Annotated in this window: 94 protein-coding genes and 1 riboswitch (1 of these 95 running past the window's edge); of the genes, 17 read left to right on the plus strand and 77 right to left on the minus strand. The window is 39.6% G+C overall.

Annotated features, from left to right (window positions below; translation table 11 throughout):
- Positions 1-147: 147 nt before the first annotated feature.
- From ABVF21_RS04850 to ABVF21_RS04915, 14 genes are all read right to left on the minus strand, one after another.
- Positions 148-1,338: a PDZ domain-containing protein gene (locus ABVF21_RS04850; RefSeq protein ID WP_303535162.1), complete on the minus strand. Its 1,191-nt coding sequence runs from the start codon at positions 1,336-1,338 to the stop codon at positions 148-150.
- A 252-nt stretch (positions 1,339-1,590) separates the two neighbouring features.
- Positions 1,591-3,030 carry a S41 family peptidase gene (locus ABVF21_RS04855; protein WP_371017945.1) on the minus strand — a complete coding sequence of 480 codons (1,440 nt, stop codon included), beginning with the start codon at positions 3,028-3,030 and terminating at the stop codon, positions 1,591-1,593.
- 158 nt (positions 3,031-3,188) lie between these two features.
- Positions 3,189-4,544, minus strand: a complete 1,356-nt coding sequence (locus tag ABVF21_RS04860; protein ID WP_371017596.1) for a murein hydrolase activator EnvC family protein — start codon at positions 4,542-4,544, stop codon at positions 3,189-3,191.
- A 52-nt stretch (positions 4,545-4,596) separates the two neighbouring features.
- Positions 4,597-5,490, minus strand: coding sequence for a permease-like cell division protein FtsX (gene ftsX / locus ABVF21_RS04865; RefSeq protein WP_303534044.1), 894 nt, complete (start codon positions 5,488-5,490; stop codon positions 4,597-4,599).
- A complete protein-coding gene (gene ftsE, locus ABVF21_RS04870; protein WP_303534047.1) occupies positions 5,480-6,166 on the minus strand; it encodes a cell division ATP-binding protein FtsE in 687 nt (228 codons plus the stop codon). The genes ftsX and ftsE overlap by 11 nt, the downstream gene beginning before the upstream one ends.
- Before the next feature lie 356 nt (positions 6,167-6,522).
- Positions 6,523-6,903 (minus strand): c-type cytochrome, encoded by a 381-nt coding sequence (locus tag ABVF21_RS04875; RefSeq protein ID WP_371017597.1) that lies wholly within the window; start codon positions 6,901-6,903, stop codon positions 6,523-6,525.
- An 87-nt stretch (positions 6,904-6,990) separates the two neighbouring features.
- Positions 6,991-7,863, minus strand: coding sequence for a YitT family protein (locus tag ABVF21_RS04880; protein ID WP_303534350.1), 873 nt, complete (start codon positions 7,861-7,863; stop codon positions 6,991-6,993).
- Between the two features lie 288 nt (positions 7,864-8,151).
- A protein-coding gene (prfB, locus tag ABVF21_RS04885) for a peptide chain release factor 2 (protein ID WP_194218750.1) occupies positions 8,152-9,256 on the minus strand; the annotation gives its coding sequence in 2 pieces (ribosomal slippage) (positions 8,152-9,183 and positions 9,185-9,256; 1,104 coding nt in all).
- 226 nt (positions 9,257-9,482) lie between these two features.
- On the minus strand, positions 9,483-11,996 hold the full coding sequence (gene secA, locus ABVF21_RS04890) for a preprotein translocase subunit SecA (RefSeq protein ID WP_303534055.1): 2,514 nt from the start codon (positions 11,994-11,996) through the stop codon (positions 9,483-9,485).
- A 218-nt stretch (positions 11,997-12,214) separates the two neighbouring features.
- The gene (gene hpf / locus ABVF21_RS04895; protein WP_194218748.1) at positions 12,215-12,778 is read right to left on the minus strand and encodes a ribosome hibernation-promoting factor, HPF/YfiA family; all 564 of its coding nucleotides are present in this window, start codon (positions 12,776-12,778) and stop codon (positions 12,215-12,217) included.
- Between the two features lie 278 nt (positions 12,779-13,056).
- Complete coding sequence (locus tag ABVF21_RS04900) at positions 13,057-13,257, minus strand: cold shock domain-containing protein (RefSeq protein WP_194218747.1); 201 nt, start codon at positions 13,255-13,257, stop codon at positions 13,057-13,059.
- A gap of 140 nt (positions 13,258-13,397) precedes the next feature.
- Positions 13,398-14,120: a ComF family protein gene (locus tag ABVF21_RS04905; protein WP_371017598.1), complete on the minus strand. Its 723-nt coding sequence runs from the start codon at positions 14,118-14,120 to the stop codon at positions 13,398-13,400.
- Complete coding sequence (locus ABVF21_RS04910; RefSeq protein ID WP_371017599.1) at positions 14,108-15,598, minus strand: DEAD/DEAH box helicase; 1,491 nt, start codon at positions 15,596-15,598, stop codon at positions 14,108-14,110. The genes ABVF21_RS04905 and ABVF21_RS04910 overlap by 13 nt, the downstream gene beginning before the upstream one ends.
- A 28-nt stretch (positions 15,599-15,626) precedes the next feature.
- Positions 15,627-16,475, minus strand: a complete 849-nt coding sequence (locus ABVF21_RS04915) for a DegV family protein (protein ID WP_303534061.1) — start codon at positions 16,473-16,475, stop codon at positions 15,627-15,629.
- 310 nt (positions 16,476-16,785) lie between these two features.
- On the opposite strand from ABVF21_RS04915, the gene ABVF21_RS04920 reads away from it, so the two are divergent.
- Positions 16,786-17,712 carry a peptidoglycan-binding protein gene (locus tag ABVF21_RS04920; RefSeq protein ID WP_303534063.1) on the plus strand — a complete coding sequence of 309 codons (927 nt, stop codon included), beginning with the start codon at positions 16,786-16,788 and terminating at the stop codon, positions 17,710-17,712.
- Positions 17,713-17,821: 109 nt separating this feature from the next.
- Here ABVF21_RS04920 and ABVF21_RS04925 read toward each other — a convergent pair whose 3' ends face one another.
- Together ABVF21_RS04925 and ABVF21_RS04930 are read right to left on the minus strand one after the other, a co-directional pair.
- The gene (locus ABVF21_RS04925; RefSeq protein WP_159785070.1) at positions 17,822-18,526 is read right to left on the minus strand and encodes a response regulator; all 705 of its coding nucleotides are present in this window, start codon (positions 18,524-18,526) and stop codon (positions 17,822-17,824) included.
- Positions 18,527-18,529: 3 nt separating this feature from the next.
- Entirely contained in the window at positions 18,530-19,681 is a 1,152-nt protein-coding gene (locus ABVF21_RS04930; RefSeq protein ID WP_371017600.1) for a sensor histidine kinase, read from the minus strand.
- Between the two features lie 270 nt (positions 19,682-19,951).
- On the opposite strand from ABVF21_RS04930, the gene ABVF21_RS04935 reads away from it, so the two are divergent.
- Together ABVF21_RS04935 and ABVF21_RS04940 are read left to right on the plus strand one after the other, a co-directional pair.
- Positions 19,952-20,584, plus strand: coding sequence for a YigZ family protein (locus tag ABVF21_RS04935; protein ID WP_371017601.1), 633 nt, complete (start codon positions 19,952-19,954; stop codon positions 20,582-20,584).
- Positions 20,585-20,787: 203 nt separating this feature from the next.
- Positions 20,788-21,867 (plus strand): glycosyltransferase family 4 protein, encoded by a 1,080-nt coding sequence (locus tag ABVF21_RS04940; RefSeq protein WP_303534072.1) that lies wholly within the window; start codon positions 20,788-20,790, stop codon positions 21,865-21,867.
- Between the two features lie 31 nt (positions 21,868-21,898).
- On the opposite strand, the gene ABVF21_RS04945 is transcribed toward ABVF21_RS04940, so the two are convergent.
- From ABVF21_RS04945 to ABVF21_RS05035, 19 genes are all read right to left on the minus strand, one after another.
- Positions 21,899-22,867, minus strand: a complete 969-nt coding sequence (locus tag ABVF21_RS04945) for an LCP family protein (protein ID WP_303534075.1) — start codon at positions 22,865-22,867, stop codon at positions 21,899-21,901.
- Positions 22,868-22,907: 40 nt separating this feature from the next.
- Positions 22,908-24,026, minus strand: a complete 1,119-nt coding sequence (locus tag ABVF21_RS04950) for a glycosyltransferase family 4 protein (protein ID WP_371017602.1) — start codon at positions 24,024-24,026, stop codon at positions 22,908-22,910.
- The gene (locus ABVF21_RS04955) at positions 24,023-25,249 is read right to left on the minus strand and encodes a glycosyltransferase family 4 protein (protein WP_371017603.1); all 1,227 of its coding nucleotides are present in this window, start codon (positions 25,247-25,249) and stop codon (positions 24,023-24,025) included. Before ABVF21_RS04955 ends, ABVF21_RS04950 begins: the two co-directional genes overlap by 4 nt.
- 225 nt (positions 25,250-25,474) lie before the next feature.
- Complete coding sequence (locus ABVF21_RS04960; RefSeq protein WP_371017604.1) at positions 25,475-26,539, minus strand: glycosyltransferase family 4 protein; 1,065 nt, start codon at positions 26,537-26,539, stop codon at positions 25,475-25,477.
- The gene (locus ABVF21_RS04965; protein WP_371017605.1) at positions 26,536-28,224 is read right to left on the minus strand and encodes a hypothetical protein; all 1,689 of its coding nucleotides are present in this window, start codon (positions 28,222-28,224) and stop codon (positions 26,536-26,538) included. Before ABVF21_RS04965 ends, ABVF21_RS04960 begins: the two co-directional genes overlap by 4 nt.
- Before the next feature lie 329 nt (positions 28,225-28,553).
- A complete protein-coding gene (locus ABVF21_RS04970) occupies positions 28,554-29,255 on the minus strand; it encodes a glycosyltransferase (protein ID WP_303534081.1) in 702 nt (233 codons plus the stop codon).
- Positions 29,256-29,277: 22 nt separating this feature from the next.
- Positions 29,278-31,404, minus strand: coding sequence for a glycosyltransferase (locus ABVF21_RS04975; protein ID WP_371017606.1), 2,127 nt, complete (start codon positions 31,402-31,404; stop codon positions 29,278-29,280).
- 23 nt (positions 31,405-31,427) lie between these two features.
- A complete protein-coding gene (locus ABVF21_RS04980) occupies positions 31,428-32,798 on the minus strand; it encodes a nucleotide sugar dehydrogenase (RefSeq protein WP_371017607.1) in 1,371 nt (456 codons plus the stop codon).
- Between the two features lie 12 nt (positions 32,799-32,810).
- Complete coding sequence (locus ABVF21_RS04985; protein ID WP_303534086.1) at positions 32,811-34,094, minus strand: nucleotide sugar dehydrogenase; 1,284 nt, start codon at positions 34,092-34,094, stop codon at positions 32,811-32,813.
- A gap of 58 nt (positions 34,095-34,152) precedes the next feature.
- Positions 34,153-35,364: a glycosyltransferase gene (locus ABVF21_RS04990; protein ID WP_303534088.1), complete on the minus strand. Its 1,212-nt coding sequence runs from the start codon at positions 35,362-35,364 to the stop codon at positions 34,153-34,155.
- Positions 35,361-36,086: an ABC transporter ATP-binding protein gene (locus ABVF21_RS04995; RefSeq protein ID WP_194218730.1), complete on the minus strand. Its 726-nt coding sequence runs from the start codon at positions 36,084-36,086 to the stop codon at positions 35,361-35,363. The genes ABVF21_RS04990 and ABVF21_RS04995 overlap by 4 nt, the downstream gene beginning before the upstream one ends.
- Positions 36,087-36,866: an ABC transporter permease gene (locus tag ABVF21_RS05000; RefSeq protein WP_303534093.1), complete on the minus strand. Its 780-nt coding sequence runs from the start codon at positions 36,864-36,866 to the stop codon at positions 36,087-36,089. It abuts the gene before it with no gap.
- Positions 36,867-37,210: 344 nt separating this feature from the next.
- Positions 37,211-37,831, minus strand: a complete 621-nt coding sequence (locus tag ABVF21_RS05005) for a hypothetical protein (protein WP_371017608.1) — start codon at positions 37,829-37,831, stop codon at positions 37,211-37,213.
- A gap of 40 nt (positions 37,832-37,871) precedes the next feature.
- Positions 37,872-39,956 (minus strand): cell wall-binding repeat-containing protein, encoded by a 2,085-nt coding sequence (locus tag ABVF21_RS05010; RefSeq protein ID WP_371017609.1) that lies wholly within the window; start codon positions 39,954-39,956, stop codon positions 37,872-37,874.
- Between the two features lie 160 nt (positions 39,957-40,116).
- The gene (wecB, locus tag ABVF21_RS05015) at positions 40,117-41,259 is read right to left on the minus strand and encodes a non-hydrolyzing UDP-N-acetylglucosamine 2-epimerase (protein ID WP_303534099.1); all 1,143 of its coding nucleotides are present in this window, start codon (positions 41,257-41,259) and stop codon (positions 40,117-40,119) included.
- A gap of 104 nt (positions 41,260-41,363) precedes the next feature.
- Positions 41,364-42,155, minus strand: a complete 792-nt coding sequence (locus tag ABVF21_RS05020; RefSeq protein WP_371017610.1) for an SGNH/GDSL hydrolase family protein — start codon at positions 42,153-42,155, stop codon at positions 41,364-41,366.
- A gap of 123 nt (positions 42,156-42,278) precedes the next feature.
- Positions 42,279-46,430, minus strand: coding sequence for a cell wall-binding repeat-containing protein (locus ABVF21_RS05025; protein WP_371017611.1), 4,152 nt, complete (start codon positions 46,428-46,430; stop codon positions 42,279-42,281).
- Positions 46,431-46,707: 277 nt separating this feature from the next.
- On the minus strand, positions 46,708-48,792 hold the full coding sequence (locus ABVF21_RS05030; RefSeq protein ID WP_371017612.1) for a cell wall-binding repeat-containing protein: 2,085 nt from the start codon (positions 48,790-48,792) through the stop codon (positions 46,708-46,710).
- A gap of 158 nt (positions 48,793-48,950) precedes the next feature.
- Entirely contained in the window at positions 48,951-49,100 is a 150-nt protein-coding gene (locus ABVF21_RS05035) for a hypothetical protein (RefSeq protein WP_303534108.1), read from the minus strand.
- A gap of 215 nt (positions 49,101-49,315) precedes the next feature.
- On the opposite strand from ABVF21_RS05035, the gene ABVF21_RS05040 reads away from it, so the two are divergent.
- From ABVF21_RS05040 to ABVF21_RS05050, 3 genes are all read left to right on the plus strand, one after another.
- Positions 49,316-50,584: a helix-turn-helix domain-containing protein gene (locus tag ABVF21_RS05040; RefSeq protein WP_303534110.1), complete on the plus strand. Its 1,269-nt coding sequence runs from the start codon at positions 49,316-49,318 to the stop codon at positions 50,582-50,584.
- Positions 50,585-50,599: 15 nt separating this feature from the next.
- Complete coding sequence (locus tag ABVF21_RS05045; protein WP_303534112.1) at positions 50,600-50,737, plus strand: hypothetical protein; 138 nt, start codon at positions 50,600-50,602, stop codon at positions 50,735-50,737.
- Between the two features lie 101 nt (positions 50,738-50,838).
- The gene (locus tag ABVF21_RS05050; protein WP_303534114.1) at positions 50,839-51,615 is read left to right on the plus strand and encodes an HAD-IIB family hydrolase; all 777 of its coding nucleotides are present in this window, start codon (positions 50,839-50,841) and stop codon (positions 51,613-51,615) included.
- Between the two features lie 19 nt (positions 51,616-51,634).
- Here ABVF21_RS05050 and ABVF21_RS05055 read toward each other — a convergent pair whose 3' ends face one another.
- The 5 genes from ABVF21_RS05055 to ABVF21_RS05075 all read right to left on the minus strand — a co-directional run bounded on the left by ABVF21_RS05055 (position 51,635) and on the right by ABVF21_RS05075 (position 56,853).
- Positions 51,635-52,627, minus strand: coding sequence for a Gfo/Idh/MocA family protein (locus ABVF21_RS05055; protein ID WP_371017613.1), 993 nt, complete (start codon positions 52,625-52,627; stop codon positions 51,635-51,637).
- A 290-nt stretch (positions 52,628-52,917) separates the two neighbouring features.
- The gene (locus ABVF21_RS05060) at positions 52,918-53,205 is read right to left on the minus strand and encodes a hypothetical protein (protein ID WP_226615331.1); all 288 of its coding nucleotides are present in this window, start codon (positions 53,203-53,205) and stop codon (positions 52,918-52,920) included.
- 133 nt (positions 53,206-53,338) lie between these two features.
- Entirely contained in the window at positions 53,339-55,576 is a 2,238-nt protein-coding gene (locus ABVF21_RS05065; protein WP_303534116.1) for a SpoIID/LytB domain-containing protein, read from the minus strand.
- 285 nt (positions 55,577-55,861) lie between these two features.
- Positions 55,862-56,344, minus strand: coding sequence for a VanZ family protein (locus tag ABVF21_RS05070; protein WP_303534118.1), 483 nt, complete (start codon positions 56,342-56,344; stop codon positions 55,862-55,864).
- A 53-nt stretch (positions 56,345-56,397) separates the two neighbouring features.
- Positions 56,398-56,853, minus strand: coding sequence for an SRPBCC family protein (locus tag ABVF21_RS05075; RefSeq protein ID WP_303534122.1), 456 nt, complete (start codon positions 56,851-56,853; stop codon positions 56,398-56,400).
- Positions 56,854-57,052: 199 nt separating this feature from the next.
- Between ABVF21_RS05075 and ABVF21_RS05080 the strand changes: the two genes are divergently transcribed.
- Together ABVF21_RS05080 and ABVF21_RS05085 are read left to right on the plus strand one after the other, a co-directional pair.
- On the plus strand, positions 57,053-57,190 hold the full coding sequence (locus ABVF21_RS05080; protein ID WP_194218714.1) for a hypothetical protein: 138 nt from the start codon (positions 57,053-57,055) through the stop codon (positions 57,188-57,190).
- Between the two features lie 383 nt (positions 57,191-57,573).
- A riboswitch (cyclic di-GMP riboswitch) is annotated at positions 57,574-57,662 on the plus strand.
- A 46-nt stretch (positions 57,663-57,708) separates the two neighbouring features.
- A complete protein-coding gene (locus ABVF21_RS05085) occupies positions 57,709-57,849 on the plus strand; it encodes a hypothetical protein (protein ID WP_303534127.1) in 141 nt (46 codons plus the stop codon).
- Positions 57,850-57,937: 88 nt separating this feature from the next.
- Here the strand turns inward: ABVF21_RS05085 and ABVF21_RS05090 are convergent, their stop codons facing one another.
- The 3 genes from ABVF21_RS05090 to ABVF21_RS05100 all read right to left on the minus strand — a co-directional run bounded on the left by ABVF21_RS05090 (position 57,938) and on the right by ABVF21_RS05100 (position 60,266).
- Complete coding sequence (locus ABVF21_RS05090; RefSeq protein WP_371017614.1) at positions 57,938-58,351, minus strand: hypothetical protein; 414 nt, start codon at positions 58,349-58,351, stop codon at positions 57,938-57,940.
- Positions 58,352-58,483: 132 nt separating this feature from the next.
- Positions 58,484-58,636: a hypothetical protein gene (locus ABVF21_RS05095; protein ID WP_371017615.1), complete on the minus strand. Its 153-nt coding sequence runs from the start codon at positions 58,634-58,636 to the stop codon at positions 58,484-58,486.
- Positions 58,637-58,937: 301 nt separating this feature from the next.
- Positions 58,938-60,266, minus strand: coding sequence for a UDP-glucose dehydrogenase family protein (locus tag ABVF21_RS05100; protein WP_371017616.1), 1,329 nt, complete (start codon positions 60,264-60,266; stop codon positions 58,938-58,940).
- A 176-nt stretch (positions 60,267-60,442) separates the two neighbouring features.
- Between ABVF21_RS05100 and ABVF21_RS05105 the strand changes: the two genes are divergently transcribed.
- Complete coding sequence (locus ABVF21_RS05105; protein WP_303534136.1) at positions 60,443-60,925, plus strand: VanZ family protein; 483 nt, start codon at positions 60,443-60,445, stop codon at positions 60,923-60,925.
- A 46-nt stretch (positions 60,926-60,971) separates the two neighbouring features.
- On the opposite strand, the gene ABVF21_RS05110 is transcribed toward ABVF21_RS05105, so the two are convergent.
- The 13 genes from ABVF21_RS05110 to ABVF21_RS05170 all read right to left on the minus strand — a co-directional run bounded on the left by ABVF21_RS05110 (position 60,972) and on the right by ABVF21_RS05170 (position 77,864).
- A complete protein-coding gene (locus tag ABVF21_RS05110; protein ID WP_303534138.1) occupies positions 60,972-61,502 on the minus strand; it encodes a DUF1641 domain-containing protein in 531 nt (176 codons plus the stop codon).
- Positions 61,486-64,452, minus strand: coding sequence for a formate dehydrogenase subunit alpha (fdhF, locus tag ABVF21_RS05115; protein WP_371017617.1), 2,967 nt, complete (start codon positions 64,450-64,452; stop codon positions 61,486-61,488). The genes ABVF21_RS05110 and fdhF overlap by 17 nt, the downstream gene beginning before the upstream one ends.
- Positions 64,453-64,639: 187 nt before the next feature.
- Positions 64,640-65,179 carry a hypothetical protein gene (locus ABVF21_RS05120; RefSeq protein WP_371017618.1) on the minus strand — a complete coding sequence of 180 codons (540 nt, stop codon included), beginning with the start codon at positions 65,177-65,179 and terminating at the stop codon, positions 64,640-64,642.
- Between the two features lie 15 nt (positions 65,180-65,194).
- The gene (locus tag ABVF21_RS05125; protein WP_303534142.1) at positions 65,195-66,826 is read right to left on the minus strand and encodes a sodium:solute symporter; all 1,632 of its coding nucleotides are present in this window, start codon (positions 66,824-66,826) and stop codon (positions 65,195-65,197) included.
- Positions 66,827-66,829: 3 nt separating this feature from the next.
- Positions 66,830-67,969: a glycerate kinase family protein gene (locus ABVF21_RS05130; protein ID WP_371017619.1), complete on the minus strand. Its 1,140-nt coding sequence runs from the start codon at positions 67,967-67,969 to the stop codon at positions 66,830-66,832.
- Positions 67,966-69,693, minus strand: coding sequence for a sugar phosphorylase (locus tag ABVF21_RS05135; RefSeq protein ID WP_371017620.1), 1,728 nt, complete (start codon positions 69,691-69,693; stop codon positions 67,966-67,968). Before ABVF21_RS05135 ends, ABVF21_RS05130 begins: the two co-directional genes overlap by 4 nt.
- Positions 69,694-69,837: 144 nt before the next feature.
- Complete coding sequence (locus ABVF21_RS05140; RefSeq protein WP_371017621.1) at positions 69,838-71,031, minus strand: CdaR family transcriptional regulator; 1,194 nt, start codon at positions 71,029-71,031, stop codon at positions 69,838-69,840.
- Positions 71,032-71,188: 157 nt separating this feature from the next.
- Entirely contained in the window at positions 71,189-72,055 is an 867-nt protein-coding gene (locus tag ABVF21_RS05145) for a transglutaminase family protein (RefSeq protein WP_371017622.1), read from the minus strand.
- Positions 72,052-73,017 (minus strand): alpha-E domain-containing protein, encoded by a 966-nt coding sequence (locus ABVF21_RS05150; RefSeq protein WP_371017623.1) that lies wholly within the window; start codon positions 73,015-73,017, stop codon positions 72,052-72,054. The genes ABVF21_RS05145 and ABVF21_RS05150 overlap by 4 nt, the downstream gene beginning before the upstream one ends.
- A gap of 5 nt (positions 73,018-73,022) precedes the next feature.
- Entirely contained in the window at positions 73,023-74,477 is a 1,455-nt protein-coding gene (locus tag ABVF21_RS05155; protein WP_194218699.1) for a circularly permuted type 2 ATP-grasp protein, read from the minus strand.
- A gap of 243 nt (positions 74,478-74,720) precedes the next feature.
- A complete protein-coding gene (locus ABVF21_RS05160; RefSeq protein WP_371017624.1) occupies positions 74,721-75,542 on the minus strand; it encodes a carbohydrate ABC transporter permease in 822 nt (273 codons plus the stop codon).
- Positions 75,542-76,507, minus strand: a complete 966-nt coding sequence (locus ABVF21_RS05165; protein WP_370314267.1) for a carbohydrate ABC transporter permease — start codon at positions 76,505-76,507, stop codon at positions 75,542-75,544. The genes ABVF21_RS05160 and ABVF21_RS05165 overlap by 1 nt, the downstream gene beginning before the upstream one ends.
- Positions 76,508-76,565: 58 nt before the next feature.
- Positions 76,566-77,864 (minus strand): ABC transporter substrate-binding protein, encoded by a 1,299-nt coding sequence (locus tag ABVF21_RS05170; RefSeq protein ID WP_371017625.1) that lies wholly within the window; start codon positions 77,862-77,864, stop codon positions 76,566-76,568.
- Between the two features lie 205 nt (positions 77,865-78,069).
- Here ABVF21_RS05170 and ABVF21_RS05175 point away from each other — a divergent pair, with 205 nt between their 5' ends.
- Positions 78,070-78,669, plus strand: coding sequence for a YdcF family protein (locus ABVF21_RS05175; RefSeq protein ID WP_371017626.1), 600 nt, complete (start codon positions 78,070-78,072; stop codon positions 78,667-78,669).
- A 31-nt stretch (positions 78,670-78,700) separates the two neighbouring features.
- Here ABVF21_RS05175 and ABVF21_RS05180 read toward each other — a convergent pair whose 3' ends face one another.
- The 8 genes from ABVF21_RS05180 to ABVF21_RS05215 form a co-directional block, all read right to left on the minus strand.
- Complete coding sequence (locus tag ABVF21_RS05180) at positions 78,701-80,257, minus strand: response regulator (protein WP_303534167.1); 1,557 nt, start codon at positions 80,255-80,257, stop codon at positions 78,701-78,703.
- A complete protein-coding gene (locus ABVF21_RS05185) occupies positions 80,250-81,698 on the minus strand; it encodes a sensor histidine kinase (RefSeq protein WP_371017627.1) in 1,449 nt (482 codons plus the stop codon). Before ABVF21_RS05185 ends, ABVF21_RS05180 begins: the two co-directional genes overlap by 8 nt.
- A complete protein-coding gene (locus ABVF21_RS05190; RefSeq protein WP_303534172.1) occupies positions 81,695-82,693 on the minus strand; it encodes a sugar-binding protein in 999 nt (332 codons plus the stop codon). The genes ABVF21_RS05185 and ABVF21_RS05190 overlap by 4 nt, the downstream gene beginning before the upstream one ends.
- A gap of 214 nt (positions 82,694-82,907) precedes the next feature.
- Positions 82,908-86,294, minus strand: coding sequence for a hypothetical protein (locus tag ABVF21_RS05195; RefSeq protein ID WP_303534174.1), 3,387 nt, complete (start codon positions 86,292-86,294; stop codon positions 82,908-82,910).
- A 171-nt stretch (positions 86,295-86,465) separates the two neighbouring features.
- The gene (locus ABVF21_RS05200; protein WP_303534176.1) at positions 86,466-88,232 is read right to left on the minus strand and encodes an ABC transporter ATP-binding protein; all 1,767 of its coding nucleotides are present in this window, start codon (positions 88,230-88,232) and stop codon (positions 86,466-86,468) included.
- Complete coding sequence (locus tag ABVF21_RS05205) at positions 88,207-89,943, minus strand: ABC transporter ATP-binding protein (protein ID WP_371017628.1); 1,737 nt, start codon at positions 89,941-89,943, stop codon at positions 88,207-88,209. Before ABVF21_RS05205 ends, ABVF21_RS05200 begins: the two co-directional genes overlap by 26 nt.
- Positions 89,944-90,090: 147 nt before the next feature.
- Positions 90,091-91,053, minus strand: coding sequence for a mannose-6-phosphate isomerase, class I (gene manA, locus ABVF21_RS05210; RefSeq protein ID WP_371017629.1), 963 nt, complete (start codon positions 91,051-91,053; stop codon positions 90,091-90,093).
- A gap of 12 nt (positions 91,054-91,065) precedes the next feature.
- Positions 91,066-91,992, minus strand: a complete 927-nt coding sequence (locus ABVF21_RS05215; protein WP_303534185.1) for an ROK family protein — start codon at positions 91,990-91,992, stop codon at positions 91,066-91,068.
- Positions 91,993-92,277: 285 nt separating this feature from the next.
- Here ABVF21_RS05215 and ABVF21_RS05220 point away from each other — a divergent pair, with 285 nt between their 5' ends.
- Positions 92,278-92,868: a DUF5317 domain-containing protein gene (locus tag ABVF21_RS05220; protein WP_303534188.1), complete on the plus strand. Its 591-nt coding sequence runs from the start codon at positions 92,278-92,280 to the stop codon at positions 92,866-92,868.
- A gap of 177 nt (positions 92,869-93,045) precedes the next feature.
- Entirely contained in the window at positions 93,046-94,884 is a 1,839-nt protein-coding gene (locus tag ABVF21_RS05225) for a diguanylate cyclase (protein WP_303534191.1), read from the plus strand.
- Positions 94,885-94,948: 64 nt separating this feature from the next.
- On the opposite strand, the gene ABVF21_RS05230 is transcribed toward ABVF21_RS05225, so the two are convergent.
- The 3 genes from ABVF21_RS05230 to ABVF21_RS05240 all read right to left on the minus strand — a co-directional run bounded on the left by ABVF21_RS05230 (position 94,949) and on the right by ABVF21_RS05240 (position 97,705).
- On the minus strand, positions 94,949-95,248 hold the full coding sequence (locus tag ABVF21_RS05230) for a TIGR04104 family putative zinc finger protein (RefSeq protein ID WP_303534196.1): 300 nt from the start codon (positions 95,246-95,248) through the stop codon (positions 94,949-94,951).
- Between the two features lie 58 nt (positions 95,249-95,306).
- Entirely contained in the window at positions 95,307-95,924 is a 618-nt protein-coding gene (locus ABVF21_RS05235) for a pyroglutamyl-peptidase I (protein ID WP_303534199.1), read from the minus strand.
- Between the two features lie 107 nt (positions 95,925-96,031).
- On the minus strand, positions 96,032-97,705 hold the full coding sequence (locus tag ABVF21_RS05240) for a sigma 54-interacting transcriptional regulator (protein ID WP_303534202.1): 1,674 nt from the start codon (positions 97,703-97,705) through the stop codon (positions 96,032-96,034).
- A gap of 364 nt (positions 97,706-98,069) precedes the next feature.
- Between ABVF21_RS05240 and ahlS the strand changes: the two genes are divergently transcribed.
- The 3 genes from ahlS (at position 98,070) to ABVF21_RS05255 (ending at position 100,396) form a co-directional block, all read left to right on the plus strand.
- On the plus strand, positions 98,070-98,915 hold the full coding sequence (gene ahlS, locus ABVF21_RS05245; protein ID WP_194218682.1) for an AhlS family quorum-quenching N-acyl homoserine lactonase: 846 nt from the start codon (positions 98,070-98,072) through the stop codon (positions 98,913-98,915).
- 13 nt (positions 98,916-98,928) lie between these two features.
- Entirely contained in the window at positions 98,929-100,131 is a 1,203-nt protein-coding gene (locus ABVF21_RS05250; RefSeq protein ID WP_371017630.1) for an iron-containing alcohol dehydrogenase, read from the plus strand.
- 100 nt (positions 100,132-100,231) lie between these two features.
- Positions 100,232-100,396 (plus strand): hypothetical protein, encoded by a 165-nt coding sequence (locus tag ABVF21_RS05255; protein WP_194218680.1) that lies wholly within the window; start codon positions 100,232-100,234, stop codon positions 100,394-100,396.
- 90 nt (positions 100,397-100,486) lie between these two features.
- Here ABVF21_RS05255 and ABVF21_RS05260 read toward each other — a convergent pair whose 3' ends face one another.
- From ABVF21_RS05260 to ABVF21_RS05305, 10 genes are all read right to left on the minus strand, one after another.
- A complete protein-coding gene (locus tag ABVF21_RS05260) occupies positions 100,487-101,395 on the minus strand; it encodes an AEC family transporter (RefSeq protein WP_303534207.1) in 909 nt (302 codons plus the stop codon).
- Positions 101,396-101,492: 97 nt separating this feature from the next.
- Complete coding sequence (locus ABVF21_RS05265; RefSeq protein ID WP_371017631.1) at positions 101,493-102,926, minus strand: aldehyde dehydrogenase family protein; 1,434 nt, start codon at positions 102,924-102,926, stop codon at positions 101,493-101,495.
- Positions 102,927-102,946: 20 nt separating this feature from the next.
- The gene (locus ABVF21_RS05270; protein ID WP_303534212.1) at positions 102,947-103,837 is read right to left on the minus strand and encodes a class II fructose-bisphosphate aldolase; all 891 of its coding nucleotides are present in this window, start codon (positions 103,835-103,837) and stop codon (positions 102,947-102,949) included.
- Between the two features lie 15 nt (positions 103,838-103,852).
- Positions 103,853-104,584 carry a GntR family transcriptional regulator gene (locus ABVF21_RS05275; RefSeq protein ID WP_303534213.1) on the minus strand — a complete coding sequence of 244 codons (732 nt, stop codon included), beginning with the start codon at positions 104,582-104,584 and terminating at the stop codon, positions 103,853-103,855.
- On the minus strand, positions 104,574-105,737 hold the full coding sequence (locus tag ABVF21_RS05280; RefSeq protein WP_371017632.1) for a diphosphate--fructose-6-phosphate 1-phosphotransferase: 1,164 nt from the start codon (positions 105,735-105,737) through the stop codon (positions 104,574-104,576). Before ABVF21_RS05280 ends, ABVF21_RS05275 begins: the two co-directional genes overlap by 11 nt.
- Positions 105,738-105,751: 14 nt before the next feature.
- Positions 105,752-107,095: a sulfoquinovose isomerase gene (sftI, locus tag ABVF21_RS05285; protein ID WP_303534215.1), complete on the minus strand. Its 1,344-nt coding sequence runs from the start codon at positions 107,093-107,095 to the stop codon at positions 105,752-105,754.
- Positions 107,096-107,188: 93 nt separating this feature from the next.
- Entirely contained in the window at positions 107,189-109,231 is a 2,043-nt protein-coding gene (locus tag ABVF21_RS05290) for an alpha-glucosidase (protein ID WP_371017633.1), read from the minus strand.
- Between the two features lie 26 nt (positions 109,232-109,257).
- On the minus strand, positions 109,258-111,039 hold the full coding sequence (locus ABVF21_RS05295; protein WP_371017634.1) for a solute:sodium symporter family transporter: 1,782 nt from the start codon (positions 111,037-111,039) through the stop codon (positions 109,258-109,260).
- Positions 111,040-111,053: 14 nt separating this feature from the next.
- Complete coding sequence (locus ABVF21_RS05300; RefSeq protein WP_303534224.1) at positions 111,054-111,719, minus strand: DUF4867 family protein; 666 nt, start codon at positions 111,717-111,719, stop codon at positions 111,054-111,056.
- A 164-nt stretch (positions 111,720-111,883) separates the two neighbouring features.
- On the minus strand, positions 111,884-113,287 hold the full coding sequence (locus tag ABVF21_RS05305; RefSeq protein WP_371017635.1) for a zinc ribbon domain-containing protein: 1,404 nt from the start codon (positions 113,285-113,287) through the stop codon (positions 111,884-111,886).
- Positions 113,288-113,484: 197 nt separating this feature from the next.
- On the opposite strand from ABVF21_RS05305, the gene ABVF21_RS05310 reads away from it, so the two are divergent.
- Together ABVF21_RS05310 and ABVF21_RS05315 are read left to right on the plus strand one after the other, a co-directional pair.
- Positions 113,485-113,970 (plus strand): zinc ribbon domain-containing protein, encoded by a 486-nt coding sequence (locus ABVF21_RS05310; protein ID WP_371017636.1) that lies wholly within the window; start codon positions 113,485-113,487, stop codon positions 113,968-113,970.
- Positions 113,971-113,985: 15 nt separating this feature from the next.
- Positions 113,986-115,343: the 5' portion of a zinc ribbon domain-containing protein gene (locus ABVF21_RS05315; protein ID WP_303534232.1), read on the plus strand. The gene runs 202 nt beyond the window's last position; the window shows 1,358 of its 1,560 coding nt (coding positions 1-1,358); the start codon lies at positions 113,986-113,988; the stop codon falls past the right edge of the window.

Here is a 115,343-nt window from a genome sequence, read left to right on the forward strand (position 1 = left end):
TTAATATCAAAGGTGGGTCTTACAGATTAAGAGAAAAAGTAAAAGCTGGCATACAGCCAGCTAAGATACGCTAATATTAGGGAATTTGTTTCCGTTGAAATTAGGGAATTTTAAACCGTTATTGACATTCTTCTATTAATTCGTTTATTATTGTGCTTCCTCTTGCTCCTCAAAACGATTTTCTTTTACAAATAGCAAACCAAGCTCATGATGAGTATTATTATAAAGCGCTTTTTGCTCAAACCTAACTTCTCCATTAACATCAAGCACTTCCATTTTACAAAAAGCGGCATTACGTTGCAGAGCCGTATAAAATTCTACACCTTTTCCTAAAGGTATCCCATTCACCTTAGATATGACTTCGCCAACTTGTAAGTTCATTTGATCTGCAGGTGAACCGGGGAGAATTCCAAGAATAACAAGTCCATTATTTCGTTCATTAAAATAGGCAGGCTTATTTTTACCTCGATGAAGAAGTAAAATACCAGCTCGTCCAAGAATCACTAGGATGATCGCAACTAATGCAATCCATCTATTACTCGAAAGGTAACTCACTAGACCAATTAAGACCGTTGCTCCCCCGAGAAGAGCAACCTGCCTCCCATTACTCTTCATCTCTGGAAAGGGTAATGCATGGTGTATAAGCTTTCGAAAGCCAATAGGAAACGGCAATAAGATAAAGGCATAGGTGCCAGCACCAAAATCAAGAAGAGGCCACCATGTAAATGATTCAACCTGACCGACTGGAAGGAAGAGGAATAGTGGTAAAAGCCATAGTCTTTGGACTTCATGGGCCCCCACTAACTTTCCACGTTTACTTTCTACGAGTCTTGGTGACGTCTGTTTTCCAGCATTCATCGTAATGAATAACCCTTCCATGAATACTAGAAAGCCAACTAAAATAGCGAGCGCAATCGGCGATGCATTCCCGATCCCCTCTTGCATCGTATTGAGAGTATCGTTACCGAAATCGATTGGAGTATAAAAAAACGTTGTTAGTGTAGGTAAGATGAACACAAAAGCAGGTGATAAAAAACGAATTTGTCCTGTTACTAAAAGCAAAAATGCTCCGAGACTCATTGCTACGGTGGTACTGAAAGGAATCGTTAAACCAAGCAAAAGATTAAGTATCAGAAAAGCGGCTCCCATCAATAATCCAGGTATGATAGCAAATGGAACATCGTCCAAAACATCATGTACTCTTGTGTGAAAATCTCTTCTATCACGTTTTACTCGTGAAAGACCGAGCATAAATGCTCCAATAATCGTAATATACGTGAGGGGATGAAGGAAAAAACTAATAATTCCCTTAAGTATTGAAAGGCCAATAGTGTCCATTTTATATTCCTCCATGCTTCTTAGCAGTTACTAAATGTCTGGCTATGTTATATGAATGTTCTGCTCATTTTTGTCATGAGAGAATTATCGAAAATACCCTAACATTGCCAAATAATCATGAGACAACCATTCTAGTTTACCTCATTTTAAAAATGTCTTCTATTTGTTCAATGTGCATATCATGGTCAAAAAAATTCCGCAGGATTTCCTGCGGAATAGCTTCGACATCAACAGTTCATTTCCTTCTTGGAATTATTTAGCAAGTAGCTCGACCGCTGTCTTAAGCTGCACATCGTTATCAGGATTACGAATGGAATCAATAATTTTTTCCTGAAGTTTCTGCGCCGTTTTTTCATCTATTTTCCCAGTAATATTTATATCATTCGAACGTTGGAAAGCTTTTACTGCTGTAACTGTTTTATCACTAAAATATCCGTCTTTGCGTCCCGGTTCAAAACCAAGGCCTTTGAGCATGATTTGCGCAGACTCTACCTGCTCGCTGTTCTGATCAAATTCTAACGTCTTTTCAGTAGATAATGGATTTACGTAGAAGTAATCAGGCTGCTTCGCTTCAACCGTTGGCTCAATTCCTTCTTTATGAATCCAGTTGCCATCTGGTGTTAACCATTTAAACATTGTCAGTTTAATATTACTGCCATCTCCAAGATCTAGCGTTGATTGAACCGTTCCTTTACCAAATGACGTTTCACCGACCAAATCATAATCGCCTGCTTCTTTAAGCGCTCCGGCAAGAATTTCTGCAGCAGAAGCACTACCGCGATCAATAAGACCTACGACAGGATAATCTTTTTTCTCTTCAAGAGTAGAAACAGAACGCTGCTTCTCTCCTTCACGATCTTCAATTTGAACGTAAGGTTTGTCATTAGGAATCAGTTCTTCCGCCATATCCGAAACAACATTTAACAGGCCTCCTGGATTATTACGAACGTCAAGTACCAAACCATCAATGCCCTGTTTTTCTAATTTCTTCAACTCTTCTGAGAAGCTTTTAGCTGTATCCTCTGAGAATGAGGTGATTTGCAAGACACCGATTGTTTTTCCGTTTTCTTCTACCGTACTTGCACGCACCGTTTCAATAGGAATCTCATCACGAGTCACTTCTACCTTCATTGTCTCTGAAGCTCCCGGGCGTTGAACGCCGAGCGTGACAACCGTGCCTTTCTCCCCACGAATCTTTAATACAGCATCATACAAATCAAGTCCCTCTGTGCTTTCACCGTCGATCGTCATGATTTTATCATTCGGACGAAGACCTGCTTTCTCAGCAGGTGAATCTTTATAAGGTGACACAATCGTTACTCTTCCGTCAGTCATATTAACTTCCGCCCCAATCCCCTCAAAGGAAGAACCAAGGGATTGGCTAAATTGCTCAGCTGTTTCAGGGTCCATATAGACTGAATAGGGATCTTCAAGAGTATCTACCATTCCTTTAATAGCTCCATCTAACAACTCTTTTTGATCGATATCATTTACATAGCGATCCTGGATTAATTCATAAGCTTTGTTAATTTTCGTTAGCTCTTCTGTCTCTATTTCATTACCAGAACCAAGAGTTAAAGATTGAGTGCTCCCTTCAGGCTCGTCCTGTAATAAAGTGAAAGCCGCGTATGTACCACCTGAACCGATTACGAGGGCAATCACGACAAGTAAAGCGACAACTTTCCCCTGTATCTTCATTGTACTCACCTCTTCTAATTTGAAGGAAAAGGCACCCCATCATAACGATGCGATGCCTTTTCATCTTATTGTACTATATGATTCAGTTGTTTTCATTATGTTTCCATCTCAAATTGTGAGGGGGAAAGCCCGTTGAAGCGAGGCTCATCTAATTATCGAATGTAATTCATTGGGTCAACAGCATTGGACTTACTAGAGTTCCATGAACCTTTGTGAATTTCAAAATGTAAATGTTGTCCAGTTGAATGACCAGTATTCCCCATTGTACCGAGGTATGTTCCTTGACTTACTGACTGACCTGTAGAAACTGCGCGATTTTGCATATGAGCATACACTGTTGTGTACATTTGACCATTGATACTATGCGTCAAGAATACTACATTACCGTATGAATCTGAATGATAGGATCTCAATACTGTTCCATCTGCAGCAGCTGATACTGGGTTTTGACCACCTTGAGCAATATCAATTCCTGCGTGGAACGTTCCCCAGCGGCGGCCTAATCCAGATGTAATTGGACCAGCAGCAGGCTTAATGAATGTTGCGTTACTAGAAGGCGCTGGTGCTGGCTCAGGAGTTGGCGCTGGTGCTGAATTTGAACTGCTTGAACTATTTGAACTGCTAGACTTGCTTGAGCTTGCCGCTGCTTCCTTTTTCGCTTGTGCTTCAGCTTCAGCTTTTTCTTTTGCCGCTTTAGCTGCGGCTTTACGCTCTTCTTCAGCTTTACGAGCTGCTTCTTCAGCACGCTTGATCTCTTGCTTTACTGCTTTTTCTTGAGCAGCTAAAAGTTCAGCAGTTTCATTTAAGTCCATCATATGGTTATGAAGATCGCCTTCTTCTTCTTCAAGGGACTTCATTAGCTTATCTTTTTGTGCTTTTTTAGAATCAAGCTCTTTTTTAAGATCTTCAAGCTCTGCTTTATTCTCTTCAAGAGAGGCAAGTTTATCTTCTACTTGAGCTTTCTTTTCTTCTACTGCCTGCTTGTCCGCTTTATGCTCTTCAAGAATCTTTTTGTCCTGATCTGCGATTGTGTTAAGAGCAAGAACGCGTTCTACTAGATCACCAAAATCAGTAGCACCAAGTAAAACTTCCATGTAATCAACTGTTCCGCCGCCGTTTTGTTGCATTGAGCGAATGCGATCTTTCAATAACTTATCACGCTCAGCAATACGGTCTTCTAAAGCGCTAATCTCTTCTTTCAACTGATCGATTTCAGCATTTGTATCTTTAATTTCTTTCTCTTTCACTGAAATCTTCTCATCCGTTTCAGCTACTTCTTTATTTAACTGTTCAATTTCTGCTCGTACATCTTCTTGCTCTGCTTTCACGTCCGCAAGTTCAGATTCCTTTTGCTCAAGCTCTTCCTGGTTTGAAGACTGCTTTTCTTTGACATTATTAAGTTGATCATCAAGATTTGCGGCTTCAGTCGTTTGTGGAAGTGCTGCAGTTGTTAGTCCGCTTAAACCTAGAGTCAATGTTAGAGCCGTTGCTAATATTTTACGCTTCAATCTTTGTTCCTCCCCCAAAATAGATGAATCTATTTATCTCTTAATTTTCATTTTAAACTTTTAAGAATTTACGCATTGATGTAAGACTTCCCCATACTCCGATAATCACACCAAGGATAATTAACAGTCCTGATAACTGATAAACAAACGGTGTTACCGGTAGTAAATCGATGAATAAAGTTGGGAAACGATTTGCTATTAACTCAATTAAATAATAATAGCCGTAGATTAGAATACCAATTGGGATAATCGAGCCGAAAATTCCAATTAGGATACCTTCTACTAGGAATGGCCATCGAATGAACCAGTTCGTTGCTCCCACTAGCTTCATAATTTCAATCTCATGACTTCTGGCAACAATTGTTAGTTTAATAGTATTAGAAATGAGGAACATGGCTGTAAATAGTAATCCAACCACAAGGGCCAGTCCAACATTTCGTGCGATCTCAAGAACTTTAAATAGTCGGTTCACCGTATCTTCTGCAAACTCAACGTCTTGTACATTGTCTAGTTGCTCAATCTCTTTAGCAACTGCCGTTACATTCTGAGGATCTTTGGTTTTGATCAGGAAAGCGTCACTTAAAGGGTTTTCTTCTCTTAATGACTCGAACACTTCACCTTCATCCCCAAGATTATCAATTAAATTATCCAATCCTTCTTCTTTAGATTGATAAGTAACAGATTCCACTTCAGAAATGTTCTCGATCCTGGACTTAAGTTCATCTTGCTGTTCTTGCTGCGCCGTTAAATCAATAAATGCGCTGATTTCAACATCACTTTCAAGTTGATCACCAAAAGCATTTAAATTAAGAAGCAATGCGAGACAAACGCCGACTAAAAGTAGTGTAACGGTAACCGCAGAAATCGAAGCGAAGGTCATCCAGCCATTTCGACCAAGATTTTTGAAACCTTCTTTTCCGTGGCGACCAAACGTTTTAATTTTCATACCCGTACTCACCTCTTGCTTCATCACGGGTAACTATACCGCCATCAATTGCAATAACACGTTTTCTGAATGTATTCACAATATCCTTATTATGGGTTGCCATAATAACAGTTGTACCGCGATTGTTGATTTGATCTAATAAATCCATAATGCCCCATGCTGTTTCTGGATCCAGATTCCCGGTAGGCTCATCTGTTAGCAGAATGTGAGGGTTATTGACGATCGCTCTTGCTATTGAAACCCTCTGCTGTTCCCCACCAGAAAGTTCGTCTGGTAAGAACCTTGCTTTGTTTTTCAAATTAACGAGACTTAACGTTTCCATTACTCGCTTGCGCGTATTTGCTTTACTTTCCTCGATGACTTCAAGAGCAAAAGCGACGTTCTCATAAACAGTTAATCTTGGCAAAAGTTTAAAGTCCTGAAAAACAACGCCGATTTCGCGACGTAGCTTAGGAATGTACTTATTCTTCAATTTGCCAACATCTTTTCCATTAATTATGATTTTTCCACTTGTAGGCTTTTCTTCCCGATACATCATTCTCATAAATGTTGACTTACCGGCGCCACTTGGTCCTACTATGTAGACAAATTCACCTTTATCAATTGAAATATCGATACCGTTTATGGCTTTGATTCCATTGTCATATGTTTTCCAAACATCTTTCATTTCGATCAAACTGTACCACTTCCTACTTGCTTAAATTCTCGATGCAAATTCTTAGGAGTTAGTTTTTTATTGGTGTTTTATTTTTGATTAGTTCCTTTACATCTGAAGATATTATAACAAACAAATTCGCTATTTTAAGACAAATTTTTATTACATTTTTATTTCAAGACCCTCTCAATCTGACATCTTCTGCAATAATGCATTAATAGTCAATAGATTATTACACAATTATCTATGCTTAACTTTGTCCAGAAGGGAAATATAGAGATACACTCTCTCTTTAGTAATATTACATCCTTCTTTTTCCAGGTACACAATCATAAATAGGACAATAAAAAAAGCACTATTCAGTGCTTCTTCTCTACCTATTTCATATCAGCTAGCCAGCTAGCTACATTTTCTTCCACTTCCGTATCTCCACGTAAAATATTACCAGGCATTTGCCCTGTCCCGTTTTGAATGACAGAGAGAATCTCGTCTTTCGATAAACGTGAGCCAACATTTGAAAGTTGTGGCCCTACTTTCCCTTCAAGGTTGTCTCCATGACAGCTTAAGCAATTCGTTTGATATGTAGCCTCTGCGGCATTAGCATCATATTCACCAGAAGCTTGGCCACCATTCTCATTTTCTGAGTTACTTTCTTTTGAAGAGCCGTCATTCGTGCTATTTTCATTATTACTTGCACCACATGCAGCTAAACTAAAAATCAGAACAACTACAAACAGAAACCCTATCCACTTTTTCATTACCTTCACTCCTCATATACTGCCACCCATAGGACAAAGTAAAAACCTCACCTATAATGGAGCTCACTTTCATTTACTATAGCCGGCTTACTCTCTTTTAAAACCTTCTCCCAGCACTTCAGTGGCGTTGGATACAATCACAAATGCTGAAGGATCAACACCCTTCACGAGCTCTTTTAGCTTTGTAACCTCATTTTGCGCAACAACGACCATTAAGATGGGACGCTTATCATTGGTGTATCCACCCTGACCTGAAATTCTTGTCACACCTCGATCTATTACAGTGATGATCCCTTCACGCAGCTCTTCTTCTTTATCTGAAATAATAAGCGCCATTTTCGAGTAGCCCAATCCTAGTTGAACAACATCAATTGTTTTACCTGTTAGATACATTGCAATAAGGGCATAAAGTGCTTCTTCAAGGCTGAAAACAAACGCTGAAGCAACGACAATTAAGCCATCAATCATAAATACACACGTTCCGAGCGAAACTCCTGTATACTTGTTCACAATTTGTGCAGCAAGGTCTGTACCTCCAGTAGAGGCTTTTCCTCTGAATACAATTCCAAGGCCAATCCCCACTCCAAGACCACCGAAAAGCGCACCTAATAACGGATCTGTTGTCGCTGGTTCTACGTTTTCTGTCAATTTTACGACAAAAGGTAAGAAAAGAGTTCCAACCAAGGTTTTCGGACCATACTTTTTCCCCAAAAAGATTAAACCACTTATAAACAATGGAATATTAAAAGCCCACTGGACATATGCTGGTTTCCAATCAAAGACTCCTTTTGTAATAGTACTGATCCCGCTTACACCACCAGAAGCAATGCTGTTAGGGAGTAGGAAAAGGTTAAAGGCAATCGCCACAAGGGCTGATCCCACCATAACGCTTAAATATTCCAGTATCTTATGTGCTGGTGAAACCTTTCTAGCTGTAAATTTCGCTAACGTCGCTATCATAACTGCATTCACTCACTTACCTCTATGATTTAAGTCACTGCTCATTTCTAAGCAAAAGCCTTCAGTAGTATATCATCGGGCATATGGGGTGTAAACCGCATTGTAGCAGCGCGTTATCAAGTTGAAGCACTTCTTTCTCCTTTTATACTTTGCCCCATTTATGACAGAAACATGAAGAAACAATTGGTGATCGCAAAGGATAAATGACCGAAAAGTCAACAACGTAAATGAACATAGCCATTATAGAAAAAAGCCCACCTGATTATACAGGTAGGCTTGAAGTTAGTTTTAATCATTTAAACGAGAGCGGAGAAACGCATCAATAAATGGATCGAGATCGCCATCCATGACAGATTGAGTGTTCCCAACTTCCATATTTGTACGATGATCTTTTACCATACTATACGGATGGAAAACATAAGATCGAATTTGACTACCCCAGCCAATTTCTTTCTGCTCTCCTCGGATCTCATCTAGCTCTGCTTCTTGTTCTTCAATTTTCAACTGATATAGCTTTGCTTTCAACATTTTCATTGCCTGTTCTCGGTTTTTAATCTGAGAACGTTCTCCCTGACAACTCACGACTACTTTTGTAGGAAGGTGAGTGATTCGAACGGCAGAGTCAGTCGTATTAATGTGCTGACCACCAGCCCCACTCGCACGATACGTATCGATCTTCAAATCTTCTGTGCGAATGTCAATCTCAATTTCATCATTAAACTCAGGCATAACTTCGCAAGAAACAAAAGAAGTATGACGTCTGCCACTTGAGTCAAATGGTGAGATACGAACAAGACGGTGGACGCCCTTTTCTGCTTTTAAATACCCATAAGCATTATGACCTTTAAAGTTCAGCGTAACACTTTTCACACCAGCTTCATCACCTGGGAGGTAATCAAGCGTTTCAACTTTAAATCCTTTTTTCTCACCATAACGCGTATACATTCTAAGAAGCATCGATGCCCAGTCTTGTGACTCTGTACCACCAGCACCTGGGTGAAGTTCAAGAATCGCATTATTTTTATCATGTTCTTCGCTTAGAAGAAGCGTAAGTTCAAATTGATTGACTGCTTTTTTCAGATCTTTAATTTCTACTTCAAGATCTTCAAATAACTCCTGATCGTTTTCTTCTTTCACAAGTTCATAAGAAACTTCCAGGTTCTCATATTCTTCTTGAAGAGAATCGAACTCATTAACAGCTTCTTTTAGAGAGTTTGATTCATTGATCACTTTTTGAGCGGCATTTTGATCATTCCAGAAATCTGGATCAGTCATTTGAATGTCTAATTCATCGATACGCGCTCTTTTATTTTCGAGGTCAAAGAGACCCCCTAAAATCGTTTAATCGTGTTTCAATTGTATTTAATTCGTTGCGAATTTCATGCATTTCCATAGTTTGCACCTCTACATCATTATTTTACTTCGATTCTGGCTATATTGATGATCCAAAAATCGAAAGATCTACTATCAAAAACTTTCACACCTTTGATGGTTAGTACTTCAAGCAGACTTTTAGGGACAGCAAACCCACCAATACTCGTTGACTAACCTACATTTGGAGGTGGGGGTACTGTCCCTAAAGTACGGGAATAGCAAATGCTTACGACACCTGCTCGATTTTATTCAGCTTTGCCGTGACAGTTTTTATATTTTTTACCGCTGCCGCAAGGACAAGGATCATTTCGTCCAATATCCTGCTTTTTCTTAACAGGTTTTGGCTTCGAGCTTGCTTCTTCTTTTGGATTAACGGCTTTGCCTTCCGCTACTTTTTCTCGCTTTAGATTACTTTCAATCTGAGCTTTCATAATATAAGTAGAGACTTCTTCTTCTATCTCTGTAACCATGTCTTCGAACATTTCAAATCCTTCAAATTGATACTCACGCAAAGGATCATTTTGTCCGTAAGCGCGCAAGTGAATTCCCTGACGTAGCTGATCCATTGCATCAATGTGATCCATCCATTTACGATCAACACTGCGCAGAAGAATAACTTTTTCGAATTCACGCATGCGTTCCGGTTCGAATGCAGCTTCTTTTTCATCGTAATTTATTTTCATTTTCTCAACAAGAAGTTCTACGATTTCTTCCTTATCAAGACCTTTGATATCTTTCACTGTTACCTGGCCTTCTTGAAGGAAGATACCTTTCGCGTGATCAATAATCGCTTGATGATCCCATTCTTCTTGAATATCCTCATCACCTGTATGAGCATCAACGATACGTGTAATAACAGAAGTGAGCATCGTTTCGACAATTTCACGTAAATTATCTGATTCAAGTACTTCTGCACGTTGAGCATAAATGATCTCGCGCTGTTGTCGCATCACATCATCATATTGAAGAAGCTGCTTACGAGCATCATAGTTATTACCCTCGACGCGTTTTTGTGCTGATTCCACTGCTCTGGAGACAAGCTTCGATTCAATCGGCTGATCCTCTTCCATCCCGAGACGGTTCATCATGTTCATCATATTATCCGAGCCAAACCTTCTCATTAGCTCATCTTCCATAGAAATATAGAACCTTGATTCACCTGGATCACCTTGACGTCCTGAACGTCCGCGAAGCTGGTTATCTATTCTTCTACTTTCATGACGTTCCGTACCTAAGATAAAGAGGCCTCCAAGATCAAGTACACCTGTGCCTAATTTAATATCTGTACCACGTCCAGCCATGTTTGTCGCGATCGTTACCGCACCTTTTTGACCAGCTGATTCAATAATTTCCGCTTCACGAGCATGGTTTTTGGCATTTAGTATATTGTGAGGAATTCCGCGTTTCTTTAGGAATTGCGAAATCAACTCAGATGTTTCTACCGCAACTGTACCAACGAGGATGGGTTGTCCATTCTTATGACGCTCTTCAATTTCTCTAGAAAGTGCCTGGAATTTACCGTTAGTGGATTTATAAACGAGATCAGGATAGTCCATACGAGCAATTGGCTTATTCGTAGGAATCGCAATAACATTCATATTGTAGATATTCCGGAATTCTTCTTCCTCGGTTTTCGCTGTACCTGTCATACCAGAAAGCTTTTCATACATTCTAAAATAGTTTTGGAATGTAATCGTAGCTAGCGTCATGCTTTCACGCTGGATAACAAGACCTTCCTTCGCTTCAATCGCTTGATGAAGTCCATCGCTATAGCGACGTCCAGCCATTAAACGTCCAGTAAATGAATCAACGATCACAACTTCCTCATCCTGAACAACATAGTCCATATCGAGTTGCATGATAAAATTGGCTTTCATTGCCTGATTAATATGGTGGTTTAGTTGAACATGTTTGTAATCATATAAATTCTCAATAGCGAAGAATTTTTCTGCTTTCGTAATCCCATCTTCCGTTAATTGGACGTTCTTTGTTTTGATATCAACGTTATAGTCGTCTTCTTCTTTTAGTGTTCTAACAAATTGGTTCGCTTGAATGTATAAAGTAGTCGACTTCTCAGCACTCCCAGAAATAATAAGGGGTGTTCTTGCTTCGTCAATTAACACTGAGTCAACTTCATCAATGATGGCATAATGAAGAGGGCGTTGAACCATTTCTTCTTTATATAAGACCATGTTGTCACGCAAATAATCGAAACCAAATTCATTGTTTGTTCCATACGTAATATCCGCAGCATAAGCTTCGGCTTTTTCTTCTTTTGACAGTCCGCTAATGTTTAGTCCAACTGTTAAACCGAGATAGTGGTAAAGCTCTCCCATTTCTTCAGCGTCACGCTTCGCCAGGTATTCGTTGACCGTAATAACGTGTACACCTTTGCCAGTTAAGGCATTAAGATAAACAGGCATTGTGGCACTAAGGGTTTTACCTTCACCTGTTTTCATTTCAGCAATATTTCCTTCATGAAGAGACGCCGCTCCCATAATTTGTACTGGAAATGGGCGCATACCAAGAACGCGTTCAGATGCTTCGCGAACGGTAGCGTACACTTCTGGTAACATTTTGTCTAAATCTTCACCTTTTTGAATCCGTTCTTTGTATTCTTCCGTTTTGTTACGGAGCTGATCATCAGATAACTTCTTCATTTCATCTGAAAAAGTCTCTACTTGATCTGCAATCTTCTGTAAGCGACTAACCTGACGTTCATTGCCATTGGGTATGATTTTTCGTAATAAACCTTTCATCAAAACGCTCCTCTTTTGTTGTCAGTAGAGTGCTATCATATATCTAACTAAACTAAGAATTTTTTATACTATGTAGTTATTTTAACAATTAGTTGCTAGAGGCACAAGAAAGTAAAAAACCATGCTACTAACAACTATATTAATGTAGATAAAAAAATAAACCTCAGCACATATTTAAAGGGCAGGGGTGATCACCCCTGCCCTTGTTCATTTATTCGTTAATCTTGCTCGATCAGTCCGTATTTCCCATCTTTACGACGATAAACAACGCCTGTGCTTCCTGTAACAGCGTTTGAGAAAACGAAAAAGCTGTGTCCAAGCATGTCCATCTGAAGAATCGCTTCTTCAACGTCCATCGGCTTGAATGTAAAACGCTTTGTTTTCACTACTTGTAGATCGTCATCCTCATCCATATCAGCTTCAGCAACACTTGTTGTTGTAGGGTTTAATTCATCGCGGAACATATATTTAACGCTACCTTCCTGACGGAATTTGCGATTAACTTTTGTTTTATGCTTGCGAATTTGTCGTTCAAGCTTCTCAACAACTAAATCAATTGCTGCATACATATCCTGATGCTCTTCTTCTGCTCGAAGTAGAAGGTTTGGCATAGGGATGGTTACTTCAATCATTTGTTGATCGTTATAGACCTTCATGTTTACATGAACATCAGTATTAGGTGGAGTATCGAAATACCTTTCAAGTTTACTTACCTTCTTCTCAGTATATTCTCTCATTGCAGGTGTAACTTTAATGTTTTCACCACGGATGTTGAAATTCATCATGTGGCACTCCTCCTTCCATGCTATAACTATATTATTCGTTATACCCCCTCTATTACCCTCTATAAACTTTAAAAAATCACAAATATTTTTACGCTTTTTTCACAAAACGCTCTAAATTCCGACAATTTCTAACAAATACATACATATAAGGGCGTACCCTCCTATTATATAACCCGATCAATAAGCTTAATTAAAAAACATCAGTATAAACTAAAATAGTTTTAAAAATAAAAAGCCCCTATCTAATGATAGGAGCTTTAAGCGATTAATTTAATTTAAGAAACTTTTTCTACGTTAGCAGCCTGTGGTCCACGAGCTCCATCAACAATCTCAAATTCAACTGTTTGGCCTTCTTCAAGGGACTTGAATCCTTCCCCACTGATTGCTGAAAAATGAACGAATACGTCGTCGCCATCTTCTCTTTCAATAAAGCCAAATCCTTTTTCGTTGTTAAACCATTTTACTTTTCCCTGCATCTTGTTCAACATTCCCTTCAAAAATCTTCATGGCAGTGCCATATATTTATTATACGTTTATATTTACACACTGGCAAAGGGGTGTTTTTGTTGATATAACTCGAATGAAGGCGTTTTCTTAAAAATTTTTCGACAATACCTTATCCCCTACTTAATGTAAGGGAATAAACTTCAGATACACCTGCATTTCTTAGGGTGAGCGCTGCATAGTGAATAGTTGTTCCCGTGGTATATAGATCGTCTAATAGGAGTATCTTTTTTCCATTTAGTGCAGATCCTTCTGTTACGCGAAACATGTCTTCTGTACGATTCATTCTTTTTTCACGTGACAATTTACTTTGCTTTTCTTCGTTTTTGATCCGGATTAGTGGTGACTCTTGTTCAAAGGATGTCCCTTCAATCCAAACCTCACATTGATTAAAGCCTCTCTCATAGAGTCTTTCCTTACTAGTTGGCATTGGAATGACTTGATCGATAAAGGAATAAGATTTCTTTAACTCTTTTTGAATCAAATGTGAGAATGCTCTTCCTACTTCAACATCCCCTCTAAATTTATAAAGAGCAAGCGTGTTTTTCAAAAAAGCATTGTATTCATAAAACGACTTATTATGGATAAGAACTTTTCCCCATCCTTTTTCCTCCCACTTTCTACAATCAGAGCAGAACTGATTTTCTACAAATTTACTAGCAAGTTTATTTAGAGGCCGCCCACACTTCCGACATAAGTCTCCCTCAATTAGCACAAGCTGCTTTCGGCAAAGCTCACAACAATCCGGGTCACTTTTTATTCCGACCAACCAGCTCCAGGATACATTTTGACTGACATCTTCCCCACACATAGGACAACGATTTAATTGAGCCAACCTTTCTCCCTCGCTTCAACATTCATTTTCTTAATATGTTTTATAGCCTCTAACATGGCATTTGTTTTACCATAATGAAAAAAGCGAACATCTCCATCTGGGAATCTCTTACTTCTTCCAGCTCTTCCGGCAATTTGCACCAGGGCACTCTCTGTAAATACCTCATCCTCTGCTCCAAGCACGGCTACTGATATATTTTCAATCGTAATGCCTCTCTCAAGAATAGTCGAGGAGAGGAGAATAGGGATTTCTTTATTTCGAAAACGGAGGACTTTTTCGGCTCGATTTTCATCTTCAGAATGAACAGATTCACATCGAAAGTGATTTTTTTCAAATATATCTTTTGTTTGATTAATAATTTTTATAGACGGAAGAAATAAAAGGACGGGCTTTCGCTCAGATGCTTGTTTCTTTATCCATTCAATTAATATAGGAGGAAGATGACCTTTATTTATTTTCTTTCTCCAATTGCCACTCCAATGACAAGTTGGAATAGGCAGTGGGAAACCATGGTACCTTGAGGGAATCCGTACGATTTGGAGATTTTCTTTCTTCAAAATCAACGGCGAAGGTGTTGCTGTTAAATAAATGAGGGAGCTGCCTTGCTTTCTCGCTTTCTCAACGTTGTATTGAAGAGAAGAATCCACACTATATGGAAACGCATCTACTTCATCAATGATCATGACATCAAAGTAATTCTTAAAACGAATCATTTGATGCGTCGTAGAAACAACAAAATGAGAATGAGGATCGGAATGACCTGCATATAGGGGAGAAATCACAAGACTAGGGAAGACCTTTTGTAGGCGTGGAGCTAATTCTAGTACAACATCTGTACGTGGCGTAGCAATACATACAGACTTTTGATTGGTGAGGGCATGAGCTAATCCATTAAATAACACTTCTGTTTTACCACTACCACAAACAGCCCATACAAGGAGAGTAAGATTATGTTGAATAGCCCTGACAACAGCATTAGAAGCTTCCTTTTGACCATTCGACAATGTGCCAGACCACTCTAAAACAGCTTTATCTACATTTTTTGGTACCCACTTGGATATGGAATATAGTGGAGAACAAAATGTTACCTTTCCCATTCTGATACACTTTCTACAATATTTACAGTTCTTACTATGGCAGCGCGAGCACGCGAAAAATGAAAATGACTCAGTACTTCCACACCTCATACAAGTTGCTTTTCCATCAATGCTTTGAATACCAGGTTCAAAATGAAGATAGCCATTTAAATAGTGTTCATGAAGTTCAAGAAATGAGAAAGGGATTTCATCGATTAATAAATGCCTTCCATATAAAAACTTCATAAGTTGAACATTCGGATGAAAATCGGGATTTTGCGGTTGATTGGGAATCGAGTTGTACATACCAATCGGAGCGAAATTGAGGGAGTAAGAAGGTTGATTGAGCAATTCAGGTATAAATACTTGCTGGTTATTTAACACATAGGAAGCAAACCTCATGGATTTGCTTCCTTTTCGATTTTAACGATCATACACGATACCAGCCGAGTCCAAGAGAACCTTCACCGAGGTGTGTAGCAATAACTGGTCCGAAATAACTCAATATAATGCTTACGTTCGAGTATTTTCCTTCTAATTCAGCTTTCAAAAGCTCTGCTTCTTCTTTATTCGTTGCATAGATGACAGTTGCTTTAATGATATCTCCGCCTTTTGCAGCGTCATCAAATAGCGTCATCAGTTTATTTAATGCTTTTTTTCGAGTTCTAATTTTTTCATATGGAACAATTTTTTTATCTTCAAAAGTTAGTACAGGTTTTATTTGAAGAAGGTTTCCGACTACAAGCTGTGCAGCATTCAACCTACCACCTCGATGTAAATGGCTAAGATCATCCACAAGGAAATAGGCATTCGTCCCTTGACTTTTTATCTTATGAAGACGATTTAATATTTCTTTACTTTTAAAACCATCTTGCGCCATTTGTGCTGCTTCTAAAACATAAAAACCCTGCATCATGCAACTGATCTCTGAATCAAAAACATGAACGTCTGCGCCTTCAATCATTCCTCCAGCTGAATTAGCTGACTGATAGGTACCACTGATACCGCTGGAAAGAGTAATCGTAATAATTTCATCATGAGTACGAGCTAATGTTTCATATGCTTCGACAAAACTTCCTATAGAAGGCTGAGAAGTTTTAGGAAGCTCATCTTCTTTTTTTACTTTTTCAAAAAAATCCTCTGCCTGTATTTCTCTTTCTTCTAAATAGGATTCATTACCGAATATTACGCTAAGCGGAACCATCGTCACTTCGTATTCATCTAACATTGATTCAGGTATATAAGCCGTACTATCTGTTACAATAGCAACTGTCTTCATATTAACGCCTCTCTTCAATCTATTAAGTACTTCATACGATTTACGTTAAAAACCAGTCAAGTTAATGATAGAGCATTTTAGGCTTTGTGCCAACAAAAGCTTATAATATTTTTCACATAATTTGTCAACCATTTCTCCCCATATTTTTTAATGTAAATGTCGTAAAATGAAACTTTTAGTAAATTAGGCAGGTATTCTGTTACATAATTGTAATGTTATATTCATCCTCCTGTTATCTCAATCATGTAAACTAGCAATCGTGATAGAGAAAATAAAAGGTTTTAACTTATAAATCAGGGGGAATTATAATATGTTTAAGAAAGTCGTGATCACTACTACACTCGCAGGTACTCTTTTATTAGCACCAAACGTAAGTGAAGCAGCACTAGGCGACCGTACCCTATACAATGGCATGAGCAACTCTGACGTAACTCAACTACAAAATGAACTCGATAATAAAGGCTATTTTGATTACCATAAAGCAACTGGATATTTCGGAAATATTACTGAAGATGGCGTTCGCGACTTCCAACGTAGCGCAGGCATTAGCGTAGACGGTGTTGTAGGGCCACAAACAGTTAACGCACTAAAAGGTTCAACTTCATCTAAATCAAGCAGCTCTTCTAATACATACAGCAGCACACTTCGTCACGGTGATCGTGGACAAAGTGTAACAAATCTACAAAGTCAGCTTAAATCAAAAGGCTACTACAACTATTCCGTTGACGGCATTTATGGATCCATTACACAACAAGCAGTACGTAACTTCCAAAGTGCAAATGGTCTTAGCGTAGATGGTATTGCAGGATCAAACACATTTGCAGCACTTAATGGTTCTTCTGTAAGCTCATCTTCTTCATCTCAGGTAAAGAGTGCATCAACATCTAACTCTTCTGTCGTATCTATTGCTAAGCAATACATCGGTGTACCATATGTTTGGGCTGGAACTACACCATCTGGTTTTGACTGCAGCGGCTACCTACAATACGTATTCAACAAAGCTGGTAAATCCATCCCACGTACTGTAGCTAGCATCTGGAACGCAACAGACAAAGTTTCTTCACCTTCTGTTGGAGATCTTGTATTCTTTGAAACTTATAAATCTGGCCCATCTCACGCTGGTATTTATATCGGTAACGGTCAGTTCATTCACTCTTCTTCTTCATACGGAGTAACAATCAGTGACATGGATAACTCTTACTGGTCTCCACGTTACCTTGGTGCAAAGCGCGCATAATGGTACAAAAAATAGCCTCCAAAATTGGAGGCTATTTTTTTGTCTTCATTTTGTTTTCTCTCTACCTTTACGTCTCATAACAAGTAGACCCAAAGAAAAAAGGCGCGCCTCAGCGCACCTTAACCCATCCTTTTTTAATTGCTTCTACAACCGCTTGAGTACGGTCGTTTACATTCATTTTTTGCAAGATATTTGAAACGTGATTTTTTACCGTTTTTTCACTAATATAAAGATCTTCACCTATAGAGCGATTACTTTTTCCATCTGTTAGCAGTTGAAGTACTTCGCATTCTCGACGCGTCAAAATATGAAGTGGTTTACGATATTCAACTTCTTTGTAACCAATTTGAGTTGATGGTCTTTTACCTTCCGTAGCAAGACGACGATATTCATTCACAAGATTATGCGTTACTTTAGGATGAATATAAGCTCCACCAGATGCAACAACTTTAACAGCCTCAACAAGAGAGTTTGCATCCATTTCTTTCAATAGATACCCTGCTGCCCCTGTTTTCACTGCGTGCGTGACATATGTTTCGTCATCATGAATTGATAAAATAATGACTTTTGTCTCCGGTACTTGTTCAATAAGCTGTCTTGTTGCTTCTACGCCATTCACATGCGGCATATTAATATCCATTAAGACCACGTCAGGTTTATTTTCTTCGACAAGACGAAGTGCTTCATCCCCATCATCACCTTCAGCGATCACCTCAAAATCATCTTCCATGTCTAAAATCCGTTTAACTCCCTCGCGAAACAAGCGATGGTCATCTATTATTATAATTTTCGTTTTGGTTTTAGCTGCATACATTTCTTACACGCCCTCCTGTTCATGAATCGGGATTCTTATCAATATATATGTACCCTTGTTCGGCGTTGATTGAACCTGAATTGTTCCATTTAATAAACCGACACGCTCTTTCATTCCAATCAATCCAAAAGATTGATCTTTACGAACGTTCACATCAAAGCCAATTCCATTATCTTCAATGGTTACCACAATCTTATCACCATCAAGATTCAGGTCAACACTTATTTCAGTTGCATCAGCATGCTTTAGCGCATTTTGCACTGCTTCTTGTACAAGTCGAAAGATCGCTGCCTCAAGCCGAACGTGAAGTCGTTGAATCCCTTCAAAATAATCGAAAGATATCGTTGCCTCTGAGCGATCATCCACTTTATTTAAATACTTTAATAATGTAGGCACTAGACCTAGATCATCCAAAGCCATTGGACGAAGATCATAAATAAGTCGCCTAACTTCTTTTAATGCATCCTCAATTAAGGATCTCATATCCTTTATTTCCTTGAATGCTTCATCTTTTCCCTTTTTCTCATAAATTCGTTCAATTAATTGTGACCTTAATAACACATTCGCAAGAACTTGGGCCGGACCATCATGAATTTCTCTTGAGAGACGCTTTCTCTCTTCTTCCTGTGCTTCAATAATTTTAAGACCATACTCTTGTTTTCTTCTAGCGTCTTCGATGACCTCACCGTAGAGTCTTAGTTCTCCTCCAAGATAACTAAGTACTGTTGAGATTTGACTCATAAAAGACTCGGCTTTATCCGACGTAATTTGAAGGGAAGAAATCCGCTGTTCTAGATCTGCGATCTGGTCTTTAAGGCGAGATTCCTTCTCCATACTAACAGACAGCTTAATTTGGGCGTCTGAAGCCTTCTCATAAGCGTTTCTAATCTCCGGCTCTCCATAGTCTTGAAAGTTCTTACTAATCTTTACAAGCTCAGCTCGAGCGATTCTGTCCATATGAAGCCTTTCTTGCCTGAGACCCTGAACGGTCTCTAATTCTTCTTTTAATAATTGAAGTTGATTATTGATCTGCTGACATTCGTCATGAGACAGCTCTCCAATTTCGAACAATTTTGATTTACTTGTGTTAATACTCTCCATTGTCCTGTCAAGAATGACATCTAATGAATTTGGATCAAGCTTTTGAAAATCCAAGCTAACCCCTCCATTCCTTCAAGGGACGGACACTAAGAAAAGATAGTCCAAAAGTACTTCTTTTACAAAATTCGTATCTGACCGTCTTTTTATGACTTGAGGATATATATTTGATGGATTAATTTAAGAAACTTATAATAAGAAAGACACTAACCGGACTTATTACTTTCCCTCATAAATCACAATCTTTAATTATGTACTATTCGATGGTAAGAAACAAATCCCTTTCATTCTAAAGAATGTTCAATGATTATCTTGGAGGTTAACCAAATGCTTACTTCATATTATACAGTCAAAGGTGATGGAAAAAACGAAATCACTATACAAAAATCACGATTTATTGCACATGTAAAAAGAACCCCAACCGAAGAAGAAGCGCAAGAATTCATCCAATCGATCAAAAAAGAGCATGCAAGTGCTACGCACAATTGCTCAGCTTACTTAATTGGAGAACAAGATCTTATTCAAAAAGCTAACGACGATGGTGAACCATCGGGTACGGCAGGTGTGCCGATGCTTGAAGTGTTAAAAAAACGAAAGCTAAAAGATACTACGGTAGTTGTTACCCGCTACTTTGGTGGAATTAAACTAGGCGCAGGCGGTTTAATTCGCGCTTACGGTCAATCGGTTTCAGAAGGACTGAATGCGACTGGAATCGTTGAGCGAAGACTAATGGTAAAAATGACAACAGAAATTGATTATTCTTTATTAGGTAAAGTCGAAAATGAAATTCGTTCATCGAATTACTTATTAGATCAGATTGATTACATGGAGAATGTACAAGTTCAAACTCTTATCCAAAGCGGATTAGAAGAGCAGTTTACCGAATGGATAACGAATATTACAAGTGGACAGGCGAAAATCCTTTCAAATGGACAACTCTATAAAGAATATGATGTCTAAAAAGATTACTTATTAATTCTAAAGGGTATTGGTAATTAAATGTACCTCTATTATTCAACATGAAAGTCCATTATTCGGGAAAGATAGTAATACCATGAGTGATTTCGAAAGGATGCACGCTAAGAAACCTCTTGCAATACACACTTATTTTGATATGATATGAAAGGAATGAATTACTATTCCTCAGTTAGAGGGGGATTTTATTGTATTCGTTAACAGAGTATATCATAGCGTTTATCATCTCTATAACCGTCGCTATCATTGCTACACCAATTGTTAAATATGCATCACTTAAATTTAAAATAGCTGATAAACCAAATCAACGGAAAGTTCATAAAGGGCTTATGCCTTCAGCTGGCGGACTTGCTATTTTTGCAGGTACTGTCGCAGGCTTTTTATATCTTAGTCCTTATTCACCGTATATGCCAGAAATTATTATCGCTGGAACACTCATTATTGTTTTAGGCGTTTTTGATGATAAACTGGCTGTTTCACCGAAAGTTAAACTTGTTGGACAAATTATTGCAGCTATTATTGTTGCCTCATCGGGACTTCAGGTTGAATTCGTTTCACTTCCATTCGTAGGTAGAATTGAGTTCGGGTTTATGAGCTTTTTTATTACAGTATTGTGGATTGTTGGGGTAACGAATTCCATTAATTTAATCGACGGTCTAGATGGATTAGCTGCAGGTGTATCCACTATTGCTTTAGGTTCTATTCTAACAATGGCCATTCTTGACCATCAACTTGTAGTCATTGCACTAGCCGTGATTTTAATAGGTAGTACTCTTGGCTTCCTTATCTTCAACTTTCACCCTGCAAGCATCTTCATGGGAGATACCGGAGCTCTTTTTCTTGGGTTTGCCATCTCAGTAATGTCCATGCTAGGATTATTCAAAAGTGTGACGGTGTTTAGTTTGATCATTCCTGTCATCATTCTTGCAGTCCCCATTTTTGACACATTCTTTGCTATTATTAGACGGATATTAAGAAAGCAAAAAATCTCAACGCCTGATAAATTTCACATTCATCATTGTTTACTAGCTATTGGATTTTCTCACCAATCAACCGTGATCATTATTTACCTTCTCAGCTTTTTCTTTGGAATTACTGCCATTCTATTCTCAGCCTCTACGCTGTGGGGATCACTTTTCTTGCTTATCTTATTGCTTGTTGTGATTCAGTTTACGGCAGAACTCATTGGTTTAATTGGTAATCAGCGGAAACCTTTAATCAATACATTAAAAAAACTACTTGTTTTTACAAGTACAATGAAACGTTAAAAAGCATCCATAATCGGATGCTTTTTTTTATTTATTTAGTTGAATTTAAAGTGGCATTTAGTTGCTGACTGAGTGAAGCTACACTTTCTTCGTCTGGTTTAAAATAATACACGTTGTTAATTCTTTCATCCGAACCATCAATTGTAAGGCTTTCAATATCAGAGGACCTTACACCAGAATAAGCTTTTTGAAGAGCAAATAATTCAGTTGGCTTCAAGTTCGTTTCGATGTTATTTCCAATGTGCTGAGCAATATCGTCCAACTTTAGCAAACCTGATGCTGTAGAAACTTCGTCCATCGCAGCTTTTATTACTTGCTTCTGTCGATCACTTCGACCGAAATCACCGCGAGGATCATCCTTACGCATTCGTGCATAAGCTAGTGCCTCTGTTCCATCGAGGTTCATTGGGCCTTCTGTGAACGTTGCTCTCCCACCTGGTACATCCGTATGCGCAACGAAATCGAATGGGACGTCCACCGTTATACCGCCGATTTCATCGATCACATCTTTAAATCCTTCAAAGTTCACTTTCACATAATAATCAATTGGAATATTCAAGAAATTCTCTACAGTGTTAATCGTCATTTCTGTTCCACCATAAGCGTGAGCATGAGTAATTTTATCCTCAATCCCTTTACCAACAACCTCTACTCTCGAATCTCTAGGAATGCTTAGTAATTTAACTTTTTTTGAATCTGGATCAACTGTCGCTACCATTAGCGTATCAGTCCGCCCATTATCGCCACCCGTAGAATAATCCTCTATTCCCATGATTAATATCGAAATCGGATCCTTCGTTACTGCAACCTCCGCATCACGAAGGGCTGATTTTTCTCCGCGAGATAATCCCTGATAGGAGCCAGATGCTGCATCATAGGCATTATAGGCAAGATAAGCACCATAACCAATAAGGACAAGAACGATCAACAGTACAAACGTTAACAGTCTGCGAAATAAACTTTTCTTTCGCCTTCTTTTTATTCTTGATTGCTTTTTCATTAAAATTCCCCGCTTCTTTCAAGCTTCTCCAATTTCACCGCTATCTTGTTAATATAGCATGGTAAAATTCAAGCAGTTTTTTTTCCTCGCAAGACCAATTGTACGTGTTTTCAAAGGCTCTTCTGGCATTTTCACCGAGCTCTTTTGTTTTACTCGGGGAACTAAGAAGTTGATTGATTTTCATAGCTATATCTTTAGGATCTTCAGGATTAATAACTAAGCCACCCTGACTATTCTCGATTACTTTCGCATAGTGCGAGAAATTTGATGCGATAATAGCATTACTAGCAGCCATATATTCAAATAACTTGTTAGGAAGGGCAACAAGATGGTTGGGGTATGGTAGATATGGAAGAACCCCAATGGCAGAACGTTCGACATATGCCGATATCTGTTCGTATGGTACCCTGCTGATGAACGTAACATTCAGATCAATACCCAGCTTATTAATAAGTTGATCTACTTCATCTTTAAATGCAGTCGATTCAAAACTACCAAGAAAGAGTAATTTCGCATCAGGAGCTTTTTTCACAACTTCTCCAAAACCTTCAAGCAGCTGCAATACGCCCCTAATTTTCGTGATTCCCCCCAAATAGATAAGTTGGTTTTTATTTTTTTCTTTAGAGGCTTCTGGAAACATTTGTTTGAGAGGATAATTTTCAATCTTACACCCATTATAGCGGCGATAACGACGACCAATTTCTTCTGTTGTATAAATCACACCGCTTATTTTCATTAATGCCAATTTTTCAATGCCTACATAGGCGTATTTCATAGGGACTTTCACTAAAGAAGGAATATATTCCCTCCCCATGATTGTATTCGGGTAATGCTCGTGCACATCATAAATAACAGGCTTTTTAAGAAACACCTCGATCATAACCCCTACAATCATAAGCTCAGGATCGTGAAAGTGATAAAGATCCGCCTTTGTCTTTTTCGCAAGTTTATACAAATGAAAAGTTGATTTAAGACGCTCCTTTACGCCTGAAGGACGCTTAAAGGTAATGAGAGGGATTTCTTCTGATTCAGCCACCTCAGGCTCTGGAGCAATTAACACAACGTCATAGCCTGCTCTTTTTAAGCTTTTGCATTGCTTATGATAAATACGTCCATCATAAGGAGAATGAATAGACGTGATGACACACACTTTTTTCATTGCGACCAACCTTTTACATTGTCCTGAGTAGATTCCAATAAGTGAGCCAGGTTCTTGGATAGCTCCTGACGATTATATTTTAACAACATTTTACTTCGTACATCTTTCTCTAATAACTCCATAATTTTCGGATTAGAAGTAGCTTCTAACACAACGTTCGCAAGCGACTCAGCATTTTCTGGTTCAAAAAAGAGGCCAGCATTTAAACTTTTGACAATTTCTTTTGACTCTCCACCAATCCCTAATAGGATCGGTTTATTCATAGCCAGACAATCAAATAATTTTGAAGGAATAGTGATTTCAAACAGCGGATGGTTCTTTAAAATAACAAGACATAAGTCAGCAGCCGCATAAAATCCATTCAATTCCTGTTTAGCTCGGCTGTCGAGGATCAGAACATTCTGGAGACCTTTATCCTTTTGATACTGTTGTAAGCGTTCTTTCTCAGCCCCTTCACCAATAAGAACAAAGGTAATCGAAGAGACATCTTTCAGAACATTTGCCGCTTCAAGTACAGTTCTCAAGCCTTGAGCAATGCCCATGTTACCCGCATATAAAATAATGAACTTATTCTCCAAACCGTGCTCAGCACGAATCCTCACTCCCTCTTCAGGTACTAGGACTCCTGTCTCAGTTGGATTAACACCGTTAGTAATCACATCGATTTTATTTTCAGGGATACCCTTTTCAATAAGATATTGTTTGTACCCATGCGTAACTACAACAATATGATCAGCTTGCTTAAAAAGAAACCATTCTAATTTCCGAGCCAGCGTTAATAATTTTTTATTATTAATTTGATTTAAAACTTCTGCAAAATCCACCCATAAATCTCGAACTTCAATCACGAATTTGGCACGTTTCAGTTTACTTATTACATAACCGGAAAGCCCAACAAAAAGTTGAGGGGTAGTAGCAAAGACGACGTCAGGTTTTTTAGCAAATAATCCGGCTATGATAGAGGTTGTCATAAATGAAAAGTAATTCAGCATTCTTCTGAGCTTGCTCTTTTTTGTATCTTGTACGACAAAAGTACGAATAACATTTAAACCAAGATGCTTGCTCCATTGAAATATTTTTTTGGAAGAAACATGATTAGGAAATGATGTAACTACTGTTACATCGCAGCCTTCTTCTACCAAATTCATTGACATATCATAGGCGCGCGCCTGAGCTGCACCTATCTCGGGCGGGAAATGTTGAGATATATATAAAATCTTCATAATGAATCCTTTCCCTCTTCACCAGAATACGACATAAAAACACTTCTTTCATTATACTTCGTTATGATTCGAAAGAAAAGTTGATTGAGGAATGGATCAGAAGTGTAAACAAAAATTTACACTCAGTTCATAATTTCTATTGTTAAATTGTGCCATCCACTATTGTTGCTAACAACAATAGCTATTTACGAGTAGAACAGGACGACATACAAAAAGCCCGGTATTTTACCAGACTTTTTGAACAGTAGATAATGTTTGAAGTAACTCAAAGTATTGGGTGACGACTTGATTAATTGAATAGTGTTTTTGTACCTTTTGAATCCCCTTTTGAATTTGCTCATTACGTTCCTTTGCATTATCAAGGAGACTATCCACAATAGACTCACACGCTACCAAATCGTGTAATTCATATGTTAGGCGCCCTAAATCCCCCAGATATATTTCAGGAATAGCTCCAACCCTCGGTGCTACTGCAGGGCATCCACAAGCCATCGCTTCAATCAAACTCATCCCAAACGATTCTCCTTTGGAAGTGCTCACTGTACAACCACCGCTTTTAGCCACCATTGCATACAGCTTTGGCATTTCACTATACTCCATCCGGTCTATCCAATGAATACTGAGCTCTCGCTTGTTTGCTTCCTGAAAAAGGTGCTTAGTTGCTTTTGACGAAGCAGTCTCTCCACCGACAATCCAAAAAACGCAGTCATCTCTCTTCTGAGAAATTCGTGCTGAGAGGTCCAAAAAACCTTGCCAATTTTTATGATCATTGAGTTTTCCAACCCAACAAATGATCTTTTTATTTGTAATCGGTTCTACTTCTTTTGAGGAAAACAATGTCGTATCTAGACAGTTTGGAATGACATATGTTCGCTCTTCAGGTGCAGCATAATCTTCTACAATTCTGTTTTTACTATAATTCGAAGGCACAATATACCCCTGGAAATGGCGTTGATCCTCTTCTACTAAATAATTTAGCTTATAAGATATACCATGTACTTCTTGAATAATAGGGGTCTTGCAATGTACTTCTATTAAGTAGTCCGTTATTTCCTTCGTGTCAATTGCAATAACTAAATCGAAATCATGTTCTTTTATATACTGATAGATGGTCAAAGGTTCTGACATAACATGGATTTTCTCGTAATCTCCAAAGGCCGTCTGTCCCCCATGATCGGATAGAAAGATAAAGTGGGGATCACTAATCGATTTTAGAAAGCCAAGTCTATTCGCAAGTTGTGTGGTCACTCCACCTAGTAATAAATAGCGATAAATATAGAGGATTTTCAACGATCGTTCCTCCCCTCTAAGTGTAAGACAGCTTCCTCTAACAAGACACTGACTTTCTCTCCACTACCATAAGAAATAAATTCTTGATCTTCTAGTGGAGCACTCCATTCTTTAATATGAAATATAGGAATGCCTAAGCTTTCCATCTTTACAAGCGCGGAGGTTGACGCCGAATATCGAAATGGAAGGATGCCACCTGTCCATCTTCCGACTCTTTTCATTAAATCAACATCGTTTGCATACTCTCTGATCGTAAGTCTTTTCGAGTTGATAGGCTTTGAATCTGGTAGATTGTATCCAATTAACTCTATCCCTAGACCTTTGTTTTCCACGAGCAAATCTTTCATTGCTTGATAATCAATGCAGTCTTTTCCAAGATCACCAACAAAACCGATTATAATACGAGAAGATTCATTAGTTAATGTGTTCACTACAGAATTTTCTTCCCTTAATTTAATGGGATGCATGCGTCCCATTGACACTAGAAAGTGACTTGGATCAAGACTATTCATCAGAAATAAGTGAGCATCACGATCTACTATCTTTTCTGGTAAATAGAAAATACTCCATTTCTTCCACTGCAATCGCCCTATTCTTTTAGATATTTGGAGATCAGAATGAGTGATATACATTTCTGGCTCTTCAAATAAATGGAGGCTTCTCCAGAATTCAGAAGTCGAGATTTGTAAGAACCTCGATCCATCAAGGTGAATGGGAGTTATCACTTCGTTTTCCTCTTCATAGACGTAAACGACATTTTTGCCCCTATTCCTCAGTGTATCCACTAACTGATGTGCAAGCGTAAGACTATTTTTTCTATATACTTCGGAATCCCAATAGACAATCGTCATTTTTCCTAACGTTGAAAAATGAGCTAATTGCTCCTCAGGTCTCATTTTGTTAGGTTTCACTATCGTTTCTTCCGGCTCTTGAAGAAGGGTTTTTTTCTCATCACTCGTTAACTGGATTTGATTAATTCGCGTTTCGTGCTTTTTCTTGATAATAGGGAGCTTCATGAGAAGTTTATTCTTTTCTTCAAGCCTAACTACTTCCTCATTTCTTTTCGTTTCTAGCTCTTTTTGTAACAAGGCAGCACGCTTAGCTTTCTTTTTCACTATGACTTTTCTTATTTCTTCAAGAAAAGCTCTCCCTGCCTCCCTATAATCTGTAGGGGGATTTACAACGTTTCGTCCAACCCAACTCACGTAGTGTTCATCAATGCGCATATCAATTTCTTCAAAGTTATGAAATAGTGTTTCCCACTCATTTCTTAATTCTTCTGCATGTTCTAATGTTTCAGTTACAATTATTTTCCCATTCGGTTTAAGTAATCTCTGGACTTCATTATTCTGCGATGACATAACTTCGATTAACGTGTCTTCCGTAATAATGGCATCGAAGTAATTCATAGGAAAAGGAATCTCGCTCTTCAAATCCCCCGACCAAAAGGTACTTACACAATCCTTACTTAGTGGATGAGTAAGAACTACAGAGTCTTCACTAGCGAAAATATTTACAACATCTAGCTGAGGATCTTGATTAATGATCGAAAGAATACCTGGTTTTTGACTAATGTGAAGTATATGTTGCCCTGAAGCTCTAGACCCACACCACCTTAGTCTGGAGCGTTGAGATTCAGGAATGGTAAATGACTCATTTTGTAAATGTGTTAATTGATTTTTCAACATACCATTCTCCTGATTCTACTGCCAAAGCAGCTGATTAATTGAATACCATTTATTTGAATTATATATGATTCCACATGATCAAAAAAGGATTAAATGGTAAATTTCGAATGTTTTACATCTTTCCTTAAAGCTACTGTTAAAAAATGAGGTGGCATTCTTTATTATGAAATCAATCGCATGAAGGCTTCTTGCTTCTATATACAAATAAGGTTCCACTTATTTTAAGGCCTCTATTTTCTAAGTCCCTTTCATTTAGCGCATAAAACGCCATGAACTATTAGTAAAAAAAGCCGTCGGCACAACCCGACAGCTTTTCATATAAACGTTTATCCCCAGAAATTACGGAGAATTTGATTTTTTTCATTCTCATCTTCAACTAATCCATCGATGTAGCGATTTTCAAATGATGTAGACATGTTATTCGAGTGAATAACTTGCACATAGTTTCTTGGCTCTAACAATTCATGTTTCAGGCTGTGTACCGATAAATGCCCTTTTACAGGGTGGCGCTTGCCTTCTAAATATTCAGCAACATTATAAATAAGTGTATAAAAAGGTGGTGATTTGATTTTGGCAGTTGCTACTTTATCTGAATACTCGTCATAAAAATAGCCATACTGGTTGATAAGTGCTTCAGTACCTTCAACTGGCTGATGATCTTTCAGAAAATCAAAATAACCTTTGTGGTACATATCATCAGAATCAATGCGGGCGAAGTACACTTCATCATAGTCCTGAATTTCACGTTCTAAAGTTTTGTTATAGGCATTCTTAGGCACGAATCTAATATTATCTGGAAGTGGATCGTGCTGTTTAAGAGCGTTCATCACATGCTCTTCTGAACGCTGATCATACTGAAGAATTGTAGTGAAATCCTGGTTCGTTTGGGCTTTAAGACTTTTGCATGTGTATTTCATGAAAATCCCCATACGATGGTCAATCCATTCCTTTGTTAAACGACTCTCATTCACATCTGTTAAAGCCCAGTTATTAAATGCGATTGGCACTAGAATTTTTCGTTTCATCATCATCACTCTCCCAAATCCAATTCTATTTATTAGCTGCTACATTTTGGACAATCATTTCAGCCATTTGCTGTGCTCCATTCTCCTTCACAAGTGAAAGAGCACTTTTCCTCATATTTCGATTGTTCTCTTCATCAAGAGCTTCTCGAATCGCTTTTTCAAAATCAGTAGCGCCCGGATCTCTTAAGACGATTGCAGCCCCTGCGTCTCCAGCAATCATGGCTCTTGCCACCTGATCATCTGTTTTTGTATTCTCATTGGGAATTAAGATCGATGGCACTCCAAAATACATGACTTCGTGGAATGTGTTATATCCAGTAGCTGTAACGATGAGATCAAAAGCATTGAAGTAAATGGAATTCGGATAGTCTCTTAGTGTCAGAACACGATCCATTTTCAAATCCATTCGATTACCAATAATGGATTCCCCAATTACGACAAAAACATCATCTCTCTTTAGTAGTTCATTAAGAAGAATGGAAATCGTTGAATGAATATCATTGATCTTACCTGCTCCAAGCTGAACATACACCATTTTCATACCTTCTGGGATATTCCATTGTCGACGAACACTCTCACGATCCTTTAGCTCTTCTCGATCAAGATATAACACAGGCTCACAGTACGTTTTCATTCCTTCTTTTCGCATACTGTTTTCCCCACCAGCTTCACCAGGAACATAAACCTCATCGAATTCTGCTTCTTTCGATTCCACTAACTCTGCTTTACCTTCTTTATGCTGTCCTCGCTTTACCCAGATCTTTCTCAACCCGTCTTTTTTACGCATTGAGGCAACAAGACCTGCATAAGGAAACGCACCATCAAAAACAATCGTTTCTGGCTGGTGAATACTAATAACCGTTTCTAGATGGTCACGTAGCATCGCATTCCACTGCTTTGCGCTCATTTCTTTAGGAAAGAGCATTTTGGATGGTAAATGGTAACCTAGAAACCCTTCTTGCAATATCAAATGCATGGCTGAACTCGTCGTATGAAAAATAATTTTCTTAGATGGGTCAATACGCTTTACTCGTCTTGCAATAGCCAGTAATCTCGTGAGATGTCCAAGACCCGCCCCGTTAGTTGGTACAAAGAGAATAGCATTTCCGTCATCGATCGGTTCAATTTCAAATGATCCCGAACCATTCTTAATTCGACCTAATTTACCATTTTTTGCGTCCCTATAAATTTGAACAAGTCGCTTCGGTAGTCGAATTGCGCGACCGAATGATTTTGTTGATCCCATGACAGCATCACCAATTAAATATCTAGCCGATGCATTTGAATCCAAGTGGTTTACGATGTGCTGAGCACGGTTGTATTTTCTAGTGATCTGAGTAATTTGTTTTTCTTTCTTTTTCGAATCATTTTTAAGAACCTTAAGCTGTTCACTAAGCTCACGAATTTGAAACTGTTGCTGAATCATTTGATCAAGATTCTGATTTGCTACCGCTTTTGCTATCTCATCATTTTCTTGATTGTCACTCTTTTCTTTTACCACACGATGACTTTGATTCAACTTTTGAAGTGCTTTCTCCAGTTTCAAAATCGAAGCTAGTAGGCCACTTGTAACCTCTTGCTTGATTCGTTCTTCAGGGAGTACAGTACGGGGTTCTCCAAGGAAAAAGAAATAACCATCTTCAAACCCCATAGAAGTTGCTATAAAGAATTGGTTTAAGCAAAGAACAACTTCTGAAATATCCTCTGTAATTTCTTCATTCATTGGTAATTTGACTGCAATCATACCATTGATGTCTTCGGAAACTAAACCATGTAACGTTCCAAGAAATGCTTCTTCAAAGAACCTTTTTGTAAAGCTTCCTTCTAAAAGCACCATGTCTGTTTGGTATGAGCTTAGCTCTTCTGAATGATAGTAATTCGCTTTTTGAATTATGATATTTTCCTGAAGCTCTCGTGGCAGTGATTGATATGACTCACTCTTTCGTTGCAGCTCCTCATCAAAACGAACAAGCTCCTTCACACGTTGATCAAGTCTTGCTAGTTCTAATGAAGCTTGTGTTTCCCCATTACCAGAAAGAATAAGAAGGGAATTTGCTTTTCTTCCGCTAGCGATCATTTTGTTGTTTAAGCAACCCTCATTAATAGAAACCTCGATATTTTCTGTATAAAATGGGCTAACATCAAATTTCATGTAGAATTCTCCTTTTACTTCAATTACTTAGGATTCACACTTGAGTTTTCTTCAACATTCGTCGGTAGATCAAAGTTCTGCTGTCCACCTAGTAGCGTCACTTTACCTTTCGAATCTTTGTAGTTCTTTGTTACATTCCGTGTGTCATAAATTAGCTTAGAACGATCAATGACATAATCATAATCTACTGTTGTGTGATCAGTCGCGATGACAACTAGATCAGCGTCATCAAGGTTTTGGTCGTTCAGCTCAACGGAATATACAACTTCTTCTCCATTCTTAAAGCTTGAAACAAACGGATCATGATAATAAACGTGTGCTCCCTTATCTTCAAGAAGGCGATAAATTTCAAGTGCTGGAGATTCACGTAGGTCATCGATGTTTTTCTTATATGCCATACCTAGAATAAAGATTTTAGATCCTTTAATGGACTTCTCATTATCATTTAAAATATCTGCGGCCTGATTAAGCGCATAGCGTGGCATGTTTCCATTCACATCACTTGCAAGTTCAATGAAACGGTTATAGAAGTTAAACATTTTTGCTTTCCACGAAAGATAAGCTGGATCAAGCGGAATACAGTGCCCACCAATTCCTGGACCAGGATAGAAAGGCATATAGCCAAATGGCTTCGTAGCTGCTGCATCAATAACTTCCCAAGCATTGATTCCCATTCGATCACACATCATCGTTAGCTCGTTCACAAGACCGATATTAACGCTACGGAAAGTGTTTTCAAGGAGCTTAACCATTTCAGCAACGCTTGTTGAACTAACAGGAACGATGTTTTCTAAGAACGAGCTATAAAGAGAGACTCCAAGTTCAAGACATGGCTTTGTTGCACCACCGAGCACTTTAGGTGTGTTCTTTGTATTAAACTGCTGGTTACCTGGATCGACACGCTCAGGTGAGAAACAAAGGAAGAAATCTTCACCCGCACGGAAAGAAGTCTTTTCTTCAATAACAGCTTTAATCAATTCATCTGTTGTTCCTGGATAAGTTGTACTTTCAAGAACAACTAGCGTTCCTTCTGTCATAAATTCAACCAATTTTCCAACAACAGCATTGATGTAAGAAACGTCTGGCTCTTTTGTTTTAGCAAGAGGAGTTGGGACACAAATACTAACAGCATCCAATTTAGAGATAACTGAAAAATCATCTCCTGGGAAGAAGTTCTTACCAATAATGGCCTCTACTTGGTTATCAGAAATGTCCATTACATAACTCTTCCCGTTATTTAGAATGTCCATTTTTTCTTTAGATACATCGATTCCATATACTTCAAAACCCTTTTGTGCCATTTCAACCGCAAGGGGGAGTCCTACATAGCCAAGTCCAATAACTCCTACACGTGCATTACCTGTTTCAAACTTCGTTAACAATGCTTCCTTCATCTCATTCATCCTTTATAAATGTAATAAATTCGTGTTGATTTGGGATTCCCCTACTTTTTCATAACGGAAGCCAGCACTCTCTGCCTGCTTTTTATTTATTAAATTCTTCGTATCATAAAGCAACGTATGACGCATCAAAGGAGCTAGAGACTTAAGATCTAACGCCTTATATTCATTATGATCAGTTAAAATAATGAGACAATCTGAATGGCGTACAGTTTCTTCTACTGTATTAAATTGGTTTTTGATCCGCTTATCGACTACGTATGGATCATGAACTGCACACTCAATTTCCATATCTTCAAGTTCCTGCAATATAGTCAGTGATGGACTTTCACGCGCATCACCAATATTTCCTTTATAAGCAAGTCCAAGTAAAGATACTTTTGGGTTTGCAACTCCTTCAGTTCGCTCTTTAATTTGGTTAGCAATCCTTTTCGGAACATTATCATTGATTGCTCGCGCTGTTTGAATCAATTTAGCATCTTCTGGACTTGCTTCAACTAGGAACCAGGGATCAACCGCGATGCAGTGCCCCCCAACTCCAGGGCCAGGTGAGTGTACATTAACCCGCGGATGGCAGTTAGCCAGCTCGACAGCTTTCCAAATATCGCATCCTACCTGTTCTGCAATACGCGCCAATTCGTTAGCTAACGCAATATTCACGTCCCGATACGTATTCTCCATTAATTTTACCATTTCTGCCGTAGTTGCATCAGTCTGGTGAATCATTCCTTTTACAAAGATTTTGTAAATTCTCTCTGTCATGATACTCGAGTCAGCATTTACGCCGCCTACTATTCGATTATTATGAACAAGCTCATCCAGTAATTTACCCGGCAATACCCGCTCTGGAGAATAAGCAACATACAAATCTTTTCCGACTTTTAAGCCCGATGACTCTAGAATAGGTGACAGCACCTTCAGCGTCGTGCCAGGAGGGCTTGTTGATTCAAGAATGACCAGGTTCCCTTCCTTTAGTAAAGGCTGAATCATTTTAGCCGCCGATCGCACATAGTTTAAGTTCGCCGTTTTATCAGGATTAACTGGCGTTGGTACAGCAATAATAAAACCATCTGCTGACACCGGTTCTGTTCCAAAAGTTAAATGGCCTGAATCAATTGCTTCAACCAGCATCTCTCCTAGACCAGGCTCTTCAATGTGAAGCGTCTTATTTTTTAACGTTTCGATCACGTGCTCATTAATATCCACGCCATGCACTTGAACGCCGTGCCTTGCAAACATGACAGCAGTCGGTAACCCGATGTATCCAAGGCCCATTACGACAAGTTTCATAATTACAACTCCTCACTCACAGTAACTTCAGAAATTAAGATCTTCGAATTCTCCTTACTTACTTCGAAAATAATTCACCATACATTTGAATTAACTTTCGGGATTCATTCGGCCAATTCAATACTTTACTCGCTTCATTACATTTTTGTACGTAATAATCGCTTCTTTGCTGAATAGCTTCAATGCCTTTTACAATGGCTAGTTCATCTTCTGCAACAGGTAGACCAAAGTCATATTCTTCTAATAAATAGGCTTTCCCTGGATGGTTAGAAGATACTACTGGAAGCCCCATTAACATATATTCGAATATTTTATTAGGTGTAGAATAATAGTTATTTTCGCTTACATTTTCGTACATCACGAGTCCAATGTCTGCTTCCTTTGTTAGTGAAAGTATTTCTGAAGGCGGTACTTTAGGATGAAAATGTACTCTGGAAGTGAGCTTCTGTTCGTCCACTAAACGCTCAAGTGCTCCTTTTATATCGCCATCGCCAAGCAAAACAAGGTGATACGGATCAGGTAAATGATTCATGGCTCTGACACAAAGCTCAATTCCGCGATTTTTTGAGAACCCTCCTTGATATAGAAGAATGATCTTATCAGTAGGTATTCCAAAAAGATGATGAAAATAATGATCATTTTTACGCTCTTGTTCCAAACGAAGGAGCGGTATATTCTGCAAATAAATTGAGGGTGGTAGCTCGCCATAGCGTTTATTGAATTTATCAATCAAATACGGATTTACGGTAATAAAACGATCAACATGTTTCATTAACTTGCCTTCCATATAATAACCAAAACGTCGATCAAGCGGATTGCGACCGGTCATTTCATTAAAAAGTTCATGTGAGTCGTAAATCAACTTGCTATGAAAATGTTCTGCTAAACGCTTACCGGTATCGAGCGTATTTAAATCGTGACAGTGAATCGCATGAATGGTTTCAGAAGCCATCGTTCCCTTTACTTTTTTGTAAAACTCGTAGCTAGCATATTGATCCTTCGCCAGCTTTAAGGCTGGATTTCTAACCATCTTCGCTACAACAGATGGTTTTCGCGACGGTCCAGTAGCCATTCCCTTCTTTGCCTGTTTTGTTGAAATGGCTAGCTTATTAATCTTGATCAATTCATGTAAAAAAGGCGGATCAGTATCAAATTCATTTAAACAGCAAATGGTTACCTGATAGCCACTTTCAGCAAGCGCAATGGCTTCACGTTGAACCCGTGCATCGTAATCAATGTCTTTAAAAAGAACCATTAAGATGTGCTTCATTTTTTCTTAGCCTTCATAAATTCATCATACTGCTCGACAATTTCTTTCGTATCTCCAACCGCTTTTTGCTCACCGCGGTGAATCCAGACAACACGATCACAGATTTGCTTCACAAGACCTGATGAATGCGTAACGAGAATAACGGTCCGGTCCTGTTGGATTTTCTCTAATATGGCATCTTTACATTTTTTCTGGAACGCAGAGTCCCCTACCCCGAGAACTTCATCAATCAATAGAATTTCTGGGTCAAGCATAATAGCAGTAGAGAACGCAAGTCTTGCTCTCATACCGGATGAATACGTTCTTACCGGTTTATAAATAAAGTCGTCTAGCTCGGAAAATTCAATAATCGCTTCAAGGTTATCATCGATTTTCTTTTTGCGATTTCCTAACAGAAGGGCATTTAGGTAAATATTCTCGATTCCGGATAACTCAGGTTGAAACCCTGCACCAAGAGAGAGGAGCATCGGCCGCTTCCCTTCAACATGATAAGCTCCCTGATCTGGTTCAATTAAGCCACTCATGAGCTTTAAAAGGGTACTCTTTCCTGAGCCATTTCGACCAATAATACCAAGAACTTCACCTTTCTTTACAGTGAAATCTAGACCCTTTAATGCCCAAAACTGCTTTTTTTCTTTGCTAAGCAATTGTTTCAATGGGTTATCTGAATGCTCAGGGTAAGAAACCCAAATATCTTTAAGTTCAATAATGTCCTTTTTCAATTAAATCACCTTGGCATATTGTTTGTCGTATTTGTTCAAAATGCGTAGTCCAATAAACAATAGGACTAGTGAAATCGCTAATATGATGAAGAGATTGTCCCACAGTGGCTGGCCTTTGTAGAGAAAGATTCTTCTATAGGAAACTAGAAAATCTGTAAAAGGATTTAAGTAAAGAAGACTTCTTATATTTTCAGGCACAGATTCCATTCGAAAGAGTACTGGAGATAGATAAAGCAATGTGCGTGAAATGTATTGCATCATGTTCTTAATATCTTTTAAGTACACGCCAATATGAGCCATAATAATCATAATTGGTAGCAATAAAAGAAGGTTCAATACAATTAATATAAAGAAATTCAATGCGTTAACTGTCAACTCCACTCCACTAAAGTAGAGGAATAAAACCATAATGACAGAGCTCACAAGAAACTTAAATGTATTAACACCAAGTCTCACTAGAATAAAGGTTAGCTTCGGCACATAGACCTGCTGCAGAATTCGCGCTTTTGAAGAAATCGCTGTAGTCGCATCTACCATACAAGCGGTTGCCCATTTAAGCGGGATTAAACCTGTAAAAAGATAAACAGCATAATCGTCTCCACCTCGATCTAACACAATCCCTACGAGAAAATAATAAATCGCCATATACAGAATCGGATCGACAATCCACCATAACGTTCCAAGGTATGTTCTAGCTGTATTCGATTTCAGCTCGGATACGGTTAGGTGATAAAGCAAATCTTTGTTGTTTCGCCAATCATTAAGTAATTTTTTAATCATTCGCTTGTTAACTCCTAATCTAACTGCATTTATATTTCCAAACGTCATATTATATTTTATATAATTCCGCTCCTGTCGTCTACCAATATCAGAAGCGTGGCATCCTAGGTAATAACCCTTGCTATATCAACTTTTCTCTACACTTTTTCGCTCATCTCCTCCTTAATTCAACCGTAATTTACAAAATCTTAACGTTTCTCAAAAAGTAGAAACGATTAACTTATTCTTTCATAATCCAACCTGAATTACCATCTTTTGTAGATCAAACTTTTTATCTTGCTATTCCATACGGTTTATTTACATTGATAAATGAAAAAAGCAGCCTGGCGGCTGCTTTTATTGTCTTATTGAATCGTAGCCAATTCAGCTACTTCACTTTCTCGTTGATCACCAGTCATTTCATACACCTGTTTAATCATACCAACGCCTTCTGCATAGTAGGTAGTAATTTCAACTTCATCACCTTGATTTCCAGACACTTTTAGAACATGATCAAACTCTCCATATGGAACCTCTACGTTATCTAGAAGAGTAATCTCTATTTCTTCTTCGTTATGAGGTTGCAATAAGATCGTTTCCACTTCTTCCACAGCTTCAAATTCATCTAACATACTTTCTTTGTTAGATGAATCGCTCTGTTCAACAATAGCTGCTCGATCCTCAGTCCATTTAATAACTTGAGCTGTCTTCATATCACCAAGCGTAATAACTCTTTGTAGATATTCTTCATTTTGATCAACGATATATTCAGTAAACATCGGTTTCTTTTGAGAAGTAAATGTCTTCGTCACACCAGTATCCGGTCGATAAGAGGATAGGTCCAAATTCTGATCTTCTTTTTGTTCGTTAACCTTTCCACTTCCTTCACCAGATTGAAACGTGGTGTCCGGACTAGTATTTGACGCTGTTCCACAGCCTGATGTTATTAAAAGAAGAAGGACAACACTCCACGCTATTCTCTTCATAAAAAGCCTCCTAGTTTATGATGATTCAAGGATTTCATAATCAATACAATCGGTTAGCAACTTGATTTTTAGGCTTTTCTTCGACTTTTCCACCGATTGTAAAGAAGGAAGTGACTCGATTTTGCATGCCGTATTCAAAGAGAACATCTTGAACATTGGCATTGAGTTCTTTGTGAACAAGAACAAGTGGGGCATCTGTCTTAACAGCTAATGCGGATGATACGAGCGCATCCGGGAAATCCTGGCCTATAGATAGAATCACCGTGTCCGACTTTATCTCATCACTAAATTCATCCAAAATGGATGCAAGAGTTTCATACCTATCCTTTCCAGATAAACGCTCTACCGTTTTCGAGCCATTTAGATTTTTTAGTTGTTCTTCAATATTTGAAGACATGACAGCTTCTCCCCCAAGGATCGCTGTATTCTTGCCCTTTACATAAGAAAGAGCTGCATTTGTTAATTTTTTCTTATCAGACAGGACAATCGACCAATTAGAAGAAGAAGCGATCGGTGAACTTGCAAGAGCATCCGCATAGCTGAATCCATTTGCAACAAATACACCTTCTACTTGATCAAGTCTACTATTGATCATAAGATTTGTTTCAAATCGATCTATCCCACCGATACGTTCCACCGTAACTCCTAGCTTTTTCACTTGATTCTCCACCGTTGTTGACACTGCATTTTCCCCGCCAATTAGAAGAACTTTATCGGCTTTCAATCGCTTAATTTCTTTCTCAGAAAAGGAATCTAACGAAGAGGGTCTGGTCAGTAGAATTGGAGCATTTCCTAATTGAGCAGCTAAAGGTCCAACGGATAATGCATCCGCATAGCCTAAACCATTCGTCAAAACAACAGTTTTCAATTCTTTATCCGCATTAAAACCATTTGGGTAGATCTCTTTTGATATCTTCACAGCTGTTTCAAAACGATCTCTACCAGAGAGCGCCTCCACCTCAAGTGATTTCGTGATTGTTTCTCCAGAAATATTTGTCCAAAGAACGTCGCTCGAAGACCGGCTGATGACATTGACATTCTTCATAGATTTGGCAACCTCAATCGCCTGACTCTTTTCGTAGTAATTCCCCTTACTTACTCCATCCTTATTTTGAATCTGATAAGGACGCTGTAAATAATTAGACCATTCAACTGTTCCCTTTTCTTTTGCAATTACTTTTGTGTTTTTTCGATCACTTGCATAAGCAATTGCATCTGACAGTTCAGTGAAGGAGATCACTTCGTCTTTTCCTTTCATGAACACTTCATAATTTACTTTAGTAGAATCATAGATTGTCTTCTGCTTGTCTTTATCAAATACAGTCACGTTCTTCAAAGTCTTTGCAAACGTAATGGCCTCATCACGTGAAGTAAACTGTTTGATTTCATTTCCTTTATTATCAAATACCTCGAATACTTTAAAGAAATTAATCGCAGCTTGAGCCAGCGACTCAGCTGCATCGTTTTGAAAATGACTTGTCTTAATGAGGCTTTCTTCTGACGGATTGGACATATACCCAATCTCCACCAAAACAGAAGGCATTTGAGCATTTCGAATAACGAAGAAAGCCTGATCATTTTGGATACCTTTATCATGCAACCCTGTACCACTTAGTACTAAAGGATGAACGATACTAGCTAACCTGCGACTTTCAGATTCAAAGTTAACTTGAATGGGATCTGGTGGGTATTCCTCATCCCATGCTGCGCCTTTACTATAATAGTAGGTTTCATATCCTTTTACGAGCGTGCTAAAAGGGTAGGCATTGTGATGAATGGAGATAAAAAGTGAATTATCATTATTCCCCTTTACGTAATTGTTTGCGATTTTCGTTCTTTCAATCAAATCTTCCTTTGAATCCTTCGCAAAATCTCGATCCGTTTGTCTTGTCATAAATACCTTGATATCGGTTCCTTGCAATTTTTCTTTTAGTTTTATACCGATTTCAAGTGTCCCAACTTTTTCATAAAAGCCTGTTTGATCCCCAGAATAACCAGACGTACCTGTAAAACGTCCCCCATGTCCCGGATCAATAACTATGTATTTTTCTGCTGCAGCAAATGACGGACTGAATAAAAACACGATCAACAAAAGAAAAAAATGAACAATTAACCTTTTCTTCATATCCCACTCTCCTATCATGGTAATCTATTACATTTTATTATAGTATGACTGGAACTTCTATGCTCCTTGACAAATTATTCTAAAATGTGTGATTTGTACGATATAACAGAAGCATCAAAAAAAGCCTTTCTGCACTCTAAGCAGAAAGGCTTCTCATCATTTATTCAACAAATGGGACGGGCTTCGTTTCAGTTACTCCATAATAATATAAAATCGCCTCAACGATTCGCTTAGATGCTTCACCGTCTCCATAAGGATTAGATGCTTGGGACATTTTGTAATACTCTTCTTTATTTGTGAGAAGAGTCGATGCAGTGGAATAGATCGTCTCTTCATCCGTTCCAACAAGTTTTAGTGTACCCGCTGATACACCTTCAGGTCTTTCCGTATTTTCTCTTAATACAAGAACAGGTGAGCCAAGAGATGGGGCTTCTTCTTGCACACCACCTGAATCCGTTAAGATCAACGTAGCTCTTGATGCAAAATTATGAAAATCAATCACGTCAAGAGGTTCAGTTAAATGAACACGTGACTGTCCACCTAGCGCTTCATCCGCTAACTGTCTAATAGCTGGATTTAAATGAACAGGGAACACCACATGCACATCATCATATTCATTAATAATGCGGCGAACTGCTTGAAAAATATGCCTCATTGGTTCACCGTGATTTTCACGTCGGTGTGAAGTAAGCAGGATCATTCTCTTGCCATCAATTTGTTCTAAAAGTGGATGAGAATAATCCTCTTTCACAGTATGCTTCAAAGCGTCAATTGCTGTATTTCCAGTAATATAAATATGTTCTGTTTCTTTTCCTTCATTATATAAATTATCAAATGCACGCATCGTCGGTGCAAAATGCAAATCAGCAAGCACACCGGTCATCATACGGTTCATTTCTTCTGGATATGGCGACATCTTATTAAAAGACCTTAGACCAGCTTCCACGTGACCTACAGCTACTTGATTATAAAAAGCAGCTAGACTTGCAGCAAACGTCGTCGTGGTATCACCATGAACCAGTACGAGATCGGGTTTTTCTTCCTTCATGATCGAATCTAGACCATTTAAGGCTCTCGTTGTAATATCAGCAAGCGTCTGTTTGCTTTTCATGATATTGAGGTCATAATCTGGCTCTATCTTAAAGATAGATAAAACTTGATCAAGCATTTCTCGATGTTGCGCTGTTACAGCAACAAGTGGTGTAATAAATTGTGGATGCTTTTTTAATTCGTTCACTAGCGGCGCCATTTTTATCGCTTCAGGTCTTGTCCCAAATACACTCATTACTTTAACAGGTGCCATGTTGACTCTCCTTTTGGTCGAATGATGGTGCACGTTCAGTACCATCTTATTAAAACACACATAAAAAAGCAAAAGCCTTCCTATTCATAAGGAAGGCTACCTATTTAGTGACCACTGAAATAATCCACGATAAATTCTCCCCAAACGTCAAAGCCTTTATCATTTGGCCTTGAGTCTACTAAATAGTCTTCTATTTCTGTAGTATCAACAGCTGGCCAGACTGACCAATGATCCAAATAAATCAGGTCATTCGCCTCAGCATAATTTCTTAACGCATTGATTTGAATATTATAATAGCCAGGGTCCGCAATTGGGTTAGAGGGCATTAGCATAATGCTCACACCAGGTAACGACTCGTTTAATTCTGACATAACAGTCGAAAGATTCTGGTGCCCTTCATCAATAATAACCTTCCCATTATCATTTAACGTAAAGGCTTCTAATACAACAATATCTGGAATTTCGTCGATAACATCATCATATAACTCATCCTGAACAATCGTCTTTGTTGTGGCTTCTTCAAAGGTGAACGCCTTCACAGTAAAAGCCCCTTTCCAAAACGACTCTTCCAAACCTTTTTCAACGCTTTGCTTGAGTCCATTTTTCTTTGTTCCAATCGATTCAGACCCAACAATAGCGACTGAAATCGGATCATTAGAAGACATTATTTTCTCCTGTACCTGCTCTGGAAAATTGGAAACAAGTTTTTTTAAATCCTTATCACTTACAGGATTTTCATTTAGTTCACTATTTCGAGTATCTACATTCGATTTTGAATCGACTTGTGCCCAAACAGTCTCACCTGTTTGGGCAATCTTATCGTCCCAATGCAATTTCCCAACTATTACAAGTGCTAGACACCCAATGATCGTAATCAATAATACTACATTCTTCATACATTCCCCCCTGAAATCTGTCGAATAATGGTATCTATTAATATTATTGTAATAAAGGGAAAATGATTGCAAGTATAAATTAAAAAAGCCGCTCTTTTTTTAGAGAGCGGCTTTTTGGGATAATTACTTATTTAACCATTTGTTTAGTTTATTTTTCACATCTTTGTTCACGGCATTTTCTCCACCAAGCACTTTCGCTCCAGATACATCCGTTGTTGTAAAGTACTTAACAAGATAAGATTCAATCTCTTTCGGGATTTCATCACTCTTCACAAGGAACATACTACCTTGATCTTTCACAACAAGTGGTGCAGCTGCAAGCGCATCCGGGAAGTTCATTCCATTTGCAACAAACAGTTGATCTGTATTTGTACCTAGTTCTTTATGAATTTCAACAAGGGTACCAAAACGGTTTGCTCCGGCAAGGCGTTTTGTCGTAAGCGATAGTTCATTAGTCATATCAACTACCTCATCTGAGATCACCGCATCTCCACCAAGAACATATACTTGCTTACCTTTCATTAGCTTTTTCGCATCTTCAGTAAGCGTTTTTCCATCAGTCAGTACAATTGGCATATCGTTAGCACCAGCAATGGAAGCTGCACTTAGAGCATCTGCGAAGTTTTTACCAGTAGCAAGGAAGACCGCTTTACTAGTTGAACCTTTTTCAGCAAGCTTTTTAATAATTTGAACGTTCGTATCATAACGAGTGTTTCCGCTAAGGCGCTCGATATCAGCTGTACTTACGCCAATGTTTGCAAGCTGCGTGTTTACTTTCTTCGAGATTGCATTTTCGCCACCAAGAATCATCACATTCTTAGCTTTTAGGCGAGAAATTTCGTTTAGTACTTCATCTGAAAGTATTCCATCTTTATTAGCAAGTAAAATCGGTGCATCGTAGGCACTTGCTAATGGCCCAGCAGATAGTGCATCCGGGAAATTAAATCCAGTTGCGATGAATACTGTATCAGCAGTAGTACCTTCTGGGTACATTTGCTTTGATACTTCAATAGCCGTTTCAAAGCGATTGTCTCCTGCTACTACTTCTACCATCTCGCCATCTGTCTCAACCGGCACGATTGAAAGAACTTCACCAGTCGCTTTATCTTTCAAGAATACTCCAGCTGTATATTTACCGCTATTTTCTGGTGTCGTAATTTTCACATCCGTCGTTGCTTTCTTACCTACCCCTAAATCAAAGCTAGATTTACCAGTAACTTCAATCTTACCGGCACCATCTTCTCCTGCCTCAAGAACTTTAGCTTCTGTAACAGAGAGGTCGAAATCTGTAGTATCTCCAACCGTTGAATAACCTTCTACACGGATTGTATATTCACCATCCGGAAGATTTTTAACAGAGAACGATTCTTCAGAATCTCCATCTGCATCAATAGCAATATAATCCCCGATCGTTTTACCATCTTTTGAACGATAAAGGTAAAGATCAAGGTCATCGCCCGCATCACTCGTATTGCCGATTGATACATCAAGAGAAATATTATTCTTCAGGGTCATTGTCTTATCGTAGACCCCACCTTTACCTTTGACTGTTTCACGACTTTTCATTGTTTCAGGCTTACTAAATGCGCCGCCTACTACTTCTACTGAGCGTTTCGTAGATAAGTAGTTTTCAAATGTTACAGATTTAGATACTTCACTTCCCGGCATAGCGCTACCAAGCGCAATTCTTCCCGGGCTAGATACAACATCCTGAACGAATGCTTCTAGTTTAAATTTATTCATATCAAGGTCGTCTTTTGGAGCTGCAGTACCATAGACCGCTACTTCCCAAACACCAGACTTAGGACTTTTCGCAACATAGTCTTCTACGCCAATTCCATCATAACCAGCATAGCCTTGGAATGCGTTAACCTGATCGCCATCAGGATTCATAACAAGCATGCGTACGCGTCCCTGGAATTCATCGTTTTCTTTAAGAGCTTCCAAGGCAAATCGTACTTCTTGTGCGCCTTCTGCAACATTAAAGAAATAACTCTTCGTCTTCGAAGATTGCACTTCATCTTCATGAGTTAAACGGAAACGATCTTCAGAAGTAAACTCTTCTCCAAGTATGATGGTTTGGAAAGAACGTGCTTCTGCATAAGCGGTATCTGGATCATCGATCAAAAGTGTGCCTGCATTAACACCAATATCCATCTTGCTCTTATCATACTTCACAGTCATTTCCTTAAATTCACCTGGTTTAAGTTTGATGCTTTTCACAGAAGGAGTGAACCAATCAGAGTTTGATGAAACGTTAAGGTTTTTCGTCTCATCTGTTGGATTTTCTACCATCACTTTAACTTCTTCAGGTACTTCTTTGTTTCGAACGTAAAGTCCTGGTCCACCGGACACCTTTTCCCCGTGGTATACAGTCACATTAACTTCTTTTACTTCATTAATATAATGCTTACGAATGTATTCATAGGCTGCAGGTACATCAATAAGTCCAGCACCTTCTTGAACACGAGTGTAGCCATCCACATGAACAGCTGTTTGAATAAGCGCTTCACGAGCAAGCTCGTAATCGAACGGAATACGATCTTTAAGGGCAGCTTGCTTTAGTGTTGCTACCGCTCCAGCTACATATGGAGAAGACATACTTGTTCCTTGAAGAACTTCGTAATTACCTAAATGCTCTGGGAAAGAAGCATAAGCAGATCCCGGTGCCACAAAGTCTGGTTTTTGTTGACCATCTTCCGTCGGTCCGTTTGCAGAGAAGTACCATAAACCTTCCCCTTGTACTGGAGATCCATCTGCATTTTTTCCATATGGGTAGTATCCATACTCAGTTGCCCACATCTTACTGTTAATGTATGCTCCAATCGAAAGAGCTTTCACTCCATCACCAGGAGCACCTACGGAATCCACTCCGGGTCCATCATTACCAGCAGAAGTGACATAAATCGTATCGAATAACTCGCCCATATCTTCAATGATTTTCGCATAAGCACCGGATCCATCATTAAGGTCTGGTGAAGAGCCAAGACTCATGTTTACAACATCTGTTCCAAATCCACCTAACTCTTCAGGTACAGCAGCAAGATACATTGCATTCGCAATACTCCAGCCAAATGTTTTACCACCAGAGTCAAATACTTTTAGACCATATAGATCCGCCCCAGGTGCTACACCTTCAGCAGCTACAGCCCCAGTTTCATTTTCTCTTTCAGGTCCATTTGCAGCTGTAATACCGGATACGTGTGTGCCGTGACCGTCACCATCAAAGAAAACTGTCGCAACTGGGAATGGATACAATGTTGAATCTGGGAATTGATGACCTTGATAAGTAGGACTAGGACTTGCAATTCTAAAGTTAGCACCAGCTACTTTATCTTCGGGGTTAAGGTCCATGTTATCAACATCGCCCTCGCCATATGCTTTTTCGTCAGTGAAATCTTTGTCCTGATCGATATCGATATAGACTTTGTCATCTACGAGAAGAACATCGAAATTAGCATCTCCTGTTCCATCTCCATTTAAATCTCTATACAACGGCTTGCCTTTTCCATCTACATCATAAGATGCTGGATTCAACGTACCGAAATAATATGTATCGTCTTCCGCATCAATACCTTCTGTTTTATATGTGACTTCTTCTACAGTAATAGAGTCGCCTTCAGCTGCTTCTTGCTGAAACCACACGTCCCCTTCTCCTACTGTATCTACGACGCCTTTAATTTTAGAAGAAATAATTTCGCCTTTTTCATTATATTGAGTAAAGGCTTCATGGCCTGGATCGACACCAGTGTCAATAATCCCTACTTTCACTCCCGTTCCATCATACTTGTCGTGGAATTCATCAACACCGGTTGCTGAGTGAGTTTCTTCGGTTGCAGGTTTAACAACATCTTCAGGGTTTTTCACTTTCGGTTTAAGATCAGTATCTTCTTTCGGACCTTCATCCAGCACGATTTCATTGTTCGCCCCAAGCATACCAACAGAGTCTAAACGATATACCTGCAGAACTTTATTTGTTGGAACTTCAGCAAGATACAAGTAGTTGTTTGTATTCTTCTTTACTTTCACTCCAAGTTTTTCAAGCTCTTTTGTAAGATCAGCCCCACCGTGTTCGTTTGCAACAATAATTAATTCCTGTTTTGATTGTTCACTTGCAGCAAGTGAGGCAATCTCCTGTGTGACAGGAAGCTTAAATTTCTTGGTTTCTGTCAAAGCAGCCTCAGCTTTTTCTGGATTATACGTCATTCCCGCGAATGAAGAAGCAACAAGAGAAGCGCCCGCAACAATAGTCAGGACTTTTTTCTTAAACGTCATTTAATTAAATCCCCCTTAGTAATTTGTGAAGTTCCTGCAATCGATCCTCCTTATGAGCGGAATTATTATAATAATTCACTATTTTCAGTTTAATTATAAAGCGATTAAGAGTCAATCTTAAACTGTTAAAATTGTGAAATTTTTTGATAATTTGTAGATATTTTAGGACTTTTGTCCATAAAAGCTTAATAATGACGTAATGAATAAATACTCTCAAACGCTCAGTTAACTAGATTACATAAAAAGAAGCGTCAGTATTTTCACTGACGCTTCTTTTTTATTGAACAAGCATTTGATCAATATCCCAGGCTTTTGTTTGATTAATGGCCGCAGGACCACCTAGAATCCGATATTGATTTATTCCTTGATTATTTAAATAGAGAATGGACTTCTCTAAAGCATTATTCTCTCTAGTAGGGTGAACCAAAATAATAGAATGACTTGATAACGATGCAGCCGCCCCACCAGTTAAGGCATCTGGAAACTTAAGACCAGTAGCAAAGTAGACTCCCTCACTATTTTCTGCTACTCCAAACCTTAGCAATACTTTGAAGTTTGTATCAAAGCGGTCTTCTCCCCCAATTCTCTCCGTATTGGAAGATTTGATTTGAGAGTACACACTCTTACCGATGATCGATTCTCCACCAATAACATAAGCTTTGTCTGGATCAAGATCGTTCAAAAAAGCCTTCGTTTCAGCTGGTAAAGAATCACTCTTCGTAAAAAGCACAGGGGCTCCGAGCCTTGATGCGAAAGATGAAATAGACAAAGCATCTGGGAACTTTTCACCAGAAACGATGAATACTTCCTTTGTCTTTTCACTACCGACGATATTCGCAATTTTAGTAGCTGTTTCATAGCGGTTATCTCCTGCAATGCGTGTACTCGAAATCCCTTCCGCTTTAAGCTGTTCTGTAATTGCTTCAGGAATTGCATTATTCCCACCTATAACTAAAACATGATTAGCAGATAACCTACTAAGTTCCCTCATTACACTGACAGATAGACTATTTTTTTTCGTGAGTAGAATCGGACTACCAAGCATAGAAGCAAGCGGAGAAGCAGCTAAGCTATCAGGAAAATCATCTGAGCGAGTAAGTACTACGAAGCGACCTTTCTTGTTATCGCCTCCAATGGATAGCGTTTGTTCCTCCAACGTAGTCCAATTTTTTTTGGAAATTTCGATTGCTGTATCAATTGCAGTGTCACCATAGATACGGTTAAACTCTGTTACTCCGTTAATAGCTCCTTCCATATTTAACACGCCACTTCCAAGGTCGTATGAATTAGTCAGAGCACTAGCCGTTTGCTTTAATAATTTAAACGTTTGCTTATTCGTTAAATATGGAGCATATTCCTTTAGTAACACACCTGATGAAGCGACAATTGGCGCAGACATACTTGTACCTTTATCAAAAGCATATTCTCCATTCAATGAAGTACTATAAATGTCCGTGCCTGGAGCAGCAATATCAACTAATGATCCATAATTTGAAAAGGAAGCTTTTTCTTCAGTTCCTGTTTTAACAGAGGCTACGGCTAAAACGTCAGGATAAGCTGCTGGAAAAACCACTCCTGAATCATTGTCATTACCTGCAGCGCCTACTATAAGAATATTTTTTGAAATCGCTTCTTCAATTACAGTTCTTAAAGCAAATGAGTTATTATAGTTTCCTAGACTTAAATTGATCACATCTGCATCGTGATCAATTGCATATCGAATTCCTTGAACAACTGTTGATAAATTACCAGTACCGTTTTCTGTTACTTTGATTGGCATAATCGAAGTTCCACGCGAAGGAGAAACTACCCCTAGTTGATTGTTCGTTACAGCTCCAATAAGTCCAGAAACTTTTGTACCATGACCATCAATATCCTGAACCGATTTAGACGGTTCGACTAGGTTAATCCCATCTACAAGATTTCTTTTTAAATCTGGATGAGTCAGATCAACTCCTGAATCAATTACCGCAACCTTTAATGAACTTGCTTCAACATTAGCAAGCTCCCACCCTTTTATGAGATGAATCTGATCGATCCACGGCTTTTGATATGATAAATAAGTGTCATTGGCTTGTACTGAATCCATTAAATAAACTGGTTGATCCATTTCGACATGCTGTACATCTTTATTTGCTTCAAACTGTTCAATCATTTTATCTACTTCATCGACAGGTACATCAATCATTTCTACTTTCGTAGAAAGTTTTGAATCTCTTGACGGACTTTTAGTCTGTTCATATGTAACAAGAATACGCTCTGTCTCATTATCAGATTCAGCTTCTGATAATTCAGGCTCTACAGAAAAGAAGAAACTGCATAATAACAAAAGAAAAATAGTTTTTGACTTCAGTTGTGACACCTCTCCCATGATTGATAAACTTCATTTATGTTATCTCTAGTCTATAACGAATCTTTCGACAAATCACTAGAATAGTATCACAATAAGAGTTAGAAAAAAATGGTTTAGGGGGGGAGTAAAGTCGCATTTATTTAGGAGTTTTATCGCTGAAAAAGGGGTTAAACACGTTCATGTAGAAGGTTTTGGTGTTGTTGCTGGATTGCCTGGAGTTTTTCTTCGAGGTTATGTTGTTCTTTCCGCATACTGCCAATAATTTGAATCAAACTCGTGATCATTGCTTCTACGCGTTCTAATCGATCTTCTTGCATTTTCGACACCTCCTTTTCATTTTCATCATTTTACCATATAATGGGCAGTATCGTTCGAAAATTTTTTCGACAAACTCATGTTGGGAAAACTACGTCGAAAATCGGCATTTAAACCTTATAAATTCGTTTATATTTCCCAACCTCAAAACTATTCTCTTTTCTGAGAATTTTTAGTAAACTGTAATCAAATAGTTCTAGGAGAAAGGGAGCAAAGAATGATTGGAGCAAAAATCCGATACTTCAGACAAATGAAAGGCATCACTCAAGAACAACTTGCTTCCGGTATCTGTTCTATTCCTTATCTAAGTAAGATTGAACACGGACTTGCCCAGCCAAGTGAAGAACTTGTCGAACATCTATGTAATGAGCTAGGTGTCTCTTTAGAACAGGTTGATGATGAAGATAAAATGAAAAAACTTCATCTTGACCTTGATGCTTGGTACAAAGAAATGCGTCTTCGTAATTTTGAAGAAGTAATAAATTTTAAAAACCGTATTGATGAAGAGATTGATGGTGTAGAAGATCCAGATATGCTCACAAAATATCTTCTTTTAACATTTAGATATTATATTTTGTTCAGAGAAACTGAAAAAGCAAATGATATATTAGAGAAGCTCTATCACGTTCAAGAAAGATTATCAGAAAATCTAGAGTACTTTTACTTCTATTTTCTCGGACTCTACTATTATCAAAATCGAAAGTTTAAAGAAGCTTATGAACAATATTCCAAAGCACATAAATTACTTTTATCTATGAAAACAAACAATGCAGAATTAGCTGAGTTTTATTATCAGCAAGCGCTTGTTCACAATTGCCTTAGTCAAATAACTTTATCCAATAATTTAGCGATTAAGTGCTTAGATCTCTTTAATAAAGAATATAATTTCAAAAGAACAGCAGACACTGAAATTTTACTAGGTGTAAATAATAGAGTTATTCTCAATTATGGAGAAGCAGAACACCATTTTCAGAATGCTTTAAAGTATGCTGAGTCGTTTAATGACAAGAGATTAAAAAGCATTATATATCATGATTTAGGATATGTATATTCATTTCAAAACGATACCGAAAAGGCATTAAGATATTATCAATCTGGACTTCAAAATAACGAAGAGCACGAAATCGAAGACCGTGCTAAAACTATTTTTTTAATTGCTTCAGAATATTTGAAAATTGATAATATTAACCTCACTTTATCTTGGATTGAAGAAGGAATGAGGTTAGTAACAAAAACAGGATTTCTAGAGTATATTTATCACTTTAAGATATTAAATTCTAAATTAAAAAACTCTGTTAGTGATGAGATGGGAACTGAAGAGCTTTTGAAGGATGCAGTCGGCTATTTTAAAGAAAAAAATTATTGGAACTATGTTTCAGAGTATGGTGAGTTGTTAGCAGACTACTACTTTACTAGTGGACAATATAAAAATTCCAGCTTTTACTTTAAACTAGCTAATGATAGTAGGAAAAAAATTATGAATTAGAAAGGAAGAAGAATGATGAAGAAATTTTTAGTAAACATGTTGCTAGTTACAGGTGTCATTGGGATCGTTACATTTGCTAACCACGATAAATTACCTGATTCTCATGATAAATTACCTGACTCAAGCCCAGCAAAAACCGAAGTACACATCTAATAACCAAAACCCGTCTCAGATTGAGTCGGGTTTTTATTTGCCCTTCCATCCTCCACAACGCTATACTAGTCATAATTTAATTCGAATAGGAGAGTGCTAATATGGCATTTTATATGTTTGATGTTGATGGCGTTCTTACAGATGAGAATGCTAGACCAGATAAAGAAGTTGTTAAGATGATTGAAAAGCTAGCTACAGAGGGACATATTCTTTCTTTCGTCACAGGGCGTTCTAGAGGCTGGCTTTCCGATCACCTTTTCCCTCTATTTGATGATGAAATTGACTGGTCTTCCTTATATTGTGTTTCTGAGCACGGGGCGATAAAAGGGCGCGGAACCAATATTTCTTCCTGGGAGCTAGATGAGGAATATGTGATTGCAGATGATATAAAAGATAAATTATATAAAGTTAGTCAAAAAGAACAATATGATGGTCTTATTCAATGGGATCAGACGAAAGAATCGATGGGTACGGTTGAAGCAGTTCATGGTGATCCAGGTGATAAAGAGCACTTAAAGAAAACACGAGAAGCTCTACAGGAATATGCAGAGAATGTGGATTCGATTTCTTCTGAATCTGGTAATAAAACCGTCGTTTCCACTTATGGGGTCGATGTGATTCATCCAGATTTGTCTAAAAAAATTGGAGCCACGTGGATTATTGATGAAATCCAATCTGCCGATAAAGTATTTGTTTTTGGAGATAGCAGCGGTGATATGGTTATGGCTGTAACTGCTAGAGAACATGAATTAGATAACATTACGTTTCATTGGGTTGGAGAAGGTGAAACACCAGAAGAAAAGAATATCACTTCTATTTCAAGCAAATATTCCTATTCAGAAGGAACGAAAGAACTTCTAGAAAAGCACATTGGCTAATCCAATGTGCTTTTTTGTATTATACTAGCTCAACTGGTTGATTTTTATCAATAGATTCAAAGCAAGCTTCTATCGCTTTCAAATTATTTACTGTCGCTTCACCGGAATAGGATGGTGTATGCTTATTTTCAACACAACGCGTGAAATGTTCAACCATAAGTGTATACTGCTCACCGTTAGCCATTTCTTCTCTCACATTACCTTCGCTATTTTTAATTCGAATTAAACCACTAGCTTCAGGCGCGTCTGGACGGTATGCAAATGGAACATGAATACTTCCTTTTGTGCCAAGAATTTCATAGGAATTGCTCATTTGTCGTTCGAAGCTACAATCAAAAGAAGCTGTCACTCCATTTGCAAACGTAAAGATTCCTGCAGCCGAAAGATCCACGCCAACTTCCTTAGGAATGGAAGCCTGAGCGTAAACTTTTAATGGTTCGCTTCCAATAATGAATCTAGAGGAGTGAATACAGTAACATCCCACATCCCAAATGCTGCCACCACCTAGTTCACTGTTGAGACGAATGTTATTTCGTTTGTCACCCATATAGAATGAAAAATTAGTACGCATATGTTTGACGTCACCAATTTCACCTGAAGCAATCACTTCTCTTACAATTTCATGTTGGGGATGGAATTGATACATAAATGCTTCCATAAAAATAACACCGTTGTCTTCACATACTTGCACCATTTCCATGGCATCACGGGCTGTAATGGCAGCAGGCTTTTCGCATAGTACGTGTTTTCCTTTTTGAGCCGCTGCAATTGTCCATTTTTTGTGTAAAGTATTGGGAAGTGGAATGTAAACCGCTTCGATTGATTCATCATCTAGCATCGCTTCATAACTGTCATGAAAATGCTCAATACCCATTTCTGCTGCAAATTCTCTCGCTCGACCACTACCGCTAGCAACACTCACCACTTCAGCACCTTGAGCATTTTGTATAGCTGGAATAACCGCTTTTCTAGCAATATTGGCTGTTCCCATAATACCAAATCTAATTCCCATATTTAGCACTCCCTTTCTAAGTATATCTATATGATTTTACCATATTATCCCACGAAGCAAACTACATCAAATTCTTTCATTCTTCCTACCCTTCTACCCCCAGCGTAATAGCGTATAAACCGAAACATTAAGTAATCCCTTTAATCCCCCCTTTTGATTATAAGGAAAAAACAAGAGCCGTACTCGTTATGACGAGTACGGCTGTTTTAATTAGTGATTCTTACATAGTCAGTTTTCATTTATATTAGCAACTAATCTACGAGCTTCTGTAGCAGTAACAAGCGATTGACTCAATCTACAAATCGTTTGATCACTTCCATAAGCTCAGGACGAATATGATGCTCTAAATCTTTAATTTGAGATTGGTTACGGTATTTTTTTTCAATAAGATCTCGCTGCTTACTATTTTCTAGCAACCAGTGCAACCAGTGCTTATCATCTGTTTCCGTAAACGCTTCTGTTTTTTCGTACTTGTTATGTAGATCTTTCAACAAATGCCCGAGACTTTTCTCTGGATGTTCATTCCAATATGTTCGTAAAGCATCGCAGAGTATTTCAATTTCTTTTTCCTGGTGCAAGACATCACATCCCTATCTGAGTTTATTTTGCTATATGTCTCTCGTTATGTCTACGTTCTTATAAAAATGAAATTACTCATTTTAACTATAATAACATAAAACACCTCTCTATTTTTAAGAGAGGTGTCCATGGTTAATTTGATAGTTTATCAACTGTTTCTTCAACGGGTTTACTAATAGCAGCTTCCCCGCCCAGGAAGTAGTATTCTCTACTCATTGATTTCTTAACGTACTGTTCAGCTTCATTCGATAGTTTATTTTGCTTAGTTAAAATGACTGGTGCGCTCATAGCAGCGGCAAAGGGCGATCCAGGTAGTGCATCAATAAATACATCTCCATTTGCAAAGAAAACACTCTTATTTTCAAAATCAAATGTTTCTGCAATCTTCACGCTTGTTTCGTAACGATTATCCCCAGCAACTCGCTGGACCGTTGAAGTTGTATCAAGCCTGTCCTCAACAACACTTGAGACCGCATTTTGCCCACCGATAATCGTAGCCGCAACAGGTTTCGTTGTATTCATATACGAAGCAGTAGCCGCACTTAACTTTTCACTATTAGTCAATAAGATTGGAATTTGCTTTGAAGCTGCATAAGGAGCGATTGATAGAGCATCAGGGGATGTGTCATCTCCTGTTGTCACGATCACTTGATTACTATTCCCTACTTCATTAGCAACTGCGATTGACGTTTCATATCGATTTTGACCGCTTATTCTTTCTACATCAGAAATATATCCTTTAGTAGAAAGTTGATCAACTACCTTCTCTGAAATGGCTGCTGGTCCACCTAGAATATAAATCTTTTCAGGTTGTAAACGATCTAATTCTTCCTCAACGACAGAAGGCAGTCTCTCACTTTTTGTTAAAAGTAATGGAGCATTGTACTTTTTAGCAAGAACGCTTCCCGTAAGAGCATCTACTGAAAGATCTCCTCTTCCAAGTACAACAACATCTGATGAATGCTTCCACCCATCTTTTGATATAGCTACGCTAGTTTCATATCGATTATTTCCTGCAAGTCGTGTAATCAAGTTTGTTTCAAATGATTCTTTGACTAATTCTGTCCCAGGATAATAGAATGATAGAATTTGTTCGTAATTACGTCCATCTTTGGACTGTTGATAAGCTCCGTATTGGCTCATGCCTATGCCATGCCCAAAGCCACTACCTGAAACGACAAATGAATTACTCGTTTGTTTAATTTCTTTTACATAAGGACTTTTCATAATCGTTGTACCAATCATAAATCGGATATTATAAGAAGTATCCTCGATTTTCATCGTATGCTTTTTCAAATCCCCATTTGTATCCATAACAAATCCATCTTTGTTTTTTAAGAAATACTGAATCTCGACACTACCTCTTAATACTTCATCAGATTTAAATGGTGGAACTGTGAAATTAATATTCGAAATATCGGTGATTTTTATTTCATCTGTAGATTTAATTTTCCCTTTAGATAATAGCCATGACTTCATATTTTTTATTTCTGTTACGTTTGAACTTAGCTCAGTCACATTAGACCACCAGGACTCAGGTTTCTTCAAATCTAGTTTTTTTGTGTCAATTTGTTGCTTTCCTAGTGTGTAGTCCCAATAATCATAGCTTGTTATCATCTTCTCATCATATGGATCTACTTTCGTCTGCAAATATGGAATCCAACTACTCCCCCACGAGTTCGTATTGGACATAACCATTCCACCATTTGTGGAAGAATAAAAGGCACCAATGTACTTCCCGTTATACTTTAGTGCTTTTCCAGCAGTTGCATCTACCGCTTCGTTTGTCGTTTGATACCAGTCATAACCTTTATAAACTTGACTGGATTGACTATCCATTAGAGAATCTTTCTGTGGTAAAGCGAAAGTTCTAGCAGCGATTGCCTGGGCTTTTAAGGCTTCCATTCCACCATTATTTCCCCAGTAGGCCGGCATTTCACTAGGCACTACCCCTTTTAAATATTCTTCAATAGAGAGCGTATTTATCGGACGGATGTACTTTCCCTCAATTGTAAATTTCATTACTCCGAGATATTTTTTGTCACCTATTCCCACATAGCTGTCCATCGATTTGGATATTGTTGGAACTATCGTCATAGAATTCCCGAAGTCTTCAAGTTTGGTATTGCCTCGATAAAGGACCACTTTACCCGCTTCTGCTTTTACACTGTATTCATCAGACTGGGAACTGTCTATTTTAATGCTACTATTTTCAATCTGATAACTGCCTGTCACATTAAATTTGATTACGGTCGTATCCTTAATATAGTTTACTAGTTTAACCGTAACTGACTCTCCTGCAGCCTGAACACCATTCATAGATAAAGAAAATGCTAAAATGCCAATCAAAAATGACGTAAAAAGTTTCAAATCTTTTCCCCCTAAGATTTTTTAAGAAAATATTAGTTCTATTCTCCCTTTTTAACACTTTAGCATAAATTTTACATTAAAATATCATCCAAATGACGAATATTACAAAAATAACATAGAATACCCAGGTACATTGTCGAATCTATAGGTTATTTTTACTACAAAAATAATAGTAGTGATTTTTGAAAGGGTCTATGTTAATAAGCGATGTTGATTTTTGGATCATTTACGTTCTGTGCCAAAACTCAACAGTATAAGCTAAGCTATCACATAAAAAAACTCCCGCTATGCGAGAGCTTTTAAAGTGGAAGAATGCCATATTTTATAAATGATAACGCTATGTAGGCATCCAGCAAGATCCACAATCACATCAGTGAGTAACGCTGTCCTTTCTGGTAAAAAGGCTTGAATAAATTCATCCGTTACAGCAAAAATAGCTACAACGATAATGACAATGAATGTACGAAAAACAGATGAGTCTCCTTTAAATAGCTGTAGTAAAATTAATGCTATGAAACTGTAAACAAAGAAGTGACCTAGCTTACGAACGACAAAATGCGCCAATCCTAGTTCTCCGTTTTTTTCTAAACTTAACGTCAAAGGTCCGTATTGGAACTCTCTTGACTGGATGATGGAGGATACACCATCCACAATGAAAGGAGCTGGTTCATGCCCTATTAGTGTAAGTATTGCCATACATGAAATCAAAAAACCGATTCCTAACCAGCACTGAATACAAACCGAAACGATAGTCTGGGACACGGACATGATTGTCTCCTCCCTATATAAGCTCTCTTAAGTATCGCCTAATCGGGAAAAGGTTATTCCGTTCGTTCAGCCATTTTCTTTAATTCAAGGGCTCTCTTTTCTAGCAGATTTTTCATATACTTTTTTAAAAACAAAAGGTTTGCGATGCTACCAATTAAACCAAACGGAGCTTCATAACTAAATTCATCGATCATTAACGTTACATCATCGATTTCTTCAAAACGATGAGAATGAACAAAAGATTTAAATGCTCCCTTTGTCATTTCATCAATAAACCAATCTGGTTCCTGCATCCCAGTGATTTTGGCAGTTAATTTTTGCTTAATGCCAAAGTGAGTCGCTTCCCATGTAACGGCATCACCATTGCCTAGCAATCCTTCCGTAACCCCCCTTACTGCTTTCTCATTTGTTTGCTCTGTGCTTTTCATATGCGCTTCAACACTTCTTGCGTAATTGAAGCAGATTTCAATTGGAGCTTCAATCAATGTTTCCAGGTAAATAACAGGCATGTACCAACACCTCCATAATTCCTTAGACCTTATTATCTTCCATTATATTGAATAAAAACGGGCCATAAAGATTATTTCTTAAAATTCGACATTTAAGGCTAAATTATTTAAACAAATGAACCGATAATAAAAATAAACGAGATTTCACTTTCATACGCATTATACATTATTGGAAAGTGACGTTACTGGGCGGATTCATATGAGACGAAACTGGAAAACTCCTGAAGAAATTCAATTTCAAAAAAAACGCAGGGAAAAGATCCTTTTCCTTGCCATACCTATCCTATCCATCCTGTTAGGTGTTGTTATTGCGATAGCCGCTAATAGCGGATTTTAATTGTGTTATTCTTTTTCTACTTCGCTTTGTGTTTTCAAAGATGGGAACGCTCTCTATAGGAGTTTGATTATTTGTTATTGTAGCGTTCGCTTTACGCTTTCTCCATAAAACTTGCCTTTACTTGATTAGCTTTTACATTTCATCTTGGTTCACGAATGTTGACTTTAAAAGAATGATTTACGAGATCTTCGAAAAAAGCATTCGCGCTTTAACTATGACATTGGGAAACCTGCTTTACAAAAGCTTAATTTGATAAAATAAATTAAATGCATTTTCCCAATATACATAGTTTCCAGAATACGCTATACTTGAAACTGTAGTCATTTTTCGACAATTTCTAATTTTTTATGACTTCGTTTTCTTACTTTTATATGCTACAAATCGTACGAGAATGGCAAAATCATTGAAAAATGATGACGCAAAGCTATAGGGACTTCGCGGACTGGTTTCCGACAGTCAGCCAGCTGCCGAATACGGCCTCCACTGCGATTGTTGCAAGAAACACAAGGGGGATATGAATGATGAGAGAATCTTGGCTAACGCCAGAGGAAATCCAGTACAGACGACAACGTAAAGAGAAGATGATTTATCTTCTTCTACCCGTTTCTGCTATTGTAATTGGAGCAGCTATTGCTTTCCTTACACAAATGACATATTAAGATCGGGGAAGGGGAGCGAATCATAGCTCTCCTATTTTATTGATCTTTTTTGAACAAAATAAAAAAGACAACCCTCACTTCAGGTCATCTACTTCGTTTCGCTCTTATTTTTTACTGATTTACGTACCTTTTTTAGCCCAATTAAAACGAGGCGTATGACCACGTATATTATGAACAACACAATAAAGCCCTGCATTCCAACAACAGCGTCTGCAAACTCCATATTTCCTCTTCCGGTGATTTTCTGTTGAATTTCAATGGCAAAAACGACTACAAGCAATACTGTTACCGTATAAATAAACGAAATCGCTGTGATACTCCAATTTGCAAGTATACGGAACAATAATTGCACAACAATAAATCCCGCCATCCCTAGTAAGCCAATCACCCAAAAGTGTAGTTCTTTATCTGTGACCGAAAAGCCAAAGCTATACATTAATGTAATGACAATATCATGAAGCTCATTAACAATGGCAACGATTAACTTGATAAACTCTCCCATATCACACTATCCTTTAAAGTCGAATACTCATTATTCTAGACATGTTTCATTCAGGTGACAAGTACCCCTCCCCAACATCCAGAGCTTCTCATGCAAAGCTCGTCCTAAAGAAAATAAGTTGCCCATTATAGGTTATTTCTTCTCTACTACTGCCTCATAAAGGTAGTCTTCATTGTTCACTTGAATTTCCGTTAAATCTTTTCCACAATATGGACAAATCCATACTCCTTGATAATTACTGCTATAAGAAGGTTTTTGACATTTATCACACGTTTTCTCTACCATTTTATCACTCCATTCAATACTTTTTATTTCATTCAGAAATCATAGTTGTCTCCATAAAGTATACTGACAAACATATTTTACCAAAGTGGATGTTTTTTTCAAGTATAAATATTCTGAACTCGAGATATTTATGTGCTGTTATTAAATTTTCACGCTATGTTACTTTATGTTATTGGTATCTTGATATTTGTTTCACTCGAATGACCCTAATATCAACAACATTCATTAACATACCGAAATTTTAATATAAAAATGGTAAAAAAATAATCCGACGAACAGCTAAGGCTGTTTTGTCGAATTATTATACCGTTGAAGAGACTTGTAACTGATTTATGGTAGGCCGACCTATAGAGATATAGTTTAGTGAATAGTTCGCCGCATCTTCTAATGAATAGCAATTCCTTCCGTCTATCACAATGGGAGAATTCATTCGTTTCACATATACATTCAAATCTAGCTCTTTAATTTCTTTCCATTCCGTTATGATGAGTGCCGCATCTGCTCCAGTTAAAACCTCTATTAAGGATTCTTTAAAGATCACCTCTTTAGGCAAGTGGCCTTTAGCATTCGATATCGCAATGGGATCATAAGCAAGGACTTCTGCTCCTTCTTCTACTAAAGATCGAGCAATTGGGATAGAGGCCGCCTCACGCATATCGTCTGTATTTGGTTTGAAAGCTAAACCGAGTAGCGCTACTTTTTTCCCTTGAAGTGGTCCAACTACCTCTTTCGCTTTTTGAATGAGCTTATTTTGTTGAGTATTGTTTACCTCGATAACAGATTTCAACAATTGAAAGTTATGTTGGTTGTTACCGGCAATTTGTACAAGAGCGTTTATATCTTTTGGAAAACACGAGCCCCCATAGCCAATCCCAGCTTGTAAAAATTGATCCCCAATTCTCTTATCCTTTCCCATTCCAAAAGCCACATCATCTACATTTGCTCCAACTTTTTCACAAATAGCTGAAATTTCATTGATAAAACTTATCTTCGTTGCTAGAAATGCGTTAGACGCATATTTAATTAGTTCAGCGCTTTTCCGATCCGTATGATAAATTGGAATCCCAAAAGGCTGATTAATATCTTCTAATACTGCGGCGGCTGTTTTATTCTCTGATCCAATAACAATCCGATCTCCATGAAACGTGTCATGTACAGCTGAACCTTCTCGTAAGAATTCTGGATTTGAAACAACTTCTACTTTATTGTTCGATCTTAACGTTTGCTCAATCCACTTTTGTATCAGTTCATTTGTTCCTACGGGGACCGTACTTTTGGTTACAACGATACTATCCTGCTGAAGTGATGTGCCGATATGTCGGGCAGCTTGCTGGATGTATTGAAGGTCGGACGTTCCATCAGATCGTTGTGGTGTACCGACCGCAATATAGATAACGTCCACCGTTGCCAATGCTTCCTGATGAGCTGTTGTAAAGTGAAGCCGACCATCCAATAAATTTCTTTTCATTAACTTCTCTAAATCAGGTTCGAAAATAGGCGAATAGCCGTCAGTCATCATCGCAATTTTCTTGTGGTCGACGTCAACGCACGTTACTTGATGGCCGATTTCAGCTAGGCATACTCCTGTTACTAGACCAACGTAACCGGTACCGATTACAGCAATCTTCATCTTATATCTCCTTTCTCTTTCATCTATTTTCTATTATAAGTGAGCAGAAATAGTTTCAGATCCCCTTCACTCGATCAACACAAAATCTTAATATTTCTTTAGAAAACCACTCCCTATTATGCACGAAATTCGGTATGATAGGGACTAAACTGCTTAAGAAAGAAAGTGGAAAATGCATGAAATGGTTCGATAAGCGAAAATGGTTTAGCCTCGCACTCTTAATGATGATCATACTTTTCGTCTCCTCTAATACCCCTTATCAAAAACAGGATATGAAACCGTTCTTTAAAGGAATGATTTCGATCCAAGAAGAGGATTTACCCCCAATTGAATTCACCTATGATGGTGCACTTGTTACACCTTCAGCGCCATATCAATATGTTGAATTTTTTCTTAGGAAGGGAGCACATGTTGCCTCGTTCGGTTTACTAGCGTTTTTATGTATCATGGCATGGAAAGAAAGCAATCGAAAAGCCTCCCTTATCCTAGGCTCATTAACAGCTTTTCTCTATGCATTATTTGATGAATACCATCAAAGTCTCGTTGAGGGAAGAACAGGACATTTAATTGATGTGCTTGTACCAGATTCATTAGGTATAGTGCTTACGTTTATGGCCTTTGTCATCATCTCACGAAGAAAAAGTAAAGCTGCACGCTGAAAAGCCCCGCTCAATTTGCGGGGCTTTTCAGTGGAATTATAGAAAGTTAAAGATCCTGTCTCGCCTCAGAGGACTGTGATTTATCGGTCATTTGCTCTTCGTTCTCAATATCTTTCCCCATCCCTTTCAAAAAAGTAATTAGAATGGTTAAAGATCGATTAATTTCCGGGTCTTTTAGTGCCCGAAGAAGACTCAGATAGCTAGTCTTCTCGTTGTCATCAGAATGCTCAGCAACATTCTCAATACCTGAGTTTACCTTTAAAAGCAATGGCTCGAGATCCTGAACGTTAATCTTTCCTGCTGCTCCAAAGAGAAGCATCAGATTTTTTAACGCCGTTGTATTTTCCGGAACATTTAATAGATCGACGATGACCTTCAGAACGCGGTCACCTTCTCCAAAAAGACCGTTTAAAAGCGTTAAAATGCCTCGATCTTTCATCCCACCTACAACGCTTAATGTTTCAAGAAGGGCATCTTTATTTTCAATCAAAGCATCTTCAATCTCTCTAAGATCACTTGCGCGCTTCTCTTCTTCAGAAACTTCAATACGCTTGATTTGCTTAATGGCTTTTGCCATAGTTAATGCCCTCCTTTTTCACCATATCTCCAGGGAAGAGATAATCTTTTCTTGCCCATTTCCGCTCAACCATGACCCCTTTTTGAGGCTGTGGATTTCCATAGCGATGATTGATCTTTGGTAGTGGTGAAGTCCCTTTATCTTTCAAAATTTCCATCTTCGCTTTCACTTCTTTATAAACAGGCGTGTCTGTATCTTTATCCGCCTTGCTACTTGTAAGTAAGTTAATCGCAGCATCATCTTGATCATTTAGCGGAATGTATACTTCTTTTCCTAGCACACGATCTGTTACAAGACATTTAATCTTAACAGCTCCATATGGTGACACAAGTCTAACTAACGTTCCGTCAGATAACCCTCTTTCTTCTGCTAATTCAGGAGAAACTTCAACGAACGTGCTTGGTGTTTTCGATTTAATGCCTTCATTTCGATACGTCATATTACCCTCATGAAAATGCTCTAGCAAACGCCCATTATTGACATGAAGATCGTACTGATCGTCGTACTCGAGTGGTTTTGTCCATTCGACTGGAAATAGTCTTGCTTTTCCATCCGGAAACGGAAATTCTTCTGTAAAGAGTAGTGGTGAATCCGTGCCATCTGCCGCAACTGGCCACTGCTGACTCTTATATCCTTCAAGACGTTCATAAGAAACCCCAGCAAACATATCAGCAAGCTGAACAGCCTCAGCCATAATGTCACTCGGGCTATCATAATCCCAACCTGCTCCCATTTCATTTGCGATTTCCATAATAATTCTCCAGTCGGGTTTCGAATCTCCAAGTGGTTCTAGTGCCTGATAGAGACGTTGAAAACGGCGTTCTGTGTTTGTGAACGTTCCTTCTTTTTCAAGGCTTGGACTTGCTGGAAGGACGACATCTGCAAACTGAGCTGTCTTCGTAAGGAAAAGATCTTGCACGACGAAAAAGTCTAGTTTCTCAAATGCTGCGTGAACATGGTTAATGTTAGAGTCGACAATTCCCATGTCTTCTCCTTTTAAATACATCGCTTTTAATTTTCCTTCATGAATATGTTCGACCATTTCATGATTATTTAAGCCGACTTCTTCAGGAAGTGGCGTACCCCATGCTTTTTCATACTTATCACGCACTTTTTGATCGGTCACATTTTCGTAACCGGGCATTTTATCAGGCATGCTTCCAAAGTCACTCGCACCCTGGACATTATTATGACCTCGAAGTGGATAGGCACCTGCTCCTGGTTTACCATAGTTTCCAGTAACAAGAAGTAAATTTGAAATGGCAGTACTCGTATCTGACCCGCCACTATGTTGTGTGACGCCCATTGCCCAAAGTGCTACAGTTGTCTTTGCTTCATGGATCATTTCAGCAATTTGGATTAATTCCGCCTCATCAATTCCTGTTACTTCAGATGCATAGCTCATAGTGTACTTTTCAAGACTAGCGATATAGTCATCAAGACCATTCACACGGTCCTTCAAGAAAGCCTCGTCAGCCCATCCCTGATCAATAATATACTTCGTTACGGCAGAGAGCCAAACAAGATCAGTACCTGAAGAAGGGCGAATAAATAAATCAGAGCGTTCAGCCATTTCATGTTTTCTCAAATCGGAAACGATGAGTTTTTGACCGTTCAATTTATTCGAACGCTTTACCCTTGTCGATAAAACAGGGTGAGATTCCGAAGTGTTTGATCCAATAACAATGACAAGCTCAGACATTTCGATATCTTTTATCGATCCAGCATCACCACCGTGGCCTACTGTACGGAATAACCCTACTGTTGCTGGAGTTTGGCAATAGCGAGAGCAGTTATCAATGTTATTTGTTCCGATGACACTTCTTCCTAGCTTCTGCATTAAATACGATTCTTCATTTGTACACTTGGAAGAACTAATAAAAGAAAGAGCATTTGCACCATGGTCTTCTTTCACCTCAGAAAACTTTCGGCTAATGAGTTTAAGTGCCTCTTCCCATTCTGCTTCTCTAAATGAATCGCCTTCGCGAATAAGCGGTTTTGTTAAGCGTTCTTCACTATTCACGTAATCCCAGCCAAATTTCCCTTTTACACAAGTGGAAATCCCGTTCGCTGGAGCTTCTACCTGAGGCTCTACTTTTAGGATATCTCTCCCTTTTGTCCAAACGTCAAAACTACATCCTACACCGCAATACGTACATACGGTTTTCGTTTTTTTAATTTCATTTTCACGCATGGACGATTCCATATCAGATATTGCAAGAATAGAATTATAGCCAGTCTCCACGTTTTTTGTTAATTCGATCATAGGGCGAAGCGTATCTTGTTGAATACCAGTTAAAAAGCCAGCCTCACCTTCCATGCCTTTCTCCATCATGGCATTACAAGGACACACGGTTGAGCAATGTCCACAAGAAACACAAGAAGATTCATTAATATCAACGTCATTATCCCAGATGACGCGCGGACGTTCTCTCTCCCAATCAATTGTTAACGTCTCTGTTACCTGCACATCCTGGCAAGCTTCGACGCAGCGTCCGCAAAGAATACACTGATCTGGATCGTATCGATAGAAAGGATTTGAATTATCAACAGGGTCTGGTTTTTGTTCAAAAGGAATCGCCTGATGATTCATCTTCATTTGTTTCACCGTATTATGTACTTCACACGTGCCGTTATTGTAATCACAGACAGTACAATAAAGCTCGTGATTATGAAGAATACGATCCATTGCAATATTCTGAGCTTCCTTTACGTGAGAAGCTGTTGTGTTAATACTATCTCCATTTGAGAGAGTCGTTGAACAACCTCTTACAACTTCTCCATTTACTTCCACCATACATGTGTCACAAGTTTCGATGGCTCCAAGACTTGGATGATAGCATACGCTCGGCAAGTCTAGATTATGATCATTAAGTGCTTCAAGTACACTTTTCTCACTAGGAATTTGTTCACTTTTACCATTAATCGTTACATGGATGGAATCCGACAAATGACATCACCCTTTATCATAATTTTCAATATTACTAATTATTTCTTTCCCTACTTATTGAAGCTTTAGACAGTATTTTCTAAAAAACATTTAATAATCTATTAAATATTCACATGCTCTTTTTTTGGAAGCTAAGAAGGTTTCTAGTGTTGATTATCACATTTAAGTATAATCAAAAAAACACAGCTCATATCGAGCTGTGCTTCAATTGATTTTTTAAATGATGGAGAAAAGAGTCTTTCATTGGTAAATCAACTTTTCCAGTTACGCCATCCACCATATAAACTTCTCTTCTATTTCCTTTGATATAGCCTACCCAATAAGGCAAATACAGTTTGGATGGTTCCTCCAAAGAAATGTTGATCTGTTTTTTCTTTTTTTCTTTTCCAAACGCTTCCCAATATAACGCATGTTTTGCTTTATCTGGATCAGGAGAACTATGGCCAAACATTTCCCCAGGGGCCTCTCCTTCTTTAAGAGGGTAGTCCACTGGAAGAATAGCTGCTTGTTCAGTGATTGACTCGATCGCAATTCTTCCATTAATTCCTTCTTTCAACGAGGTTGTTTTCAGATGATACTCATACATCCAAAAAGGGAGGTAAACGAGTTCACTCGATTCAATCCTTTTTTTATTTTCAACGATGCGCAGCAGCAGACTAGAGGTATATTGTTTCATCGCTTTCAAAGCTTTCTGCCGATCAATTGTTGGTTCAATATAATAAGTCATCTTTTATAACCTCCTTTAGATCAGGCCTATGAGATAGAGCACAATCATAACGACAACGAAATACCCAACTAAATAAATCGGCCATCTTGACGTACGACGTTCTTCTTCAATTTCTTCATCACTTAGAGACGACGCTGCTTCAGAACGTGCTTTTAACACTTCTTGTATATCGTCATCTAAATCAAACAGCGTAAGCCCTGCTAGTTTCTCAGCTTTAGGTTTTGCTCCAATAAAGCTAACAACATATCCAACCCCTACTGAAACAATCGCCCCTACGAAATTATTGTATAACCATGATACTTCAGCAAACTGAGTAACGCCCCAAACAGAAAGCATCCCCGCTATAATACCAGTCACTGCACCTACGCCGTTTGTTCGCTTTGTAAAAATGGCGAGGATAAACACACCCAAAAGCGCACCATAGAAATAGGAGCCTATCTTATTTACAGCTTCAATAACCGGACCAAGATTAGCTGCAAAGAAAGCGAAGATTGTGGCGTAAATTCCCCAAAAAATTGTAGCCCATCGCGATGCTTTTAAATAATGCTGATCCGATGCATTCTTTTTAACGAATTGACCATAGAAATCTCGAATCGACACGGCGGACAATGAGTTAAGAGCAGAGTCCAGGCTAGACATAGCGGCTGCAAACACACCTGCAATAATAAGACCCGAAATTCCCGCTGGTAATTGGTTCACAACGAATAGTGGAAATAGTTCATTTAAGTTATCAACATTCGGGTCACCAAATGTTTGGTAGAATACAAACAAAAGAATACCGATAAAAAGGAAAAGCAGCATTTGCGGGATTAGAAGAACTCCGCTTAGAACGAGTGAAAGTTTACTTTCGCGTATTGACTTACTTGTTAAAACACGCTGGATTTGACTTTGGTCTGTTCCAAAGTAAGCAGCATGAAGGAAGAAACCGCCAATCACACCTGCCCATACGCTATATTCAATAGAAAGGTCAAAGGAGAAATTGAGCGATTGAAGCATACCTGCGTCTGAAGCGCTGGCAAGAATACTACTCATTCCGCCCGGAACTTTCACTAAAATAACAACGATACTAATAGCAGCACCTAACCATAATACGAACATTTGGATCACGTCAGTCCAGATAACAGCACTGATCCCACCAAGTACCGTATATGATACCGCTATCACAGCCATTAAAATAATCGTTAGCTTAATATCCCATCCTGTTACGACCGATAGTACTAATGCAGGGGCATAAAGAACGACACCTGTCGCAAGTCCACGAGCCACTAAGAAGAGGCCAGCGGATAAAGTTCGTGTTCCCGCTCCGAAGCGTCTCTCTAAATACTCATAAGCCGTATAAACTTCTGCTCGATAGAAAAAAGGGACAATTGTAGCGATAAGAAAAGCCATTGCAAGCGGCACATTAATAAACGTGTTAATGCGCTCTAGTCCACCTTCATATCCCCAACCAGGTGCACCTATAAATGTGATCGCACTCGCTTGTGTTGCCATAACTGAAAGCCCGATTGCCCACCATGGAATGCTTCTTCCGCCAAGAAAATAATCCTTTGTCGTGTTTTGATTCTTTCCGAAACGCGCTCCAAACCAAGCAATCCCAAGAATATAAACAACAAGAACCACGTAATCTAGCATTGTGAATTGGCTCATCTTCTATTCTCCCTTCCCCTTATTAATCCATTGATAAAGCGTCATAAAGCGCTTGCTTGCACGGTACAATAACTCTGGTCCTCGAGTCATGGCTTCTTTCAATTCCATTGGCTCATCAATAATAGGTAAAACGGTCATAATGCCCATCTCCCTATCTTCTAGAATCGTAGAAGTACCAGCGAAAGCGATCGCAGGAACATTAACAGATTTAGCTAGCCGAGAAATACCCGAAGGCACTTTACCATATAACGTTTGGGCATCTAGCTTTCCTTCTCCCGTAATCACTAAGTGACTCGACTTCATTTGTTCTTTTAAACAGCTATGCTCAGCAAGTAAAGAGAAGCCGCTCATAAAAATTGGATCTAAGTAGGCTAATAGGCTAAAACCAAACCCGCCAGCTGCTCCGCTTCCATCACTGTTCTCCAGGTTCATGCCAATTTTTTCACTTACTCTATTCGCATAGTTTTTCATTCCAGCTTCAAATCTATTAATATCGTTAACTCCCTTTTGTGGACCGAACACAGTAATAGCGCCTTCCTTACCAAGTAAAGGATTTGTTACATCAGACGCCACTACAACTTCTACGTTTTTCAGACGAGAATCTAATGCTGTAAGGTCGATAGAAGAAATATGAGCAAGAGATGCTCCATTTGCCTTTATTCTTTCACCTTTCTGATCGAGAAACTGAACCCCGAGCGCTTCAAAACAACCAGTTCCTGCATCAACAGTTGCGCTACCACCTAAACCAAGTATGATTTTTCGCGCCTTCTTATTAAGAGCATGCTTAATTAACTGCCCTGTCCCATGAGTGGAGGTTTGATGCGGATCGAGTTCATTTTCTTTAAGAAGAGGGAGACCTGAAGCTGATGCAGTTTCAATAATCGCAGTAGATGTTGATTCTACCCAACTGTATGTCGCCCTGATTGGCCGACCAAGAGGGTCGCTGATACCTTCAACGACGATCTCTTGCCCATTAAGAATAGTAGCTAATGCATCTACCGTTCCTTCACCACCATCTGCCATTGGTATGAGAATCGTTTCTGCATCAGGAATAACTTCCTTTATCCCACGTTCAATGGCGTGGGCGGCATTAAGACTACTCATAGATCCTTTAAAAGAATCAGTAGCTATCAAGATTCTCATTCACTCACCTCCGATGTTGTACATACCCAAAGAACTTCATAAGGAGATACTGTTATCTCCGAAGAAACTTCACACTCGGAAATGAGATCGAAAGCAGTACCATCAAAATAACGATCAAGTATTTCTCGTTTGAGCGTAACGGTGTCATCTGAAACATTTGTAATCGCTACAACTCTGTCTCCCGTCTGTTCATTCGTACGAACTACAGAGAAAATGCGCTGATCCATTTCCAACACTTCTTGAGAAGCATTGGGATGAAAAGCTTTATTAGATTTGCGCGTTCTGATCAGTTTTTTTAGATCATTGAAAACTAGATTCCGTAAGCTTCCTTCCTTTTGAAGTTCATCTTCAAGCGTTGATCGTGTTAGCTTCTCTCGATTAATCGAGCGGTATCGTCCTGTTTCATCGACGCCACTTTGATCATTTTGAGAGCCTAGTAAACTATGAACGTAGATGCCAGGGACGCCCATTAATGAAAGCAGTACTGATTGAGCTGCAATAAACCGCTTTGCCTTTTTCTCATTCGATTCTCCATTATTTGAAATCGCATCTAAATAATTAATGTTCAATTCATATGGACTCTTTGTTCCATCACCATTATTTTTATAAGAGACGTAACCACCATTTTCTTGAACTTTATCCGCCATTCTCTGCACTTCAGATGCTGATAGGATACCTTCTACAGGTCGAACACCTACTCCATCATGAGAAGCTAGAAAGTTAAAATAAGTAGTTGTTTCCGTAGTAGCTTCAAGTGATTTGGCCCATTTCGTTAACTCCGATGCATCGCCAGTTTGAAAGGAATGGAGCGTCAATGGAGGTAAAGGGAATTGATAAACAAGATGGGCTTCGTTTGAACCGTCCCCAAAATAACTAATGTTATCTTTATGGGGAACGTTGGTTTCTGTAATTACGATCGTTCCCGGTGCTGCTTCTTCAAGTACTTCTCTCATAACCTGCACTAGCAAATGAGTTTCCTCCAGGTGAATCGATGTGGTACCTAGTTTTTTCCACATAAAGCCAATCGCATCTAACCTTAAAAAGCGTGCTCCTTTCTGAACATAAGTGAGAAGAATATCAAGGACTTCAAGGAGCACACGATCACTTTCGTAATTTAAATCAATTTGATCTTCACTAAACGTCGTCCAAATGTGCTTCTCTCCATTGTTCGTTTCCACTTTTGTTAAAAGAGGAAGTGCGCGAGGACGCGTCACTTTGCTATAATCCGCTTCAGGATCAGCTTCAATAAAGTAATCCTGATAAGCCTCGTTTCCTTTCAAATATTCTTTAAACCAATTACTTTCACTTGAAATATGATTTATAACAGCGTCAAACATTAGATCCGTTTGATTAGAAAGCGCTTGAATATCGTCCCAATTACCAAGCTCTTCATTTATTGTTTTATAATCCATTACTGAAAATCCGTCATCACTCGTATATGGATAGAAAGGAAGAATATGCACCGCATTGATTTCATTAGTAAGGTGATCAGATAAAAATTCTCGCAGCGTTCTAAGAGGAACTTCCCCCTCTTCTTTAATAGAATCACCATAAGTGATCATCATAATATCTTTTTCATCTACCCATTTTTTATCAGGCTCTATTTCCTTCCGCTTATATGATTTAATTAGTTCCATTACTTTAGATGTCACAGAAAGCGCTCTTTGTTTTCCGTATAGTCGCTCTAACTTGTTGTATATGCTCTCCTGAATTGATGTTCTCATCTGTTATGCCTCCCGAAATATGTTCTACTAGTAGTTTATTAAATCTCCCAAAAGCATTCTATGTTACAGATAACTAAAAAAATGTCTTTTACACATATATTTTTAGTACACATAATAAAAGACACTTTTTTTTCAAAGTGTCTTTTACGTAGGGTTGGATTTATAAAAAGCAAGAGCTACTTGCAGAAGAACAGCATCCTCATAATTTCTAGGATCATATCCAGTAAATTCACTAATTTTCTTTAAGCGGTACTGAAGAGTGTTCTTATGAATATATAAATCACTCGATGCTTTTTGAATAGACCCATTTGCTTTATAGAAAGCTTCAAGCGTTTCAATCATTTGATGTTTTTTCTCTAATTGTTCTAAAGGGAGAACCCGCTCAACAAAATCTAATCTCACTTCTGGGGGGAGATCATACACAAAAGATTCAATGCCAAGTTGATCATAGAAAAACAAATTACTCTGCTTTCTGGAATGAAGCAAGGCTTTCTCTGCTTCTTGTACAGACCTTGATATTTCTCGTGGCGTTGTATACATCCTTCCAATACCTGCAGCCATTGTGAAGGGGTAAGAAGATTCGATAGCTTGCTGGATTTGTTCCAGTCGAAATTGAATCTTTCCTTTACGATTCACCTCGGCCACTTGATCATTAACGGATAATAAAAGGATATAACGTGTACTGCCTGTTGGTATGATCACATGCTGACTATTAGGTGGAAACCTCGATTGAATCTCTTGAAGAATATCTCGACGAAAACGCTGAATTTCAAGTTCTCCTTTAACATCAGCTTGGTAGCTTGATAATTTATTATAAATAAGATCATTCATCCCGATCATATCAAGAATGACAGCGACTCTCGGGATATGGACATTGATGCCAAGAATCCATCCTCTTGATGCAAATAATTTATCATTTTCCCACTTTCCATCGATCCATTCATCAATAAACGCTTCTTTCGCTCGATCTTCTAGTTCGAGCTGTTCATCAAAGTAAGCTTCCTTCACAAGAATTTCAGTCATTTTTTGGATTACCTCGCCCATCTGTTTGATTTCTTCAGGGGCTCCGGTAATACCGATCACACCAATAATCTGGTCATGCAAAAAAACGGGGAGGTTTATGCCTTTTCTCGTTCCTTCTAACTCATCATCCTCTTCGATCACTAAACTTTGTTGCCGTTGCAGAACATTATAGGCTCCTTCATGGAAGTGACCGATACGATTTGGATCAGTACTAGCAATAATTTTACCTTCACTATCCATAAAATTAATATTGCGACTAATGATACTTTCTGTTTCTTCTACGATTGATTGAGCAAGCGGAGGTGAAATAATCAACCATTTTCGCCTCTTTTCTGTTTAATTAGCGGTAAGATTATCGCTTAAGAAAAATATGTTTAACAAACAAAACCTTACATGAATGCTACTACTATTTCCATGCTTTCAAGCGGTTTTAGTGATGGAAGGATTTCCAATTTAAAAAACGGGCAGCTTCTTACCCGCTGACCCGTTCTTCTAAATTCTTTACACCTACACTAACGTTAAGCGTGTGAGCTCCGCCGATATATACCCCTTTTAGAGGAGAAATATCACGATAGTCTCGGCCTACTGCAATCCGAATGTGCTGTTCGCGAGCTACGGCATTATTCGTTGGATCAAGGCCAATCCAGGCTAGGCCCGGGACTTTTACTTCAAGCCACGCATGAGTTGCCGCGTCCCCACGGTAAGCGGAATTCTCTCCAATATAAATATATCCACTAACATAGCGAGCTGGAATTCCTCGATGCCTACAGAGCGCAAGCATTAGATGAGTATAATCCTGACAAACGCCTGTACGATGAGTGAGAATTTTTTCTGCGGTCGTTTCAACATTTGTGGCTCCTGACACGTACTCCATCGTGTTATAAATATGTTCATTAAGCTTCACTGCAAAGTCAAGTTCATCTCTAGCATTTGCCCAGAGCTCTCGTGTTTCTTCTTCCATCACATGCTTGGAGATTGTCGTATAATCCGTTTCGATCATATATTCGGCATGAGCTTGCTTAAAAGATTCTGAATGAAGTTCAGCTAGCTGATTATCCGTAAGTGGTAAAGTAACATCCAGCGCGAGTGGATGAATTTCAATCGTTGAAATGGTTTCAATTTCAAGGTCCTCATGTTCGCCCCATAGATAGAACGTTTCAACATAGTTGCCCCAATAGTCCGTATGCCCGTAAGTCTTGCTTTCAGGTTGGATGCGAACGCGATAGTCATGAAGCGTTTGTTGCACATCATGAAGTGGTCGCAATCTGAACTGATTAATACTCTGCCTTACTGGCAGCTCATAGTGATAAGTGTTCGTTTGGGTAACTTCATATTTCATGGTATCACAACTTCCCCCATGTAGTAGGTTTTCGTAATGTGCATGCCGATCGTCATACATCTGTGTTGAAAACTCTGAAGAAACGCATGAGCTCCTTGGTTCAAAATTTCTTCGATTGAGAAATCATAAAGATCATTGGCAAGGTGCTCGAGCTCTTGTGCAAGTGATTCTGAATAATGTTCGACATGACCATCTTCAAGCGCGACAAATGCATTTCGCACTTTTTGAATACAGTACATCATTGACCTCGGAAACTCAGCATTTAAAATGAAAAACTCAGCGACATTGCGACTTTTAATCAACGGTCGATACGTTTTAATGTAAGCTTCATGTCCACTCACTGACTGAAGAACTGACCACCAGTGATGATACTCCACAATTTCTGTGTTCTGGTAGCTCTCTAAATTTTTGTGATAATAAACATCCAATATGCGAGCTGCCTTCTCAGCTCTTTCCAGATGTTTACCCATTTCCATGAAAAGGTAAGCATCTCCTCGCGGCATTGTTGCTTCAACAATCCCCTGAAATAAAAGAGATTCCTTCTTAACAAATTCACAAATATCGCTAACTTCTTCCATCGTCCATGGCGTGTGGCTTTGTTGCTTTAATTTCAAATAAAAAGAATTAATACTTTCCCATAGTTCATTGGGAATAATTTCTCGAACGGCGCGTGCATTTTCCCTAGCAATAGTTATTGTATTGAGTACTGAATTAGGATTCTTTGATGAAAACAGTAGGAACTCCATCACATTTCGATCCATCGGTCGATCATGTTCTTCATCAAAAACCTCTTGAAACCCGCTTATTTCAATCAGTTCATACCAATTCTGATTCGTCTCTTCGATTGGATTAGCATTCTCAAGACGACTCGTTAACTTAACCGCGATCAATCGCGCGTTATTCTCTGCTCGTTCGACATTTCGGGTTAACCAGTAAAGCGAATCAGCTACTCTGCTTAGCATGGTTGTCACTCTCCCCCCGTTACAATTGGATTCTCTTCTAGTACCCACGTATCTTTCGCTCCGCCGCCCTGTGAAGAATTGACAACAAGAGAACCTTCCTTGAGAGCGACACGTGTTAAACCACCAGGAAATACGTGAGTCTTCTCTCCACCAAATATAAACACGCGAAGATCAACGTGACATGCAGCAAAGCGGTCTTCTTTAAATGCTGGGAGGCGAGATAATTTAATTGTCGGTTGAGCAATAAATTCAGATGGATTCTTTAAAATTTGCGCTCGATAGGCTTCAATCTCCTCTTCCGTAGCATGAGGACCGATAAGCATGTTATAGCCGCCTGAAGCGTTCGTGTGTTTGACGACTAACTCTGACAAATGATCAAGAACATATTCCAACTGATCGTCATATCTCAGAAGATATGTATCGACGTTTTTCACTAGTGGTTCTTCCTTTAAATAATAGCGAATCATATCAGGAACAAAATGATAGATCGCTTTATCATCGGCAACTCCATTACCAATACCATTTAGAATCGAAACATTTCCCGCTCGATACACATCAATGAGCCCTGGAACCCCAAGAAGCGAATCTTCACGAAATTCCAGTGGGTCAAGAAACTCGTCGTCTATTCTACGATAGATCACATCTACCTTCTTCAATCCACGAGCAGTTTTCATAAACACCTGTCGCTCCCTCACCACAAGGTCTCTGCCTTCTACGAGTTCAATTCCTGTTCGCTGAGCAATAAAAGAGTGGTCGTAGTATGCTGAATTATGAACACCAGGTGTTAATAATACAATCGTCGGTGATGTGCTATCATCAGGAGCAAGCGAGGCCATTGCTGAGTGTAGATATGAAAATTGCTGTTCAAGAGATTGAACAGAATATTGATTGAAAAATTCAGGGTAAACTTTTCTCATTACATAACGGTTTTGAAAAACATAAGAGAGGCCAGAGGGATTACGAAGATTATCTTCTAGAACGCGATACTCCCCATTATCATCCCGAATTAAATCAATTCCTGCCATAAAAATATGCTGCCTTCTCGGAAGATCAATCCCTGCCACTTGTTCGAAAAAATGCTGGCAATTGACGACCAGATCCCGTGGAATTATGCCGTCTTTAAGAATATTTTGTTCATGATAGACGTCATCAAGAAAAGCATTGAGCGCATCAAATCGCTGCATAAGTCCTCGCTCAAGATGTTGCCATTCGTCTGGTGGAATTATTTTGGGAACAAAATCAAATGGCATTGTCCGTTCTGTACCCTCATTATCACTATAAACGGTAAACGTAATGCCCTGGCGAAGAAAATCGCTTTGCGCTAGTTCATACCTCGACTGTAATTCTTCCGGAGCTACCTCGTTTAATTTCTCATGGAACGGTTTGCAATGTCCCCTTGGTTTCTTGCCTTCTTCAAGCATTTCATCAAAGTAACCATCTACTTTATACGAATGAAACATCAGCACTCCCCCTCCACTATTATAAGAACACTTATTAATTTTACCATTTTTCTCACTATTCTAACAAATCTCAAGATAAAGTAGCGAAATCTCTCTATTTAAGACACTCATTCAAATAAAAATAGCAATGTTATCTCAAGATGTTGTTTTCTCGATTTTTGAATCATCCATGTGAAAGGTCATCACAGAACGTAAATGAGTAAAAAAAAGAACAGCATAAGCTGCTCTTATCAAAAGTCGATTTCACCCTTTTACTGATCCCGCAAGTAATCCTTTTACAAAAAACTTACCTAAGAAAATATAAACGAGTAGAGTTGGTAGTGCAGCAAGGAGTGCACCTGCCATTTGTACATTCCATTGAACGATTTGGCTGCCGGATAAATTCTGAAGAGCAACCATAACAGGTTGTTGATCAGATGTTGTGATCGTGACAGCAAATAAAAATTCATTCCAGATGTTCGTAAACTGCCAGATTGCGACAACAACAAACCCTGTAATTGATAAAGGCATCATGATGAAACGGTAAATTCCGATAAACCCTGCCCCATCTATTTTGGCAGATTCAATCATCGAATCAGGAATGCTGGCATAGAAATTGCGAAACATAAGTGTCGTAATCGGAATCCCATACACAACGTGAACAAAAATAAGCCCTGCAATAGAATTATATAATCCGATTTTTCTAAGAAACTGAATGAGCGGGATAAGGATACTTTGATAGGGTATAAACATTCCGAACAAAATAACCGTAAATAGCGTATTTGCGCCTTTAAACTTCCACTTTGAAAGTACGTAACCGTTAAGTGATCCTAATAACGCTGATAGCAATGTTGCTGGGATAACAAGATAGAAACTATTTAATAAGTTTGGAGCAAGCTTCGTAAACGCTACTGAATAACTACTAAAATCAAAAGTTGAAGGTAACTGCCACATTTGACTTAAGGTCACTTCTTCAAGAGGCTTCAGGCTCGTTATGATCATGACGTAAACTGGCATTAAATAAAAGCATGATAAAGCAATAAGGAGAGCATAAAGAAGCGGACGGGTGATCGTTCTAATCGCCATCAAGCTTCCCCCTTTCGACTCGACCACAGATATGGAACGATAAAGATAGCAACAGCGAGAAGCATGACCACAGCAATAGCTGCTCCGTTTGCGTAGTAATTTCCACGGAAAGTCGTTTCGTACATATATACACCCGGAACATCGGTTACAAAGTTCGCGCCAGGACCTGTCATCGCGTAAATCAAATCGAAAATTTTAAGTGAAATATGAGCCATAATAATTATGACACTAACCGTAATTGGGCGAAGAATCGGCATTATGATTTTCCAATATACTTGGAATTCATTTGCTCCATCCATTCTCGCTGCTTCTCGCACTTCTTCAGGCACCCCACGTAAACCGGCAAGATACATGGCAACAGAGAAGCCCGTCATTTGCCATACTGCAGCAATCACAACAGCAATCATCGCTATCGGAATCCCGAATTCAATCTTTCCCCATCCAATTGCAGGAAAAATGGTCGTATCCGTGTACCATTTTGAATCAAGACCAATCTTTTCAAGAAATAGGTTAACACCTGTCGAAGGGTTTAATAGCCATTGCCAAACTACACCCGTTACAACAAACGAAAGCGCCATCGGAAAGAAAAAGATATTTCGAAAGAGTGACTCCTGCTGAATTTTTTGATCAAGAAGAATGGCGAGAAACTGCCCTACCACAATCACGACTAGAATGAAGAGAATCGTAAAAAACAGTGTATTTCGTAAGTCAGCTTGAAAACGAAAATCACTAAACAAGTAGATGTAATTTTTCAACCCAACAAATGAAAAGTCTGGTACAAGTGAATTCCAATTACTCAAAGAGACATAGCCAGTCCATCCGATAAAACCATAAACAAAAACACCTACTAATAGGATGGATGGAATAAGGAAAGCAATGGCGATTATGTGATCTTTCGTAAGTGAACGTCTTTTTCGAGTTGTTACGGCTTTAACAGATTGGTTTATCATTGTTTCAGTTTTCATCCTCATCCCCCTTACGATAGAAAAAGGGAGAAGAGCAATCCTTCTCCCCCGTCCTCTTTTACTTAAGATCGCCTGAAGCATCTTCTAGCGAACTAATAAATTGATCCGCATCCTGCTGTGTGACAAAGATATTAATCGCCTGGTTCACTTTTGTGACAAAGCCTTCAGGTGCAGCCGATCCGTGGGCAAGACTTGGAGCAAGACTAGCATTTTTAAAGTCTTCAATTGTTTCTTTCCCATACTCATCATAGTTCGAGAGATCGGCATCAACTCGAGCTGGAATAGAGCCTTTTAATGGGTTGAACGCATCCTGTCCTTCAACTGAACCAAGAACAGATAAGAATTTCTTAACGTCTTCAGGATTTGAAACTCCCTTTGGGAGACCAAATGTATCTGTAATGACCATAAACATACTGTCTGTTCCAGGTGTTGCCACCCAACCAAAGTCTTCTTTCACCTTTAAATTAAGGTCGTTCACAAAATAACCCTTTGCCCAGTCTCCCATAACGTTCATCGCCGCTTCTCCATCTGCAACAAGCTGGGAAGCATCCTGCCAATTTCGTGAGCTATGGTCTTCATTCACATAGCTGAGCATCTTCTTAAAGTTCTCAGCTGCTTCCTTTACTTTCGGATCACTAAACGACATTTCTCCAGTGAAAAGCTTTTTGTAATCATCTGCTCCAAGCGTTCCTAAGAGCGCAGTCTCAAACAAATGAGTTGCTGTCCAGGGCTCTTTGTCTCCAAGAGCAAGCGGCGTAACACCAGCTTCCTGTAATTGGTCAGCAGCAGCGAAAAATTCATCAAACGTGGCTGGCGGCTCGACACCGTTCTCTTCAAAAACGCTCGTGTTATACCATAGAACATTTCCACGATGAATATTCACAGGAACCGAATAGATATCTCCATCTTTACTAACAAGATCAATTAAATCTTCAGGAAACTTATCTCCCCAACCTTCGGATTCATACAGATCGTTAAGCGTTTCCATCTTATCAGCCACAACCCATCCATCGTTCAATTCAGAACCACCATGAACCTGGAAGGTTGCTGGTGGATCATCACCCTGCATGCGACTTGCAAGTACGGCTTTCGCGTTCGTTCCTGCTCCGCCCGCAACTGCTGCGTTTTCTACTTCAATATCAGGGTATTCTTCTTTAAATAAGTCAATTAGCGCATTCAATCCATCCTCTTCACCAGCACCTGTCCACCAGCTAAAAATATCAAGCGTTTCTTCTTTACTAGCGCTTCCTTCACTACTGCTATTCGTTTCCCCAGAGTTTGAACAAGCAGAAAGTGGTACAAGAGCGAGGACAAGGACGAGAATCCATCCCGTAAATTTTTTCAACGTTCCCTTCATACAATCAATCCCCCGTTTCTTTTATTACATTTACTTTATCAAATTGAATGGCTCTCAATTTATGTAAGCGCCTTCATATTTTTGTTGTTATCTTCACTTTTTTGTGGTCATGCTCATAAGCTAGTATAGAACTACGAAAGAAAGGATCTCTTGATTAAAAGGAGAAGAGAGTTACTAAGAAATGTCCTAACGAGGTGAAAGAGAAATGATGTTTTCTGAAGTTAATCTGGACAATCTCTCAATTCAACAAATTACTTCATTCATGTTCGATAGCATTGTAGATGATGGAAAAGATGGAGAGTGCATTCTCGTTTTTGGTGCAAAAACGATTCATCGCGTTCAAAAAGCAGCCAGACTATATCATAACAAGCGCGCTCCAAAAATTTTAGTTTCCGGATCTGCAGCAAGATGGGGTAAAGAAGAAGAGTCAGAAGCCATTTGGATGAAAAACCACTTACTTAACTTTGGCGTACCCGAGGAAGATATTCTTCTCGAACTCGAAGCAGCTAATACGACCGAAAACGTCATTGCTTCACTTATGGTACTTCAACGGTCATTTGGTCTGAATCACATCAATAAACTTCTGATTGTGAGCTCCCCCTATCACATGAAAAGGTGTCACTTAACTCTCACCACCTATATGCCGGACTGGATCTCCTATACTCTCTGCCCCGATGACAGAGAATCTGGACAGGGAGACAACTGGTGGAAGAGTGATAGAGAAAACGCTAGAGTCATGAAAGAACTTCACTCCATGCAGAAGTATATAAAGAAAGGCATTTTGAAGGATCTACCTTTCCAATAGCAAAAAAAACCGCTAGTCGGTTTCTTTTTTGTCATACGTGCAATTGTTCACGGTACTGAGATGGTGAAAAACCTGCTTTTCGTTTAAACACTCGACTAAAATAATTAGGGTCCTTATAACCAACATTGAAACAAATTTCTTTCAGGCTCTTTGAAGGATCAAGCATTTCTCTTTTCGCTGCTGTAATTCTAACTTCTGTAACATAATCAATAAACGTCATACCACTTTTGTCTTTAAATAATTTGCTTACATAATAAGGACTAAGATCAACATGATCAGCTGCTTCTTCAAGTGTTAGCTGCTCATGAAAATGTGTGTGAATATATTGCTTCACCTGTTCAAGACGATCTCCTCCATGAAGAGAACGCCATGTTTGCACACTCTCATTCAATTTCCGAAGCTTTGCTCTGGCTAGATTTCTCGCCTCATTCTCGCTTTCCGCTTGAATGTACTTGTAGGAGGTTAAGAAAATTCCGTTATTTTGTAAAATTCGTTCTGCAACAAGAAAGAGCTCGTTCACCTTTTGAACAAATATAGCAGGCTGTTCACCTGAAATCATACCAAGATACACTTCAAGTTCTTGCATCGCTTTTGTGAAATCACCATTGTTAATGGCGTTGATCACGATAGACTCCTGCTCCTGAGTTCCGCTCTGGCGCGGTACGTTAGGAGTCTTACTTTCTTGATAAAAGGCATATGTGACCTCTCGTTGAAAGTCTAGTGTATTTACCGCATGAAGTGCTTCGCGATAAGATTCAACAAATTGATCCGCTTCCTGATAAGGTCTCCCAACGCCGATACATACGACCTCTTGGAAATCCTGATAAAATTCATGAAGAAGTTGTCTTAACGTAGGCTGTAACTTCGCTTTTAATCGTTTATCCTTCTCCAGAAGATCTTCACTAAAAAGAAAACAGGGTAAATACCTATCATCCCTCACTCCAATCATCGCCTCACCAGGCATGTTGGATTTCATTTTTCCTTTTACCCACTGAACCATTTCATTGACGATCGCTTTTCTTTCCTCAGGAAATTTAAAGATAACCGCATACCCAACTGTCGTCTGAAAGCCTAACAGCTCACTCCACTCTGAAGGACTAAACTCAGTGACATGATCCATTAGGATCGCGTTCATCCACTCTCCTTCTAGAAGATGAACAGCTTTTGTAAGCTGTGCTTGTACATGATCTTGCTTCTCGGCTTCTACTCGTTCATTTTCAATTTCGGCTGAGATACGCGTAATGGCGGAGAAGATCTCTTGCTTTCCCCCTGGCTTTAGTAAATACTCTTTCACTCCCTGCTTCATCACTTCGCGGGCATAGTCAAACGTATCGAACGCGGATAGCATGATAAATTTTATTTCGGGTTGATTTCTCTTTATCGTTTTCACTGCTTCTACCCCATCGATACCTGGCATTTTAATATCCATAAAGACAATCTCGGGCTGAAACTTTTCGGCTAATTCAATGGCTTCTCGTCCATTTTTCGCTTTCTGAATGGTGACGTGATCTCCATATTCTCTTTTAATCATCAATTCGACCGCTTCACGCTCTAACTGCTCGTCATCTACAACCATAATCCTAAGCAAGCTGTTCATCTCCTCTCATCTTCGTATAAGGTAAATTCAGACGAACGGTCGTACCTGAACCTTTTGTGGATTCCACCGTCATCGTGCCTGTTTCCTGATAGTATAATTCAATTCTTTTTTTCACATTTTGCATGCCAAGCCCCGTCGAATGTCCTTGTCTCTTCTCAGAAATCGATCGTCGGTCATTGAAGAGAAGCTGTGTTAGTCTTGCTTTTTCAATTCCAACACCATTATCTGCCACCTCCACAACAACATCATTTTGATCAGAATAGACCCGAATGACGATTTCTCCCCCTTCTTCATACGACTCCACTCCATGTATAAACGCATTTTCCACGATCGGCTGAAGCGTTAAGACAGGAATCATGCAATCAAGAATCTCTTCGTCTGCCACTATGTTAAACGTAACCCTTTCACCAAATCGTGACTGCTGGATAAAGAAATATTCTCGAACAATATTCAGTTCTTCTTTTAATGTGACATCTTTCGCTAAATTTCCTAGATTGTAACGAAGAAGAGCGGCCACAGATTCAATGAGCTCACTCGTTTGATCCGCGCCTTCGATATAGGCACGTCTCGAAATCGTATTTAACGTATTAAAAAGAAAATGTGGGTTGATCTGACTTTGAAGACTTTTGAGCTCCATTTCTTTCAACAGCTGATCTAACTCTGATTTCTGTTTTATCTCTTTAATTAATCCTCGGATGTTCTCCTGCATGCGATAAAAAGTATCCGCTAGTAGCTGTAGCTCATTTCTAGATCTCACAACTACTCTATTCGCAGTAAAGTCCCCTTTTGATAGCTTCTTAGCTGCTGCTGCAAGCTCGTGTATGGGCCTTGTGATACCTCTCGAGAACCAAAATGCCATCAACAAACTAAATAAAATCATCGAAACGAATAATGATATGCCCATCCACTGCAAATACGTACTCTTTTCCTCCATCTGGTTGTAAAACATGCGATAATCCGTTAGCTCAGAATTAATTAATGTTAACGTTGTTTCTTGGATAAATGCTGAGATTTGGGCAGCTTCATTTAAATGACCTGAATATTGATTAATATCCTGTCGCTGAAAAGCTTGTACTGTAATATCACATTCTAGCAGGAAGCTTTCGATCATATTTTCATAATTCGTGACGGTTTGATCGTTCGCTTCATTTTTTACCGAGTTAAGAAGCTCATCTTTTTCTTCAGAGAGAATCTTTCGCTCCATGGCGTATGCTTCTAATTCTTTCTGTGTCCGTTCTGTTAGAAAGGTATTCATCGCCTCATACACTTTATTTGTTTGCTGTGATATCTGGTTCAGCACGATAAAGCGTTCAAAGCTCGTATGGTAATCATCAATTGTCCGTTGACTGCTATGAAACAAATAGAAAGCGACACCATTCATTAAAATGACGAGCATGGTAAAAAAGAGAATAAATTTGCCCTGGATTTTCATGGTAGTTTAATCCCTCCCGGCGTCGTTCTTTCTAGTTGCTTTAAATCTTTTTTTCTCAATACTTCTGTCTTCGTATGATGATACGTTGAAACATCCTTTCCTTCGATAATTTGTATCATTAATTCCACCGCGTTATATCCCATCTCATATGGCTTTTGTTCAACTGTTGCTTCTAACTTTCCATCTTTAAGTAGCTGTATCGTCTCAGGAAGCACATCAAAACCAATAACATAAACCTGGTCGGTCATCCCGATGCTTTCAAGAACCTGCACGATACCAATCGCATCAAGAGCGCTCGTCCCATAAAAAGCATTGATTTCAGGATGTGCTTTTATCATTTCGTACGTTTTCTCCGCTGCTTGTATTCGCGTAATTTGTGAGGCATCGATCGCAACAACATCGACGCGATCGCTATTCTTAATAGCATCTTTAAACCCTTCTACGCGAAGCTTTTGATTCGCCGAATCAAACCTTCCCGTAATAATCCCAATCTTTACTTCGTCAATTGTATCTTTAAGAAGCGCCTGACCTGCGAGAAATCCAGCATAATAATTATCTGTGCCTACATATGCCACACGCTTGCTATCAGGAGCATCTGTGTCCACTGTGAGAAAAGGAATTCCTTTCTCTGTGACACGATTGATAATTGTCGCGGATACGTCTTGATTTAACCCCTGTGCCATAATGCCATCAGATTTTGATGCCGCTGCCATCTCAATCGTTTTGATATGCTCTTCAAGGTTCGCTTGTTTTGGCCCTGTGTATTCAAGTGAAACATTGTACTTTGTAGCCGCTTCTCGCGCTCCTTTCTCCACAAGTCGCCAATAATCGTTATCGATCTCTTCCGTTACAAGAACGAAACGATAATCCGGTGCTGTATAAGAGGCTGAAGGGCGATCAGGCGTAATATTGAAAGCCCTTACAGAATAGAGGATAAAAAAAGAAAATGACAAAATCACTAAAAAACCGCCAACAACGTAAATCCAGCGTGCCATCGCTCAACCTCCTTTTTTTGATGGGGGTCAGGTACGTACCTGACCCTCTCAAAAGACACTTGTCCTCGCTCACGAGACTCTCTTATCTTTACGTCATTATATATCGTAGTAGCTACATAGAATCAACTTGTTTTTCATATAAGATTTGCAGCAAAACAAAAAACTGCCTCTATAAACGGTTCTAAAACACGTTGATAGAAACAGCTTTTGTTCATTAACGCCATTGCTTCCACTTTTCCATAAACTGTTGTTTTTTTAACTGAAGTAATGTATTTCCTTCTTTATCTTTATTTTGCTTCTGCCATTCGTAGAAACTTGCAACAGTAATGAGTGTAGCTCCTGCGATTAATAGGTAGGCCCACCATGGCATATTCCCCCAATAAGGTCGCGTTTGCAGAAGAAGGTTCAAAAGAAGAACGCTACATCCGATGACAAAGTATGATTTAATGCGATAGTAAAAACCTGCAAGCACGGAACCAAGGGATAACCCACCAGCTATGATCGCATCATATATTGTATTACTCATCAAAGCATCACCTACAAGAACTGCTGCTACGATTGAAAGAATGCTCCATTCTATGAAACTCATGATTTGCTTGCTTTGATTCCACGTACGCTTTGATAAATAAATCGTTAACGCAATCCATGGCAATACATAAACTTCTGTCACGATATACTTATTGATTTCAATGTGATGAAGGAGCGTGTAATAAGGGACTAATAATGACAGGGCAGTAATGCTTTTCATTACTTTTGCTGCCAAACCAGTCGGCACTCTCCTTACTTGAAGTGCGAAAAAAACAAAGATAAACAGTGCTCGTAACTCATCAGCCCAGAAAGAGTCGAATGTAAGCTCTTGATAAAGATTAAGTACTGTTAAAAGAGCTGTTACGGAGTACCAATCAATATACTTTTCCTTCAGTTGCTTTACTCTAAAGGAATAGAGCCTTATATGAATAAGGAAGCCTGCAGCTAACATCCCTACTGCCACTCCTACAAAAAGAAGCGTTCGCATCTCCATTGTCTCAACGGGGAGAAGAAATACCAGCGTTTGAACGAATAGGAGAGGGATAATCGTGATGATCTGCCAATCAGATTGGTGAATCAAGTAAAGCAGCAGAATCGCATAGAGTAGACCAACACTAAAAGGCAGAGAACTGATTTCACTGTATTCGGTTATAAAAGGAAGAAATCCTAAGATAGCAAATGGAACCGCATACCACTTAATCCTCTCCTTCCACCTTCCACCAAGGAAAAACCAAAGCGCAAACATAATAATACTTGATGCAAACCCTATATACGTGTATGCCTCACCGTCTAAATCAAAAGTATCAACTAACGCCATGTAGAGAAAAGGAAGAACGGTAAAACCTGCATAAAGAAACGTACGAACCTCCCATTCGATTTTCCTTGTTAGAACGGAATAAGCATAAACGAAAAGGCCAACGATATGTAAGACTGGCTCATTCCCCTGCTCTAAAATGGTATAAATAAGAGCGATCGGCAAATAGACATGTCCTAAAAAGAAATAACTACGCTGGATAACAACGTCTTTTTTTCCAAGCGTGTCAGCGATCAAGATCAGCAGAACCGCCCCGATGATCCACTGAAACACTCCTTGAATAGGAAATGCTTCCGCAATAGAAAGATATGCAACCAAAGTAAATAAACTGATCACTGGCCATAACGTCTCTTCCTCTGTGCGCTTAAAGATCAGGTAGAGTATGCCAATAGCTCCTACCAATAGTCCCGAGCGAACAAATAATTCCTCTACCGTCGCGCCGAACAAGAGGAGCAATGCCAATCCATAGAAGCTGACACCAGTCCAAAATACCATTTCCTCCAGGTCTTTTACATTCCTTTTTTGCCAAATAAAATGAGTACCGATAATGAGTAGCGCTGCAATCGCCGTATGGAAGGGCGCACCCAAACTATCTTCATAAAAATCATTTCTCGCTAATAGAGGATAAAGCGCCAACAGCGCAGTTCCCCATGAAATAGAATGCAGTAACGCTCCCGTTTGACGAAGCCATTTCCACTTCCCTTTTTGATAGATCGATAGATGAACAATTCCTAGCATGAATAATAGAATACTTTCTAGCCACCATAGCTCGCTAAGAAGACCAAGCAATAGGGAGAGCATCATAGGACCAAAAGAAACGAAGAGCGATCCAGTTTGAATTCTTTTTGTCACGCTCCATGTATTCAAATAATAGCCACCCACATATATCGTTACGCCAGTAAAAAACAAATGAAGCATCACTGTTTCAACCGATGGATTCGTATAAAGTAAACTTATCGTATACAGTCCTGCTGCAGCTAGAAATAGTGGAGCCAAAAAACCAAAAATTCGATAGCGTGATAGATTCGCAAGATATATATAATTAAGACTAATGAGCAAGTAACCAATCACAAGCAGCCAGGACGGATTATCAAAGCGCAAAATCAAGCCTTTGTATGTGATAAAAAAGAACGCACATAGTGACACAGCACCACTTGTCAGTTGAAATGCTTTTCTCATATATGGATTTTGAAGACGATCCACCGACTGTAAGCCAATGAAAATAAAGCCGACAAGTGCGTATAACATAACGTCCGCGGATTCAAGGAACGAGTGCTCAATTAGCTGATAAATGCCATACACAAGTAAGAACGTAAAGACAAAATGATATTCCTTTTGTTTTCCGATAAAAATCATAGAAAGATAAAGAAAAGCCGTCACGATCACATTAAAACTATAAAAAACGTCACTTTCATAAAAGAACAGTAAGAGCAGCGTTGAGAGAATGAGATTCGCCTGCGCATAGATAGGAAGTTCTTTCGTAAAAAGAGCGAAACTCTTCATATTTTTTGTTCGAGCATAGATTAGGAGCAACAGTCCATTAAAGATCACGATTCCAAGATAAAAGAGATCTACTTGCGGGTTGAATACCTGGATAAAAAAGGCCGCACCGATGCTTAACGTCACAAAAGAAAACCAAACAAATAAACGTGATTGTTGCCGATTTGCTTGCAGGAAATAGAGAGGCAAACAAACCAAAACACCAATAAGACCAAGCACTTCATTCCCATCGCCTCTCACAGATAACCAATCTCCAAATAGTTGAAAATAACCTGCTGAAAATACAACGATAGGCAGAAATAGGCTTCCGAGAACTAAAAAGGAGAAGGCGGTCTTCTCAATGCGAAGCTTATGTCCACTGAGCCAGCTAATCCCAAAGAACACAGCCGCAATTCCGCCAATGAGCGCGGTCTTCATGATCGATGTCATCACATCCCACGTACTAGTGGCAAGTACAAGCGCACCAAGTAACAAGAACACCACACCAATAACCAAAATCCATGTTAAATTTCGATCTCTAAGCTCCTGTGTTGATTTCACTTTCTTTTCTTTGATGGGGTTTGGCGCCTCTGACTTAGTTGGAACTATTTCTCGTGCGACAATAACTTCCTCATGCTTTTCCTCCGCTTCTATAGCGTCGTCCATCATTTTTTGATACGCGTTCGAAACAGTACCGTATGTCTGCTCTGATATGTAATCTTTCACCCTGAGCTTTTGCAGCTCAGATTGAAATGCTTTTTCCCTCTCTTCCTCATTCATTTTTCACACCTCCAATGATTAACAACATTTTCCTAATTTGTTTCTTGCTCTTAGTTTACTCATACTCCTTTCTTCCTTGCAATATGATTCCTTCCATTTTTCTGTTTATTCACAAAACAAAGCGATTGTCCATGTATGGTGGACAATCGCTTGTTTTGTCTTTGAGGGGGGTCAGGTACCGACCTGCCCCCACAAATAACCTTTCTGCTCTAACAATTCTTCATGTGTGCCCTTTTCAATGATTTCACCATGATCGAGGGCGATAATTTGATCTGCTCGTTGAATGGTATTCAGGCGATGCGCGATAATGAAGCTCGTTCTACCTTCCATTAACGCCCAGAGTGCTTTTTGGATTTGAATTTCAGTTCGTGTGTCAATGCTACTCGTGGCTTCATCGAGAATTAAAATCGCTGGATCGGCAAGCACCGCTCTTGCGATGGAGAGAAGCTGTCTTTGACCATGACTAATTCCCCCTCCATCCTGGTTCAATACAGTATCATATCCTTCTGATAACCTAGAAATAAACGTATGAGCATTAGCGACCTGCGCTGCTTTTTCTACTTCTTCATCACTTGCATCGAGTCTCCCGTAGCGGATGTTTTCGCGAACCGTTCCGTTGAAAAGAAACGTGTCCTGAAGAACGAATCCCATGTTTTGTCGCAAGCTTTCTCTTGTCACTTTCGTAACATCATGATTATCCACTTCAATCGTGCCACCATTCAGTTCATAAAAGCGCATCAACAAGTTTACGATGGTCGTTTTTCCTGCACCAGTTGGCCCAATAATCGCAATCGATTCACCTGGCTTCGCTTCAAAAGAAAGATTCGTAAGCGTCGAACCTTCTTTATCATAGCCAAATGAAACATTTCGAAACGCCACTTTTCCCCTTACCTGTTTCAGTGCTACTGCATTTTCTTCATCCGGACGCTCTTCTTTCTCATCCAAAATAGTAAAAACACGCTCAGCACCTGCAACCGCGGATAGTATCGTATTAAACTGATTCGCAAGATCGTTTAGAGGTCTGGTGAAAAGTCGAGAGTATTGAATAAAGGCTACAATCACACCGATCGAAACCATTCCTTTAAGTGACAGCCAGCCCCCTGCCGCTGCTATGAGTAAAAAGCTTAAGTTATTTAACACGTTCATCAATTTCGGTATAAAACCAGAATAGGTCATCGCCCAGAATCCGGACGTGCGTAGCGCTTCATTTTTTTGATCTAACTGCTTTAGCACGCGCTGTTCTTGAGAAAATGATTTGATAATTTGCTGCCCAGAGAGGGTTTCTTCAATAACACTGTTCATCTCACCAAGATTACGCTGCTGTTCTTTAAAATAATGCCCAGTCCGGTTCGTGATCCACTTCATTCCGAGAAACATAAGAGGAATGATGGTGAACGTAATCAGCGTTAATAGCGGACTTAACCACAACATTAACCCTACCGTACCAACAAGAGTGAGCACACTTGAAAAGATCTGGATCACAGAACTATTTAATGTTCGACTGACATTTTCTATGTCATTTGTTAATCGGCTCATTAGCTCTCCGTGCGTCTTCTTATCGAAGAATGGAATCGGCAAACGATGCAGGTGATGAAATAGATCTTTCCGCATTCGATAAACCGTTTCTTGTGCAATCCCAATCATCCAGTAGTTTTGGAGAAAAGTAGCGGCAGACTGTAATACGTACACCCCGACTAATAGTCCGAGAATGAGCAGTAATCCATTTAAATCGGCTGGTACAAGATATTCATCAATTGCAATGCTCGTTAGATAAGGCCCAAGAAGGCTAAATCCTGAACTAAAAAGAACCATCACAATGACGACGAAAAGCAATCCTTTTTGCATCGATAAATAGCGCCAGATGCGTGCAACGGTTCCCCTCAAATCATCCGGTCGCTTTCTCGCTTGTTTCTTAGAGGGTTTGTTTTTTGAGCCCATTGGACGCCTCCTCTCCGTACTGAGAGACATAAATCTCACGATAAACGTCATTGCTCCGAAGAAGTTGCTCGTGAGTCCCTTCTCCAATAATTGCGCCATCTTCAAGCAAAATAATTTTATCCGCCTCTTTAATTGAACTGATTTTCTGAGCAATTAATAAAATCATGCTTTCACGATGCCTTAACGCTTTTTGTAACTCAGCTTCTGTTTTTAGATCAAGTGCGCTTGTACTGTCGTCAAGAATAAGGATTTCCGGATTACGGATAAGGGCACGCGCAATCGATAAACGCTGTTTCTGCCCTCCGGAAAGGTTAATTCCTTTTTGTCCAAGTACCGTTTCATATTGATTAGGAAGCGTCTTAATAAACGAATGGATTTGGGCTGCTTTAGCCGCTTCTTCAACTTCTTTTACGGTAGCATCTTCCTTTCCCCAGCGAATATTCTCAGCAATGGTGCCGCTAAATAACACGACTTCTTGAGGAACCACTCCTATACGGCTCCTTAATTCATCAATACCGATATCCGTCTCATCCTGTCCATTGAACGTAATGTGACCTTCTACAGGTTCATATAATCTTGGAATAAGCTGAACCATGGATGACTTACCTGAACCAGTCGCACCCATGACACCAATAAATTGTCCTTTCTCTGCAGTGAAATTTATATCTCGCAGTACATCGTCCTCTGAATCAGGATAACGAAAGCTCACATCGTGGAACTGAAGTTTCTCTAACGCTAATGGCTGAACACCTGATGTTTCTTTGGAAGACGTATTTGTATCCAACACTTCCTCCATCCGATAGGCAGAAGCTCTTGCTCGTGAAAGAAGCATCAAAATAAACGAAAACATAGTTAGCGCTACAGTAATCCGTGTGCCATATGTAATGATGGCTGAAATTTCACCAACCTGCGCTGTCCCACCGACCACTTTCACTCCGCCAAACCAGATTACGGCAACAATTGCCACGTTCATAAGAATCAACAGTACCGGCGTAGCGAGTTCAATCAGGCGAAGAGATGCTACCGTTTGATTCATTAAATTCTCGTTCACATTTTTAAATCTTTGTTGCTCATGCTTACTTCGAAGATAAGCTTTAATGAGTCTAACGCCAACTAGATTTTCTCTCATCACGCCATTAACTCGATCAAGTTTTTCCTGTACTGAGCTGAAAAGCGGAACTCCCTTTTTCATTACAAAATAAAGAAAGACAATGACTAAAGGAATCGCGGCTGTTAAAAGAAGGGCGAGGTGTACATCGACAACAAAGGCCATGATCACCCCACCAACTACGAGCAGCGGGGCTCGAACCATAATACGGAGTCCCATAAATACTACGAGCTGTACCTGATTCACATCATTCGTTAGTCTTGTTAAAAGAGATGAAGTGGGGAAGCGGTTAAAGTCAGCAAAAGCGAAAGACTGTACCTTTTCAAAGAGAGCTTTTCTGAGATCAAAGCCAAAATGTTGACTAACGTATGAAGCAAGGTAAGTATTAACGATCGAAGCAATAAATGAGACAACCGTTAAAACGAGCATCCAGATCCCCAGTTTAGTAATGACACTAAGGTTTTCCTTCACAATACCGTTATCAATAATATCCGCCATAAATAGCGGTAGCCAAAGTTCAACAGCTAATTCAACAAGCATTAAAAGGGCCGCTACAATCGCCGCCACCTTGTATGGTTTAATAAAGGATAGTACTTTTTGCATGGCATCCTCCCTCATCCTACATCCTTTTTCTTATTTTTATATTATACAGGATATTTAGGGCCTCGAACAAAAATGAGCTTTTTCATAATCACTACGAATATTCATCGGAAATAATAAAGGCCAGCTCACTTTCGAGCTGGCTTAGAACTATGCTTTATTGCTTTTAGAAACGATCATTTCAAGATCGCCTTCTAGCTTACAATCTTTCATTGTGGCAGGGATGATTAGATGGTCTCCCTGCTTAACAGAGTGAGAGGTTTCTGAAGATGTAATCATGCCTTCTCCACTCAGCACACTAACAAGTAAATAAGGATGACCTTGCGAAAGAGAATATTCTCCATCAAGTTCCCATTTATAAACCGTGAAATATTCCGAAGATACAAGCTCAACCTGGTTTAATCCTTCTTCTTCCGTTACGACAGGTGAGAACGGAGGATCTTCATGCGGAATTGTCGATACATCAACCGAACGTTCAATATGAAGCTCACGTGTGTTTCCATTTACGTCTGTTCGATCATAGTCGTACACGCGATAAGTTGTGTCAGAGCTTTGCTGAGTCTCAAGAATCATCGTTCCGGCACCGATTGCGTGAATGGTTCCGCTTGGCACAAAATAAAATTCACCTGGCTCAATCGGAACACGACGTAGTAAACTGTCCCATTCACCCTTTGCAATCATTTCTTCAAAAGACTCTTTCGACTGTGCATGATGGCCAAAGATCAGTTCTGAACCTGGATCACAATCAATAATATACCAGCACTCGGTTTTCCCATAGGCTTCACCTTCTACTTCTCTTGCATATGTATCACCAGGATGAACCTGAACAGAAAGATCACGATCGGCATCCAGAATTTTAATCAAAAGTGGAAAATGCTCCCCGCCTTCATTCCCGAACAATTCACGATGACTATCCCAAACTTCATTTAACTTCTTTCCTGCAAGCGGACCATTTCTTACCTCACTTGGGCCATTCTGATGAGCTGAAACCCCCCAGCATTCTCCAGTCGTTTCAGTTGGAATCGTATAGCCGAATACATCTCTCAGTTTTGTGCCGCCCCAAAGACGGTCCTTGAATTCTGGCGTTAGAAAAAGTGGTTCATGTTGGTACATACTTTGTGCCCCCTAATTTTCTTTAAACTTTTCATTTTCAAAATTCTGGCGACCATGCATTGCGGCACCAATTATCCCAGCCTTGTCATGCAGATGTACTGGTTCAATCTCTATTTTCCCACGTAGTCCTTCGTATACATAAGAATCTACTTTTTCTTTAAGAAGTGGTAGAATTATATCCTTTGCCTGCATCACGCCACCGCCCAGTATAATAACAGATGGATCAATAGAATGAACGATGTTCGCAATACCTATCGCTAGTGCATCCATAGCTTCGTCAATAATAGCAACAGCTTCCTCATTTTCTTGTTCCGCAAGCTCAAAAACTTCTTCTGCACCACCCGAAATTTCAAGTCGTGCCTTACCTTCTCTTGCGATCGACGTCCCAGAAGCAAGTGCTTCAAGAGATCCTGCGTTCATGTTGGCATGCTTTTGACCTCCAGGCTTAATGATCATATTACCGACCTCAGCACTGTACCCATGCTCGCCTTGAATAAGACGATTATTTTGAACGTAACCACCACCGATCCCCGTACTTACAGTTATATAAAATGAGCTTTCGCGACCTTTTCCTCCCCCATACAATGCTTCACCAAGAGCAGCAGCGTCAGCATCATTCACAAGATACGTAGGGATACCAATCGCTTCCTCTACCATTTCTGTAATCGGAACATCTTGCCAACCTGGAAGATTAGGCGGTGATACAACAACTCCATCAAAAGGATTAAGCGGCCCAGGTGAACCAATCCCAATAGATACAGCTGAATACGCTTTTTTCACTTCTTTTATTAAATCAACCATTCTAGTAATAATCGATTCGTAACCTAAGCTTGCCTCTGTAGGTATTTGTTTTACTTGTAGTATTCGTCCGCTCTCGTCTACGAGACCGACGCGGAGATTTGTACCACCAAGGTCAACTCCTATATATACATTTTCCAACATCCTACCTCCCAAACTTTCTTTTCTATATATTATCACGAATTTTCACTTTATAAGAAACGAAACAGAGATTACGATAGAAACTCCAATATTAGATCATGAAAGGACTAGAATGAAGACAAAGTTATAAGATGGCTATATCAATCATCCAAGCATTGAGAAATCAATAATATTAACGCACCTAGTCTAACAGATTGGAAATCAATATATTGTTTCAGAAAATTCTTCCTAATCATTCAAACCTCTGCTAAACTATTAATAAAACTACACAAATCGGGTGACTGAATGGTTTTTGACGGCATTTTATTATCTATTCTTGTCGGGTACTTACGCAAAGGTAGCTTAAAAGGCTTTGCTTATCTTTCCTTTAAAGCAGGTTGGATCTTCCCCCTATTGCTTCTTATTGAAATTGGTATTTTTACATTCCAATCTTCCTATGCCTGGCTCGGCACACTGAGCGCACCACTCTTTATGCTTATTTATATTGTAGGACTCATTTTTCTTTGGTTAAATCGTAAAATGAACATCGGCATTATGCTTCTTTTCATAGGAGTGCTCCTTAACTTTATCGTAATGGCGATCAATGGAGGACGAATGCCGGTATCACTTGAAGCGGCAAATATACTTGATCCCGCATATGCAGAAGCCATCAAAAATGGTCTCTATGGAAAACATGCAGTCCTAACCGACAGTACTACCTTTGGGTTTCTCGGTGACATCATCCCTATTACTGATCCTTATCCAAAAGATCAAGTCATTAGTATTGGCGACATCATTATGAATATCGGTATTTTTGTTTTCATCCAGCGCGTAATGGTTAAGTCCAAACATCCAGAAGACCTCATCAAATCACCTGCGCCTCAAAAAGGAATATGAAGGGAGGTGACGTTCATGGAACGTAAAGAGGGCATTAAGCTAACAGGCATCCTTGTGAATATCGCTATTATTACTACTGCTGTTATTGCATTAACTTCTGGATTTAAATTGGTTTAATCAAGATGGAGAGGCATTGCTTCTCCTAAAAAACTAAATTTAAATGAGAGTGATCGAGACATGAAGGGCATATTTCAGAAATTCACTAATGTTGTAAGCGTGTATATTACACTGGCATCTATCACAGGGATTTCTTTATTTCTCACTCAGTACTTCTTGACATATACACCTCTTAACTGGAGTCTGGCCTTCACGTTTGTAGCGGCAATTTTACTATTAAACCACTATACAATTCTATTGCCACCAAGCGGCAATTCCCTATCAATGGATTCGGCGATCTATTTGGCAGTCCTATTTGTATTTGGTATTCATATGGCGCTAACCATCTTGTTATTAACCTCGATCATCTATGCTCTTTATAAAAAAAGCGTTATTTGGTGGAAGCATCTATTTAATTTCTCTATTTATAGCATCATGATTATTGGAACATATGAAGCTTTCTTTCTATTTGGTGGAACTCTCGGAACACTTTCATTCTTTAACGTAACTTCGTATATGCTTTCGCTTAGCGTTTATTTTCTACTGAACGTGTTATTTATTGGATTTTTCTTTGTTTTAACCGCCACTGAGAATCTTCTTCAAATTGTTAAAGGAATGTTAAAGGAAACCATCTCAAGCTATTTAATCACGTTAATCCTTTCCTTGAATCTTGTCCTACTCATGAAGCAGCAAATTATTCTTGGCGTTCTATTATTTCTAACTGTAGCCGTGCTACTCTCCATTTCCTTCAAACAATATTTTGAGCTCTATCAAGAAGTATCCCAAAAAGCGGACATTGATCATCTAACAGAACTATACAATCATGGCTATTTCAAATCTCTTTTGGAAGAAGAAATTAAAACAGCAAAACTAGCAAATCAGCCTCTATCAATCGGTTTGATCGACCTTGATGACTTCAAGAAATACAATGATCAGCACGGGCACCTTCAAGGAGATAAGCTTCTTAAACACTTCGGAGCAGAATTGAAAAAGAGTGCGAGCGACGCGTTTACAGCAGCTCGCTATGGAGGAGAAGAGTTTGCACTGCTAATGCCTGGTAAGACGGAACTCGAAGCCTATCAATTCATCAATCACTTTCGTAAAGACATCAATGATCAATATTTCGAAGGAGTCGAAGTGCTTCCACACGGCTGTCTCTCGTTTTCTGCAGGAATCATCCAATACAACCAGGACATGTACGATTCCTCAGAAGTCCTTGAAAAAGCCGATCAAGCGATGTACTATGCCAAGACTAAAGGAAAGAACAACGTTTGTATTTTTGACGCTGATAATGTACCTGCTAAAACCTTTTATAATAACAAAGAAATGGAATTATTGGAGCAGCAGCTAAAAATCTTTCTTTATAAAGATGTGTACACGTACAAACATAGCAGAAGAGTTTATGAATATGCGATTGAGTTCAGCAACAAGCTTAACTTGAATAGCAATGATCAGAAAATACTTGTCATGGGAGCACTCATTCATGACATTGGAAAGCTTGAGATTCCTCGTGACGTTATCAACAAAAAAGGAAAGCTTACGAAGGATGAGTGGGAGATGGTTCAGAAACATGTCATTTGGGGGAGAGAAATTGTATCAACAAACCGCGAGCTAGCTGATCTTCTTCCACTCGTTGAACTTCATCACGAGCGTTATGACGGGAAAGGCTATCCGTACGGATTATGCGGACAAGAAATCCCTCGACTTGTTCGCATGTTAACAATTATCGATTCTTTTGATGCCATGACGACTGAGCGCCCCTATCAAAAAACAAAGTCAATTAGTGAAGCGATAGACGAATTACAAAAATGTGCTGAAACGCAGTTTGATCCCGAACTTGTTCATGAGTTTATTGAGGTGATTCATTCAAGTCCACTGCACAAGCATTCAATTGAACAACCAAACAAAATTAGCATTTAAAAAAGCGAATGTGGCTGCATTCGCTTTTTTGTTTCCGATAGAAACGCTTCACATTTTATTTTCGCTACCATAACGGCTCATTATGATCAGTTACTTCAAAAAAATATGGAAGAATGAAGACCGTACCAATCGCCATCACGACTTCGATTGGGATAATGACTGAAATGGGAAATTGGAATGCGATCATTGGTAACCATAGAAGCGCAACAATACTTGGAATAACAGATAAGTTATTCCTTGCCCGACGTGATAAATACTGTTCCCTATCACAATAGGGACAGACAAGAGCTTTTTTAAACGAAAACAACATAAGGAACGATTCTTTCCACGTCCACTCCGAATGACATTGCTGACATGTTGTCATTTTTATGACCCCCATACTACTTATACGAACTCAACGCCATTCGAGTTTCAAAATTCTGTTAATCTCCTTCTAAATCCGATAAAGCGTGAATCATAATCTTAATGGCGTCTCGTATGCTAGTGAACGGAAAACCAGTATGTGCTGAATGATGGAGCGTCATCTCGAATGTAGGTGGAACATGAACGAATCCTGCTGGGATATCGATGTCTTTTTGTTCAAGTGCATACAAAACGCTATACATCACGTTGTTACATAAATAAGTTCCAGCTGTATTGGATATTTCTGCAGGTATACCATTTTGTACAAGTGCCTCAGTCATCTTTTTAATAGGGAGCGTCGAGAAATAAGCTGCCGGTCCACCTTCCACGATTGACTGATCTTCCGGCGCACGCCCCACATTATCTTCTACACTATCATTCACATTAATTGCAATTCGCTCAGGCGTTACTTTTGTTCGGTCAGCGGCAAGGCCAAGCATGATCACAGCAATCGGTTCACATTGTTCAACATACTCAATCAGCATTTCTGATGCTCGCTCATAATCAACAGGAAGAACACGTGAGATAATTTCATAGCCTCCTATCACTTCCTCATCCAATTCCTTGACGATTTGCTCAGTTGGATTATGACGATGTTCAAGAAAAGGCTCAAAACCAGTCAACAATAGCGGTCTCATTCTCTTCTCCCCTTTCGCTTAATAACAAAATCACTCCAAATAATCTGAACACTTATCTTTCTATTACCTCTTTCAAACCGGTTTAACCTTCAAATTATAGTCGTTTTTTACCACCTTTTCATTTTCTTCACAAGCGTTGAATGATCAATCCTTAATTCCTTAGCTGCAGAACGAAGTGATGGATGTTGTTGAATCGCATCTAATATGATTCTCTTTTCAAAACTTCCTACTCGTTCTTTCAATGAAAGTGGTTCGCTCCCTTTTATACGATAATCCGTAATATGGACTGGCAAATGATGCGGTTCAATAGAGATGGTAGGAACAGATACGACAAGACTTTCAATCATATTTTTCAGTTCTCGAACGTTTCCAGGCCAGCGATAAGTAAGCAAGGCGCTACGTGTTTCCTTAGTCATCCTTTTTTCAATATGATATTTCGAACAGAAATAAGAAAAGAAATGATCTACTAATACTTCAATATCATGGACACGATCAGCTAACGGAGGAACAGAAATCTCAATAACTTGAAGCCTGTAATAAAAATCTTCGCGAAATGAACCTTTCTCGATTTCTTCTAACAACTTTTTATTTGTAGCAGAGATGATCCGAATATCAAGTTTAATCGGTTTATTTCCACCAATCCGATAAAACTCGCTCTCTTGTAAAACCCTGAGAAGTTTCACTTGGAGAGAAACAGGCATCTCACCTACTTCATCAAGCATAACCGTTCCCCCCTGGGCCAATTCGAGCAAACCGATTTTTCCTTCCTTACGCGCTCCAGTGAACGCGCCTGACTCATAACCGAATAACTCTGATTCTAATAAATGTTCAGGGATAGCTCCACAGTTCACTTTAATAAAAGGCTTGTCCTTTCGATCACTTTCATAGTGAATTAAATTAGCCACAACTTCTTTTCCTACCCCTGATTCTCCAGTTAATAATATGCTTGTAGGGTATGGAGCTACCTGTTTTACTTTCTCGTAAATGACACCCATTTCTTTACTTCGAAAAACAACCTTGTCAGCTCCCCCTTTCAGTTGAAGGGAATACCTATTTTGATTCAACTTTGAGAAAGTTTTGGCACGATCAAGCTCAGAGCGCAAACCGTTTAATTGTGTGATATCTCTTACGCTTGTTACAACCAATTCGATCTCATGATTCTCACCAAAAACCGGACTTCCCGTCACGATAACGTCCTTCTTACCCCCGATTTTTTGTAGAATGGACACCCGCTCTTTTTCTTTTAGTACAAGCAAAGAAACGGACTGATCGATATACCCTTCTTGCATTAAATCTTTCATATGTCGCCCAATTAATTCAGAGCGCGGAAAACCGGTCATTTCTTCATATGCTGAGTTAACGTAAATCGTCGTTCCCTCTTTATCCACAACATATAATCCGTCTGTCGAAAACTCAATAATTGATTCAAACTGCCGCAGCAAATCGCGATAGTGTTTCACTTCCGTAATATCCTGAATGACACTAATGACGCCAATAAGCTCTTCGTCCTGATATAGAGGCGTTCGATTAACAACACATTCACGATCAAACAGTTGGAGACGTTCACCTATTAAACTATGCTCGTTTTCAAGTACTTCGCTGATTCTTGAGTTTGGAACGAAAGCACGAATAGTTGCCCCTTTCCAATGCTGTACACGAAGGAGGTCTTCAGCTGATGCATTCATGTAAATAATTCGTTCTTCTCGATCTGTCATAACAACCCCATTGTGTAAGGAAGAAAAGACCTCTTCCCAACCAGTTGTTTTGGCTATATTCAGCATAAAATCCACCTCTCTAATGGTGATATTTTTCAACTTATGGTGAACTACATCACCACTTAACATTCAATCTATTCAGACAAATCCCTTCCTACTGGTGAAAAAAATCACCTAACAATTGATGATTTGTCTAAAGAAGCTATGTTGTCAGCTTTTAAAAGTTGGCACCAAACTTGCATCACTAATAGTCGTAAGGAAAGAGCTAACTGTGATATCTGAACACATCCACTCCGGACCATTACTTAAGAAAGAAGTATTCCAAAGGTCATCTGTATGGTCTTACTACCCCATAGCTTTAAAAGCCTAGCTTCTCAGCCCTTGAATGAAATTTTCCACAATTAAAACCAACTTAACAGGAGGAATATGAATGAACATTATTAACAAACATCCGAAATTGTACGTAATGGATAATGGGCGGATGAGTATGGATAAAAACTGGATGATTGCGATGCACAATCCCGCTACGATTACGAATCCCAATGCCCAAACTGAATTTGTTGAATTCCCTATTTACACAGTTCTAATCGATCATCCAGCCGGCAAGATCCTTTTTGATACGGCTTGTAATCCAAATTCCATGGGACCAGAAGGCCGTTGGACAGAAGCGACACAGCAAACTTTCCCCTATAAAGCTAGTGAGGAATGCTACCTTCATAATCGGCTGGAGCAGTTGAATGTACGTCCTGAAGATATTAAATTCGTTGTGGCTTCTCACCTCCATCTTGACCATGCAGGATGTCTTGAAATGTTTACGAACGCTACCATTATAGTTCATGAAGATGAATTGAACGGAACGCTTCAGTCCTATGCGCGTAATCAGAAAGAAGGCGCCTATATTTGGGGAGATATTGATGCATGGATTAAAAACAATCTTCAGTGGCAAACCATTAAGCGAAATGAAGACAATGTGCAACTTGCAGAAGGTATTAAAGTATTAAACTTTGGGAGCGGACACGCCTGGGGAATGATTGGTCTGCATATTCAGATGCCGGAAACCGGTGGAATCATTCTCGCCTCAGATGCCGTCTATACAGCCGAAAGTTTTGGACCACCGATCAAACCACCTGGCATTATCTATGATTCTCTCGGTTACGCAGCTTCAGTAGAAAAAATCCGACGCCTCGCAAAGGAAACGAATAGTCAGGTATGGTTCGGTCATGACTCAAACCAGTTTAATAATTTCCGTAAATCAACAGAAGGCTACTACGAATAAAAGGAGGATCTGAATGACTTTTTCCAAACTCGTCTTTACCCCACTAAGCTACACTGGTTGGGGATCACTTGCACAGCTCTTACCTGAAGTTGAAAAGTATGCTACAAAGCGAATTTTGGTCGTAACTGACCCTGTATTAAATGATATCGGTATCGTAGATCGCGTCAGCATTCCTTTAAAAGAGGCCGGATATTCAGTCGATATATATACTGATATACAGCCAGAGCCACCGCTTGCCATCGGCGAAAGACTCGTCAACTATACGAAAGAAAATGCATTTGACCTCGTTATAGGACTCGGAGGAGGAAGTGCGCTAGATCTCGCGAAATTAACAGCTGTTCTGTCAGTACATGAAGGTTCTGTTTCTGACTACCTCAACTTATCAGGAAGCAGACAGATAACCGATAAAGGTTTGCCAAAAATATTAATTCCAACAACTGCCGGTACCGGGTCAGAGGTTACAAATATATCTGTTCTTTCACTCGAAAGCACAAAAGATGTCGTCACACACGACTATCTTCTAGCTGATGCAGCCATCGTTGATCCCGAGTTAACCGTTTCCGTTCCAGCAAAAGTGACCGCAGCAACCGGTGTCGATGCGCTTACCCATGCGATTGAGGCTTATGTCTCGATTAACGCTAGCCCGACAACGGATGGCCTCGCTCTCCAAGCAATTAGGTTAATTAGTCGCTCGATCAGAAGTGCTGTTTCGGATGGAGAAGACCGCGAAGCACGAATCGATATGAGTAACGGAAGCTATATCGCTGGCCTTGCCTTTTTTAATGCTGGCGTAGCAGGAGTTCATGCTCTTGCCTATCCTCTTGGCGGGCAATTTCATATCGCTCATGGTGATTCCAATGCCGTTCTTCTTCCTTACGTGATGGGATATATTCGGAAAAGCTGTACGAAACGAATGGGAGATATTCTGAATGCACTTGGCGGTAACTCACAATTCCTTTCAGAAGAAGAAGCCTCGTATGAGTGCGTACGAATGCTAGAAAGACTCGTTCAAGACGTTGGCATCCCAAGTACTCTTGGTGGATTCGAAATTCCAGCTAACGCCCTTGAGTCCTTAACAGAAGATGGTTTGAAACAAAAAAGACTGCTTGCAAGAAGCCCTCTCCCTCTTCATGAGGATGATATTCGCGCGATCTACCAATCAGCATTTAAGGGAGAAATTGTTGAAGCATCCCCTACTACTATTCAACATCCATAAAGTCATTCAAGTTATAAAGCCCGCTTACGCAGCGGGCTTTATGATTGATTTCACCTTTCATAGGGAACACCAATTAAAAATGAATTAGGTGGTGTCACTCTTGGGTTACTTTTTACTTCTTATTCTATCAGTTACCATCATGATTTTTCTTATACGAGTACCGCTAACCGATCGCTTCCCTCCTGCTATTCGCAAAATGGGCGTGATCTTTCTTGGATTAATCTCGCTTATCTTTCTCGCATTATTGATTGCTTCATTTATTTGATGTTTAAAAAGGCGAAAGTGTCCGCAGTGAATGGACGCTTTCGCCTTTTTTGTTTGTAGTGGGGGTCAGGTTCGCGCCTGCCCCCCCACTTTATACAAACGTCGTCGCTAAATAAATGACCACCGGCATCGTCGCTAAGCTCGACACTGTGGAAACAAGCGTTGCGCTTGAAACGTTTTGAGGTTCAGTATGAAACTGAATCGCGTACATTGTCGTGTTCGCGGCAGTTGGGGTAGCAGCCATTATTATCATAATTTGCTGTGTTAATGGCTCAACAGGCATAAGAAGCACAATGCCAGCGGCAATTAGCGGAGCAACCATAAGCTTAAGTGATAGTGCCGTTGATAGCTTGCGCCAGTCAATCGCTCGAATACGAATGTTCGCAAGCTGCATACCAAGCGTCACCATAATAACGGGAATAGCCGCATCCGCAATTAAATCCACGCCATCACTTATTGTACCCAAAGGAAGATGTAACCATTGAAACAACAGCCCGACAATGGCGCCGTAAACCATTGGCATTTTTCTGACAGCTTTTAAAGCTGCCTTTATCCCATCGTGGTCCGGACTTCCCTTTGCGGCATAATATACGCCAAGTGTGCTCATTAACAGTTGCTGCAACACCATTAAAACAATCGCTGTTTCCATCCCGACTGCCCCAAACAGAAAGAGAACAAGCGGAGTTCCGTAATTTCCGTTATTCATAAACGCGCTCGATAAAACCAATCCGCATCGCTCTGGTTCGGTATAGCCATATAGTTTTGATAGAATGCTCACGATCCCAATAAGCGCAAAGCATAGTCCAAGCATGTAGATCGACAAATAACCATAGGAGGAATCAATTTCTTGCTCATAAAATGTTCGAAAAACGAGAAGCGGAACGAGGATATATAAAGCGAGGTTTGAAAGCACCCTTGTCTCCAAGTTAAGAAAACGTTGCGCAATATATCCGACTCCAAATACGAAGAAGATCGGCAGCAATATGGTTATGATCGACATCTTCATTCTCCTTCAGCTTCTTAAAAGGATAGCGTACCCTGGAATACGAATAAAACAGGATGAAAGGGAACTGATAAAATCAGCCCCCTTTCTTCGCTTATCCGTTAAAAACGATAATTTTTTCTTCTGTCATTTCTTCAATCGCATAGCGTGGACCTTCTTTGCCCGTTCCGCTTTTCTTCACACCACCATATGGCATATGATCAACGCGATAACCTGACGTATCGTTAACAATCAGTCCACCCACATGTACCTCATTGATCGCTTTTAACGTAAACGCTAGGTCGTTCGTGAATAGGCCAGCTTGAAGGCCATATTCTGAATCATTCACTCTCGCAATTACTTCATCTGTGGAACGGTACGTGCTTACGGCAACGACTGGGCCAAAAACTTCCTGGCGACATACTTTCATATTATCATTTACATTTGAAAGAATAGTAGGTTGGTAGAAGACGCCATTTCTTTCTCCGCCTGTTTCAACAGTAGCTCCCTGCTCAACCGCTTCGTTCACCCAACTTTCTACACGAATGGCTTCACGCTCAGCAATCATCGGCCCAACATCGGTTGCCTGATCCATTGGATCTCCTAAAACAAGGCCTTCTGTTACTTCCTTCATTTTTGCAAGGAACGGCTCATAAACATCTTCATGAACATAAACGCGTTGAACAGAAATACAAACCTGGCCTGCGTTATTAAAACTTTTCTGTGCGGACTGAGTAGCAGCTGTTTCAACATCTGCATCGTGATGCACAATTGTTGCGGAGTTATTTCCTAACTCAAGCGCTACTTTACGTAAACCAGCTTTTTCGCGAATATGCTGACCAACGCGAGGGCTTCCCGTAAATGTAAACATGTTCACGTCCTGGTTAGATAGAAGCCATTCACCTACCGTAGCCCCGTCCCCAGTGACTAGGTTCAGGCGGCCTGCCGGAAGACCTGCTTCTTCCATAATCTCTGTTAACAGAATCGCACAAACTGGCGTAACTTCAGCTGGTTTTAGTACAACGCTATTGCCGGCGGCTAGCGCTGGCCCAATTTTGTGGCAAACAAGATTTAGCGGCACGTTAAACGGCGTAATTGCTGCGACAACACCAATCGGAAACCGTCTCGTATAAGCTTGACGCTGTTCAGACCCTGGCGCTGACTCCACTGGGATTCCTTCGCCGTGGATCCGTTTGGCTTCCTCTGCTGAAACTTCCAGAGTTAAAGCAGCTCTTCCTACTTCACCCTTACACTCGGCTAATGGCTTACCAACTTCTTTCGCCAGCACTTCACCTAGTTCATCTTGACGAGCTCTGAGCACTGCAGCTGCTTTAATAAGTACCGTATATCGTTCATAAGGAGAAAAAGTGGTTTTCAAAGCTTCTTTGGCAGCTTGGACCGCATCTTTTACATCCTGTTCTTCAGCGGCAGACGTTTTGGCCGTTACTTCTTGCGTATATTTATTAAGCACATCATCCGTTGTCGTTTTTTCTCGCCATTCTCCGTTAATGTATAATCCGTACGTTCGTACTGAAGTTTGCGTTGTCACTTTAACATCATCCTCTCTTTTTATAACGTTACGACCTTTTTCTCCGACAAAAGTTCTTCTGCTTTTCCTTGACTTCCAAATACGCGAATTTTTTCTTGTACTTTTTCCTTCATTCGTAAACGCCCAAGACCAAGTGAGCTTGCGAGAACAATGTCATTTTGATTTTCGCCAAAAGCTTCTTGCACGCCTCTCGTGAAAGCTTGACGTAGCTCAGTATCAACATTGATTTTCGCAATACCTAGAGAGATCGCGCGCTGTACTTGCTCATCTGGCACATCTGAACCGCCGTGAAGAACGACAGGGCGCTCGACTGCCGCCACAATTTCTTTCAATCGTTCGAACCGAAGATTTGGCGTTTCTTTATAAATACCGTGTGCTGTTCCAATTGATACAGCAAGATAATCAACATCTGTCGCTTCTACAAAAGCAACAGCTTCTTCAGTAGTTGTAATAAGGGCGTCCTTTTCATCAACGGTAATATCATCTTCGGTTCCCCCGATTTTACCAATCTCACCTTCAGAACCAATGCCTAGTGCTCTTGCAATGTCGACCACTTTTTTCGTTGTCGCCGTATTTTCTTCAAACGATAAACCTGAACCATCGAACATAACGGATTGGAAGCCCATTTGAACAGCTTGCATCGTTTGTTCGAACTGACGACTATGATCAAGATGAATCGCAACAGGAACATCAAATTCTTTTTCGTACGTATCAATTAGACCTTTTAATGCTTCCATACCTAGCGTTTGAATCACCTTTTGTCCAACTTGAATCATAATTGGTGCTTTTTCCTCAGCAGCTGCTTCAAAAATTGCTAGCACTGTTTCTGCATTATGGGCACTAAAAGCACCTACCCCATATCCGTTTTGAAAAGCATGATCCAGCATTGTTTTTCCGTTAATAAATGGCATAACCATTTCTCCCTTCTATCGCTTCAATTCAATATTGTAGTGGTACTGATCACTTCGGTATTTCGTTTTGGTGTATTCTATTAGATGGTCATTCAGTCCATAGCTGAGACGTGTCATTTCCAGCAACGCTTCACCCGGCCGTATCGCCAAAGAATCCGCTTCGTCCAACGTCGCATTAATTGCTGCAATTCGCTCCTGTGCTTTGTTTAAATAAATCTGATAGTTTTCGAGTATTTCATAGTATTTCGCTTCATTTAAATCATGTTGAATTAGTAGCTTGCCAATTGATTCTGGCCAGCATGTGCGTTCAAGCGCAACTGGCGTCTCATCAGCAAATCGTATTCGTTCTACAAGTAATATAGGTGACCCCTCTGCCACTTGAAGCATTTCACTTTCATGGAAAAGGTTATATTTGAATTCAGCTCGGATAACCTTTGACGAAGGAACTTGACCTTTTTCCATTACTTCTTCCGCAAAACCTTTCAGCTGGCCGAGATTCCCCACCAATTGATGAGGCTTGACGATGGTCCCATGGCCCTGCTTTTTCTCAAGCAATCCATTTTGAACGAGAATCGTAATCGCCTGACGGATTGTGGTTCGACTCACACCGAATTCCTTTATGAGAGCTTGCTCTGTTGGAATGAGCGTATTCGATTTCCACGCACCAGTCTGAATGCGCTCAATAAGGACATCTTTGATTTGGAGGTAAAGAGCATCCCCCTTTGGATCAATCTGATTAATCGACATAGATCTCATACCCCTTTATAGGTGGTGGATACGTCGCAAGATCTTCTCCAATGAGCGGCTTCAACCATTCATAGTAAGTCTTCTTATTTTGAATGAACGCATCAGGCAACACACGTTCACCAGCTTCGACAACTTTTTCAAGTTCAATCGGAAGCATTTTCACTGAATAACGATGATGAGCATTCCTTTGAATTGAAACCATAACGTTTGATCTTCCTTCACGAACCCATTCAGCGCCAACTCTTCCAACCGTATAAGCTTCTTCTCGATCAACATCTGATATAACTGCGGAGAAGCTTCGCTGATTCATTCCTAGGAGTTCAGCCCTTGTCATAACACTTAGCTCATCTTTTAAAAAGTGAGCCACTTGACTTGAAATGCCACCGAGTATGGCTCTGCCATCCACATTTCCTCTCTCAACCTGACCACTATTCCCAAATAAAACACCTTCACTTACAACGACTGTTGCGTAACCAAAGCGGTTCAAAGCCGTATTTACGTTCTCAAGAAGGACTTCTTTTTTTATAGGGCGCTCAGGTATAGCGATAAAATGTGGCCCTTCTTCTTCATATTCTTGTAATAACCCTGACGCTGCGGAAAGCCAGCCGGCATTTCTTCCCATCGTTTCAAGAACCCTGACCTTTTCAAAGTTCTGCATCGACGCGAGATCCCGGCTCATATCTCTTGTGGCCTGGGCGACATATCGTGCTGAGCTTCCAAAACCTGGCGCATGATCCGTCCCTCCAAGGTCATTATCAACCGTTTTAGGGAGTCCAAGAACCTGAAGCGAAACGTTTTGCCTTCTCGCTTCGGCTTCTACTTTGGCTAGCGCCTCCATCGTTCCATTACCACCGATAAAAACAAGCACATCGACACCCTGCGCCTGAAGCAAGCGCACACCATTTTCAATATGCTCATCTGTTAACGGAAAGCGTCCAGAACCAAGACACGCACCCGGGACATCCTGATGTAGATGAACGCGACTAAGCATCTCACTATCTCCGTCAAGATACATTCCGTGCGCCAGTCCTTCATAACCATTTTGTATAAAAAGCAGGGCATGATCTCGTTCGATTTCCTTCACAAACCCTGCGAGGGTAGCATTAATGACGGCCGTAGGTCCCCCGGCCTGGCCAATGGCGACCTTTTTCATGCAACTGTCTCCCTTCAGTTCTTCGTATAGATCGTCGTCTCAAGCCCAAGCTGCTTACCAAGTTCAACAAGCTCATCCGCAACATCATCATAAATAATGGCGTAATGTGGTTCGAAGCCCTCTTCCATTAAGCCGTATAGCGTATCATTTATTTCCGTTTCCAGTTCCACTTCGACAGACGTACCATTGAAGCGCTGTGGCGTATCCAATGCGTTCCCCCTCATAACCAACAAGCGATAACCTTCTGGCGTATAACCAACTCGGAACATCGTTACGCGACCTGGCTTTAAACCGAATTCCATCGTAAAGCCGAGCTTACGGTTTGGATGAACGCCAGGTCGAGCGCCTTGATCAGGATGTGCAAGCGAATACGCGCCTGCGCCGCAATGCCAGAACACAACTGAATTACTCGCCTCGTTCACGTGAACCATATCACCAAGGTATGGGGCGCTTCCTGTTAGCTGCTGAAGAATAAACATCGAAACGGAACCATGAATATCCGATTCACACGATGAAACCACACCGTCTTCTGTAAATTGAGAAAGAGTTGAGCATGCTGCAGCGCCAAGTTCATTGAAAAAGTCAGGCCAACAACGTATCGCAAGCGCCGAAACATCTTCCGCATCAATTTGCTCCTGCACGTACGTTGTAAACTGAGCAAATCGCTGAACGGTTTCTTCGTTACGATTTAGGCCAATCACCTGCTGCTCTGCTCGTTCAATCGCGCCTTCCCATCTTTCCCGAGGGAGCTTCACACATTCCTCAAACGCTTTGTTTAAATCAAAGTTTTTCACTGTCACACCAAGCTGTTTTTGCAAGGCTTCTTCATCCGTTCCTGAGAAGAAAAAGCCTGGAGGATGCTCCCCGATCACACCAATGGTGAGACCTTTGAGATCTTCAATCACCTTTTGAACCTTTAGCTGAATCTTGATTCTCTTTTGCACCTGCGCTTCATCGCCATTCCCAAATACAAAGCTAAATGGATGATTCGCACATCGAAGCACATGACTTGTGCTATTGCCGCCGGTTAAGGAGTTTAAGCGAAGTCTCCCGCCAACACTTGGTTCACGAACGGACCAGACGATCACTGGCGCTTCTACTTTTTTAATGAGGGCCTCAATGAATTCACCGTCCGCAAACGTGACGCTTTGATAAATACTAGCAACAATGTCTTCGCTGTTAACGTTTTCAATAAAAGCTTCTAGATCTTCAGGTGATGTGATGATCTCTTCAGGCTCAATCACATTTGCCGTCACACTATGAAGAAATTCTGAACTTTTCTTTCTTTGTAGTTCCCCCGCTTCAAGATCAAACGTTTTTCTACCAATTGGTACATATAGAATGCTTGTTTTAGCCACGATTGGTCACAACCTTTCTCCTCTGTTTGTTAAAAATACTATATCATACATTATTATGTTTTAAAATAGGTAGTAACCTTTATATTTACTTTCTTATTTTAACTCAAGGGCTGCTTTTTGGAATACGTCTGCATAAGAAGAACCCTTTCGATAGAAAACAGGAGTTTCTCCGATTGGAGCCTTTACTTCAACTTGTCCTCCTCGCATCTCTTTGCCACTCCATAAATGAACCCATTCATCTTCAGGTAAGTACACGGACCAGTTTTCTTTTCCTTCTTCATAAACCGGGGCGACAACCATATCTGATCCAAGCATATATTGATATTGAATGTCATAAGAGGCTAGATCATTCTCATATTCCATAAACAATGGACGTTGCATCGGAATTCCTTTTTCAGTATTTTCTTTGCTTAGCTCTTTAAGATAAGGCTTAAGTGCTGTATAAACGTTCGTCATTTTCACAAAATGCTCAAGCGTCTCTTCATCTTGATCAAACTGGAAGCAATCGTCAGGACGGTTGCCTTCGTGTGTACGCATGACGGGAGTGAATGCGGCCATATCAACCCAGCGAAGCAACAGTTCTTTGTTCCGCTTGTTCCCATGAAGACTTGTATATCCGCCGATATCACTATGGTGAACGCCATTCCCACTCATTCCAGCAGATAGAGCGGCCGGAATAACAGATGCAAGACCATCGTCAAGGCTCCAATCGACACTTTGATCACCTGCCCATAGAAGTGGACAATACCCCTGACTTCCTGAGTATCCTGCGCGCATAAAGTAAACAACATCGCCCCATCGTCCAGCTTTCTTTACAGCATTGTGATTCACTTTTGCCCACATCACTGGCCACGCATTGTGCATCTTTGTAGCAGGTTCACCATTATGAAGTCTCAGATCAGTTGGCAAGTACTCACCAAAATCGGCCATCCACCCGTCCATACCAAAATCAATCATGTTCTTTTGAATGACATCTTCGTACCATTCACATGCTGCTTCGTTAGTAAAGTCGACCACGCCGCAATAAAACTCACCAAAGTCAACGAAATAATCACCGCCATCTAACGCTGTAGCAAGATAGCCGTTGTCATAAGCTTCACGGTAAAGATCACCCTCCACAGCGACATAAGGGTTAATATACCCCATAAAACGAATCCCTTTTTGCTTCCATTCTTTCACTTTTTGGTCAAGCTCCGGGTATTCCTCCGGATTCCATTTCCAATTCCACATTAACCGCTTACCGAATGACGTCACACGCTTTCCCTGCCAGTCCTGACACCAAACAGCACCGATTTTCAACCCTTTTTCAATAGCACGATCAAGCTTATTTTGTACTCGTTCTGTTCCTCCTTGCATTCCGAGCCAGATGCCATTATACGTCCACTCGGGCAGCTCGGGCTGTCTACCTAGACGAGAAGTTAGTTTTTCAACGAGATCCTTATATGTTTGACCCGTTTCAAAAAGAATGGAGGCTGGTGCTTCCCAGATATGCAGCTCATGAAAATCGTCTCGTTGAAAATCAAAGTCTGCAAAAGCAGTTGTCTCTACATGGCAATAATATTTATTCGTAGATACATAGGTTGGTTGCGGATAATTCGTATTGTAATAGTCGCCACCAGCTTGATCTTTCACGTCGGCCTGCCAAGTTGTATACGTAGATTTATTCCGCCCCACACCAGGTTCAGACGTCCATAAAGGGAAATTCTTTCCCCTTAAATTAAAGTAGGAAAGCTGTTCCCCACAACCGTAAATCTTCTCATCTGCATCGGCTACAACCCGAACCCAGAAACGATTAAAGAGTGGATCGACGAGTTCGAAAGAAACGCGAAGTCCATCTATGTCCTGCTTTAATACCATTGTTAGTAATTCATGATCATGTGAGAAGTGCCGAAAGCCGATTCGACACGTCTCTCCTTCATACCGCACTGTGGCATACCGAAGAGCTACTCGTTCCACTACATAATCCTTTATTTTAAAATTCCCTCTATACATATCAATCGTTTCTTCGCCGCTACCAATGAAAATAAACGGGCGGGCAGGTGAATGCCGAAACAATAAGCGACGGTCAAAATAAACTTCGAATTCTTCTCCATTTTGCTTCACTTCAAAACCAAGTTTAGTCTTTAAAGTATTCAATGTAATTCCCCCTACGTTCGTTTTGTTTAAGCACTTCTAAATTTTTTCTCAGCGTTTACCGCTTCTTCATGTTTTCTTGTTACAAAACCTGAGTATTTTTTATTCCAGGATTTTAATGCGAAAAGATAACAAAGCGTTCCGACTACAGCCGCACCTAGTATTGATGGCCAGAACCATGCTGAAACCATTCCACCTGCATAAGCTAGTCCAATAGGTGAGAATAGAATATAAACCATAACAACGAGACTAATCAGAACAACAGAGACTGGAATCGTAAACTTCCACGGAACCATATCAACCTTAGGGTTTGCTCTAAATTCATACGCTTCAGGAAGAGGACTAATGCGACCGACGACCATCATGATAGCGACTTCAATAAGGAAAAGAATCGCTGAGATATGAATAAAGTTCATCGTAATCTCAATGCTAAATAGCTGGTTTACTCCCCATACAAGCATGTAGTACGTAATCACATGGAAGATAATCGCGATTTTTGCACCAAGCGCAGGAATGCGTTTGGAAACTATCCCCACAAGAACAATCGCAATGATCGGTATGTTAAAGAATCCTGTAAAACGTCGAATCAAATCCCATAATCCATCAGGTGCGTTCATCAGCATTGGCGCAATGAAAAAAGAGACAAGTGCGAGAACGCTTCCAAAATACTTACTGACATTAATTAGTTGTCGATCTGTTGCGTTTTTATTAATACCTGCTTTGTATACATCAAGCGCAAACATCGTAGCCGCACTATTTAATAGGGAGTTAAAACTCGAGAACACAGCACCAAGAAGCACAGCTAGAAAGAGTCCAGACATAAATGTAGGTAGCAAATTTGATACAACCGTCGGATATGCTAGATCAACAGGATCCATTGAACTGCCATAAAGGTGAAAGGCAATAACACCTGGAATCATCATCATAAACGGAACAGTTAATTTATAGAATCCTGATAAAAGAACCCCTTTTTGTCCTTCAGCAAGGTTCTTCGCCCCAAGCGTTCGTTGAATCACGTACTGGTTCGTTCCCCAGTAGAACATATTCATAAAAATCATACCTGTAAAAATCGTTGAAAACGGAACAGAATCCGTACTTGAGCCAATTGCATTTAACTTCTCAGGGTTTTCGGTTGTAATCGTTTTTATCCCATCTAACATGTCGCCATTTCCAAGTGCTATAAAACCCAGTACTGGAACAATTAATCCAATAAAGAGAAGACCGATTCCGTTCAGAGTATCGGAAACTGCCACCGCTTTCAATCCTCCGAAGATCGCATAGATGGCACCGATAATACCAATAACCCAAATCACAAGCCAGACAGAGGATTGAAAAGAAATACCGAGTAGCTCCGGTACATCAAAAAGGCGAAGAATAGCAAGCGCTCCTGAATACAGTACTGATGGAATGGTTACAAACATATAACCAAGCATAAACAGAATAACTGTATATCTGCGAACGCTTTCATCATATCGTTTACTTAAAAACTCAGGTAATGTTGAGAAGGCTCCGCCAAGATAGCGCGGTAGCAAAATTAATGCCATAATGACAATTGCAAAAGCCGCCGTTACTTCCCAGGCCATGTTGGAAAGATTTGTTCTATAGGCCTGTCCATTCAAACCAATTAACTGTTCTGCTGATAAGTTTGTAAGCAAAAGAGATCCTGCAATAAATCCTCCTGTTAACCCACGACCTGCGAGAAAGTAACCATCCGAGTCATTAACTGAATTTCTTGTTTTTAAGTATGAAACCCAAGCAACAAGTGCCATGAAAAAGACACACGATACTAATGTGAATGTAATACCAGACATGAGCTTGTCCTCCTTTATAGCTTGCTGTAAGCAACTGTTATATTTTCACCGACTATTCCTTCGTATGCCCCCTGTGCCATAAAACGTTCATGTTCACGATGAGCAAGAAGCCATTTATTTTTCATGAATAGAAGCGGATCGTGCCCTCTTTGCGATTGTGCTAAAGGTGAATTTGTTCCTTCAGGTAAGATCACCGTACATTTAAATCCTTCATCACTTACTTTACAAGGAGCAAGGTGAAGGGTCGTTTGGTATATTTCAATCGCGGTGCCCTCTGGAACATAAAAAGCCTTGATGTTCTTCACATCGTATGTATGATCCACAATGTCATTTATATGTCCTAGTAGGAGCACAAAATCCGTCACTGCCACATTTATTTCGCTGCCCTTATGATGCTCAAGTCCTCCAAGAGAAGAATTATTCCCGTTGCAGTATCCAATTTGGACCGGCATACCTCCATAGTAGCTGTTCTCGATGAACTTTCTGATACGATCATCCTCAAGGTCTTCTTTTGAAGGAACGTACTGATTTCCTTGTTCAGGAATAACCGTTTCCTTCATTAACTCCGACATCTGTTCATATGGGAAATCATGAAGAATTCTGCCAAACGTCTTAAAAGCTGCCGAGTCAACCGACTGCACATCCAGATGTGGATTCCGTTCCTTTACCATTTCAATCATAGCCGAACCTCCGATATAAGTAGTAATGTTTATTTAAACATCATAACCTTTTATAATATTATATTGTAAACGTATTCATGATTGCAATGGTTTTTTTGAAATTATCAGTAATTTATATCGCAAAGGGGGTCAGATATGCGCCTAACCCCCTCTGCAATACCACTTTAATATACCACAGCATTTGTTAAGTCGATGTTATCCACTTCTTCTCGACTATCAATCAACCATTCCCCTCCGCTTTTTACAAGTTTATAATGAAACGCATTTGAAGTTACCACTGTCTTCACATTGCTCTCGCCTCGGTCATGGTTCGCTGAATCCATCGTAATGAGAACGTCGATTTCTGCTTTCTTGCCGGAAGAGTCGATGTAGAGGCTGTCGAGGTCAAAAGCTGCTTCTAACACTTCTCCCGTAAAGGCCGCATTATTTTCTTTCACTGAAACAAAGCGATCTTCAAAATACAAATTTAACTCAGGTGTTAGATTTGAAAAGTAGCCCGTGTCTAAATTCTCATAAGCCTTTATCCAGTCATATAAATACGTGTTCACTGCCGCTATTATTGCATTCGTCTCATCACGACCATTCTCTGGAACATCGATTGCCACTTCCTTCTCGATCACTACAGGTTCTGGTTCACTATAATCAATAACGAAATAAACATCCTCACCTTCAAATTGAACGGAAGGACTTTTAACTACGCCAGCTTCGAAGTTTTTTTCTGCATGCATCACAACCGAACCGTCTGTTGGGTAGGGACCTATTTGACCGGTTTTGCTAATCGTTTCCCCGGTATCTTTCCCATTAATAAACAAGCGAGCATCCTCATAATTGGAATTAGGTGTTAGAAACGCACCGTTTACAGGAAGGTCCACTTCTAAATGTTTGCCCGGTTTAATCAATTCTACTTCCGCTTCTCCCCGCATCTTATAACCTTCATTTTCTAACTTTGTTTCAAAATGATAGTCCCCTGGAAGGAACGGACCCATTTTCTTCCCCTTTTCTCCAATTGTGCCGCTCTCTTCCTCGTTAATATATAGAGCTGTTTTAGAGAATTGTGTATGAAGCTGTACGTAAATAGGTACAGGTGAAATGACATAATTATTGAAAAGATAAAAAGTCTTACCTTCCTTTACTAATTCCAATTGGACCAGCAATTCTTCGTTCCGACTCGTGAGTGTATGGTCCTCTATCGCCATTGCTTGTCGTTCTAAATCTTGAAGCAATAGTGTCCGTTGATCTGGATGATTCTTTAATAACGATACAAAACTCGCAATCTCAGCTTCATGCGAAAGAACAGGATTAACCTTTGGAATAGCTTCCCCGATCGCTTCATAATCCTCTTGCAACAGAGCCTCTCGAAATTGATCAACTGCACGTTCAGGAGAAGATATCCATCTTAAGGTAATAAAACTGCCTATTAGTACGATCATAATTCCTACAACGATTGATCCCCATAACAGCCACCCTTTTTTCTTTCCCTGTGCAGGAGCTGTTCTCGTTACCTTTTGTCCACATTTCACACAAAATGCACCGGCCTCTTCCCTGTTGCAGTGATGACACCAATTCATCTTCCCACCTCCACCCATTATTCCAAATCATATGGGAGAGATTTCTAATTATGACCACTTTTCCCTACTATTTTCCTATGCATTTTTTAACATGATTAAGGACTTTGTACATAACTATGAAAAAGTACGTCAAAAGCACAAGCTCCCTGAAAATCCTGGCAGGAAACTTTTATTTCACTTAATAAGGAGGAATGATAATGTCAGATTTGCAAACTAAAATAGGCGGAGGACTATCAAAACTTCAAGATGGTCTTCAGCAAGGAAAAAGCAAACTTCAAACAGCTCAGGAAGTTTCACAGCTTAAGAAAAACGCGAGCGATGCTGCCACAAACCGAACAAGAATCATTAGTCAGCTTGGCGAACTCACCTATCGTTTGATCCGTAAAGGGGAGATCCAACAACCCGAATTAAATGAACAAGCTGAGCGCCTACTTCAATATGATCTAGAACTCTATCAAGCGAACAGAGCTTTAGAGAGTCAATTGCGAAAGGAACCGGGTGGTGACGTATGTGAGTGCGGAGCAGCCGTTAATGAAGAGGATACGTTTTGCGGCAGCTGTGGCAATCGAGTTCAATTATCAGAAGCACCAATACCAGTACCGACAGTTCAATGTCCCACCTGCAAGGAAGAAATCCCTGAGACGGCTTTATTTTGTGGGTGTTGTGGTTCGAAAAACGGCTAGGAGGTGATTAAAGTCATGTACTGTACAACGTGTGGTAACGAAGTTCCGTTTGGTGATAATTATTGCCCCTTTGATGGGACATTTCAGCTTCACACAGAACATCACACCGTCACGACTGCATCACCAAAGTTTTGTTCAGATTGTGGTACATCGAATACTAGTGATCATCCCTACTGTATTCAGTGCGGTTCTTTTCAACTCACTCTCATTCCATTTAAAGTAGAACGCGCAAAAGAAAAAGTAGCAGCTCCTTCGCACGCGATACCAGATCTTAGCGCCATTAATAAAAAGTTTGCGATACTATGCGGTTTTCTCGCATTTCTAGTTGTTGGTATTATGTCGTTTATTGTATCGGAGGGATTTCAGCAACAAGCCGCTACTTTTCAGCAAACTCTTGAAGAATTCACTGAGTTAGGTCCAACGAAAGTAATCAATGAATTTTATTATTACTTTGGCAACGAAAATTCGGAGTTAACTGTAGAACCTTTTTATGGAATGACAGACTACTGGATGTCAGCTCACCTTCTCAATTCAATCCTTTCTTTCAACACGCAAGGGACGGGAAGTTTATTGAGCGGAGAGATCGAACTCCATTCAGGAATGCTCATTCTTTTATTACTACCTCTCATTGCACTACTGCTTGCTGGATATATATATGGACGAAAAACAACGTGTACCCTCCAGCAATACTGGCTTTCTTCACTTCTTATCGGAATGATTTACGGATTACTGACAGCGATGATCGCTCTTTTCGCTGGATTCAACTTTGAAGCTTCTGCACAAGAGGGTGGAATCGTATCGAGTTTATCAATTGAGAATAACTATCCGTTTTTGAAAGCTTTATTTGGTGGTTTATTCCTTGGAACAATCTTTTCGTTTATTGGTAGTTTGTACGGCAGTCGGTCAATGAAAGAATTAACTTCTTCTCCCCTTAAAGAAGGATTGCGCACACTCACACTAGGGGTCTCCACCTCAATCGTCTTGATGATTCTCTTCCTTTATCGCTTTATGTTCGACGATAACTCACTTATTAGCTTTCAAGATATTCCGACGAGTTATTTTCTTATCATCGTTTTTCAAGGAGGGTTTCTTCTATGGAACACGCTGAACCTTTCTTCCCTTACCTTCGATATAAATATTCCAGGCGAGAAATTTCAAATGATCTATTCAGTACTTGGTGGGATGAAGATCGAAACAAATGAATCTTTTTATTTTTTCACCTACTTATTTAGCGACCCAGGTAACACGAAGATCTACATGATGATTGGTTTGCTGATTCCACTATGTTTATTCATTTGGGCAGGTTATCGGATGCACGAGGGAGGAGCAATTCAGTTCCATCGCATGATTATCTTCGGCTTGCTATACGCCTT

It is taken from the genome of Pseudalkalibacillus sp. JSM 102089 (assembly GCF_041366475.1).
GTDB classification, from domain to species: Bacteria; Bacillota; Bacilli; order Bacillales; family Guptibacillaceae; genus Guptibacillus; species Guptibacillus hwajinpoensis_B.

Bases quoted from the DNA above. Each gene is read 5' to 3' on its own strand.
- ABVF21_RS05095 (WP_371017615.1), bottom strand. From the start codon at position 58,636: ATGGTAGAGAAAACGTGTGATAAATGTCAAAAACCTTCTTATAGCAGT.
- ABVF21_RS04955 (WP_371017603.1), bottom strand. From the start codon at position 25,249: ATGAAGATTTTATATATATCTCAACATTTCCCGCCCGAGATAGGTGCA.
- ABVF21_RS05050 (WP_303534114.1), top strand. From the start codon at position 50,839: ATGGCATTTTATATGTTTGATGTTGATGGCGTTCTTACAGATGAGAAT.
- ABVF21_RS05250 (WP_371017630.1), top strand. From the start codon at position 98,929: ATGACTTTTTCCAAACTCGTCTTTACCCCACTAAGCTACACTGGTTGG.
- ABVF21_RS05170 (WP_371017625.1), bottom strand. From the start codon at position 77,864: ATGAAGGGAACGTTGAAAAAATTTACGGGATGGATTCTCGTCCTTGTC.
- ABVF21_RS05100 (WP_371017616.1), bottom strand. From the start codon at position 60,266: ATGAAGATTGCTGTAATCGGTACCGGTTACGTTGGTCTAGTAACAGGA.
- ABVF21_RS05165 (WP_370314267.1), bottom strand. From the start codon at position 76,507: ATGAAAACTGAAACAATGATAAACCAATCTGTTAAAGCCGTAACAACT.
- ABVF21_RS05205 (WP_371017628.1), bottom strand. From the start codon at position 89,943: ATGCAAAAAGTACTATCCTTTATTAAACCATACAAGGTGGCGGCGATT.
- ABVF21_RS04990 (WP_303534088.1), bottom strand. From the start codon at position 35,364: ATGAAGCACATCTTAATGGTTCTTTTTAAAGACATTGATTACGATGCA.
- ABVF21_RS05045 (WP_303534112.1), top strand. From the start codon at position 50,600: ATGAAGAAATTTTTAGTAAACATGTTGCTAGTTACAGGTGTCATTGGG.
- ABVF21_RS05310 (WP_371017636.1), top strand. From the start codon at position 113,485: ATGTCAGATTTGCAAACTAAAATAGGCGGAGGACTATCAAAACTTCAA.
- ABVF21_RS04980 (WP_371017607.1), bottom strand. From the start codon at position 32,798: ATGAAGGAAGCATTGTTAACGAAGTTTGAAACAGGTAATGCACGTGTA.
- ABVF21_RS05110 (WP_303534138.1), bottom strand. From the start codon at position 61,502: ATGGCAAAAGCCATTAAGCAAATCAAGCGTATTGAAGTTTCTGAAGAA.
- ABVF21_RS04900 (WP_194218747.1), bottom strand. From the start codon at position 13,257: ATGCAGGGAAAAGTAAAATGGTTTAACAACGAAAAAGGATTTGGCTTT.
- ABVF21_RS05185 (WP_371017627.1), bottom strand. From the start codon at position 81,698: ATGAAAATCCAGGGCAAATTTATTCTCTTTTTTACCATGCTCGTCATT.
- ABVF21_RS04880 (WP_303534350.1), bottom strand. From the start codon at position 7,863: ATGATAGCGACGTTAGCGAAATTTACAGCTAGAAAGGTTTCACCAGCA.
- ABVF21_RS05120 (WP_371017618.1), bottom strand. From the start codon at position 65,179: ATGACTTATTATATTGAACCAACAATTGATCGGCAGAAAGCTTTGAAA.
- ABVF21_RS05175 (WP_371017626.1), top strand. From the start codon at position 78,070: ATGATGTTTTCTGAAGTTAATCTGGACAATCTCTCAATTCAACAAATT.
- ABVF21_RS05280 (WP_371017632.1), bottom strand. From the start codon at position 105,737: ATGAAAAAGGTCGCCATTGGCCAGGCCGGGGGACCTACGGCCGTCATT.
- ABVF21_RS04970 (WP_303534081.1), bottom strand. From the start codon at position 29,255: ATGATGAAACGAAAAATTCTAGTGCCAATCGCATTTAATAACTGGGCT.
- ABVF21_RS05055 (WP_371017613.1), bottom strand. From the start codon at position 52,627: ATGGGAATTAGATTTGGTATTATGGGAACAGCCAATATTGCTAGAAAA.
- ABVF21_RS04985 (WP_303534086.1), bottom strand. From the start codon at position 34,094: ATGAAACTTGTCGTAATGGGCCTTGGATACATCGGGTTACCGACTGCT.
- ABVF21_RS04915 (WP_303534061.1), bottom strand. From the start codon at position 16,475: ATGAAGACAGTTGCTATTGTAACAGATAGTACGGCTTATATACCTGAA.
- manA (WP_371017629.1), bottom strand. From the start codon at position 91,053: ATGTACCAACATGAACCACTTTTTCTAACGCCAGAATTCAAGGACCGT.
- ABVF21_RS05145 (WP_371017622.1), bottom strand. From the start codon at position 72,055: ATGAAATATGAAGTTACCCAAACGAACACTTATCACTATGAGCTGCCA.
- ABVF21_RS05160 (WP_371017624.1), bottom strand. From the start codon at position 75,542: ATGGCGATTAGAACGATCACCCGTCCGCTTCTTTATGCTCTCCTTATT.
- ABVF21_RS05295 (WP_371017634.1), bottom strand. From the start codon at position 111,039: ATGTCTGGTATTACATTCACATTAGTATCGTGTGTCTTTTTCATGGCA.
- hpf (WP_194218748.1), bottom strand. From the start codon at position 12,778: ATGAATTTCAACATCCGTGGTGAAAACATTAAAGTTACACCTGCAATG.
- ABVF21_RS05230 (WP_303534196.1), bottom strand. From the start codon at position 95,248: ATGACAACATGTCAGCAATGTCATTCGGAGTGGACGTGGAAAGAATCG.
- ABVF21_RS05005 (WP_371017608.1), bottom strand. From the start codon at position 37,831: ATGAAGAGAATAGCGTGGAGTGTTGTCCTTCTTCTTTTAATAACATCA.
- ABVF21_RS05225 (WP_303534191.1), top strand. From the start codon at position 93,046: ATGAAGGGCATATTTCAGAAATTCACTAATGTTGTAAGCGTGTATATT.
- ABVF21_RS05075 (WP_303534122.1), bottom strand. From the start codon at position 56,853: ATGCCTGTTATTTACCTGGAAACATTGATTGAAGCTCCAATTGAAATC.
- ABVF21_RS05090 (WP_371017614.1), bottom strand. From the start codon at position 58,351: ATGGGAGAGTTTATCAAGTTAATCGTTGCCATTGTTAATGAGCTTCAT.
- ABVF21_RS05025 (WP_371017611.1), bottom strand. From the start codon at position 46,430: ATGACGTTTAAGAAAAAAGTCCTGACTATTGTTGCGGGCGCTTCTCTT.
- ABVF21_RS05305 (WP_371017635.1), bottom strand. From the start codon at position 113,287: ATGAATTGGTGTCATCACTGCAACAGGGAAGAGGCCGGTGCATTTTGT.
- ABVF21_RS05080 (WP_194218714.1), top strand. From the start codon at position 57,053: ATGAGACGAAACTGGAAAACTCCTGAAGAAATTCAATTTCAAAAAAAA.
- ABVF21_RS05235 (WP_303534199.1), bottom strand. From the start codon at position 95,924: ATGAGACCGCTATTGTTGACTGGTTTTGAGCCTTTTCTTGAACATCGT.
- ABVF21_RS05270 (WP_303534212.1), bottom strand. From the start codon at position 103,837: ATGCCATTTATTAACGGAAAAACAATGCTGGATCATGCTTTTCAAAAC.
- ABVF21_RS05130 (WP_371017619.1), bottom strand. From the start codon at position 67,969: ATGAGAATCTTGATAGCTACTGATTCTTTTAAAGGATCTATGAGTAGT.
- ABVF21_RS04920 (WP_303534063.1), top strand. From the start codon at position 16,786: ATGTTTAAGAAAGTCGTGATCACTACTACACTCGCAGGTACTCTTTTA.
- ABVF21_RS05105 (WP_303534136.1), top strand. From the start codon at position 60,443: ATGAAATGGTTCGATAAGCGAAAATGGTTTAGCCTCGCACTCTTAATG.
- ABVF21_RS05275 (WP_303534213.1), bottom strand. From the start codon at position 104,584: ATGTCGATTAATCAGATTGATCCAAAGGGGGATGCTCTTTACCTCCAA.
- ABVF21_RS05070 (WP_303534118.1), bottom strand. From the start codon at position 56,344: ATGTCCGTGTCCCAGACTATCGTTTCGGTTTGTATTCAGTGCTGGTTA.
- ABVF21_RS04945 (WP_303534075.1), bottom strand. From the start codon at position 22,867: ATGAAAAAGCAATCAAGAATAAAAAGAAGGCGAAAGAAAAGTTTATTT.
- ABVF21_RS05155 (WP_194218699.1), bottom strand. From the start codon at position 74,477: ATGTTTCATTCGTATAAAGTAGATGGTTACTTTGATGAAATGCTTGAA.
- ABVF21_RS04950 (WP_371017602.1), bottom strand. From the start codon at position 24,026: ATGAAAAAAGTGTGTGTCATCACGTCTATTCATTCTCCTTATGATGGA.
- secA (WP_303534055.1), bottom strand. From the start codon at position 11,996: ATGAAAGGTTTATTACGAAAAATCATACCCAATGGCAATGAACGTCAG.
- ABVF21_RS05040 (WP_303534110.1), top strand. From the start codon at position 49,316: ATGATTGGAGCAAAAATCCGATACTTCAGACAAATGAAAGGCATCACT.
- ABVF21_RS05085 (WP_303534127.1), top strand. From the start codon at position 57,709: ATGATGAGAGAATCTTGGCTAACGCCAGAGGAAATCCAGTACAGACGA.
- ABVF21_RS04850 (WP_303535162.1), bottom strand. From the start codon at position 1,338: ATGGACACTATTGGCCTTTCAATACTTAAGGGAATTATTAGTTTTTTC.
- ftsX (WP_303534044.1), bottom strand. From the start codon at position 5,490: ATGAAAATTAAAACGTTTGGTCGCCACGGAAAAGAAGGTTTCAAAAAT.
- wecB (WP_303534099.1), bottom strand. From the start codon at position 41,259: ATGGCACCTGTTAAAGTAATGAGTGTATTTGGGACAAGACCTGAAGCG.
- ABVF21_RS05125 (WP_303534142.1), bottom strand. From the start codon at position 66,826: ATGAGCCAATTCACAATGCTAGATTACGTGGTTCTTGTTGTTTATATT.
- ABVF21_RS04910 (WP_371017599.1), bottom strand. From the start codon at position 15,598: ATGAGGTTTGCTTCCTATGTGTTAAATAACCAGCAAGTATTTATACCT.
- ABVF21_RS05000 (WP_303534093.1), bottom strand. From the start codon at position 36,866: ATGATTAAAAAATTACTTAATGATTGGCGAAACAACAAAGATTTGCTT.
- ABVF21_RS05195 (WP_303534174.1), bottom strand. From the start codon at position 86,294: ATGAATGAGGAAGAGAGGGAAAAAGCATTTCAATCTGAGCTGCAAAAG.
- ABVF21_RS05220 (WP_303534188.1), top strand. From the start codon at position 92,278: ATGGTTTTTGACGGCATTTTATTATCTATTCTTGTCGGGTACTTACGC.
- ABVF21_RS05010 (WP_371017609.1), bottom strand. From the start codon at position 39,956: ATGAAGAAAAGGTTAATTGTTCATTTTTTTCTTTTGTTGATCGTGTTT.
- ABVF21_RS05150 (WP_371017623.1), bottom strand. From the start codon at position 73,017: ATGCTAAGCAGAGTAGCTGATTCGCTTTACTGGTTAACCCGAAATGTC.
- ABVF21_RS05240 (WP_303534202.1), bottom strand. From the start codon at position 97,705: ATGCTGAATATAGCCAAAACAACTGGTTGGGAAGAGGTCTTTTCTTCC.
- ABVF21_RS05190 (WP_303534172.1), bottom strand. From the start codon at position 82,693: ATGGCACGCTGGATTTACGTTGTTGGCGGTTTTTTAGTGATTTTGTCA.
- ABVF21_RS05200 (WP_303534176.1), bottom strand. From the start codon at position 88,232: ATGGGCTCAAAAAACAAACCCTCTAAGAAACAAGCGAGAAAGCGACCG.
- ABVF21_RS04875 (WP_371017597.1), bottom strand. From the start codon at position 6,903: ATGAAAAAGTGGATAGGGTTTCTGTTTGTAGTTGTTCTGATTTTTAGT.
- ABVF21_RS05300 (WP_303534224.1), bottom strand. From the start codon at position 111,719: ATGATTGAAATGGTAAAGGAACGGAATCCACATCTGGATGTGCAGTCG.
- ABVF21_RS04925 (WP_159785070.1), bottom strand. From the start codon at position 18,526: ATGTATGCAGCTAAAACCAAAACGAAAATTATAATAATAGATGACCAT.
- ahlS (WP_194218682.1), top strand. From the start codon at position 98,070: ATGAACATTATTAACAAACATCCGAAATTGTACGTAATGGATAATGGG.
- ABVF21_RS05020 (WP_371017610.1), bottom strand. From the start codon at position 42,155: ATGAAGAATGTAGTATTATTGATTACGATCATTGGGTGTCTAGCACTT.
- ABVF21_RS04975 (WP_371017606.1), bottom strand. From the start codon at position 31,404: ATGAAATTTGATGTTAGCCCATTTTATACAGAAAATATCGAGGTTTCT.
- ABVF21_RS05035 (WP_303534108.1), bottom strand. From the start codon at position 49,100: ATGCAAGAAGATCGATTAGAACGCGTAGAAGCAATGATCACGAGTTTG.
- ABVF21_RS05135 (WP_371017620.1), bottom strand. From the start codon at position 69,693: ATGAGAACATCAATTCAGGAGAGCATATACAACAAGTTAGAGCGACTA.
- ABVF21_RS04935 (WP_371017601.1), top strand. From the start codon at position 19,952: ATGCTTACTTCATATTATACAGTCAAAGGTGATGGAAAAAACGAAATC.
- ABVF21_RS05260 (WP_303534207.1), bottom strand. From the start codon at position 101,395: ATGTCGATCATAACCATATTGCTGCCGATCTTCTTCGTATTTGGAGTC.